The 115,343-nt window shown below is 57.6% G+C and carries 76 protein-coding genes, 4 tRNA genes and 1 CRISPR repeat array; of the genes, 45 read left to right on the top strand and 35 right to left on the bottom strand.

Features of this window, described 5'->3' with window-relative positions; all coding sequences use genetic code 11:
* Positions 1-133: 133 nt before the first annotated feature.
* The 21 genes from HMPREF1121_RS06165 to HMPREF1121_RS06065 all read right to left on the bottom strand — a co-directional run bounded on the left by HMPREF1121_RS06165 (position 134) and on the right by HMPREF1121_RS06065 (position 31,225).
* The gene (locus HMPREF1121_RS06165) at positions 134-586 is read right to left on the bottom strand and encodes a copper resistance protein NlpE (protein WP_052353626.1); all 453 of its coding nucleotides are present in this window, start codon (positions 584-586) and stop codon (positions 134-136) included.
* Between the two features lie 118 nt (positions 587-704).
* Positions 705-2,648: an NAD(+) synthase gene (locus HMPREF1121_RS06160; protein WP_044115361.1), complete on the bottom strand. Its 1,944-nt coding sequence runs from the start codon at positions 2,646-2,648 to the stop codon at positions 705-707.
* Between the two features lie 106 nt (positions 2,649-2,754).
* Positions 2,755-3,438: a MarC family protein gene (locus HMPREF1121_RS06155; protein WP_082713145.1), complete on the bottom strand. Its 684-nt coding sequence runs from the start codon at positions 3,436-3,438 to the stop codon at positions 2,755-2,757.
* Between the two features lie 88 nt (positions 3,439-3,526).
* Positions 3,527-3,599 (bottom strand) — tRNA-Gly (locus tag HMPREF1121_RS06150).
* A 306-nt stretch (positions 3,600-3,905) separates the two neighbouring features.
* Positions 3,906-4,763: a GLPGLI family protein gene (locus HMPREF1121_RS08670; RefSeq protein ID WP_198019167.1), complete on the bottom strand. Its 858-nt coding sequence runs from the start codon at positions 4,761-4,763 to the stop codon at positions 3,906-3,908.
* Between the two features lie 746 nt (positions 4,764-5,509).
* The gene (locus HMPREF1121_RS06140; protein WP_044115359.1) at positions 5,510-6,772 is read right to left on the bottom strand and encodes a DUF4929 family protein; all 1,263 of its coding nucleotides are present in this window, start codon (positions 6,770-6,772) and stop codon (positions 5,510-5,512) included.
* A gap of 29 nt (positions 6,773-6,801) precedes the next feature.
* The gene (locus tag HMPREF1121_RS06135; RefSeq protein WP_044115357.1) at positions 6,802-8,241 is read right to left on the bottom strand and encodes a RagB/SusD family nutrient uptake outer membrane protein; all 1,440 of its coding nucleotides are present in this window, start codon (positions 8,239-8,241) and stop codon (positions 6,802-6,804) included.
* Positions 8,241-11,369, bottom strand: coding sequence for a SusC/RagA family TonB-linked outer membrane protein (locus HMPREF1121_RS06130; RefSeq protein ID WP_052353624.1), 3,129 nt, complete (start codon positions 11,367-11,369; stop codon positions 8,241-8,243). The genes HMPREF1121_RS06135 and HMPREF1121_RS06130 overlap by 1 nt, the downstream gene beginning before the upstream one ends.
* Positions 11,370-11,387: 18 nt before the next feature.
* Positions 11,388-11,753 carry a DUF2149 domain-containing protein gene (locus tag HMPREF1121_RS06125; RefSeq protein WP_044115356.1) on the bottom strand — a complete coding sequence of 122 codons (366 nt, stop codon included), beginning with the start codon at positions 11,751-11,753 and terminating at the stop codon, positions 11,388-11,390.
* A gap of 2 nt (positions 11,754-11,755) precedes the next feature.
* Positions 11,756-12,355, bottom strand: coding sequence for a MotA/TolQ/ExbB proton channel family protein (locus tag HMPREF1121_RS06120; protein ID WP_044115355.1), 600 nt, complete (start codon positions 12,353-12,355; stop codon positions 11,756-11,758).
* 15 nt (positions 12,356-12,370) lie between these two features.
* On the bottom strand, positions 12,371-13,054 hold the full coding sequence (locus tag HMPREF1121_RS06115) for a hypothetical protein (protein WP_052353623.1): 684 nt from the start codon (positions 13,052-13,054) through the stop codon (positions 12,371-12,373).
* A 37-nt stretch (positions 13,055-13,091) separates the two neighbouring features.
* Positions 13,092-17,363 carry a cobaltochelatase subunit CobN gene (locus HMPREF1121_RS06110; protein WP_052353634.1) on the bottom strand — a complete coding sequence of 1,424 codons (4,272 nt, stop codon included), beginning with the start codon at positions 17,361-17,363 and terminating at the stop codon, positions 13,092-13,094.
* 746 nt (positions 17,364-18,109) lie between these two features.
* Positions 18,110-18,739: a fumarylacetoacetate hydrolase family protein gene (locus tag HMPREF1121_RS06105; protein WP_044115354.1), complete on the bottom strand. Its 630-nt coding sequence runs from the start codon at positions 18,737-18,739 to the stop codon at positions 18,110-18,112.
* Entirely contained in the window at positions 18,736-19,434 is a 699-nt protein-coding gene (locus HMPREF1121_RS06100; protein ID WP_044115353.1) for a redox-sensing transcriptional repressor Rex, read from the bottom strand. The genes HMPREF1121_RS06105 and HMPREF1121_RS06100 overlap by 4 nt, the downstream gene beginning before the upstream one ends.
* 174 nt (positions 19,435-19,608) lie before the next feature.
* On the bottom strand, positions 19,609-20,958 hold the full coding sequence (gene rmuC / locus HMPREF1121_RS06095) for a DNA recombination protein RmuC (RefSeq protein WP_044115352.1): 1,350 nt from the start codon (positions 20,956-20,958) through the stop codon (positions 19,609-19,611).
* A 93-nt stretch (positions 20,959-21,051) separates the two neighbouring features.
* Positions 21,052-21,561, bottom strand: coding sequence for an anaerobic ribonucleoside-triphosphate reductase activating protein (gene nrdG / locus HMPREF1121_RS06090; RefSeq protein ID WP_044115351.1), 510 nt, complete (start codon positions 21,559-21,561; stop codon positions 21,052-21,054).
* A 113-nt stretch (positions 21,562-21,674) separates the two neighbouring features.
* Positions 21,675-24,077, bottom strand: coding sequence for an anaerobic ribonucleoside triphosphate reductase (locus HMPREF1121_RS06085; protein ID WP_044115346.1), 2,403 nt, complete (start codon positions 24,075-24,077; stop codon positions 21,675-21,677).
* A 1,112-nt stretch (positions 24,078-25,189) separates the two neighbouring features.
* On the bottom strand, positions 25,190-25,519 hold the full coding sequence (locus HMPREF1121_RS06080; RefSeq protein WP_232223748.1) for a PG0541 family transporter-associated protein: 330 nt from the start codon (positions 25,517-25,519) through the stop codon (positions 25,190-25,192).
* A 15-nt stretch (positions 25,520-25,534) separates the two neighbouring features.
* The gene (locus HMPREF1121_RS06075; protein WP_044115345.1) at positions 25,535-28,684 is read right to left on the bottom strand and encodes an efflux RND transporter permease subunit; all 3,150 of its coding nucleotides are present in this window, start codon (positions 28,682-28,684) and stop codon (positions 25,535-25,537) included.
* 18 nt (positions 28,685-28,702) lie between these two features.
* Positions 28,703-29,737 carry an efflux RND transporter periplasmic adaptor subunit gene (locus HMPREF1121_RS06070; RefSeq protein WP_044115343.1) on the bottom strand — a complete coding sequence of 345 codons (1,035 nt, stop codon included), beginning with the start codon at positions 29,735-29,737 and terminating at the stop codon, positions 28,703-28,705.
* Between the two features lie 54 nt (positions 29,738-29,791).
* Positions 29,792-31,225, bottom strand: a complete 1,434-nt coding sequence (locus HMPREF1121_RS06065; protein ID WP_044115341.1) for a TolC family protein — start codon at positions 31,223-31,225, stop codon at positions 29,792-29,794.
* A gap of 962 nt (positions 31,226-32,187) precedes the next feature.
* Here HMPREF1121_RS06065 and HMPREF1121_RS06060 point away from each other — a divergent pair.
* From HMPREF1121_RS06060 to feoB, 3 genes are all read left to right on the top strand, one after another.
* Entirely contained in the window at positions 32,188-33,051 is an 864-nt protein-coding gene (locus tag HMPREF1121_RS06060) for a sigma-70 family RNA polymerase sigma factor (protein WP_009433515.1), read from the top strand.
* Between the two features lie 158 nt (positions 33,052-33,209).
* Entirely contained in the window at positions 33,210-34,205 is a 996-nt protein-coding gene (locus tag HMPREF1121_RS06055; protein ID WP_052353633.1) for a metal-dependent transcriptional regulator, read from the top strand.
* A complete protein-coding gene (gene feoB, locus HMPREF1121_RS06050; protein WP_044115339.1) occupies positions 34,186-36,333 on the top strand; it encodes a ferrous iron transport protein B in 2,148 nt (715 codons plus the stop codon). The genes HMPREF1121_RS06055 and feoB overlap by 20 nt, the downstream gene beginning before the upstream one ends.
* An 87-nt stretch (positions 36,334-36,420) precedes the next feature.
* On the opposite strand, the gene HMPREF1121_RS06045 is transcribed toward feoB, so the two are convergent.
* Genes HMPREF1121_RS06045 through HMPREF1121_RS06035 form a run of 3 tightly spaced genes read right to left on the bottom strand, consistent with a single transcriptional unit; the run spans position 36,421 to position 39,228 of the window.
* Complete coding sequence (locus HMPREF1121_RS06045) at positions 36,421-36,663, bottom strand: hypothetical protein (RefSeq protein WP_009433522.1); 243 nt, start codon at positions 36,661-36,663, stop codon at positions 36,421-36,423.
* A gap of 15 nt (positions 36,664-36,678) precedes the next feature.
* The gene (locus HMPREF1121_RS06040; RefSeq protein WP_044115337.1) at positions 36,679-38,226 is read right to left on the bottom strand and encodes a GH3 auxin-responsive promoter family protein; all 1,548 of its coding nucleotides are present in this window, start codon (positions 38,224-38,226) and stop codon (positions 36,679-36,681) included.
* A gap of 3 nt (positions 38,227-38,229) precedes the next feature.
* Positions 38,230-39,228, bottom strand: coding sequence for a lipopolysaccharide kinase InaA family protein (locus HMPREF1121_RS06035; protein ID WP_044115336.1), 999 nt, complete (start codon positions 39,226-39,228; stop codon positions 38,230-38,232).
* A gap of 719 nt (positions 39,229-39,947) precedes the next feature.
* On the opposite strand from HMPREF1121_RS06035, the gene HMPREF1121_RS06030 reads away from it, so the two are divergent.
* From HMPREF1121_RS06030 to rfbB, 19 genes are all read left to right on the top strand, one after another.
* On the top strand, positions 39,948-42,206 hold the full coding sequence (locus HMPREF1121_RS06030) for a glycoside hydrolase family 20 protein (RefSeq protein ID WP_044115335.1): 2,259 nt from the start codon (positions 39,948-39,950) through the stop codon (positions 42,204-42,206).
* 288 nt (positions 42,207-42,494) lie between these two features.
* Positions 42,495-44,843, top strand: coding sequence for a transglycosylase domain-containing protein (locus HMPREF1121_RS06025; RefSeq protein ID WP_044115333.1), 2,349 nt, complete (start codon positions 42,495-42,497; stop codon positions 44,841-44,843).
* Positions 44,844-44,899: 56 nt separating this feature from the next.
* Positions 44,900-45,967: a GDP-mannose 4,6-dehydratase gene (gene gmd / locus HMPREF1121_RS06020; protein WP_044115332.1), complete on the top strand. Its 1,068-nt coding sequence runs from the start codon at positions 44,900-44,902 to the stop codon at positions 45,965-45,967.
* Positions 45,967-47,055 carry a GDP-L-fucose synthase family protein gene (locus HMPREF1121_RS06015; protein ID WP_044115331.1) on the top strand — a complete coding sequence of 363 codons (1,089 nt, stop codon included), beginning with the start codon at positions 45,967-45,969 and terminating at the stop codon, positions 47,053-47,055. Before gmd ends, HMPREF1121_RS06015 begins: the two co-directional genes overlap by 1 nt.
* Positions 47,056-47,083: 28 nt before the next feature.
* Positions 47,084-51,877, top strand: a complete 4,794-nt coding sequence (locus tag HMPREF1121_RS06010; protein ID WP_044115329.1) for a translocation/assembly module TamB domain-containing protein — start codon at positions 47,084-47,086, stop codon at positions 51,875-51,877.
* Positions 51,878-51,913: 36 nt separating this feature from the next.
* Complete coding sequence (locus tag HMPREF1121_RS06005; protein WP_044115328.1) at positions 51,914-54,346, top strand: translocation and assembly module lipoprotein TamL; 2,433 nt, start codon at positions 51,914-51,916, stop codon at positions 54,344-54,346.
* A gap of 525 nt (positions 54,347-54,871) precedes the next feature.
* A complete protein-coding gene (locus HMPREF1121_RS06000) occupies positions 54,872-55,444 on the top strand; it encodes an FKBP-type peptidyl-prolyl cis-trans isomerase (protein ID WP_044115327.1) in 573 nt (190 codons plus the stop codon).
* A gap of 91 nt (positions 55,445-55,535) precedes the next feature.
* A complete protein-coding gene (gene aroC / locus HMPREF1121_RS05995) occupies positions 55,536-56,654 on the top strand; it encodes a chorismate synthase (RefSeq protein ID WP_044115325.1) in 1,119 nt (372 codons plus the stop codon).
* A 10-nt stretch (positions 56,655-56,664) separates the two neighbouring features.
* A complete protein-coding gene (locus tag HMPREF1121_RS05990; protein ID WP_044115324.1) occupies positions 56,665-58,185 on the top strand; it encodes a lipopolysaccharide biosynthesis protein in 1,521 nt (506 codons plus the stop codon).
* 57 nt (positions 58,186-58,242) lie between these two features.
* Complete coding sequence (locus HMPREF1121_RS05985) at positions 58,243-59,553, top strand: glycosyltransferase (RefSeq protein WP_232223747.1); 1,311 nt, start codon at positions 58,243-58,245, stop codon at positions 59,551-59,553.
* Between the two features lie 23 nt (positions 59,554-59,576).
* Positions 59,577-60,305, top strand: a complete 729-nt coding sequence (locus tag HMPREF1121_RS05980) for a glycosyltransferase family 2 protein (protein WP_044115322.1) — start codon at positions 59,577-59,579, stop codon at positions 60,303-60,305.
* Between the two features lie 656 nt (positions 60,306-60,961).
* Positions 60,962-61,486: a hypothetical protein gene (locus HMPREF1121_RS05975; RefSeq protein ID WP_009433564.1), complete on the top strand. Its 525-nt coding sequence runs from the start codon at positions 60,962-60,964 to the stop codon at positions 61,484-61,486.
* A gap of 274 nt (positions 61,487-61,760) precedes the next feature.
* A complete protein-coding gene (locus HMPREF1121_RS05970) occupies positions 61,761-62,876 on the top strand; it encodes an OmpH/Skp family outer membrane protein (RefSeq protein ID WP_044115321.1) in 1,116 nt (371 codons plus the stop codon).
* A 53-nt stretch (positions 62,877-62,929) separates the two neighbouring features.
* Positions 62,930-64,645, top strand: coding sequence for an OmpP1/FadL family transporter (locus HMPREF1121_RS05965; protein ID WP_044115320.1), 1,716 nt, complete (start codon positions 62,930-62,932; stop codon positions 64,643-64,645).
* Between the two features lie 73 nt (positions 64,646-64,718).
* A complete protein-coding gene (locus tag HMPREF1121_RS05960; protein ID WP_044115319.1) occupies positions 64,719-65,444 on the top strand; it encodes a Bax inhibitor-1/YccA family protein in 726 nt (241 codons plus the stop codon).
* A 122-nt stretch (positions 65,445-65,566) separates the two neighbouring features.
* Positions 65,567-66,445, top strand: coding sequence for a glucose-1-phosphate thymidylyltransferase RfbA (gene rfbA / locus HMPREF1121_RS05955; protein WP_044115318.1), 879 nt, complete (start codon positions 65,567-65,569; stop codon positions 66,443-66,445).
* Between the two features lie 22 nt (positions 66,446-66,467).
* Positions 66,468-67,040, top strand: a complete 573-nt coding sequence (gene rfbC, locus HMPREF1121_RS05950) for a dTDP-4-dehydrorhamnose 3,5-epimerase (protein WP_044115316.1) — start codon at positions 66,468-66,470, stop codon at positions 67,038-67,040.
* Entirely contained in the window at positions 67,037-67,900 is an 864-nt protein-coding gene (rfbD, locus tag HMPREF1121_RS05945) for a dTDP-4-dehydrorhamnose reductase (RefSeq protein WP_044115315.1), read from the top strand. The genes rfbC and rfbD overlap by 4 nt, the downstream gene beginning before the upstream one ends.
* Before the next feature lie 19 nt (positions 67,901-67,919).
* Positions 67,920-68,960 (top strand): dTDP-glucose 4,6-dehydratase, encoded by a 1,041-nt coding sequence (gene rfbB / locus HMPREF1121_RS05940; RefSeq protein ID WP_044115314.1) that lies wholly within the window; start codon positions 67,920-67,922, stop codon positions 68,958-68,960.
* 305 nt (positions 68,961-69,265) lie between these two features.
* On the opposite strand, the gene HMPREF1121_RS05935 is transcribed toward rfbB, so the two are convergent.
* A complete protein-coding gene (locus tag HMPREF1121_RS05935) occupies positions 69,266-71,653 on the bottom strand; it encodes an outer membrane beta-barrel protein (protein WP_044115312.1) in 2,388 nt (795 codons plus the stop codon).
* Between the two features lie 434 nt (positions 71,654-72,087).
* Here HMPREF1121_RS05935 and HMPREF1121_RS05930 point away from each other — a divergent pair, with 434 nt between their 5' ends.
* The 8 genes from HMPREF1121_RS05930 to trxB all read left to right on the top strand — a co-directional run bounded on the left by HMPREF1121_RS05930 (position 72,088) and on the right by trxB (position 78,617).
* Positions 72,088-72,684 (top strand): L-threonylcarbamoyladenylate synthase, encoded by a 597-nt coding sequence (locus tag HMPREF1121_RS05930; protein WP_009433540.1) that lies wholly within the window; start codon positions 72,088-72,090, stop codon positions 72,682-72,684.
* A gap of 15 nt (positions 72,685-72,699) precedes the next feature.
* Positions 72,700-74,496, top strand: a complete 1,797-nt coding sequence (locus tag HMPREF1121_RS05925) for a chloride channel protein (protein ID WP_044115311.1) — start codon at positions 72,700-72,702, stop codon at positions 74,494-74,496.
* Positions 74,497-74,519: 23 nt separating this feature from the next.
* On the top strand, positions 74,520-75,215 hold the full coding sequence (locus tag HMPREF1121_RS05920; RefSeq protein ID WP_044115310.1) for an RluA family pseudouridine synthase: 696 nt from the start codon (positions 74,520-74,522) through the stop codon (positions 75,213-75,215).
* A gap of 65 nt (positions 75,216-75,280) precedes the next feature.
* Positions 75,281-75,359, top strand: a tRNA-His gene (locus HMPREF1121_RS05915).
* A gap of 74 nt (positions 75,360-75,433) precedes the next feature.
* Positions 75,434-76,306: an HAD family hydrolase gene (locus HMPREF1121_RS05910; protein ID WP_044115309.1), complete on the top strand. Its 873-nt coding sequence runs from the start codon at positions 75,434-75,436 to the stop codon at positions 76,304-76,306.
* Positions 76,303-76,971, top strand: coding sequence for a uracil-DNA glycosylase (gene ung, locus HMPREF1121_RS05905; RefSeq protein ID WP_044115307.1), 669 nt, complete (start codon positions 76,303-76,305; stop codon positions 76,969-76,971). Before HMPREF1121_RS05910 ends, ung begins: the two co-directional genes overlap by 4 nt.
* Before the next feature lie 152 nt (positions 76,972-77,123).
* Positions 77,124-77,627, top strand: a complete 504-nt coding sequence (locus HMPREF1121_RS05900) for an RNA polymerase sigma factor (RefSeq protein WP_044115306.1) — start codon at positions 77,124-77,126, stop codon at positions 77,625-77,627.
* A 45-nt stretch (positions 77,628-77,672) separates the two neighbouring features.
* Entirely contained in the window at positions 77,673-78,617 is a 945-nt protein-coding gene (gene trxB / locus HMPREF1121_RS05895) for a thioredoxin-disulfide reductase (RefSeq protein WP_044115305.1), read from the top strand.
* A 166-nt stretch (positions 78,618-78,783) separates the two neighbouring features.
* Here trxB and HMPREF1121_RS05890 read toward each other — a convergent pair.
* The 6 genes from HMPREF1121_RS05890 to HMPREF1121_RS08870 all read right to left on the bottom strand — a co-directional run bounded on the left by HMPREF1121_RS05890 (position 78,784) and on the right by HMPREF1121_RS08870 (position 84,433).
* Positions 78,784-78,857: transfer RNA gene (locus HMPREF1121_RS05890), tRNA-Asn, on the bottom strand.
* Positions 78,858-78,912: 55 nt separating this feature from the next.
* Positions 78,913-78,986, bottom strand: a tRNA-Asn gene (locus HMPREF1121_RS05885).
* A 661-nt stretch (positions 78,987-79,647) separates the two neighbouring features.
* Positions 79,648-80,163: a CRISPR direct-repeat array (repeat unit 32 nt; unit sequence GTTGTGATTAGCTTTCAGATTTCGTACCTTCA).
* A 115-nt stretch (positions 80,164-80,278) separates the two neighbouring features.
* The gene (gene cas2 / locus HMPREF1121_RS05875; RefSeq protein WP_044115302.1) at positions 80,279-80,560 is read right to left on the bottom strand and encodes a CRISPR-associated endonuclease Cas2; all 282 of its coding nucleotides are present in this window, start codon (positions 80,558-80,560) and stop codon (positions 80,279-80,281) included.
* A 1-nt stretch (position 80,561) separates the two neighbouring features.
* Positions 80,562-80,834 carry a CRISPR-associated endonuclease Cas1 gene (locus HMPREF1121_RS05870; RefSeq protein ID WP_044115301.1) on the bottom strand — a complete coding sequence of 91 codons (273 nt, stop codon included), beginning with the start codon at positions 80,832-80,834 and terminating at the stop codon, positions 80,562-80,564.
* A gap of 15 nt (positions 80,835-80,849) precedes the next feature.
* Positions 80,850-83,768: a type II CRISPR RNA-guided endonuclease Cas9 gene (cas9, locus tag HMPREF1121_RS05865; RefSeq protein WP_232223746.1), complete on the bottom strand. Its 2,919-nt coding sequence runs from the start codon at positions 83,766-83,768 to the stop codon at positions 80,850-80,852.
* Positions 83,675-84,433, bottom strand: a complete 759-nt coding sequence (locus HMPREF1121_RS08870) for a hypothetical protein (protein ID WP_232223745.1) — start codon at positions 84,431-84,433, stop codon at positions 83,675-83,677. Before HMPREF1121_RS08870 ends, cas9 begins: the two co-directional genes overlap by 94 nt.
* 560 nt (positions 84,434-84,993) lie before the next feature.
* Between HMPREF1121_RS08870 and HMPREF1121_RS05855 the strand changes: the two genes are divergently transcribed.
* The 10 genes from HMPREF1121_RS05855 (at position 84,994) to HMPREF1121_RS05810 (ending at position 98,539) form a co-directional block, all read left to right on the top strand.
* On the top strand, positions 84,994-85,503 hold the full coding sequence (locus HMPREF1121_RS05855; protein ID WP_156946060.1) for a hypothetical protein: 510 nt from the start codon (positions 84,994-84,996) through the stop codon (positions 85,501-85,503).
* A 265-nt stretch (positions 85,504-85,768) separates the two neighbouring features.
* Positions 85,769-86,113, top strand: a complete 345-nt coding sequence (rbfA, locus tag HMPREF1121_RS05850; protein WP_044115296.1) for a 30S ribosome-binding factor RbfA — start codon at positions 85,769-85,771, stop codon at positions 86,111-86,113.
* 28 nt (positions 86,114-86,141) lie between these two features.
* Positions 86,142-87,374, top strand: coding sequence for an ABC transporter permease (locus HMPREF1121_RS05845; protein WP_044115294.1), 1,233 nt, complete (start codon positions 86,142-86,144; stop codon positions 87,372-87,374).
* 327 nt (positions 87,375-87,701) lie between these two features.
* Positions 87,702-89,039, top strand: coding sequence for an NADP-specific glutamate dehydrogenase (gene gdhA / locus HMPREF1121_RS05840; protein WP_044115292.1), 1,338 nt, complete (start codon positions 87,702-87,704; stop codon positions 89,037-89,039).
* Positions 89,040-89,243: 204 nt separating this feature from the next.
* The gene (locus tag HMPREF1121_RS05835) at positions 89,244-91,760 is read left to right on the top strand and encodes a glycosyl hydrolase family 95 catalytic domain-containing protein (protein ID WP_052353620.1); all 2,517 of its coding nucleotides are present in this window, start codon (positions 89,244-89,246) and stop codon (positions 91,758-91,760) included.
* 394 nt (positions 91,761-92,154) lie between these two features.
* The gene (gene yihA, locus HMPREF1121_RS05830; protein WP_044115291.1) at positions 92,155-92,751 is read left to right on the top strand and encodes a ribosome biogenesis GTP-binding protein YihA/YsxC; all 597 of its coding nucleotides are present in this window, start codon (positions 92,155-92,157) and stop codon (positions 92,749-92,751) included.
* Between the two features lie 21 nt (positions 92,752-92,772).
* The gene (gene galE / locus HMPREF1121_RS05825) at positions 92,773-93,807 is read left to right on the top strand and encodes a UDP-glucose 4-epimerase GalE (protein WP_044115290.1); all 1,035 of its coding nucleotides are present in this window, start codon (positions 92,773-92,775) and stop codon (positions 93,805-93,807) included.
* Between the two features lie 81 nt (positions 93,808-93,888).
* Positions 93,889-95,931, top strand: a complete 2,043-nt coding sequence (gene metG, locus HMPREF1121_RS05820) for a methionine--tRNA ligase (RefSeq protein ID WP_044115289.1) — start codon at positions 93,889-93,891, stop codon at positions 95,929-95,931.
* Positions 95,932-95,975: 44 nt separating this feature from the next.
* Positions 95,976-97,754 (top strand): bifunctional metallophosphatase/5'-nucleotidase, encoded by a 1,779-nt coding sequence (locus HMPREF1121_RS05815; protein WP_052353619.1) that lies wholly within the window; start codon positions 95,976-95,978, stop codon positions 97,752-97,754.
* Between the two features lie 5 nt (positions 97,755-97,759).
* Positions 97,760-98,539 carry a 3'-5' exonuclease gene (locus HMPREF1121_RS05810; protein WP_044115287.1) on the top strand — a complete coding sequence of 260 codons (780 nt, stop codon included), beginning with the start codon at positions 97,760-97,762 and terminating at the stop codon, positions 98,537-98,539.
* A gap of 83 nt (positions 98,540-98,622) precedes the next feature.
* On the opposite strand, the gene HMPREF1121_RS05805 is transcribed toward HMPREF1121_RS05810, so the two are convergent.
* Positions 98,623-99,981 (bottom strand): alanine/glycine:cation symporter family protein, encoded by a 1,359-nt coding sequence (locus HMPREF1121_RS05805; protein WP_044115286.1) that lies wholly within the window; start codon positions 99,979-99,981, stop codon positions 98,623-98,625.
* A 273-nt stretch (positions 99,982-100,254) separates the two neighbouring features.
* The gene (locus HMPREF1121_RS05800) at positions 100,255-100,884 is read right to left on the bottom strand and encodes a ribonuclease H1 domain-containing protein (protein ID WP_044115284.1); all 630 of its coding nucleotides are present in this window, start codon (positions 100,882-100,884) and stop codon (positions 100,255-100,257) included.
* Between the two features lie 279 nt (positions 100,885-101,163).
* On the opposite strand from HMPREF1121_RS05800, the gene HMPREF1121_RS05795 reads away from it, so the two are divergent.
* The gene (locus tag HMPREF1121_RS05795) at positions 101,164-101,817 is read left to right on the top strand and encodes a hypothetical protein (protein WP_044115283.1); all 654 of its coding nucleotides are present in this window, start codon (positions 101,164-101,166) and stop codon (positions 101,815-101,817) included.
* 79 nt (positions 101,818-101,896) lie between these two features.
* Entirely contained in the window at positions 101,897-102,784 is an 888-nt protein-coding gene (locus HMPREF1121_RS05790; protein ID WP_044115282.1) for a YicC/YloC family endoribonuclease, read from the top strand.
* Positions 102,785-102,924: 140 nt separating this feature from the next.
* Here the strand turns inward: HMPREF1121_RS05790 and HMPREF1121_RS05785 are convergent, their stop codons facing one another.
* A complete protein-coding gene (locus HMPREF1121_RS05785) occupies positions 102,925-103,479 on the bottom strand; it encodes a pyruvoyl-dependent arginine decarboxylase (protein WP_009432265.1) in 555 nt (184 codons plus the stop codon).
* 732 nt (positions 103,480-104,211) lie between these two features.
* Here HMPREF1121_RS05785 and HMPREF1121_RS05780 point away from each other — a divergent pair.
* From HMPREF1121_RS05780 to fabG, 3 genes are all read left to right on the top strand, one after another.
* The gene (locus HMPREF1121_RS05780) at positions 104,212-110,688 is read left to right on the top strand and encodes a DUF4465 domain-containing protein (protein ID WP_044115280.1); all 6,477 of its coding nucleotides are present in this window, start codon (positions 104,212-104,214) and stop codon (positions 110,686-110,688) included.
* 761 nt (positions 110,689-111,449) lie between these two features.
* Positions 111,450-112,064 (top strand): TetR/AcrR family transcriptional regulator, encoded by a 615-nt coding sequence (locus HMPREF1121_RS05775; RefSeq protein WP_044115279.1) that lies wholly within the window; start codon positions 111,450-111,452, stop codon positions 112,062-112,064.
* Between the two features lie 11 nt (positions 112,065-112,075).
* Complete coding sequence (gene fabG, locus HMPREF1121_RS05770; RefSeq protein ID WP_044115278.1) at positions 112,076-112,822, top strand: 3-oxoacyl-[acyl-carrier-protein] reductase; 747 nt, start codon at positions 112,076-112,078, stop codon at positions 112,820-112,822.
* Between the two features lie 121 nt (positions 112,823-112,943).
* Here the strand turns inward: fabG and rnr are convergent, their stop codons facing one another.
* Positions 112,944-115,211, bottom strand: a complete 2,268-nt coding sequence (rnr, locus tag HMPREF1121_RS05765; protein WP_044115277.1) for a ribonuclease R — start codon at positions 115,209-115,211, stop codon at positions 112,944-112,946.
* Between the last annotated feature and the right edge of the window lie 132 nt (positions 115,212-115,343).

The raw sequence follows: 115,343 nt of genomic DNA, 5'->3' as shown, positions 1-115,343 counted from the left end.
CCAAGCCGCTTCTCCAGCAAGATCACCGACCACGACAGGGCCAAAACAGCAGGGGCTACGCCTGCACAGCTTACGCTGTAGGGCATAGCCCCTGAGGGTTATTCCCGCCTGAGGGCGGGTATCGGTTGGTGACTTACTTCTTTGCGAGGTCGTACTGGGCAGCGAGCTCACCTTCGGGGAGCTGCTTGGTCGTCTGGTCGAGCAGCGTGATCTTGCCTTCACCTACCTTGTAGTAGGTCTCGAGGTTGGACGAAGGCGTGATGAGCGTCAGCAGACCATCAGCAGCGAGCTTGTAGGTCCCGTTCTCATCGATGGGCTCAGCGCCTGCCTTAGAGAACTCTTCGTGCTTGCTGTACGTACCGTCTGCGTTGAGGACGATGGTCGTCTTCACCGAGCCGTCAGCACCAGGGATCGTACCTTCGTAGGTACCCAGTGCAGCTTCGTTAGCTACGTTAGCGGTAGAGTCTACTACTGCAGCAGCTACAGAGTCCTGATTCAGGCTATCGCTCTGCGATGCCTCCGTGTTACCTTGGCAAGAGGCAAGAGCCAGTGCCAGTACTGCGAATGAAACAAATACTTTCTTCATAATCGTACTATGTGTGTTGGTTAGTCGAGCGCCCCGCCAGCACCATGCTGACATATCAGGAACTCGAACTGGCTACAAACGTACAAAAAAATACTATTCAATGTACAATGCCCTCTGACTACTCTTCGGACAAAGCATCGACCTCAGCAAGCCAAGCATTGGAAGACACGTCACTGGGCATACGCCAGTACCCACGTGGCGAGAGGCTCACAGCCGTCACCTTAGGTCCATCTGGCAGGCAGTTGCGCTTGTACTGCTGGGCGAAGAAGCGGCGATAGAACTCGCGTAGCCAGCGCTTGATGGACTTCGCATCGTACTTATCCTTGAAGGCCACCTTCGCCATATAGAAGATCTTCTGAGGTGGATAGCCGTAGCCGAGGAAGTTGTAGAGGAAGAAGTCATGCAGCTCGTAGGGGCCGACGACATCCTCGGTCTTCTGATCAATATCGCCCTTAGCATTCGTAGGCTTCAGCTCGGGAGAGATAGGCGTATCGACGACGGAGCGCAGGACCTTCGAGAGCTCAGCACCGAACTTCCCGATCTCAGCCATACGCGAGACGATGATCTGTATAGCCGTCTTAGGGATACCCGCATTCACCGAGTACATCGACATGTGGTCACCGTTGAAGGTACACCAGCCGAGAGCCAGCTCGGAGAGGTCACCCGTGCCGATGACGGGAGCGTTGTACTTATTCGCCAGGTCCATGAGGATCTGCGTGCGCTCACGAGCCTGCGTGTTCTCGAAGACGACGTCCTGCACCTCGGGATCGTGCCCGATAGCAGCGAAGTGCTGCATACAGGCCTCGGTGATATCGATGGTGCGTGACGTGACGCCGAGGCCCTGCATCAGCTCGATAGCATTGTTCTTCGTGTGGTCGCTCGTACCCAGCCCAGGCATCGTCACAGCGATGATACCCTCGCGGGGAAGGCCCAGCGCATCGAAGGCTGCCACGGTGACCAGAAGCGCCAGCGTCGAGTCAAGGCCACCCGAGATACCGAGGACGGCATGACGCGCCCCGATGAAGCGCAGGCGCTGTGAGAGGCCACAGACCTGAATGTCGAACATCTCTTCGGCGCGCTCATCACGCTTGCGGCTCTCGGGGAGGAAGGGATTCTGCTCGATCTGACGATCGACATCATGCGACTCCTCGTGGGTGCGTAGGCGGAAGGGGATCTCCGTCAGGAGGCCACGCTCCGTATGGTCGACGATCGAGTCATTGAAGCTATTGGTCGTCATGCGGTCGTTGTCGATACGCATCACATCGATATCGCTGATGATCAGGCGCTCTTCGTAGGTGAAGCGCGGAGTCTCGACGAGGAGCTTACCGACCTCGGCGATGAAGCCCTTACCCGTGAAGACGGTATCCGTAGAGCTCTCACCATAGCCAGCGGAGGCATAGACGTAGCCGCAGAGGTTCTGCGAGGAGAGCCCGCTGATGAGGCTACGCAGGTAGGTATTCTTCCCTGCCAGCTCGTTACTCGCCGAGAGGTTGAAGATGATCTGTGCCCCGTAGAGTGCCAGGCGCGTCCCTGGGGTGTAGGGCGTCCACATATCTTCGCAGATCTCGATACCGATGGCGAGCTTGCCTGAGCGGAAGAGGACGTTGTGCCCGATAGGCACCTGGAAGCGGCCGATCTGTACGTGAGCCAGCTTGAGGTCACGCGCAGCAGCGAACCAACGTGCTTCCTGGAACTCACGGTAGTTCGGCAGATAAGTCTTGGGGATAGCCCCGAGGATCTGCCCCGACTGAAGGGCGACAGCCGCATTGAAGAGCTGTGACTGGATGCGGATAGGCATACCGACGATGATGAGCACCGAGGTATGTGCCGTACGCTCTGCAAGGCGAAGCAGTGCAGCCTCAGCCTGATCGTTGAGGAAAGGGCGGAGGAAAAGGTCTCCACACGTATAGCCCGTGATGGAGAGCTCTGGGAAGGTGATGATCTCTACGCCCTTGGCGTCAGCCTCCAGTACCAGAGCCTCTATTCGCTCGACATTGTACTCGCAGTCAGCGACCCGCACGAAGGGGACAGCGGCTGCGACCTTGACAAATCCATGCTTCATATTACATTGCTTTTATAGAGACGATATGCGTGCAGCCCCTTATCGAGGATACACGCATGTCGCCTATGAGGCCTCCCCACTTGCGCGGGGAGGATGGTGATTACTATTATTGTCCGAGAGCGGCCACCCCATGCTGTACCATGGCGATGACTTCGATCAGATTCTTTGTGATGAACTTCACCGAGATCGCCAGGAGGACAACCCCGAAGAACTTACGTAGGATGTAGACCCCGTTCTTACCGAGGATACGGTCGAGGAGCGAGACATAGCGCAGGACGAGGTAGACGAGGACCATGTTCAGCACGATACTCAGTGCCAGATTGATCATCGCGATACCAGCCGAGCGCAGCGTCAGGAGCGTCGTGAACGAGGCTGCTCCCGCAAAGAGCGGGAAGACCAGCGGTACGAAGGTCGTATTGCCGCTTGAGTCGTCCTCGGACTTGAAGATCTCGATACCGAAGATCATCTCGACGGCCATCACAAAGAGTACGATCCCCCCAGCGACCCCGAAGGTCGAGATATCCGCACCGAAAGACCCTAAGAGTGGCTCCCCTACGAGCAGGAAGGCAATCAGGATAATCCCCGAATAGATCCCGACCTGTGCGGAGTGGTAGGTCTTCCCCTTGGACTTGAGTGAGAGGATAATGGGGATAGCCCCGATGATGTCGATGGTGACGAAGAGCGTGAAGAACGCTTTGTAGAGCTCGTCGAGGCTGAAGAGGGTAAACTCATGCCCTATCGCTGAGGCGATCTGACCGAGGTCTACCCCGAGAAGTGGAGTAGTCATCATTACGTGAATGAGCTTAGAGAGTAGTGTATGTAGCAAATAGAGAGGGGATATCCCTCCTCTGGAAAGAAGGATACCCCCTCACATGGTGAGCGGTAGGCGAGGCTCGAACTCGTGACCCTCAGCTTGGGAAGCTGATGCTCTACCAACTGAGCTACTACCGCAGGGTTAAGACCCCTCAAGGGGTTTTCTTGTCCGCAAAGATAGGAAGAACTTTTGATTCTGCAAGAGGATTTCACCTGTGCTCCCGCCTCCAAATCCGAGGCTCATACTAAGGTAACATCCACCCTCTTTCTGTAAGACTGCCCCGAGTCAAGAGCCCTTGTAGCCTTACCTCTGCCCCCCAACAGCTCGCGACTTCATAATTAGAGTGCGTCATGGGTGAAGCTCAGGGAGTCCGACTACTCGTTATTATCCTTGTCTTCTACCGCTTTGCTCCGCACCCTCGGAGAGAGGTAGAATAGAGATCGCTATTCGCGCTCCAGCGGATTGTACGAGCGAGGCTTCATCCGACGAAAGGTCTCCTTGGAGTAAATCACCCCAGGGATTTGTCGCATATAAGCAGCTGGATCACAGGCATAGGCCGCCTTGGCCTTGAGATAATCCTGTCGGCTCACCCGCTGCTCGCTGGAGCGAGGACTGAGGTAAATCAGTTCGCCCACCTTAGCATACTCCAGCCCCACGGCTTCGTACACATAGTGACGCTGCGTATCATAGACACAGAGGATCAGTCCCGGAAGGCCCGAGAACTTCCAAGGCCCGACACTAAAGGGTAACTCATCGCTATACCAAGCGATGAAGTCACGGCCTCGAAAGTGGGTCTTTGCTCGGCGACAAGGGTAGTCGAGTAGCGTGGTATCTCCAGGAAGCAACTCCCACCTTTGTGTAGGAATAGGCTCCTCGTAGAGGTACTCATCTACGACTATGTTGTTCTGCTCCGTAAGCACACCGCTCCTCATATCCGCAAGGATCATCTGATAGTCCCGCGCCTGCTGAGAGAGTGCGCCCATGTAGAGCGGTAAGATCTCCATCCAAGTCCGCCCTTGAGCAGCCGAGGTATCACGCAGTGAATCAATGCGCTCTGCCCCCATCGTCCACTCTTTCGTCGCATGCGACTCCACCTGCAGAAGGCGCCAGGCCTCACCCTCTCGCTTCAGGTTGGCCGTGTCGGGGCGGTAGGTACACTTATATAGTAGTCGAAGTTTTGCAGTATCGACGACTATCTTCTTCACGGAGTCGACTCGCTCCGTACCAAGCTTACCCAGCGAGGACACCTCCTGAGCAAAGGCCGTAGGGCAAGAGATAAGGACAAATAAAATGCCAGCCAATAGGATACTGGCTTCAACACATTTATGACGAAGGGAGGTACAGGTGCGTGGGGGCATTGCCAAGTCTCGTGGATGAGAGAGCAAAGAAAAGAGGAGTTTCTTCATACGATGATTTAGATTCTACGGCTACGTAGCATGCGTCTTAATGGAGATTGCGTACTCCACTACAAATATGAAAAAATAACACCCACACTCAAGACTGCTGCTTTAGATTCCTGTCCTCCATTTAGAGTGCTAAGGCATCGCACGCCCAGCTCCCCGATAGGCCTCTGCGAAGTGAAACACAAGCCCTTCGCCTTATCGCGAGTATTCCTCTTATTCAGCGGAAGGAAAAGCGTCATTCTCGTGAAGAAAAAAGCGCCTTCACGTAGTGATATTCTTCTATCTACGCACGTAGTCTTAAAGACCAGGCACGTAAACTCAAATATCTACGTACGTAGATTTTAGAGCCACGTACGTAGTCCAAACTTATCTGCCACTCGTCCACAACTTTTATCCCTACGTGGAGCAACAACCTATATATAGGTCACTCCACAAAACTATATAGCTTCGCACCGAAAGCTATATAGCTTTCTTCGCCATCCCTATATAGCTCTATCCACCCATATACCGATATGGGACTATTGTGCAAGGTCTCATAAGGAACAGTATCTCCCCTACCCTATAAAAGACCGCCCCCGAGGCCGCTGACTACGGCGTAGTCAGACAGCCTCGGGGGCGGGTATTCAGAGCGGTAATGCGGGAGCTTACTTGCGCTGCTGCGAAGTCACCTTCACCACCGAATAGTAATCCGAGTTGTGGCCGTGGAAGGGGAACGTGAAGGAGAGCGTACCCTTCTTCAGGTCGATCCTCCCTTCGGGCTTCACGTAGTGGCCTTCGGTAGCCTCGATTTCGGCCGTACGGTCTTCGTCAATACCCGTGTTGGAGAGGATGCTGTACAGCTCCATCTCTTCGGTCGTCTCGACCGTCTCCTTGAAGGTCGGCTCAGCGGCGATCTTCGCCATCACACGCGTCCATACCGAGGACTCGTAGGTGAAGGGTACGACGATGGGGCTGTCTGACTCCTCTTCGCGGAGCGGATAAGTCGCAGGCATACCCGAGAGGCGCTTACCCGTGAAGGTGAGCGTACCCGTGGAAGCATTCACACGGACGTTATCCAGCACGACATTGAAGGTCTCCGCAGAGGATCGCGTCCAGTTGATCGCCTTCATCACCTCCAGACTTGATCTCCCTTCGGCATAGAAGTAGAGGAGATTATCGACCGTGTAGCCGTCCCAGAGCTTCTTATAGATATCATTCAAACCAAGGGCATTGTATGAGAACTTCAGTACGGGCTGGTCGGCCGTAGCACGGTCACTCAGCTCGACAAGCATCGTGGCACCGCTGATGCGCCAGGTGGCCTTCGAACGGATATCCGTACCATAGTCGTAGTCGGTAAAGCCAGCCCAGTCGACACTACCCTCGACCGTATGATAGCCGAGGATCGTGGAGAGGTCGATCCCCTTGGCACGATAGCCGTCGATGAGCGCCTGCTGAGCAGCCGTAGGCGTCCACACGGGGAAGGGTGAGATCGTGATGGTCAGATCGCCCTCGACCATAAGCCCCGAGGCGGTGGACGTGACGGAGAGCTTGGCCTGCTGCTGGGTCGTCACTGCCTTAGCCGAAGGTGTGATGACGACCTCTCCCTCGAGCTGACCTGCGGGGATCGTAAGCGTCTTCGAGGAGAGGGTGAGGGATGAGGCAGCTTCACCCGTGAGACTGAGCTGTAGCGTGACCGCGTCCGTGCGACGAGAAGTCAGGCGGACGGTCACCTTAATAGGAGAGGTAGAGGTCGCAGCTATGAGGACTGAGCGAGAGCCGTCGGGCAGACGCAGCTGGATCTTATTCTCCCCACGATACTTATTGTCGGGGGTATCCTTCGCACACGAGGGAAGGAGTGCGAGGAGGAGCAGCGAGAAGAGCCCGATGGCCCCGATGCTCCGTAAGCGATGATAAAGGGAAGTCTTCATAATGGAGATACGATAGTAAAAGGATGAGATCAATGGGTGAGCTCAGGCCACCCTGGGTTCTGTGCCCCGAGGTTCTTATTTGAGCGCTCGGAGGCGGGCAGTGGCAGGGTGCGCTTATAGCTCCCTGCTGGTAGTGTGAGGGAGACACGCTCCTCATTGGGGGTATAGTGCTCTATAGGTAGTCCCAGACGCTTGAGGTCAAAGAAGCGTAGGCCTTCGCCGGCGAACTCTCTCGCCTTCTCGGCGATGATAGCATCGATAAGAGCACTGCCCGTCACGGTCAAAGCGACCTCATCTGCACCGACCAGACGGAGGTAGCTATTGAGGAGGTCGCGTGCAGCCGTCTGATCACCACTGCGAGCCAAGGCCTCAGCACGCAGGAAGATGGGCTCCGTCGTACGCACGACACAGTTGTAAGAAGGCAGTCCGCCAGCGAAGAGGAGGGCGGCATACTTCCCGACGATCTGCAGCGAGCGGGTCGTCGTAGCATCGACCTGCAGGGTGCTGTCAAGGGCATAGCTGCGATGACGGAGGTCCGTCGAGGCCAAGTAGCTTCGCTGGGGGAGCTGGTAGGTCGCATTAGTAGCCGACTTCGCCTGAGCGTAGATACTATTATAGTAGGTCACGGGCACCGAGCTGGCGAAGAGGGCTATAGTAGATGCGCCCTGCGACCAAGCAAGAGGTGTCGTGGGGATCATCGAAGCAGGGAGCGTCGTAGGGACGAGCGTGCGAGTCACCTCCTCGGCCTTAGCCCAGTCGCCAGCATAGAGATAGAGGCGAGCAAGGAGTGCACGAGCCGTAGCGGCATTGACGAAGCCTGGGGCAGAGCCGTAGGGCGGGCGCGTCGTCGTGTCGAAAGCCGTGAGGGCTTCCTTCAGCAGACGCTCGATAGCCTGCACCGTCTCGGCCTTTGTGCTACGTGGGAGTTCCTCACGCTCCACACGGTCCTTGAGGATGATCCCTGCCGTATGCTCGGCATCATCATAGGGCGTAGCGAAGAGCTGGAGGAGCTGGAGGTAAGAGAGCGCCTTGAGGGTCTTCGCCTCGCCTGCGAGGTAGTCGAGCTGGAGCTGCTCAGCAGAGGAGAGTCGTGAGCGGAGGTCGGGGAGGCGAACGAGCACAGCGTTCGCATCCTTAATGGTCTCGTAGTAGCCCGACCAGAGGTCAGAGGCCAGACTCTGCAGGGCATAGTCGGTATAGGCATAGAGCTGTGCCATCTGCGGGCTTTGGCTGGCACGATGCGTGGGCACCAGTTCGTCAGAGAGGAGACTAAGCTCGAGCTCCACCTTCGGATAGGAGCTATAGGCGGAGGCAAGCGCCTCATAAGCCGTCTGCACGGAGGAGATTGCCTTCGGGTCGGTCAACTCATTCTCCACGGGGATATCCAGTGAGCAGGCCGAGAGGAAGGGCACCACCGCGAGGACGGAGCAGAGCATCCGTAGCACAGAGCGTCGGAGAAGCAAGGACATCAGAAGTTGAGATTGAGGTGAAGGGTAAGGACGGGCTGCACACCGAGGTCATAGGTACCCGACTCAGGGCTACCGCCCTTGTATGGTGTGAGCGTGAAGAGATTCGAGCCCTGCAGGGCTATCGTAGCGTACTTCACGACGTCGCCCATATGGTGTAGCAGCGATGAGGAGAGGCGGTAGCGCAGGCTCAGCATCGAGAGACGCAGGTAGTCACTGCGCGAGATCATCCGCGTATTGGGATAGTGTGAGAGATTGTTGAAGGTCTGCGTCCCCGCTCGTGGGTTGGGATAGAGGCGATCTTCATCACCGAGGGCGAACCACGTACGAGAGACCTGCCCCGCGATGGCATTCTTATTCACATCGGAGACCCCACGCACATAGGTCATCGAGTAGGCCTTGAAGCCCCCGAAGACGTAGTAGAACTGAGCATCCAGCTCCAGCGCCTTGTACCCGAAGGTCAGGCCGAAGGTACCCGTATAGGGTGGTGTGCGGTAGCCGATACCCACGAGGTCATCGCGCACAATCGTCTTACCGAAGCTCTGCTCCGCCCCCTGTCGGTCACGGAACATCAGTTCGCCCGAGAGTGGATTGACCCCGAGGGCATCCAGCCCATAGACATAGTCATAAGAGCGACCCACCTCGTAGTCGGGATAGACATTGTCGCCCGAATAGATGGCGGTCTTCCCATAGAGGTCGAGTACCTTACTGCGGTTATAGGCCAAGGCTGCACGGAGCGAGAGGCGCCAGTCTTCACCGCTAAGAAGCCGAGAGGAAGCAGAGAGCTCCACACCTTCGTTACGCAGACTACCGACATTATCCAGCATCGAGAGGAAGCCATTGCTCGCTGGGATATCCGTCATGATCAGGGCGTCCTCAGTGTCTCGGCGATAGAGGTTCACGTCGAGCGTATGGGCATGAGCCAGCTGCACGGAGAGCCCGAGATCCACACTCTTGAGTTGCTCGGGCTTCAAGCGATCATTGTAGAGAGTGGAGAGGCGGACGAGGCGATACTGATCTGCGTAGAAAGAGCTCTGCTGGTAGGAGAAGATGGGCACAGCTGAGGCTGAGGTAATCCCCCCGAGGCTTGCTGTCAGCCCCCACGAAGCCTTTAGTCCAAGCCCCGTCAGTAGGCTTCCACCACGTAGGAAGGGGAGAAGTTCCTCAAGATGCAGGCCTCCACCGAGTGCCCACGCGGTATTCCAACGCTTGTCACGGGGCAGGAGGCTTGAGGCATCCGCCTTATAGGCAGCGAAGAGATCAAGCTTCTTATCGTAAGTATAGCCCGTAGCCAGGCCGAAGCCCAGCTGAGCGGATGTGGCGTTAGAGCCAGAGAAGTCGGGACGCAGGTCTGCTGACGTGAGGCCCTTATTCACCCCTGCCAGATACTCCTGCAGGCCGATACCATGCCCCGTCACCGAGAGCAGCCGGCCTTCGCTGTAGTAGTAGTCGGTATTGGCAGAGATACTGAAATCGTGCTTCTCGGCGAAGAGACGCTGGTAGGTCGCACGAAGATTGGCCGAGTAGTTGAAGTCGGTGTTCTTGCCCACGGAGATCATCCCTCGCTCGATGGGACGGCGACGCGTCACCTCACTATAAGCCGTGGCGGGAGTGATCTGCTCGCTCTCATTGAGCACGTAGTCAAGACCGAGGACAGCATCCAGCTGCAGCCCCTCGAAGGGACGGAGGTTAGCACTCAGGCTTGCACCGAAGCGAACCTCCTTCGTCCAGCGACGGAACTGCCCCGTGAGGTCGCTGTACTTGCGCCCAGGGTAGGAGAAGAGTTGCTGTGAGCTCTTCGTCTCATAGGGATTGAGCTCATAGACCAGCTGCTGGGGGCTGAAGTCACTGCTATTCGGGCTATTCGTCTTAGCATAGCCTCCCGTGAGGCCAAGCGACACGAAGCCGAGGCGACTCTGCCAGTCGAGGCTATTAGTAAGAGTGAAGCGCTTGGTATCGTTTCCCTCCAGCTGCCCACCTTGGCGGGAGAAGTTGCCCGAGACGTAGTAGGTCACATCTTGGCTCCCACCACGCAAGCTGAGGTTGTGGCTCTGATAGGAATTGGGGCGAATGAGGTCGTGCCACCAGTTTGTATGGATCTGACGCAGGGAATCAAGCTGTCTGCTCCCGTAAGCCAGATACTCCTCTCGCGTCCACGTCGGGGCAATACCGAGTGTCGACTGATAGCTCTGACGGAGGTCGCTGAGCGTCGCCGAGGAGATAAAGTCCGGAGAGAAGAGGTAGCCTGGCGCCGTAGTCACCTGCATACGGCGCTCCAGCTCGAGCTTCTCATCAGTATCCATCATCGTCGTAGTCTGACGACCGCGTAGCGTGACACCCGCCTGCGTACTGAGGCTAATCGACATAGGGCCCGAGACGCCACGACGTGAGGAGATCTCCAGCACGCCATTAGCAGCCTTCACCCCATAGAGCGCTGTCGCTACAGCATCCTTGAGCACCTTGATCTCACGTATGTCGAGCGGATTGAGCGTCATGAAGGCCTGCGGAGAGATGATCTTCCCATCGAGCACATAGAGGGGCTCATTGGCAGCATCGCCCTTGGTGAAGGAGTTATTGCCACGGATACGGATCTCTGGCTTCATACCGAGCTCACCACGATTGACGACAGTGAGACCAGGCACAGCACCCTGCAGCGCCAGCGAGAGGTCGATCATCGGCTTCTGCGCAAGGAGCTTCATATCGACCTGTGCCACGACACCCGAGCGGGCACGTAGGTCAAGGGCATTGATATTGGGGCGAGCACGGACGACGACCTCCTTGATCTCCCCGACGGCATCCTCGAGGACGACACGTAGCGGATGGCCTTCAACGAAGGTCACTTGCTGGGTCTTCTTCCCGACAGCGGAGAGGGTGAGAGCTTGGCGTCCGCCCTCGGGCCGTGTGGCAAGGGTGAGCGTGAAGTGACCGCCTGCATTGGTCATCGTCTTAGCATTCCCAGCTCGGACGATCACCCCGTAGAGGGGACTACCATCCCGCTCAACGACGGTGCCTGTGATGGTGAAGGCCGTCGTCTGCTGAGTGGTCTGTGCAGCAGCAAGAGGAGGTAGAGCGAGCTCAGCACTAAGCGTCAGGCTCGTCAAGAGGGTCAGCAGGAGCTTGGTCTGCGGCATATATGAGGATAAATGAAACTACTTTGATTCAGCAGGTAGGGCGTCCTCGGGGACGTAGTAGACTTGACCATCCTCCATCTCATAGGCAACGCCGACACGGCGACCGCGGGAGCTGGACTTATCGGTCTTCTCATCAGAGGGGGTATAGCGCTCGATCTTACCGCCCTTCTTCGTGATGATCTCCATATTCTCCTTCCCTGGATTCTTCACCACGGAGAAGTCCTCCTGCGTGAAGACCTCAGTCATATTCATGTTCATCACCATAGCGACCATGAGGGAGACGGCGAAGACCATGGATACGTCGAAGAGGTTGACGACGACGGTCAGAGGGTCGGTATCTTCGCCCTGCATGAGCTTGCTCGGGCGGCGTGGCTTGCGTCCCATAGTTACTTCGTACGGCTATCAAGGAGGAGCGAAGAGATGTAGTCGAGGAGAGCTACATCCTTGGTATACCAGCGCTGCTTGTACTGCAGGGTCACCAGACCAGCCAAGCTGATTACCAGACCGACGACGGTGGTAGCGAAGACGACCTGCATATTATAGGCCATCGCGCCGATATCCCCCGAGGAGAGACCGACAAGTGCAGGGCTCATAGCGATGAGCGTCCCGACCAGACCGAGCACTGGACCTACCTTCGTCAGGAGCTTAGAGAGGGAGAGGTCCTTCTCGCAGATATTCTCGTAGCTGCTGATGACGTAGTTCGCATAGTCCTCCGTGAGGCCTTCGCGTGTGAGCAAGTCATCAAGATGATCGATAAAGGGAGAGCGGTTGGACTTAGGCAGGCGGCCCGACAGCTCGGAGAGGTTCCCAGCATTGAGAGCACGCACATCGCCGAGGAGCGCATTCATGCGGCGGCGCTGCATGAAGCTATTATAGAAGCCCCCGACGAGGATGAGCGAACGGATAAAGAGGATGATGAGGAAGAGGATGTCGGGGATGAGGAGGCTATTCGAGATGACGAAGAGTACCTTGGATATCTGATCCATAAGTGCGGGTATGTATTATTTGTGTTTAAGTGATCGACGGATACGGGGAGCGAAGTAGCCCACGGCAAAGCACAGCAGTCCGATGCCAAGGGTCAGCACCAGCCCACCCCACTGGATGGGGCTCTCGGTGGGTGCCATACGGATGGTCTCATCGACCGAAGCGATGATCCCGAGGATGAAGACAAAGAGCTCTACTAAGAAGAGCACCTCCAGACGTTGCTCTTCCTCGGGCAGGAGGAAGCGCAAGAGGAAGGTAAGCCCCAGCAGGAGCACCACCGTCCCTGCGGCAAGGAGGAGGGAGACAACCCCGAAGTCCATCCCAGGCAGGGCGAAGATCAGCGTCGACTGCAGATAGAAGAGCACGGGGAAGATAAGCACCCCTGGATAGAGGCGCAGGAGGAAGGCTATCACCCTACCCCTTCGACCACGTGGGTGACTCAGACGGGAGAAGCTGTAGGCCACGATGAGTGCCACATCCAGCGAGATGAAGATGGCTGCATACTCACGTAGCGAGCGGTCGGCGATATAGGCTGCGAGGCCGGTCTTCGTCTGCTCGATCGCATAGGGATAGGTCAAGTAGACGAAGACAGCTGCCACGACAGCAAAGAGTGTGGGGATGATCCAGCCCCGCTCAAAGGAGAGGCGTAGCACGGAGGCTACGATGATGAAGAGCAGGAGGATCTGGACGACGAGTTCCATCAGCTACACCGAGAAGATAGAGGTTAGCATCAGGGGACTACTCAGCATCACGGCGACGCTTGATACGCAGGAGGACGAGGAGGCCAATGAAGAGGACAGCTACCCCAGCTACGATCCATAGACCATTGAAGCTACGCGTCAGGGCACCAGCCTGATCAGCGACCGTCTCCTTCTTCATCACCATACCATTCTGGCTGGGTGCATCGGCCGAAGAACCTTCGTCCATCTGCTTCATCTGAGCCTGGTACTGCTTGGCGGCCTCGGGAGAGAGCTGCTGGGAGATGAAGGCACGGAGCTTCTTATTGTCTGCCGACATACCACCACCCGAGGGGCCGTACTTAGCGACGAGCTCCGAATGACGCTGAGCGAGCGTAGAGAGTTGCTCGGGTGAAGCCTTCCACATCCCCTTACGAGCTGTCTCAAGCATCACAGCAGTGATCTCCTCGAGGGCTGCGGGGCTCTTCCCTTCGAATGCCGAAGCGACACCGAGATTATTGACGTCGCGGATATACATATCGTAGAGCTGATCCCAGAGCTCCTTGTCGATGACCTCGGGCTTCATCACATTCCACCCGTAAGTATTCGTGACGACCTCGGTGATGTTGGCGACGCTGTTAGCGCCACCAGCGAGGACCTCCTTCACGTACTCAGGGTTGAGGACGGTAGCACGGCTCTCGACACCGATAGCCTCCTTGAGGTCCTGCATACGCATGTTGCTGTGGTTGCGATAGTCGGCGAGATAGGTATCGGGATCCTTCCCCGTGACATTACGTACCGAGAGCGTGAGACCGCCCATGAACTCATAGACGTGGTCGAGGCTCAGTGCACCCCAAGTATTATTCTGACGGGGCTGCACGACGACGTCGGTATTCTTGAGTGCAGCACGGAAGAGAGGCTTGACGAAGCGACCCCAGTCCTCCTGCTTACCGGTGTAGGCAGCACCCATATTATTCAGATAGACATCTGCGATTTCCTTCTCTTGCTCCCACTTGTCTCCAGCGGTGACCATCTCCTGGATGCCGGTACCATACATACCATTGATACCACCGAAGATGCGGACGTTCGCCAGCTCGCGGGCTTCCTTAGGCGAAAGGCCCTGCTCGACGAGCTCCTTCTCTGTGGCGACGGAGCCTGCAGCGACGTAGTTCTCCTGATCTTCCTTGCCGAGAGAAGCGACCAGATCGACGGCCTTCGTGATCAGCGCCAGGCGCGATGCTGCGAGGTCACGGAACTGTCCCGAGGTCTGGATGACCACGTCGATACGTGGGCGACCCAGCTCGGAGGTGGGGATCAAGCGAACATCCTCGACCGAGCCAAACTGCGAGCGCACGGGCTCGACCCCGAGCATATACAGCACCTGGGCGATAGTCACCCCTTCGGTCTCGACAAACTCACTGCTCCAGAAGGTATAGCTGACCTTCGTGGGATACTTGCCGTGCTGCTCCTTGTAGGCCTTCAGCGTAGCCTGAGCGAGCTGTACACCCTGACTCCAAGCACGCTGCGAAGGTGTGCTCTCAGCACGGACCGAATAGAGGTTGCGACCCGTAGGCACAGCCTGTGGGTTGGCGACGGCATCACCACCCGACGAGGGTGCGGTGAAGCCCCCGTTGAGGGCATTGATCGTAGCATCGAGCTCGAGGCGAGGGCTATTCTGCAGGGCATCACGATAGGTGATGACGTTGAGGATAGCACGCTCCAGCTCGGTGACGGCCTCCATCTCATCCCGCTCTTTCTTCGATGGCTCGGGCGTGTCGGCAGCGTGTCCCTGAGGCTTACTCCCTGGGTGCCCACCAGGATGACCGCCAGGATGACCAGCGGGCTTATCCTTGAGGCTACCGCCACGGATCTGATCAAGGCGGGTAGGCTTACCTCCCGACTTACTGCTATCGCCCTTGGCAGCCGCCATAGCCGCCTTCATCCCCATGGGCTTCTTAGGAGCAGCGAGTGCATGGATACGCTCCAGCTGCTCCTTCGTGATACCACCATAGGAGAGGACAGTAGCTTCGCTCACCGAGCCCGAGGCGAGGATGCCACGGACGAGCTGCTGAGCGGGCTGGAGGTACTCCTTATAGAAGCGGTGCTTATTGCTTGTATTGTCGATGGGCTGAGCGGCACGCAGGCGATCCAGTCGAGCCTTGGCGTAAGCGATGGGGTCAGCCGTCATCGCCAGCACCGTGGAGGTCGTCTTCGCTGGGGTATAGCGCACGCCCGTGACATAGAGCTGACCATTGACCTTCTCTGAGGCGATCTCCTCAGCGAAGTTGTCGATACGCTCGACATCCTTAGCGGTATAGGGCTTCGTGAGGATCGAGTCTAAGCGGAGCTCACGATGGATACCGAGGCCGACAGCGAGCTTCTTCACCGCCAGGCTCTGCGTGTCCTTTGCCGCAGGCTCCTTCAGCTCGTAGTACTTCTCGATGGCCTGCTGCAGGTCTGTGAAGGTATGACGCGTCTTGCTCTCGTCGAAGGGAGGGGTGATATAGGAGATGAGGCTACCGTAAGAGCGACGCTTAGCCATCATGCTCTCCCCGATATTCCCGATCGTATAATAGTAGAAGTGTGGGTAAGGTGCGATAAGTGCTTCACCCCAGTCATTGGCGCTGAGTGCGACCTGCTTCTTCGGGGTGAACTCCAAGCTCCCGTGCGTACCGAAGTGCATCAAGGCATCTGCCCCGAAGACGTGGCGAGCCCAGAGGTAGGCATTGACATAGGGATAAGGGGGAGGCGAAGCGGCACCGTGCACGATAGCGAAGTTGTCACTACCGATACCCGCTACAGGCTGAGGGAGCAGGACGACATTGCCGTACTGGATGCGCGTAGCAGCAAGCTGTGGCGTACCAGCCGAAGAGGTACGGGTCATGTAGCTCCCTGGCGTGGGGCCGTAGGTCTCCTCCAGCTCCTTGATCTGAAGGGGCGTCAGGTCTTCGGCGATCCACTTATCGAAGTCTGCCTTATCGACCCAAGCCGGATTACCCGTCTTGAGGTATTCCTCCATCTGCCCGCCAGCAATGGACTGGATGACGGGACCTTCACGCATCAGCTGCGCCTCGAAGGCCTTCACATCCGTAGGGAGTCCCGTGAGGTTATAGCCCTCAGCCTTGAGGCGGAGCAGGAGGTTGTAGAGCGAGGGCACGACTTCAATACCCTGCGCTGCGAGCGTCTCCTGCCCTGGGCCCTTGAAGTAGTAGATAGCGAGCTTCTTCTCGCTATTGGGCTTAGTCTGCAGGGTGAGGAAGCGCTGCACCAGCTCGGTGAGCTTCTTGAGGCGCTCGGGTACAGCCTTGAGGACGTAGAGCCCGTCGTCATTCTTCTCCTGCGTAGTGAGTACGTAGGGATAAATAGCTCCATCAAGCTCGGGCATACCGAGGGTCTGTGAGAGGAAGCCCCCCATCATACCCTGCGGATCAGCCTCCCATTCCTCACGACTGGTCATGAGCGTCAGGGGAGCGATGACGGGGATATTGCGCTCACGCAGGTATTCGACGACGCGATCCCCCCCCATCATCGAGATACGCCCGTGAGGGAAGTGGATGATGAGGTCAGGTGAGACCTCCTGGATGAAGCGGAGGCGGTCAGAGAAGGAAGAGACGGGATAGACATTGAGCCCCGCACGGTCGAGGCTGGTGATGAGGCTATCGAGGTTCTGCTTATTGCCGCTGAAGGGATCGTTGAGCCCCCCGATGACGAGGACCTTCTTCGCCCCCTCATGATAGAAGCCCTGCTTCTTGATATAGGCTTCGTAGTCGGCGAGTTTATCGAAGGCGACGTTCTCATCAATATGGTAGTAGACGTCGGCCGAGCTGGGAGCTACCGAATCAGGCTCGGGAGCGAACCACTTCTTCCCATCGATGTAGCGACGGATATAGTGTGACAGAGAGCGGTAGTTCTTCTTATTCCCGTTGTCGAGATACTCGCTGATGCGCTGATCCTTAGCTGCATCGAGGCTGGAGATCTCATTCTCCTTCGTCGTGGCATAGACGACCTTGATAGGGAGGCCCTTATCACCCAGCTTCTTGATCTCGGCACGCTGCTCATCATTCCACTTGAGGCCCATACCGAAGGCCAGGACGCAGTCGTAGCTGTCGAACTTATCGATATCCCCCTGCTCCAGCTCGTCATAGCGGACGTGCTTAGTGTCATTGGAGAGGATGATCCCCGAAGACTGATAGCCGGGGAAGTTCACCAGGGCGATGCGCGTCGTCGACCCATAGCGTCCCCAAACAAAGTAGGCGACGAGGGCGACAAGGGCGAGGGCAATCCCGCCGAAGAGGAAGCGACGCAGGCGCTTACTACGGAATGCCGATTTCATGTCACTCATATAGCTTATACCTTATATATTATCTCTGCTTCATGTTCCCCACAGACCCGCATAGACGCAGGGGTGGAAATTAGCAAGCAAAGTTATAGGCTACAAGGAGGCGAGTAAATACCTATGAATAGTTATTTGCCCCCACATAGACAACCTATATGTAGGTATAGACACAACTTATCGGCGTTAACTCTCCCCACATCTAATGAGACTGCTGCGGCAGAGTCCTGCTCTCTATTTATTGTGCTAAGGTATCGCACGCCCAGCTCCCCGATATGCCCCTTCCGAAGAGATACATAAGCCCTTCGCCTTATCGCGAGTATTCTTCTTATCCAGTGGAGGGAAAAGCACCCTTCTCGTGAAGGAAAAAGCGCCTTCCCGTAGTGGTATTCTTCTATCTATGCACGTAGTCTTAAAGACCAGGCACGTAAATCTAAATATCCACACACGTAGATATTAGAGCCACGTGCGTAGCCCAAACTTATCTGCCACTCGTCCGCAACTTTTATCCCTACGCGGAGGAACAACCCAATATAGGTCACTTCACAAAGCTATATAGGAATCAAGAGAAAGCTATATAGGAATCAGGCCAAAGCTATATAGCTTTCTTCGCCATCCTATATAGCTCTACCGAAGCACCTATACACCTATTATATGGGACCATTGCGCAAGGCACAAAAAAGCCCCACCGATCACAAGCGGATCCGTGGGGCGATGGGGTGTGGTCTACACGAAAGGGTAGCCAGCTACTTGATGGGGACGTGGAGCACCTTGCGCTCGCCGATGAAGCCCTCGAGGGTCTGCCCGATAGCTATAGGTCCGACACCTGCAGGGGTTCCCGTAAAGATGAGGTCGCCCATACGTAGCGTCTGGAAGCGACTCACATAGGCAATCAGCGCATCAAAGCTATGGATCATCTCTGAGCTATCGGCCTCTTGCACCACCTCTCCGTCACGCCGTAGCGAGAAGGCGATGGGGCGCTCGGGATAGCCCAGCTCCGTCTTATCCAGCCACTCGCCTACGACAGCCGAGCCGTCGAAGACCTTAGCCTCCAGCCACGGACGGCCCTCAGCCATAGCGCGTCGCTGGATGTCGCGTGCCGTAAAGTCAATACCCACCGTCACACGATCATAGTAGCGATGGGCGAAGCGCTCAGCGATGCACTTCCCTACCCGACTGATCTGGATGACCAGCTCCGCCTCATATTCGATGGACGAACCCATATCGGGGAGGAAGAAGGGCGTACGGGGCTTGAGTAGCGCATCGCCCTTGTGGAAGAAGAGTGGAGGAGTATCTACCGCCTGCTTAGGAAGGCCGAGCTGAGGTGCTTCGGCTACGTGCGGGCGGTAATTGAAGCCTACGCCTAAGATCTTCATCGGCTGGAGCGAGGCTTACTACTGGGGGTAGTAGGTTGACTTTCCTGGAGTGCCTTCATGCGGGTGAACATCAGTGCCAGGTGCGCATACATCGAGGTATTCTGCACGACGACATGGTCGGGCGTCTGGATACGAACGGGCGTAAAGTTCCACAGCGCACGGATACCAGCACGCACCAAGCGGTCAGTCATCAGCTGCGCTTGTAGGATAGGTACGGTGAGGATGGCGATCTCTATGCCTTCGCTCTCGATACGTGTCGCCAGCTCATCAATATGATAGACGGGGATCCCCGAGACTTCCGTACCGATGATATCCTCTGCGACGTCAAAGCCTGCGGTCACCTCAAGGCCGAACTGCCGTAGCCCCTTGTCCGAAAGGAGCCCAGAGCCCAAGCTCCCGACACCGACGAGGAAGGCCTGATGACGCTTCGTGAAGCCGAGGAATTCCTCGAGGTAGTTGATGAGAGCCTCCGTCTCATAGCCGACGCGTGTACGCCCCTGGAGCTCTACATACGAGAGGTCCTTCGCCACGAGCGCAGCATCGACCCCGACACCCGAAGCGATGCGGGGTGAGGAGACGTACTTATGTCCTTCTGTTTGGAGAAGCTTTACAAAGGAGAGATACCAAGGGAGTCGGCGCAGCGTCGGCTCGGGGATAATCCCATTGCGCTTCTTCTCGTCCTTAGATTTAGCCATTTATAGTCGTTTAAGTAAGTGATCTTATTCCTGATGAGTACAAATTTACGAATTCAATACGAAGCCTCGTAGTATACCCCTCCCCGACAAGAGCGCGACAGCCAGCTATCCTCTTATTGGATAACTGGCTGTCGCACTTAGTTAGGTCTATCGATCTCCGCAGAGAAGCGGAGTCTATTCGTCTTCGGAGGCTGATGCTGGAGGCTGGATACCGCCTGGCAGTGCCTTCTTCGTCTTGGCTCCCAGTGCCTTCAGCTTATCAAAGCGGCCGAGGATATCGCCACGACCATCACGGAGCTGACCCTTAGCTTCGCCAAACGCCTTCTGCGCATCCTCGAGCTTGCTCTCGATCTTCAGGAAGGTCTCGGAGAAGGTGGCGAACTTATCATACAGCTTACCCGCCTCATCGACGATCTGCAAGACATTGCGCTGCTGGCTATCACGCTGCCACATATCCTGCGCCATACGCAGGGCAGCGATGAGGTTCGTACCGTTGATGAGGACGACATTCTTCCGATAGGCTTCCTCCCAGAGCGTGGGATCGTGGGCGAGCGCTATGGTGTAGGCCGGCTCGTTGGGGATGAAGAGCATGACGAAGTTCGGCGAGCCCTCTGTGTACTCTTCGTAGCGCTTGCCTGAGAGCTCATTGATATGCTTACGCAGGCTGAGGAGGTGCTCCTTGAGTGCTTGGTCACGCTCTGCGTCTGTCTCAGCGGCGACATAGCGCGCATAGGCGGTGAGGCTGACCTTGCTGTCGATAACGATGGCACCCCGATTGGGGTAGCGGACGATGACGTCAGGGCGAAGTCCACCACGGTTATCTCCCGTCGTGATGACCGCTCCCGACTCATCACGCAGCGTCTCCTGCACGAAGTAATGCTCGCCACGGATGAGCCCGCTCTGATCAAGGATGCGCTCGAGGACCAACTCACCCCAGTCACCCTGCACCTTGCTATCACCACGTAGGGCACGCGTGAGGCTGGTGGTCTCCTGACTGATCTCCTGACTACGGAGGATGAGCTTCTCGATGGAGTCCTTGAGGTTGAAGCGTTCGCGGGCTTCTTCTTGATAGGTCTTATCTACCTGCTCACCGAAGCGCTTGAGATCCTCACGCAGCGGAGATAGAGTCTCCTTCGTGCGCTTGTCGAGGTCTTCGGTACGCTCGCGCATGATGTCATTCGCGACAGCACGGAAGCTATCGCGCAGCTCTTCGGCGAGCTTGCCCTTCTCTGCCTGGAGTTTTTCCAGCTCGGAGGCGAGGCTGGCACGCTCGGTCTTGAGGGCAGCAAGGCTCACAGCGGCTTCATCAGCCTTCTGCTGGAGGGCGTCGTAGCGCTGGCGAAGCTCTTGATGCGCCTCGGTGGTCGTCTGGAGCTTCGTCTCCAGCGTCTTGAGCTCGAGCGCCTTCTCATGCTCGGCACGCTCAGCGGCTGCAGCTACATCAGTCAGTTCTTTGATGCGCTTCCCTGCGTAGAGGAAGAGCACGAGGAAGACGAGGCAGAGTGCCCCAAGGAAGTAGATCATCGTCTAATAGGAAGGTAAGTGGATGTGTCAGCAGGGGAAGCCCCCCGTGAGATATAAAGATAAGGAGAAGGCTCGAGACAGCAAGAGTGCGCCTTAGAAGGCATCGTCAAGGAACGAGAGTGCCGCCTCGGACAGGGGCACACTGTGATCAATATGCACCAGCCGCTGATTACGACTACCACGGAAGTAGAGGCGCGGGTCAAGAAGGCTCTGGACGAAGGGGCCATCGACGAGCACATCGATGAACTCGAGCGCAGGGCGATGCGCCTCTGACTGCAGGAGGTACTCCACCGTATAGCCCGTGTAACACCAGATCGAGAGCCCCGTCTCACGTCGTAGGCGTGCTAAGAGCTTAGCGAGTGCCGTGGGGTCATAGAAGGGATCTCCCCCCGAGACAGTGATACCGTCCAGGAGAGAATTGCCCCGTATCTCCTCGATCATATCGCTGAGCACCTCCTCGGTAAGGGGAATACCCGCCTCGGCCGACCAGCTCTCAGGATTGTGACATCCCGGGCAAGCGTGGCGGCAACCGGCCAGATAGATCGAGTAGCGAAGGCCGGGGCCATCGCTGATACTCTCACGATAGACGTTGAGGAGGCGCACGGAGACGGGGGTGAGGAGTGGGATGGATAAGACGAAGCCTGGAGTCCGTCGGCGGGGAGCCGCCTCGGGACCCAGGCTCTTCGTCAGCTGCTTAATAGTATGAGTTGGGAGGATCAGTGATGCTTCACGCGGTCGCGTTCCTCTGCCTGCTTAGCAGAGTTCCAGCTCTCGAGGCTACCGGTGAGATAGCCTGTGATACGACGCAGACGAGCGATGCGATCGCTGGTACAGACGGGGCACTTATCGTAGATGATCCCACGATAGCCACAGTCCTGACACGTATCTACGGGGTGGTTGATCGAGCCGTAGCCAATACCCGTATCCTTCATTGTCTTGACGAGCTTGAGGATGACGGAGACATTCTTCTTCGCCTCACCGTCGAGCTCGATATAACTGATATGCCCACCAAGCGTGATCGCATGGAAGGGGGCTTCACGACGGATCTTGTCGTGCATACCGATCTCTTCGCGCACGTCGACGTGGAAGGAGTTCACATAGTAGTCGAGGTCATTGACCCCAGGGATGATGCCGTAGCGCTTGCGATCCATACGGGTGAAGCGCCCCGAGAGGCCTTCGGCAGGAGTAGCAAGGACGGAGTAGTTGAGGTGGTACTTCTGCTTGTACTCGCGCACCACTTCGTTGATCACCTGCACGGCATCATAGAGCGTCTGCCAAGAGCGGTCGCTGCGTCCATGGCCATCACCGTAGAGTGCCATCATCGCATTATGCCCACCGATGAAGCCGATACCGAGCGTGCCGCTGTCGAAGACCGAGCCCACTTCGTCCTGTGGAGCGAGGGCTGCACCACCCTTCCACACGTCATTGCCCATCATGAAGGGGAACTGACGAGCTAAGGCCGAGCGCTGGTAGAGGTAGCGCTCATGCAGCTGGTCGCCGATGAAGGTAGCCATCTCACGCACCGACTCGAGGAAGAGTACCCTCGCACGCTCCTGCTGCTGCTCCACGGGAGCCGTAGGGAGCTCACGCTGGGCACGGCGAGAGGCTTCGATAGCCAGTCGGGGCAGATTCATCGTCGTGAACGAGAGATTCCCACGCCCGACAGAGGTCTTGGACCCACAGACATTCTCGAAGACGCGCGTACGGCAGCCCATCGTAGCGATCTCATGCAGGTAGCGCTTCGGGTCATCAGCGCGCCAGAGCTCGTGCTGGTTAAAGGGCGTATCGAGGAAGACAAAGTTCGGGAAGAGGGCGTGCGACGTCGTCTTACACGCCAAGAGCAGGAGGTCGAAGTTCGGCGTCTCGAAGGTGTACTTCCCAGCCAGCGCACCAGCGAAGTCTGCCTGTGCCTTCGCATAGTCTGCCTCGGAGTAGTTCACGCCCTCCTTGACCTTGAAGATCTGGATGGGGAAGATAGGCACCTCGCCTTGGCCTAAGCCCTCGACGGTAGCAGCGAGGAGCTCACGGATGACCATCCGGCCCTCTTCGGAGGTGTCGGTACCATAGTTGACCGAGCTGAAGACGACCTGATTACCGCCACGCGAATGCATGGTATTCAGGTTGTGTACGAAGCCCTCCATCGCCTGATGGGTATCGCGCTTGGTGCGCTGATAGGCTTCTTCGAGGGCAAGACGCACGGCCGTAGCGGGGAGCTGACAGCCGATACGCTCAAGGCCGGCAGCGAGAGCTTCGGCTGCAGCATCGGTATGAGCGAGAGGGGGCTCGAGGTCACGGAGTGCTTCGACGAAGCCCTTACGCTCTTCGTCAGAAAAGCTTCTCCCCGAGAGGAGACTATGCGCATAGAGGAGGCGGTCGGCGAGCTGACGGATAAAGGTCTTACGCACGCCAGGGGCCATGAAGAAGTCGAAGGCTGGGATAGCCTGCCCGCCATGCTCTTCGTTCTGATTCGTCTGGAAGACGATCGTCGCAAGTGTGGCGTAGCTCTGGATATTCTGTGGGGTACGGATACTCCCATTCTTCGTGTGGAAGCCTCGCTCGAAGAGATCCGCCAGGTCGTACTGCACGCACGTAGCGGTCTTCGTAGGATAGTAGTCTAAGTCGTGGATGTGAATATCTCCCGCAGCGTGGGCACGAGCGAAGGGTGCCGAGAGGAGGTACTTCATCGCATAGTCCTTAGTCACCTCAGAGGCGAAGGTCATCATCTGCCCCGAGGGCGTGTAGGCACTCATGTTCGCATTGCCCAGATTGATATCATTCTTCTCGATGGAGACGATACCATCCATAGTGCGCTTGAGGGTCGTGCGCTTCTCACGCTGGACGGTGCGCCACTCACGATAGATGATGTACTTCTTGGCGACCTGAGGCGCGAGGTTCATCAGCTCAGCCTCGACACGGTCTTGGATCTCCTCGACAGCGACCTGAGCATTGCGATGACAGAGCTCGCTCTGGATGAGTGACTCGATACGGAGAGCATAGCCTTCTTCATCGATGAGGCCTGCGGCACGGAAGGCCTTATCGACAGCACTGCGGATCTTCTCGCCGTCATAAGGTTGCTGACTTCCATCCCGCTTGAGGATGTAAATCGACTCTTGTCCCATAGGATCTTAAGTAGTTGTGTAGTTAGGTTGTGGTTGGCCGACCCTTTCTTCCTCCCTGATCAAGGTGATTGATCTCTTCGGGGGAGCAACGTCGGGTACTGGGACAAATGTATGCATTTATCCATAGGGTTACACACATCCAAAGGGAAAAGTTATCCACAACCTCTACAGCCCGCTAAGCATCGGGGTATTGCTCCCGATATCAATCAGCGGTTACGGACCGATATGCCAAATTATCTCTCGACATCGAGAGAGGGAGGAAGGTTTTTCGCCCCTTCGAAAGGGAAAATATCCACCTGCCGAAAGTGGAAAACATAGCCCTTTTTTATGAGCCCCTCAAGTCCCCTACAGACAGCTACTATCAGCAGAGAAATACCCACCATTTTCACACCAAATCAACAAGCTATCCCACAGCACCATAGACACTACCTCCACTGATCAAAAAAGCGACCACTACTGGTCAGCGAGCGAACCAGTACTACTCACCCTATCGTACCAGTACTGGTTCCGTATATAGGTATATGAGTACGTGGGCAGAGCTATATAGGATGGCGAAGAAAGCTATATAGCTTTGGCTCGATTCCTATATAGCTTTCGGTGCGAAGCTATATAGCTCGGTGAAGTGACCTCTATCAGGTTGTTGCTCCGCGTAGGGATAAAAGTTGCGGACGAGTGGCAGATAAGTTTGGACTACGTACGTGGATCTAATATCTACGTACGTGGATATTTGGATTGACGTACCTGGTCTTTAAGACTACGTGCATGGATATGGAAAAACTACTACGTGAAGGCGCTTTTTTCTTCACGAGAACGATGCTTTTCCCTCCGCTGGATAAGAGGAATATGCGCGATAAGGCGAAGGGCTTGTGTGTCACTTCGGAGAGGCATATCGGGGAGCTGGGCGCCGATGCCTTAGCAGAATAAATAGTGGACAGGACTCTCGGCAACAGTCTCTTCCCTCTCAATAGAAGCGAAGCTGCGAGCTCTAATAGCCGCCCCTTCCCTCCCGTATCTATACGACACGCCCCACGCTGGATCGGACGATCACAACGCGGGGCATATATCGTAAGAATGGGAAGGAAGCGAGGCCGTAACCAGCCGAAGAGGCGAACTTAGATCATCGCTTCGACGGCCCAGACGAAGGCACGAAGCCCTTGGTCAGGCGTCGCTTCGTCCAGCACACGCAGGCGCTCCAGTAGCTCGGGCACACGCGTCTCGGGAGCGATGACGTACATCGCCGAGTTCATCGTAGGCCAGGCGTGGTCACCGATATGCGGCTCCCCCGTCTTCGAGCCACGGCCCTGAGCCCGCTCGAAGGAGGTGTAACCACGGAGGCTCATCTTAGTGAGCAGGCGCACGATGATATCGTGATAGGCCTGATTGTAGGTGATGAAAACGGTCTTCATCGGCTGCTCGGGGACGAACATTTGATACTTATCCATAGCGTGGTGGAGGGATTAGTGTTGGGCGGCAAGCGCCTTCTCTGCGGCGCGCGTAGCGAGCTTCTTCTCGAGCTTCTTGCGCTCACGGACGATACGACGAGCTTCGAGAGCAGCGTAAAGCGTGGGGATGAGGACGAGGGTCACCAGCGTGGAGATCGAGAGCCCCCAAGCGACCGTGATACCCATGGACTGCCACATCTCAGAGCCTTCACCTATACCGAGGGCCATAGGCACCATACCGAGGACGGTCGTAGCCGTCGTCATGAGCACAGGGCGCAGACGGGACTTACCGGAGGTCGTCACGGCCTTAGCGACGCCCATACCACGCTCGCGGCACAGACGGATGTAGTCAATGAGCACGATACCATTCTTCACCACGATACCGATGAGCATGATCAGCCCGATGAACGACATCGTATCGAGGGGCACCTGTGTGATCAAGAGACCAAGGAAGACCCCCGAGAAGGCAAAGGGCACGGAGAACATGATGACGAAGGGATCAACAAGGCTCTCGAACTGTGCCGCCATCACGATGAAGACGAGCATGATGATCAGAAGCATCAGCGTCGTGAGGTCACCGAAGGTCTCCTGCTGACTCTCATAAGCCCCCGTGATCTTGTAGCTCACATTGCCTGAGGGTACGGGGTGAACGGCGAGGACTTCGTTGAGCTTCCCGACGAGCTCGCTCAGCTGGACACCTGGCGTAGGCGTGAGGGAGAGCGTGATGACACGGCTACGGTCCTTACGCTCGATGGTAGGAGGCGTGAAGGCTTCGTCGATATGCCCCAGATCAGAGAGGCGAAGAGTCTTACTCTGAGGCGTATAGACCTGCAGGCTGGAGAGGTCTTGCAGAGACTGACGCGCCCCAGGAGCGAGGCTGACACGGATATCATACTCATTCCCATCCTCACGGAAGTACGAAGCGATGGTCCCATTGACAGCAGAGCGCAGATAGGAGGATGCCGAGGCTAAGTTCAGCCCGTTCTCGGCGAGCTTCTGGCGGTCGAAGACGAAGCGAATCTCAGGGACGTAGTCCTTACGGCTGATGGTGACACCCGAGGTCGTGCTACTCTTCTCCATCTCCTCACGGAGCTGACGCGCATAGGTATCGGTCTCGGAGAAGTCCTGACCATAGATCTCGAGCGTGACGCCACTTGTATTATTACCGTTGGCACCTCCGCCCGTCGTCACACTATACGAAGATAGTTCGGGGTAGGAGGCGAGGAGCTTACGGAGCTTATCAGACACTTCGTCCTGTGAGAGCGTACGCTCAGAGCGGGGACGCAGACCGATGTAGCCCGAGATGATATTGGAGCCATTGTCCTGTATGAGCGACCAAGAGTCGCCGTCACCAGCCTGCCCTACCGTCATGGATGCGGTCTGGATGGCGGGGATCTCCTCACGCATACGCTTGTCGAGGTCGAGGCTCAGACGACGCGTCTCATCGACACGGGTACCGACGGGGAGCTCGGCCGTAACCTCGATGAAGCCCACATCCTGCTTCGGCATGTACGAGGTCTTGATGAAGGTGAGGCTCGCAAGACTGAGAGCGAAGATCCCGAAGGCGATAGCCACAGTCGCACGGCGGTGACGGACGGCCCAGCCCAAGAGGTGAGCATAGAGCGCATCCAGCTTACCGAGGAAGGCATTGATAGGAGCGAAGATCTTCTCGGACAGTCGGCTCTTCTTCTCATTGCGCTTCAGGAGCTGCGAGGTGAGCATCGGCGTCAGCGAGAGAGCAGCTGCCGTAGAGACGATCATCACGATACTGATACTCCACCCCAGCTGGCGGAACATCAGCCCTGCTTCGCCAGGCATCATCGTCAGCGGCAGGAAGACGGCGAGCATCGTCAGCGTAGAGGCGACGACCGAGATACCGACCTCATTGGTAGCATGTACAGCTGCTTGCTTGGGATAGCTCCCACGCTCGATGTGCGTCGTGACGTTCTCCAGTACCACGATAGCATCGTCGACGACCATACCGATGGCGATGGAGAGCGAGGAGAGCGATATGACGTTCAGTGAGTTACCCGAGATGAGGAGGTAGATGAACGAGGCGACGAGCGATATCGGGATCGTGAGGACGATGATGAAGGTCGCACGCCAGCGCCCGAGGAAGAAGAGGACGACGAGCACCACGATCACGAAGGTGATGATGATGGTCTCTTGGAGCGAGTCGATCGTATTGACGATGAAGCACGAGGTATCGATGAGGTAGCCGATCTTGACGTCCGAGGGGAGGTTCTGCTGGATCTCAGGGAGGGCAGCACGGATCTGGCGGGCGATCTCGACAGAGTTCGAGCCTTCCTGCTTTGTGATCATGACGATAGCACCGCTCTTCCCATTGACGAAGTTCTCCTGCCGGCGCTCCCCGACGGTATCCTTGATCTCTGCGACGTCGCGCAGATAGATGTCCTTCCCGCCGACACTCGTCACGATGATCGAGCCGAGCTGCATAGGATCGGTGAATTCCCCCTGCACACGGATGGAGTTGGTACGCGAGCCGAGGTCAATCTGCCCCGCAGGGATGTTCACATTCTCTGCACCGATAAGCTGGGAGATCTGCGCCAGAGTGAGGTGGTAAGCCTCGAGCTTCGTGGGGTCACAGTAGACCTGCACGACTCGCTTAGAGGCACCGGAGATATTCACCGTACCGACGCCATCGATGCGCTGCAGGCGGTTACTGACACGGTCTTCCAAGAGCTTCGACAGCCCCGAGGCACTCTCCTCGGACTCGACCGAGAGGATGGCCACGGGGATCGAGCTCGTACTGAACTTAAAGATCGTCGGCTTCTTAGCCCCCGCAGGCAGATAGTCCGAGATCGCATCGAGCTTGTCACGGATATCATTCGTAGCCTCAGCGATGGCGGTACCAGCGCGGAACTCCAGCGTGATGACCGAGGAATTATCCTGACTCTTCGAGGTAATATGCTTGAGACGGTCGATACCATTGAGCGAGTTCTCAAGGGGCTTGGAGATGTTCGTCTCGATATCCGCAGCGCTGGCACCGGGATAGGAGGTGACGACCATGACGTTGGTCGTCTCGGTCTTCGGCATCAGCTCGACGGAGAGTCGAGAGAGTGCGAAGAGCCCAAGTACCGCTATCGCCACATAGATCAGGGCGGTAGTGATGGGCTTCCGTACGGCGGTTTCGTAAATACTCATAGCAGACGCTTAGCTGAATTACTTACGGAGCTTGACAGAGAGCCCGTTCTTGAGATTAGAGGGCGCAGAGGTGATGACCTGATCTCCAGCATTGAGCCCGCTGACGACCTCATAGAGATCACCCTGCTGCTGACCAAGCTCTACCGCACGGTAGACGGCCTTGCCAGCAGAGAAGACATAGACATAGCGTGCACCGCTACCAGCCTGACGGACGATAGCCTTGTCGGGTACGGTGAGGGCTTCCTTCGTACCGAAGTCAAGGTGTACACGGGCATACATCCCTGGGCGGAGCTTGAGATCCTTGTTCGCTACCTCGATCTCGGTAGATACCGTATGCGTGACGGGGTCAAGCGTGGGGAAGATATTCGTGACGATACCGCTGAAGGTCTCTTTGCCGAGGGCATCGACGGAGAGGGTCGCTGCTGCCCCCTTCTTCAGGTAGGAGTAGTACTGCTCGGAGACACCGATGACAGCCTTGACCGGTGCTATCTGCTGGATGACGACGACAGGGAGCTGGGGAGAAGTCATATCCCCATTGTCGTAGTTCTTCGCCGTGACGAAGCCACTGATAGGGCTACGCAGTACGGTGTTCTCCGCAGCGTTGCCGTAGGCGAGCTTCGCCTGATCGACAGCACTCTTAGCCTGCTCCCACTGCGCCTTCGACACGCCACCGACCTTGTAGAGCTCGTCCATACGGGCGAAGTTCGTCTTAGCGTCAGCGAGCTGGATCTGTGCCTGTGATGCCTGCGTAGCCTCCATACGAGCCACGGCCTGACCAGCGCCTACACGGTCACCGACCTTGACGAGGAGCTGCTTGAGGCGACCGCCAGCCTGCGCGGTGATGTTATTGATCACCCTAGCTTCGAGCTGGGCGGTGAACTCCTCCGAGAGGCTCAGCGCACGCATCTCTGCGGGAGCTACCTCGACGAGGCGAATGGTGTCAGCACTCTGCTCTTCGGTAGCCTTACTCGAGGACGAGGAGGAGCAGCTGGCGAGGAGCCCAGCACTCAAGAGGGCAAGGCTCAGGGTCTTAATGGTCTTCTGCGAGATCATCTTCTTATCTTATTCTTATAGTTTGTACAATGGGAAAGAGGGAAGGCAGGGATGTTACTTCACTTCCACAGGAAGGCCCTCGCCCTTGAGAGCATCGAGGGAGTAGACAGCGACCATATAGTTATAGATGGCCTGACTGTAGTTGAGACGAGCTTGCAGGAGGGCGGTCTCGGCATCATTCAGTTCGAGAAGGGTACCCGCACCGCTCTTGTAGCGTACCTCAGCGATACTATGACCACGCTCTGCCGTAGCCACGGCGTCCTGCGCGGAGACGAACTGCTCGAGGGCCGTCTTCTGCTCACTCACGCTATTCATCAGCCCGAGACGAAGCTGGCTCTCTGCAGCTACACGCTGAGCTGTCAGCTGACGGATCTGAACCTCGGTGGAGCGGACATCATTGCCACGCGCACCACCATTATATATAGGCACGTCGAGCGAGAGGCCTATCGTAGAGAAGGGGCTCCAGCGCTTGCGGTCGTCAAGATGGAATTTATCCGAAGCAAAGCTATACTGATAGGTAAAGCTCAGCGAGAGCGTCGGCATATAGGCCATGCGCTTGACGTGGAGTGCAGCATCAAGCTGGCGACCCTGTCGGTCGAGCTGACGCAGCGTACTATTGTCTTGTAGCGAGATCGCAGCGCTCTCGGTAGGGAGGTGCTGATAGACACGATCCTTGTAGTCGGCCAGATGCTCGGTGACGGTGATGGGGGTCTCGAGAGGCACTCCCATGACGACCTTCAGCTTCGCCTCAGCAAGACGCACGGCGGTACGGGCTGCCACGACATTCGGTAGGACGTTCTTCATCTGCGTCTCCATACGGATCTTGTCGTACTCGGCGACGAGCCCGTGCTGGTACTTATTCGCGATATCCTTATAGTTGGCCTGCGCATTGGCATAGTTCGCCTCCAGCACGCGTAGGGATTCCTGTGCGAGGAGGACGGCCATATACGCCTTCTTCACCTCAGCCACCAGATCGATCTTCGAGCCGTGTGCCTTCTCTTCGGCCAGCGCCACGGCCTCCTTATCCAGCTTGAGTGAAGCCCAGAGCTGCGGAGCGATGAGCACCATACCCGCATTGACACCGCCCTGCAGAGAGTGCGTCTGCCCCATCTCGATCCCGTCATCGGGGAAGAAGCCCCCCATGGGAGAGCCCGAGCCGCCCATATCACCGAAGTAGACCTTCTGCTTCTTGAGCATATAGCTATAGGAGCCCGAGAGGCTGACCTTCGGCAGGAGTGAGCCACGATTCTTCTTCTGATCATACTTCGCCCCGTCGATACCGAGGAGGGTAGCTTGTAGCGTAGGGCTCTTCTCCAGAGCGATGCGTACAGCATCATTGAGCGTGAGGGAGAGCTGATCCTTGGTGATGATCATCTCCGTCTCAGCGGGCTTATCTTGCGCCTGTAGCGTCGCAGGCAGGGCAATGATCCCGAGTGCTAAGGCCCACATACTGGGCTGCCAAAGCTTCGGGGAATTTATCTTACTCATACATTATATAGTAATAGGTCCTCGCGCATACACGAGGTGCACTTCTCCTTCACAACACAGGGGAGATACGTTCGTTCACACAAAGATACAAATAGCGAAGAATGAACTATTCTTAGCGTAATATGGTACAACATCCGCCCATTTCCCCGCAGCAGCATCCAGCCCATCCAAGCGCGAGATCTCCCTACCCTCCCATAGTGTCATCCACCTTGGCTCCGGAAGGGTGGTAGCACCACTTCATCGAGGGGGTGATATGAACCTATATGGGTCAGTGGGTGGACCTATATTGGTCGCCCGACGAATCTATATAGGTCAGCCAGTGAACCTATATAGATCCACCCACTGACCAATATGAGACTATTGCTCCGCGTAGGGAGAAAAGTTGTGGACGAGTGGCAGATAAGCTTGGGCTACGTACGTGGATCTAATATCTACGTACGTGGATATTTGGACTGACGTGCCTGGTCTTTAAGACTACGTGCATAGATAGAAGAATACCACTACGGGAAGGCGCTTTTTTCTTCACGAGAAGGACACTTTTCCCTCCGCTGGATAAGAGGAATACGACCTGCAGATTAGGAGGGTACTTTGATGCGGAGCCCCTGGAAATCTCATCACAAAATAAAACAAATGTGGTATCTTTGTAGTTGATTAGGTGCACGATGCTCTCTCGGGTGTCGTGCGCGCATGCCTTGATGCGCTCCACCATCCATCCCTACGACACGGGACTCGTAAGGTCGGTGTGCCCCACTGAAGACAACACAGGGAGCACCATATATTATAGAGATAGGGATAGGATGCCATGAGTGCTTCACGGACTTCGCAAGCATAAGTAGGAATAGTAAACCGTCGCACGTGCTACACTCCCCGAGCGGGCCACGTGGGCTTCGTCGTCTTGTCCCCTACTCCACATGCAGGAGAGGCGATGAGCAGAATGAGCCGGACAATTAAGAAGTAGAAGAATGAGACAGCTAAAGATTTCGAAGTCGATTACTAATAGAGAGAGCCAGTCCCTGGACCGCTACCTCCAGGAGATCGGCCGAGAAGAACTGATCACTATCGAAGAAGAGGTAGAGCTTGCCCAGGCCATCAAGCGTGGCGACCGCAAGGCTCTTGACAAGATGACCCGTGCCAACCTCCGCTTCGTCGTATCAGTAGCTAAGCAGTACCAGAACCAAGGGCTCTCCCTGCCTGACTTGATCAACGAGGGCAACCTCGGGCTGATCAAGGCCGCTGAGAAGTTCGATGAGACCCGAGGCTTTAAGTTCATCTCCTACGCCGTATGGTGGATCCGTCAGTCCATCCTGCAGGCGCTCGCAGAGCAAGCCCGTATCGTCCGCCTGCCACTCAACCAGGTCGGTACGCTGAACAAGATCACCAAGGCCCTATCAAAGTTCGAGCAAGAGAACGAGCGTAAGCCCTCCAGCGAGGAGCTCGCTAAGGAGCTCGGCATCCCCGAAGACAAGATCACCGATACCCTCAAGGTATCTGGTCGCCATATCTCCGTAGACGCTCCCTTCGTCGATGGTGAGGACAATAGCCTCCTCGACGTGCTCGTCAACGAAGACGCCCCCAACGCAGACCGCACCCTGATGAACGAATCCCTCTCGAAGGAAATCGATCAGGTGCTGATGAACCTCTCCGAGCGCGAAGCTGAGATCGTCAAGCTCTTCTTCGGTATCGGTGGTGGTCAGGAGATGACCCTCGAGGAAATTGGTCTGAAGTTCGGCCTCACTCGCGAGCGTGTCCGCCAGATCAAGGAGAAGGCTATCCGCCGTCTACGTCAGGAGAGCTTCTGCGCCTCCCTCAAGCCCTACTTAGGCTAACGCCTCACATTCGCCTACGCCCATCTCCCCCTAAGGCAGGAGAAGCAAAGCGCCCATCTATATGGCTACGCACGGGCTCTCGTGCGTAGCCATTCTTCTTTTTAGCCCATTCGTTGCCCTACATCACAGGGCACACCTTCCTCCTCATACCAAGATCTATGAAGCGACGCCGTACATTCGATCTGGTCAGCTACCTCCAGCGCCTGCACCTCCTGCCCGAGCGCCTCACGCGCAAGACCGAGGCGGAGGACCTCCTCAAGCAGCTCTACGACCACGAGAAGAGCACAGGTAAGGCTCCCGACCGCCTCACCTCGCGCGACCTTCACCTCTCACCCGAGCAACTCGAAGCCCTACAGCGTGAGCTGGAGCGTGAGGGACTCACCGAGCCTGGAGCCCTGCGCCTCACCGAAGCAGGCCGACAGCGTGCCCTCGAGCTGACACGTGCCCACCGCCTCTATGAGCTCTATCTCGCCGAGCACTCGGGCTATACCCCCGAGGACTGGCACCGCATCGCCCACACCGAGGAGCACAAGCTCACCGAGCGTGAGCATGAGCGTATCGCCCGCCTGCTGGGCAACCCACTCTTCGACCCACACGGCGACCCCATCCCCACGAGCCAAGGAACCGAGCCTGCTATACCGCACAGCCTCTCTATCGAAGAGCTAACAGAAGGTCAGTGGTACTACGTCGAGCACATCGAGGACGACGAGCCCGAGAGCTTCCGCCTACTGATCGACGCAGGACTGACACGTGACTCTCTCTTCCGACTCAATCGCCTCGAGAGCGCCCGCTCACAGATCTACTACGAGGGAGAAGCCTTAGAGCTCCCGACCTTCGCCTTTGTGGCTCTTACCCTTCGCCCCGCCAAGGAGGAAGAGCTGAAGGAGAGCCACTCCGAAGACACGATACGCCTGACCCGACTGCCCGAGGGCACGGAGGCCACAATCCTCGGCCTCTCCCCCTCCTGCCGCGGAGCTATGCGCCGCCGTCTCATGGACCTCGGCTTCGTACGTGGCAGCTCGATCCGCATCGATATGCACAGTCCCTTAGGCAATCCCACGGCTTATATCGTGCGTGGAGCCGCTATCGCTCTACGCCATGATCAGGCCCGATACATCCTCATCCAACGTCCCCATGCATCAGCAACCGAATAACTCCGCCTGCGCCTCTTGCGCCGCCTGCCCCGCCTCTACCCTGCAGCGCCGTGGCGAGCACACCGAGGATGCGCGCTTCACCATCGCTCTAGCGGGGAACCCCAACACAGGGAAGAGCACCGTCTTCAACGCCCTCACCGGCCTCAAGCAGCACACGGGCAACTGGCCCGGCAAGACCGTAGGTAAGGCCGAGGGGTCGTTCGCCTACGCCGGCGACGTATATACCATCATCGACCTCCCTGGCACGTACTCCCTCTCCTCCACGTCGGAGGATGAGGAGATCGCACGTGACTTCATCCTCTTCTCACGCCCCGACGTGACGGTCGTCGTAGCGGATGCGACCCGCCTGGAGCGCAATATGAACCTCCTCCTGCAGGTGCTCCAGATCACCGACAAGGCTGTACTCTGCGTCAACCTCCTCGATGAGGCACGGCGCAACAAGATCGAGATCGACCTCAACGGCCTCTCCCGTCGCCTCGGCATCCCCGTCGTCGGGGCGAGTGCACGCTCAGGGAAGGGCATCGACACGCTTCTCGCGACGGTACGTGGAGTAGCCCTCGGCGAGATCCCCTGCACGCCCTACCGCAAGAGCCGCCTACCCGAGCGCACCGAGCAAGCCATCAGTGCGCTCGAGGCCGAGATACAGAAGCTCTATCCCACCGTGCCGAATAGTCGCTGGGTAGCCTACCGCCTCATCGAGGAAGATCCCTCGATCATCAGCCGCTTCGACAAGCCTGAGCTACTCGACTTAGCCCGTCGCGTGCATATCGAGATCGGGGAGAATTTCCACGACCAGCTCACTGAAGCGATCTATGCTGATGCCTATCGTATCTGCTCCGAGGTCGTCGTGCAAGCCTACGCCTCGGGCCGTCTACCACTCGACGTGCGGCTGGATAGGATCCTCACCAGCCGCCTGTGGGGCTTCCCCATCATGCTGCTCCTGCTGGGTGGTGTCTTCTGGCTCACGATCATCGGCTCGAACTATCCCTCCTCACTCCTCAGCGATATCCTCGTCGGGACGCTCCATCCCTTCCTCAAGACCACACTCGCTGGCTGGGGCAGTCCCTGGTGGCTGACGGGCTTCCTCATCGACGGCGTGTACCTCTCCACGGTATGGGTCGTCTCGGTGATGCTCCCGCCGATGGCGATATTCTTCCCGCTCTTCACCCTCCTCGAGGACTTCGGGTATCTCCCCCGTGTCGCCTTCAATCTCGACGAACTCTTCCGTCGCAGTGGCGCCCACGGCAAGCAGGCCCTCACGATGAGCATGGGCTTTGGCTGTAATGCTGCTGGCGTCGTCTCTACCCGCATCATCGACAGTGAGCGCGAGCGCCTCATCGCTATCATCACGAATAACTTCTCGCTGTGTAATGGTCGCTGGCCGACACAGATCCTCTTAGCCTCGCTCTTCATCGGGGCTGCCGTGCCGACAGCCTACGCTGGACTGGCGAGCATCGGTGCGGTACTCACCATCGTCTTGCTCGGCATCGGGGTCATGTTCGCCTCCTCATGGGTACTCTCTCACACGGTGCTGCGAGGCGAAGTATCGACCTTCCACCTCGAGCTACCGCCCTACCGTCCACCGCAGTTCTGGCGTACACTCTATACCTCGGTCATCGACCGCACACTCATCGTCCTCTGGCGTGCCCTCGTCTTTTCCGCTCCTGCTGGAGCCCTCATCTGGCTGACGTGCAATGTGCAGATCGGAGGCGAAAGCATAGCAGCGCACCTCATCCGCCTACTCGACACGCCGGGCTACTTCATGGGGCTCAATGGCGTGATCCTGCTGGCTTACCTGCTGGCTATCCCCGCGAATGAGGTCGTCATACCCACAGTGCTGATGCTGACGACGCTGATCATCGGCGGTGCTGGGGGCGATGCTGGCGTACTGATGGAGGGCGGCGATGCAGAGACCTTCGCTATCCTACAGAGTGGTGGCTGGACGCTCATGACGGGTGTCTGTATGATGCTCTTCTGCCTCCTGCACCACCCTTGTAGCACCACGATCTACACGATCTACAAGGAGACCCACAGCATTCGCTGGACGCTCCTCTCGGTGCTCCTTCCCCTCGGCCTCGGGATCATCACGACGGTCATCGTGGCTGGTCTCTGGCGCTTCCTCTCGTAGACGGGCATCACGACTCCATAAGATAAAGGCTGAGCCCTCCCGCTGTGGGAGGGCTCAGCCTTTATTTATTCGATGGATCCGAGGGCGTTAGCGCTCCGTCTTATCCTTTTCGTCCTTGGGGTAATAGCCGTACTCGGCATGATCACGGCGTCGCTCGCGGTAGCGCAGCACGAGGAAGAGCAGGACGATGACCAGTAGCGTACCGCCCATGACAGCGAGCCACTGCACGCCTGCAGGATCCGAGAGTGATGCACCCTTGGGATAGAGGTACACCCCGAGGACGACGAGATAGAGGAGGAGCAGGAGGACGCGGAGCTTGATCGACTTCATACTGCTGAGGGAAGATTAAAGTTCGGTGGAAGAAGGCGTGACGAGGGCAAGGAGTGCCTCGAGGTAGTGACGACTATTGGAGAGACGTGGCACCTTGTGCTGCCCACCGAGCTTGCCTTCGCTCTCGAGCCAGCGGTGGAAGAGTCCCTTCGGAGCAACGTCTACCGTGAGCGGAAGGAGCGTCATATCCTCATAGCGCTTAGCATCGTAGTCGGAGTTCAGTGCACGCAGAGCAGTATCGAGGTCGGAGGTAAATGCCGCGAGGTCACGGGGAGCCTCCTCGAACTCAATGAGCCACTCATGGCGGCCCTTCCCTTCGTCGAGGAAGAAGCGTGGCGCAGCCGTGTATTCGCTCACGCGTGCACGGCCATCACGACGGCAGGCTTCGCTCAGTGCCGCATCGGTATTGGCGACCATCACCTCCTCACCAAAGGCATTGATGAAGTGCTTCGTGCGCCCCGTGATGACGATGCGGTAGGGGTGGAGCGAGGTGAAGCGCACCGTATCGCCGATGATGTAGCGGTAGAGACCACCCAGAGTCGAGATGACCATGGCGTAGTCACGCCCGAGCTCGACCTCCTCCAGACGGAGAGCACGACAGCTCGAGTAGTCGCCCGAGGCGGGTAGCTCATCCAGCGGGATGAACTCGTAGAAGATCCCATAGTCCAGCATCAGGAGCATCCCCGCCTCAGCTGGGTCATCCTGGATAGCGAAGAAGCCCTCACTGGCATTGTACGTCTCCTCGTAGCGCATACGCTCAGACGGGATAAGTTCGGCGTAGGTACTGCGGTAGGGAGTGAAGCTAATCCCCCCGTGGAAGAAGACCTCCAGGTCGGGCCATACTTCGGTGATCGACTCGCGCCCCGTAGCTTGGAGCACCTCCTTCAGTAGGACGAGCATCCACGAAGGCACACCCGAGAGACTGCCCACACGTGCGGTGGCGACCTCCTGCACGATGGCCTGCATCTTCGCTGTCCACTCGCTCATCAGGAGCGTCTCGCGCGAAGGCACACGGAGCATATCTCCGAGAAGTGGCATGTGCTCGACGAGGATAGCACTCAGGTCACCCGAGAAAGCCTTGCCTCCGCTCAGGGGCATAGGGCTGTGACTCCCCCCGAGGACGAGCCCCTTCGTCGAGAAGAAGCGGGAGTCGGGGTAGTTCCTCAGATAGATCCACAGCGCATCGCTCCCACCACGATAGTGGCAGTCCTGCAGATGGAGATAGGGTACGGGGATGTACTTACTGCGGTCGCTTGTCGTACCGCTGGACTTGGCGAACCACTGGCAAGACCCAGGCACGAGGACATCACGCTCGCCATGGGTCATACGCTCGATATCGTCCTTCAGCCCCTCGTAGTCTACGATGGGCACATCGGTGCAGTAGGAGCTGTACGTAGTCTTGCGGGTAAGTCCATAGCGATGCCCAAAGTCAGTGCGGGCTGCACGGGCGAGGATATGGCGGAGCTGCTCAGCTTGAAGCTCTTCGGCACGTGTGGCATACTGCTCGATACGGCGTAGACGAAGCTTCGCCACCTGATAGACGAGACTGGTCTTGAGATCCATAGACTAAGAGAGGGGGGTATGGGGATAGTTCTCACGCTTGGCGAGTGCACGGCGCACGTCCTCTACCTCGAGATAGCGGGTATAGAAGGCGGACTCGCGGGCATGGAGTGCACGCTGCCAGCTCCCGACGGGGCAGAGATGGCGCAGGCGACGCCAGCGGAGATAAGCATTGTAGTGACGGAGAAAGGTGGGAGCACTCATCCCCTCAGTGCGCTGGGCATAGCGCAGTGCCAGCTTCGGTAGGCGGTGAAGCCAGAAGCTATCGCAGGCGGCCTCGAGGGCTGGCTGTACTACAGCAGGATCCCAGCCTCTCGCCTCAGCATAGGCACGTCCAAGAGCCTCAGTAGCACGCGGATGGGCGAAGAGGCGATCGAGATTGCGGATACTCGCACGCAGGCTCAGCGGAGTAGCGGTGAAGTGCATACGGTTCAGATCGACGAGCATGAAGGTGTACTCCTCCTTCGCGCGATCATATACATATACATAGGGGATATTCCCAGGCGAGAGATCTTCGTGCACGATGCCGCACTCGTGGAGCTCGGCGAGGAAGGTAGCCAGCGCACACGTCAGCGACGCATTGACTTCACCCGAGCGAGCCTCATGCTGAAGATCAGCCCCCGTGAAGGCGAGGTAGCGCATGACGTAATAGCTGTCCTCGAGACCGCCCAGCGCGCTCCGCTCTTCGGCATAGCCGATAGGCTCGGGCGTAGCAATACCATAGGCCGAGAGCTGTACGGCATTCAGCAGGGAGCGCCGTGCCTTGCTGGAGTTCGTCCAGCCGTAGTAGAGGCGACGCAGGAGCGACAAGCGCCCGAAGTGCTTGATCGTGAAGTCCCCCTCGGGGCACTCGACTCGATAGAGGACATTGCGCCCGCGGTAGATCTCGGTGATATGCACCGCAGGAGGGAGCTCGCTGCTCCCCCCTTCGTGGAGGTGAATATAGCCGAGGAGCTGGGTCAGAAGGGCCTCACCCTCGGGGACAACGCTGTGATATCGGAGCAAATCTTTCGTATCATTAGGGGCGAAGACCTTCGCCGTGGTTCAGTAGCAAAGATACAAACTATCCCCGCCCATTGCTTGGAGCGCGAGGCTCCTGCATCAAAATCGCCTCCTCATCGGCAAGCCGTATGGAGGCAAAGTTGATCTGCAAACCACTATTTGTTTGGTACACGAATGAATAGTGGAGCCTGCTACCGAGAGTCCTGCCCTCTATTTATTCTGCTAAGGTATCGCGCACCCAGCCCCCCGATATACCTCTCCGAAGTGACCGAGCAAGCCCTTCGACTTATCGCAAGTATTCCTCTTATCCAGCGGAGGGAAAAGCATCGTTCTCGTGAAGAAAAAACCGCCTTCACGTAGTGGTATTCTTCTATCTACACACGTAGTCTTAAAGACCAGGCACGTCAGTCCAAATATCCACGTACGTAGATATTAGGGCCACGTACGTAGTCCAAACTTATCTCCCACTCGTCCGCAACTTTTATCCCTACGCGGAGCAACAACCTAATAGAGGTCCCTTCACAAAGCTATATAGCTTCGCACCGAAAGCTATACGGAATCAATCCAAAGCTATATAGCTTTCCTCGCCATCCTATATAGGTCGGAGCGCAAAGCAATATAGGTTACCACCACTCCCTATTATTGCAGGGCACTATGGAAGAGCTATCTTTGCAGATACTCGGAATATCTTCACCCTCTAAATAGTTAGATACGAAAGCACTATGCGAATGACTAACCAGGGCTTACGCTCTACGGCACTCGCCTTGTCCCTCTCCCTGACGAGCCTCTTCGCGACTCAGACAGAGGCGGCTGTGGATAGCCTTCAGCTCATCCCACGCCCCGTAAGCGTCACCTATGGCACGGGCACGCTCCGTCTGCCCCGCACCTTCCGTCTCTCCGCTGGAGCACCTGCCTCCCTCAGCGACGGACTCAAGAAGCAGTCCTTCACCACGACCGCTGCCAAGGGCCGCATGAAGGGTCTTATCACGACCCGTCTCGATGCCTCCGTCCCAGGCCTCGAAGGCTACCGCCTCGAGATCGGCAAGCAGGGGATCACCCTCACTGCTCGTGATGAAGCGGGTCTCCGACAGGGTACGCAGTCCCTCCTGCAGATCACCCAGCAGTACGGAGGAGCCCTACCCTACCTCACCATCACTGACTCAGCACGCCTGGCCTACCGCGGGGTGATGCTCGACGTCTCGCGTCACTTCATGAACCGCGATATGATCATCCGTCTCTTGGATGAGATGGCTCGCTATAAGCTCAACCGCTTCCACTGGCACCTCGTCGACGGTGGGGGCTGGCGCTTCCCCTCGAAGAAGTACCCCCTCCTGACGAAGAAGGCTGCCTTCCGCACAGTAAGTGACTGGGACCAGTGGTGGCAGAAGGATCGCCGCTTTGTCGACGAAGGCACCCCTGGGAGCTACGGCGGCTACTACAGCCTGGAGGACATCCATGCCGTGCTCAACCACGCCACCCGCCTCGGCATCACGGTCATCCCCGAGATCGAGCTCCCTGGACATAGCAACGAGATCTTCGCTGCTTATCCCGAGCTGAGCTGTCTCAACGAATCGGCATTCGAGAACTCCGACGTATGTATCGGGAATGAGAAGACCTTCAAGTTCTTTGAAGATATCCTCGACGAAGTCATGGCGATCTTCCCCTCGAAGTATATCCACATCGGTGGTGACGAAGCTACGATGCAGCACTGGAGCAAGTGCGCCAAGTGTCAGGCACGCATGAAGAGCGAAGGTCTCAAGGACGACCACGCGCTCCAGAGCTATATGATCCGCCGTATCGAGAAGTACCTCAACAGCAAGGGGCGCAAGCTCATCGGCTGGGATGAGATCCTCATGGGTGGTCTCGCTCCCGATGCTACGGTCATGAGCTGGCGTGGCGAAGAGGGCGCTATCCAGGCTGCCAAGGAAGGCCACGATGTCATCCTCACCCCCAATAGCCACGTCTATCTGGACCTCTATCAGCGTGAGTCCGACCACGAGCCCCGCGCTAATGGCGGCTTCATCCCTCTGGAGAAGATCTATTCGTACAACCCCGTACCTAAGGAGCTGACGCCTGCCGAGACCAAGCACGTCCTCGGTGTGCAGGCCAACCTCTGGACGGAGTACGTCCTCGATGAGCCCCATGCCGAATACATGCTCTTCCCCCGTATCCTGGCACTCTCGGAAGTCGCATGGACGCCTCAGCAGGATCGTGACTATAAGAGCTTCCTAACGCGTGTGAACTACCACGTCCCTGCACTCAAGGAGCGTGGCATCAACGTCTATCCTCTGCGCCGTATCGCCGCCATCAATGAGGTCGACACCGTGAAGCACCTCGTCTCTGTAAGCCTCGACAGTGAGCGCCCCACAGCCGACATCCGCTACACGACGGACGGCACAGAGCCCACAGCTCGCTCACCTCGCTACACGGGTACGCCTCTTACCTCACGCGACTCCCTCATCGTCAAAGCCCGCCTCTTCGAGGGCGACAAGATGATCGAGGCCGCTCCTATGATCTCCTTCCGCACCGACTACCACAAGGCTATCGGCAAGAAGATCACCTACAATGACTGCACGTGGAATGAGCGCTACCCCGCAGGTGGCTCACGCGCCCTCATCGACGGTGTGCGTGGTACGCCCACCTACCTCGATGGTCGCTGGCAGGGCTTCACCTCACCTATGGACGTGACGATCGACCTCGGTGCCGTGACGGAGCTCAGCCATATCTTCGCCAAGTTCATGCAGGAGCGCGTCCAGTGGGTCTACATGCCCGGTGATGTAGAGATCCTCCTAAGCGACGACGGCGTGAACTTCCGTAGCGTAGCTCTCCAGAAGACGCTCACCTCTGAGGATATCTATAAGCCCGTCTTCGAGACCTTCTCCTTCCCGATGAAGGAGCGTGCGCGCTATGTCCGCGTGAAGGCAAGCAACAACCGCTCGGCTGGTCACTTCATCTTCTGCGACGAGATCATCGTGCACTAAGCCTCCCGATAGCCACAGCGGCTATACCATAATATATATATATGACACCGTCCCCAGACGAGCGAGATACCGCTCATCTGGGGACGGCTCGTATAGGACCTCTCCCCTCATCGACCTCCCTCCTACCGCTAAGCGATAAGCCTACTTCCGCGATAAGTAGGGAAAAGTTAATAACTTTGTGCCGAGTATGCGCCCGTGGATCCAGACGGAGAACGGGCATTCCACAGCACCTCTTCAGGGCGATTGCATAGCCCACCAATGAAGGGGTGACAGATGATAAATTATTAGATGAAACATAAGATCAAGTCCTTGCTTTGGCTGACCTTTGCACTGGTCTGGATAAGCATCTTAGGCGGTATCTTCGCTATTTCCATGGGGTGGATAGGCTACCTGCCCCCGATCGAGCAGCTTCAGAACCCGATCGACAAATACGCCTCACAGGTCCTCGCCGCTGATGGTGAGGTCATCGGTTCCTATGCCCACGGGGGCTCCAACCGCGTCCTCGTTGACTATAAGGACCTCTCCCCCAACCTCGTCAAGGCCCTCATCGCTACGGAAGACGTCCGCTTCGAGGGGCACTCGGGTATTGACTTCCGTTCGCTCGCCCGTGCCATCTTCAAGACGGGTCTCCTGCAGCAGAAGAGCGCAGGGGGGGGTAGCACCATCACCCAGCAGCTGGCTAAGATGCTCTACTCTCCTCCCAGCTCCAACTTCTTCACCCGTATGATGAAGAAGCCCGTGGAGTGGGTCATCGCAGCTAAGCTCGAGCGCTACTACACGAAGGAGGAGATCCTGGCGATGTATCTGAACCAGTTCGACTTCCTCTACAACGCCGTAGGGATCCGCTCGGCTGCCTTCACCTACTTCGGCAAGACGCCTGCTGAGCTTAACCTCCAGGAGTCAGCGATGCTGATCGGGATGTGTAAGAACCCCTCTATCTACAACCCCATCCTCCGAGCTAATAGCCCCCTCCCCATGGAGCGACGCAACACCGTCTTCCAGCAGATGGAGAAGGCTGGCTACCTCACAGAGCGCGAAGTCGACTCCCTCTCACGCCTCCCCATCAAGACGTCCTTCCACCGTATGGACCACAAGCAGGGTATAGCCCCCTACTTCCGTGAGCACCTGCGTAAGATCATGATGGCAGACAAGCCCGACCGCAGCGACTATGCTTCGTGGCAGTACGATAAGTTCCGCGACGACAGCATCCAGTGGGAGACCAACCCGCTCTACGGCTGGTGTAATAAGAACCGCAAGCCTGACGGCTCCCCATACAATATCTATACGGACGGGCTGAAGATCTATACGACGATCAACCCCGCCATGCAGCGCTACGCTGAGGAGGCCGTAGAGGAGCACCTCGCAGGGCACCTCCAGCCTGCCTTTGACCGCGAGCGAAGTGCTCGTGGTGGCGACCCCTTCAGCACCTCGATCTCTGCAGACCAGCGTAAGAAGATCCTTGAGCGTGCCATCCGCCAGTCTGAGCGCTGGCGTCTGGGCAAGGAAGACGGACTGTCGGATTCGGAGATCCGTGCACAGTTCGACCGCAAGACGAAGATGCAGGTCTGGTCTTGGCGTGGTCAGCGTGATACGGTGATGACGCCCCTCGACTCGATCCGCTACATGAAGGGGATCCTCCGCTCGGGCTTTGTAGCGATGAACCCTCACAACGGCCACGTCTTGGCCTATGTGGGTGACATTAACTTCTCCCAGTTCCAGTACGACATGGTGTCTGACGGGCGCCGTCAGACGGGGTCTATCATCAAGCCCTTCCTCTACTCACTGGCGATGATCGACGGGGCTTCTCCCTGCGATCAGGTACTCCACGTACAGCGTACCTACCGCCTTGACAATGGGCAGACCTGGACTCCACGTAATACCAACCACCGCCGCGTCGGTGAGATGGTCTCCATCCAGTGGGGGCTTCAGAACTCCGACAACTGGGTGACGGCTGAGCTGATGAGCCGTACCTCTCCGCTGACCTTCAAGCGTCTCTTGGAGAGCTATGGTCTGCGTGGCCCCATCGAGGCTACGATGGCTATGTCGCTCGGTACTCCCGAAGCGACCGTCGGCGAGATGGTCTCGGGCTACACCACCTTCGTCAATGACGGCGTACGTGTGGATCCCATCCTCGTCACTCAGATCGAGGATATGCACGGTAATATCGTCGCGACCTTCGCTCCGAAGATGACCGAGGTGCTGACCGCCGATGCCGCACACAAGATGCTCTACATGCTCCAGAACGTCGTCAACGGCGGTACGGGGGGACGCCTACGCTCCTCCTTCGGCCTGCAGATGCCTTTGGGCGGTAAGACAGGTACGACGCAGAATAATAGTGATGCATGGTTCATGGGCTTCACTCCCGACCTCGTAGCTGGCTGCTGGGTAGGTGGTGAAGAGCGTAGCGTGCGCTTCAACTCTATGGCCTTCGGTCAGGGGGCTGCTGCGGCACTACCTATCTTCGGGAAGTTCCTCAAGAAGGTCTACGGAGATAGCAAGCTCGGCTATCTCTCCAACATACCCTTCCAGCTCCCCGAGGGCTTCTCGCCCTGCTACGACGCAGGCAATAGCGACGAGGCCGTCGAGATCTACGAGGGTGTCAATCCCGACTCCACAAGCTCCTACTCTCCATTCTAAGGAGGGGTAGGAACCTCTACTGCATACCGAATAGATAAGACCAATAGATATAGCGCGTGAATAAGGTCGCACTCATCACTGGGGTAACGGGCCAGGACGGCTCCTTCCTCGCAGAGTTCCTCATCGAGAAGGGCTACGAAGTCCATGGTATCATCCGACGCTCCTCGTCCTTCAACACGGAGCGTATCGAGCACCTTTACTTCGAGGAGTGGGTGCGTGATATGAAGCGTGGTCGAGCACTCAACCTGCACTATGGCGATATGACCGACTCCAGTTCGCTCATCCGCATCATCCAGCAGACCCAGCCCGACGAGATCTATAACCTCGCTGCTCAGAGCCATGTGAAGGTCTCCTTCGATGTACCTGAGTACACCGCTGAGACCGATGCCACGGGTACGCTGCGCCTCCTCGAGGCTGTCCGCATCCTCGGGCTGGAGAAGAAGACGAAGATCTATCAGGCTTCGACCTCGGAGCTCTTCGGGCTGGTGCAGGAGGTGCCTCAGCGTGAGACGACCCCTTTCTATCCCCGTTCGCCCTATGGGGTGGCTAAGCTCTACGGCTTCTGGATCACCAAGAACTACCGCGAGAGCTACGGTATGTTCGCCGTCAACGGCATCCTCTTCAACCACGAGAGTGAGCGCCGTGGCGAGACCTTCGTCACCCGTAAGATCACACTGGCTGCCGCTCGCATCGCCGCTGGCGAGCAGGACAAGCTCTACCTCGGGAATCTCAGTGCCCTGCGCGACTGGGGCTATGCCCGTGACTATGTCGAGTGCATGTGGCTCATGCTGCAGCACGACACGCCCGAGGACTTCGTCATCGCTACTGGTGAGCAGCACTCCGTACGTGAGTTCACCGAGCGCGCCTTCCACGAGGTAGGTATCGACCTGCGCTGGGAGGGTGAAGGCGTCAAAGAGCGTGGTATCGATATCGCCACAGGTCGGGTCCTCGTCGAGGTTGACCCGAAGTACTTCCGCCCTGCCGAAGTAGAGACCCTCTTGGGCGACCCTACAAAGGCCAAGGAACTCCTCGGCTGGAATCCCAGCAAGACCTCCTTCGAAGAGCTGGTACGCATCATGGTACGCCATGATGTCGCCTACGTCCAATCCCACAAGCATGCCTAATGGACTCACCCAAACTCTCCCCTTCGACCAAGATCTATGTCGCAGGACATCGTGGGCTCGTAGGCTCCGCTATCTGGCACAACCTCGAGCAGCGTGGTTACACCAACCTTGTCGGCCGTACCCACGGTGAGCTGGATCTCACGGATCCCGTCGCTGTACGTGCATTCTTCGATGAGGAGCGCCCCGAGGCGGTGATCCTCGCGGCAGCGCACGTCGGGGGGATCATGGCGAACAACACCTACCGCGCTGACTTCATCTACGACAACCTCCAGATACAGCAGAACGTCATCGGAGAGAGCTTCCGCCACGGCGTAAAGCACCTCCTCTTCCTCGGCAGTACCTGCATCTATCCCAGAGAAGCCGAGCAGCCCCTCCGCGAAGAAGCCCTCCTCACGGCTCCTCTGGAGTACACCAACGAGCCCTACGCTATCGCCAAGATCGCAGGGCTCAAGATGTGTGAGAGCTTCAACCTCCAGTACGGCACGAACTACATCGCAGTCATGCCGACGAACCTCTACGGCCCCAACGATAACTTCCACCTCGAGAATAGCCATGTTCTACCCGCGATGATCCGCAAGATCTACCTTGCCGATCGTCTGCAGCAAGGGGACTGGCAGGCTGTACGCATAGACCTCAGCAAGCGCCCCGTCGCTGGCGAAGGTGGCACAGGAGATGAGGCGACGATCCTCACGCTCCTTGAGCGCTTCGGCATCCACCCTGGCCAAGTCAACCTCTGGGGCTCAGGCCACCCGCTGAGAGAATTCCTCTGGAGTGAAGATATGGCCGATGCCTCGGTACATATCCTTCTCAATACGGACTTCCGCTCACTCTGCCCCCAAGATGGTAGCCCTATCCGCAACTGCCACGTCAATATCGGCACTGGGAAGGAGATCTCGATCGGTGAGCTGGCACAGCTTATCGCCCGCACCATCGGCTTTGAGGGGCGCATCGAGTGGGATAGCAGCAAGCCCGACGGCACGATGCGCAAGCTCACCTCCGTAGAGAAGCTCCACAGCCTTGGCTGGCAACATCAGGTAGAGATCGAGGACGGCGTACAGCGCCTCTTCGACTGGTACCGCACCCACTAATAGCATCCCCGAAGCGACCTCGTCTGAGATGTCCCGACGCTCCAAGTATATCAAGCGTATCTTGTGGGGAATCCTCCTCACGCCCTTCGTCCTAATTCTTCTTGTAGCAGTACTACTATACGTACCACCCGTGCAGCGCTTTATCGTACAGCGCACCGCTGCCTACCTATCGGAGAAGACAGGGATGCAGGTATCTGTCGGGAACATTCATCTCGCCTTCCCCCTCGACCTCTCGCTTCAGAAGCTACAGGTCCTCCGCAGTCCTGGCGACACCCTCATCTCGGTAGGGGCACTCAGCCTCTCCCCTGCCCTACGTCCTCTCTTCGACAGTCAAGTCGAGGTCCCTCGTATTGCTCTCGACAGCCTGACCTACAATCAGCGCGACAGCCTCGGCTTGAGTCTCCTGCAAGTACACCTCCCAGCAGCCACTGCCGAGCAGCTCTTCGTCGATCTCAACAAGGAGCGCGTTGACCTCAACCGCCTCACGACCCAGGGGGGCTACATCCGCTACTACTCGACCGACACCACGAAGAAGCCTGAGGAAGAGAGTGAGCCGCTGAAGTGGCTCATCCATGCTGGCGAGATCGACCTGCAGAAGACTCGCATTGAGATCACTATGCCGCTGGACTCACTACTCATCGATGCGGATGTCGACCGCCTCAAGATCGACCGCGGAGAAGCTGACCTCAATAAGATGCGCTTCCAGGTCGCCCACACCAAGATCGACGCGAAGAGCCTACGCTACTCCGTCGACCAGAACTTCTCCAAGCTACCCTTCTTCGATCCCCAGCACATCCAGCTCCATGACCTCCACCTCGAGGGTGAGGACATTGACTCTGAGGGTATGCGACTTAGCCTCCTTCTACGGCACGCACAGCTCCGTGAGCAATCGGGGCTGAAGCTCCTCCATCTCAGCGGACGCTATCAGATGGACAGCCTTGCTATGCGCCTTGATGGGCTTGACCTCATCACTGATGCCTCCTCCATCAAGGGCTATCTCTCCATGCCCTGGAGCCTCCTGCAGTCCGACCGCAAGGCACAGCTGGAGCTATCTACCAACACCTCTCTCGGCATCAAGGACATCCTCCTCTTCGCAGGAAAGACGCTCCAAGAGACCCGTGATGGGCGCGAACTCTTCAACACCTTTGCCCGCCACCGCCTCCTCGCTCCACTCAAGATGCAGGCTGAGCTGACGGGGACACTCACCGCAATACAGATTCGTCAGGCCGAGCTCAAGTGGCCCGACATCCTCGACCTCAATCTCTCGGGTACGCTCAGCGAAGTCCTTGAGATGCACCGCTCGGGCCGTCTCAAGCTCCGTGGGCGTGTAGGCCCCAAGGCTAACACTCTCCTCGGACTCCTTGCTCCCGAGCAAGCCAAGACCTATCGCATCCCTAGCCCGCTCACGCTCTCTGGCGACATCGACATCCGTCGAGGTCGCTATGTGGGAGACCTCACAGCCGAGGAGAGCACAGGCAAGCTCCAGCTAAAGGGCCACTTCACCGAGGCCACCAAGACCTATGACCTCGTGCTGAAGGCACAGGATATTGATGGGCGTCACTTCATGCCTCAGGACTCGATCGGGCTGGTTAGCCTTGACGTAGCTCTTCAGGGGCGCGGCTTCGATCCACTCAGCCCGCATACACAGCTCTCTATCCGAGGCCGACTGCATGAGGCAAATCGGGGTAGCATGCATCTGCAAGACATCACCCTCGACGGCTCCCTCCAGTCGGGGAACCTCGGGCTCTCCCTCAACAGCATGAACCCCGGGGCAAACTTTACGCTCCAGCTTGACGGGATCTTCTCCCGCCAAGGCATCAATACAGGCATCGGGCTGGAGCTCGTTGACCTCGACCTCCAGCGCTTGGGCTTCTCCGAGACACCACTTGCTGGGAAGCTCCGTCTGGAGGGTGAGCTCCGCTCCGACCTCAAGGACACGCACACCATACAGGCCGTGCTTGATGGTATGAGCTTCACTATGGGCGATGAGAAGATCGCCCCACCACAGGCTGAGCTTCATGTATCCACGTCGCCACAAGACATCCACGCTGGCCTCACTTCGGGAGATATGAAGGCCTCCCTCTACGTCGGGAGCAGCCCTACTGTAGCACAGAAGGACGTCACTCACCTACTCGATGAGACCCTCCGTCAGATCGAGCTCATCACCTCAGGGAAGTCCGCGACGAAGTACCTCGAGGATCTAGCCGTCCACCTCCCTAAGGCGACCTTCAGCCTCTCCATGGGCAAGGACAATCCGCTCCGCTACTACCTAGCTGAGCTGCATATCGCCGTGGGCTCCTTGACAGCCAACCTCGCCACCTCTCCCCAAGATGGAGTCAGTGGCAACATAGCCCTCTCTGACCTCCGCATCGACACCCTCCGCATCAACGCCGCCCAGCTCAATATCTCTACCGAGCGCACGCCTATCTCACGTGGCGACAGCATGTCGCTCGTCCTCTTTGGCACGGTGATGAAGTCGCACTTCCGCGAGCAAGAGGGCTTCACCATCAGCACCGACCTGCGCACAAGCCTACAGGGCGGGCACCTCGACGTCTCCTACCAGGATGAGCGGGGACAAACGGTACATGCAGCCGAGGCCTCGGGCAGCTGGTCGGGCGAAGCCTACCAGCTGCACTTCCTCGGTGACCGCCTGCGTATCGCCTCCAATGACTACGCCATCAACCCCGACAACCAGCTTAGCCTGCGCAAGCGGGACAACTTCCTCCTCGGCTCACTCAAGCTCACTGGCGAGAAGCGAGGCGAATTCTCCCTGCAGGGCACCGAAGAGACACCTGGAGTACAGGACATCCTACTCAGCATAAGCAACCTCCATCTTGAGGACTACCGCAGTCTGGGGCTACCCGATGTCGGTGGTATCTTCTTCGGCGACGTCCACTATCAGCGTAAGGGCGACCTCAGCCAGCAGCCTACGATCTCAGGCGACCTCTCCATCAACGACCTACGCTACGAGGACAAGAAGCTCGGCCACTTCACCTCCTCCCTCTTCTACGAGCCACGTAGCGGCGACTCCCACTACATCACAGGGGAGATCGGCTACAACGGTCAGCCTGCGATGAGCATCGATGGGATCTACTACCCCCATGAGAAGGTCTCTCCGCTCAAGGGGACACTCACACTTACCTCCTTCCCGCTGGAGCTTGCGAACCCCTTCCTCGTGGAGAATAGCACCACGCTTGCGGGGACTGCCGACGGAAGTATCAGACTCTCAGGAAAGCTCACCGAGCCACTTCTCTCGGGGCAGATGCACCTGAACAAGGGTATGCTGAACCTCAACGCCTACGGGACACACCTTGCTCTCGACTCTATCCCCGTACGCATGGAGGGCTCAGATATCTTCTTCGACCACTATGCGCTACGTCCCTCAGGAGATCCGAAGAAGGCAATCTATATCGATGGCTCGATACGTAAGAGTACCACACCACAGGCTACGGCTTCGCTACGCATCACCTCTGATGAGCTGACCCTCCTCAACGAGCCTCGCCCCACCCGCGACGACCAGCTCCTCTATGGTAAGATCATCGCCTCGACACGTATGGTGGCTACGGGTCCCCTCACCTCATTGCGCATCCGCGGTAGCGTGAACGTACTCAGCGGTACGAACTGCACCTACGTCATGCGCGAAGACCCGCTGACAGCCAGCCAGCAGACCGATCAGCTCGTCCAATTCATCGACTTCTCCGATACCCTCTTCACCAAGAAGGTAGAGGTCGCCCCCACCTCCCTTGGTGGGCTTGATGTGAATCTGACGATCAACGTAGATCCCTCGGTACACATCGGCGCCGACCTCACGGCTGGCGGCACGGACTATGTCCATGCTCAGGGGGGCGGCACGCTCCACTTCATCTATCCGCCCTACGGCGAGATGAGTATGACGGGGCGCTACGAGATGAGTGGTGGTGGCGAGCTGAGCTACACCCTCCCCGTCGTAGGCAATAAGCGCTTCTCCATCGACCCCACCAGCACCCTCACGTGGACAGGACCGATATCCAACCCCTACCTCAACTTCTCCGCGGTCAATAAGGTCAAGGCCACCGTATCCAGCTCGTCGGAGAACTCCCAGCGTGTGAACTTCAACGTCAGCATCCTCATCAAGGACTACGTCAGCAAGATGGACCTCAGCTTCGGTATCTCCGCTCCGGAGAACCTCTCCGTGCAAAATAGCATCTCGACGATGACCAAGGAAGAGCAGAGCAAGCAAGCCATCGCCCTCATGGCGACAGGTATGTATCTGGCAGGTGGCTCGGGGGCAGGTAATCTGGACCTCAACTCCGCACTGACCTCACTCCTGCAGTCGCAGATCAACAAGACCGCAGGCAAGCTCCTCCAAGGTACCGACCTCAACCTCGGCGTCGACCACTACGATGGCTCTTCGGGTGAGGCCGCTCACACGGACTTCACCTATAGCTTCAGCCGCCGCTTCTACAATGACCGCATACGTATCATCGTCGGGGGTAAGGTGCAGAGTGGCGCAGGCGTGACGAACCAGGGGCAGACCTTCCTCGACAACGTATCGCTGCAGTACCAGCTCGATAAGAGCGGTGAGCAGTACCTCAGTCTCTACCACAAGCTCGTCACCGATAACGTCCTCGAAGGGGAGTTCTCTGAGACGGGTGTGGGGTACGTCATACGCCGCAAGATGTCCAGCCTACTCGACCTCTTCCGCCGCAAGCGCAAGAAGACGACGACCGACACCACGACGACGCTCTTCCGTCAAGTATGGAAGCCCCGTCTTGATACGCTCTCGACCCAGCCGAGCCTCACGGGCGACTCGATGCCCACCCTCCGCTACCAAGCGAAGTAAGGCCTCCAGCCCTCCCTACCTATACCTATCCCACTTATGCATATCCGTCTCACTACCCGCCTCCTTACCGCCCTCACACTCCTCACTCTCGGGGCGTGCTCCATAAGGAAATATCAGGGTCCAGATGACCAGATTTATATAGGTATCCGCAAGATCGAGGTCTCCGACCGTCCGCAGCACTCCTACGCTGAGCAGGCGATAGCTGCTGCCGAGGAGCGCCTCAACTATGCGCCCAACGGATCGGTCTTCGGTAGTAGCTCTATACGCTTCCCCTTTGCTCTCCTGAGCCCTGCTATCTACATGCACTTCTCTGCGGACTCTACGCTTGCGGGGCGCGTGATGCGTCGCCTCACGGCCAAGCCCGTCTGGATGCGAGACGTCAGCCCCAGCCTGCGTGCCAAGGTCGCCCAGCAGACACTCCGTGAGCACGGCTACCTCCGCGCTACGACCAGCTCCGAGATCATCCCCGCCACCGCAGACTCTATGCAGGCTCGTGTGGACTACAAGATGCAGCTGGGTCCGCTCTTCCTCTTAGACAGCGTGCAGTACTTTCCTCGTGTCTACATCCGCCCTGGGAGATACTTCTACCATCACCGCCTCAGTGCCCTGCAGAAGGGACGCCCCTTCTCCATCGCTGCACTCGAGGATGACCGCACCATCACCCGTGCCTTCCTCCGTGAGCACGGCTACTATTACCTCAAGTCTGAGCACATCGGCTACGAAGCTGATACCCTCATCACCCCACAGCGTGTGCACCTACGCACAGTACTTTCTACGAGCACGCCTCCCGAAGCACTGCGCCAGTGGCGTGTGGGGAAGATCATGCTCCGCCAGCTCCCCGAAGATCCTGAAGCCCCCACGAACCTCACCACGACGGATAGCGTAGCCCTCACCGACAGCATCGCTCTGTACTACTCGGGCCGCCCCATCGTCCACCCCGGCACGCTGAAGACCCGTGTCCGCATCCGCCCAGGCAAGCTCTACAGCAGTCTCGAGGAGGAGCGCACACTATCGGCACTCACGGGGCTCAATGCCTTCTCCTCCGTAGAATTCTACTTCACCCCTCGTAAGACCTTACCCAAGGACTCCACAGCGGTAGATAGCACAGCGATGCGTAGCACGAGCGACTCGACCGCCGTACAGCGCCCCACCTTCTCGAGCGTCGCAGACAGCATCGGCACGCTCGATCTGATGATCCTCCTCAAGAAGGACAAGCCCTGGAGCACCTACCTCGGGGCGGCCTTCATGCGTAAGTCGACGGGCTTCATCGGGCCAGGTATCTCGGCAGCTATCGAGCGAAGCAACGTCTTCGGCGGAGGAGAGAAGCTCTCCGCCAGCGTCTCTGGCTCCTATGAGTGGCAGACGGGGCGTAGCCCTGCAGACTCCTACTCGGTGTCTATCAATAGCTATCAGCTCGGTGCCGACCTCTCCCTCACCTTCCCCTCGATCCTCTTCCCTCGCCTCATCGATGCGTACTACAAGTACCCGACGTCGACGAGCTTCAAGGTCGCTCTGCAGAGTGTCAATCACGCGCGCTACTATACCCTACGCTCCCTCTCCTTCACGATGGACTACAACTTCCAGCCGTCGAGCCGATGGAGCCATCGTATCACGCCGCTCAGCCTGAACTTCACTCGGCTGACCCGCACGACGGAGCGCTTCGACCAGCTCATCCTCGCCAACCCCGCCCTTGGGCTTAGCTTGAGCAATCAGTTCATTCCCAAGATCGGCTACGGCTTCACCTATACCCACCGCGAGGACGACAGCCCACACTACATGCAGCTCTCGGGCGAAATCAGTGAGGCAGGGAATCTCGTCAATGCTACGATGAGGGCCTTCGGTCGTGAGTACAATGACACGAAGACGCTCTTCGGTGTGCCCTTCGCACAGTTCGTCAAGGCTGCCATTGACCTCCGCTACTCCTACCGCATCGACCGCAAGCAGACGCTGGCTACGCACTTCGCTACGGGAGCTATCTATCCCTATGGCAATGCCATTACGGCGCCTTATATCGAGCAGTTCTACGTCGGGGGCGCCAATAGTATCCGAGCCTTCACGGTACGAAGCCTTGGCCCAGGGAGCTACAATCCTACGACCGTCAATGCCTACTCCTTCATGGACCGCGTGGGCGAATTCAAGCTCGAGGCGAACGCAGAGTTCCGCCGTCACCTCTTCGGTAGCTGCTATGGCGCTGTCTTCCTCGATGCAGGGAATGTATGGCTCCTGCGCCCCGACTCCTCTCGTCCTGGAGCTGCACTCAGCGAAGCAGGGTCGTTGGGTAAGTTCCTCGACCAAGTCGCCGTAGGTACGGGAGCAGGTCTGCGCTATGACCTCTCGTTCCTCGTCGTGCGCTTCGATGTCGGTGTGGGTCTCCACTTCCCCTACAAGACGACACGAAGTGGCTGGTATAATATCCCCAGCTTCCGCGATGCCTTAGGCTTCCATCTGGCTATCGGCTACCCCTTCTAAGCTGCTACGGCAAAGGCACCTACCCCTCTTCCTTCCCTCATCTTCACGAAGGTGCTACCCCAGACCCATAGCGGCAAGGGGTACGAACCTATATTGGTCGCTGAGTCAACCTATATAGGTCCGCATCACGACCTATATAGCTTTGTGAAGTGACCTATATTGGGTTGTTGCTCCGCGTAGGCATAAAAGTTGTGGACGAGTGCCAGATAAGTTCGAACTACGTACGTGGCTCTAATATCTACGTACGTGGATATTTGGATTGACGTGCCTGGTCTTTAAGATTACGTACATAGATGCAGGAAAACCACTACAGGAAGGCGCTTTTTCCTTCACGAGAACGATGCTTTTTGCTCCGTTGACTAAGAGGAATACTCGCGGTAACGACGAAGCTCTATGCAGTGGCAGCGCACACCTCAAGCTATTCGGTGAGAATTAGCTAACTTTGCGCCAGTTCGGCGATGCCTCCCGCCTTGCATGAGGTAGGAACATCCCATTATTCACATCCTAAATATCATAGTGTAGATTATGACGATAGCACCTAATAAGTTCGTCGCACTCGACTACGAGCTGTACGTCGGTGATGAGAACGAGCGTATCCTGATGGAGCAGACCACCCCCGACCGTCCTCTGGAGTACATCCAGGGCATGGGCATGATGCTGCCCGCCTTCGAGAAGCAGCTCTTCGGCCTCAAGGCAGGGGACAAGTTCGACTTCGTCCTCAAGTGCGAAGATGCCTACGGTGAGCCTTCCGACGAAGCCGTCCAGGAGCTGCCCCGTGAGATCTTCGTCGACAGCGAAGGCAAGCTTGATGCTCTGGTCGTCGAAGGTGCTACGCTGCCCCTGCACACGCCCGACGGGCAGATCATCCGTGGTAGCGTCCTCGTGATCAAGGAAGAAGTCGTCGTATTCGACTTCAACCACCCCCTGGCAGGCGAAGACCTCCACTTCATCGGCGCTATCAAGGAAGTCCACGATGCTACGCCCGAGGAGATCGAGCAGTTCTTCGGCGGGCATGATGGTGGCTGCGGCTGTGGCTGCGACCACGATCACGAAGGCCACGAAGAAGGTGGTTGCGGCGGTGGCTGTGGCTGCCACTAAGCACGCGTAATCATAGAGCACGGATACCCTGAGCCTAAGGCTCGTGGGCATCCGTGCTTTGCTATATCACCCCCTTCATACGCCCATCACGATGAATACCTTCGGCAGACTCCTTCGCCTAACCTCCTTCGGTGAGTCCCACGGACCCGCCCTCGGTGGTGTGCTCGACGGCTTCCCTGCAAGCTTCACCATTGACGAAGCCGCTATCGAGGAAGCTCTACGTCGCAGACAAGGCGGACGAAGCGACCTCACTACCCCACGGCGCGAGAGCGACAAGGTACGCTTCCTCTCGGGTATCTATGAGGGGCGGACGCTGGGCACACCCATTGCCTTCGTCATCGACAACGCCGACACACGAAGCCAGGACTACTCACAGCTCAGCGACCTCTACCGCCCTGGGCATGCCGACTTCACCTATCAGGCGAAGTACGGACACCGCGACCCACGAGGTGGCGGGAGAGCCTCAGCGCGCGAGACCGTCGTGCGTGTCGTCGCAGGTGCTCTCTGTGAGCAGTGGCTACGAGCCGAAGGCGTACACATCTCCGCCTACCTCAGTCAAGTCGGTGCAGTCCGCTATGACGACAGCCACCTGTATGAGGCGATTCATCTCACCGAGGGCGATAAGGCGCTCCTGCTGAGTCGCTATGAGCAGGTCGTTCCCTGCCCCGACAAGGCGACAGCAGAGCGCATGGCAGCAGCCGTAGCCGAGGCACGCGACAAGCGCGACAGCATCGGCGGGGTCATCTCCTGCCGTGTCGATGGCCTGCCCACAGGCTTAGGCGAGCCGCTCTATGACAAGCTCTCCAGCCGCTTGGCCTCAGCGATGATGGGTATCAATGCAGCTCGAGGCTTCGAGATAGGCGATGGCTTTGCCCTCGCCTCGGAGTACGGATCAGCGGCCAACGACCCCTTTGTCCCCACCGAAGCAGGGGCTATCGGACAGCAGACCAACCACTGCGGTGGTCTCCTCGGTGGCATCAGCACAGGTGCACCACTCACCTTCCGCACGGCCTTCAAGCCCACCTCCTCCATCGGACGCGAGCAGACGACCTGTCGCACTGATGGCACCCCCACTACCCTCTCTATCACGGGGCGCCACGACCCATGCGTCGCCCTGCGTGCCGTACCCATCGTCGAGGCGATGACGGCCCTTACCCTTATGGACTTTTATCTCCTCCACCGCGCCTACTCTACTGCGGAGCGAGGATAGACAACTATACATGGCGAGCGTAGCAGCAAAGGAAAGTATCACTGGTACCATCGTGACCTACATAGGCGTTGGGATAGGCTTCCTGACGACCTTTTTCATCTTGGCCAAGTTCCTCACTCCCGAGGAGATTGGCTTGACGCGCCTTTTGCCCGAGCTGGCGACACAGCTCTCGGGGCTGGGCATGCTCGGGATGACCTATTCACTCAGTCGCTACTTCCCCTTCTTCCGCGACTCCGAGACCAACCCCTACCGCGCTGAGGACGGGCCGAACCACGGCTTCTTCTACTACGTGACGGTCGTCGGGGCGATCGGTGCCGTGCTGATGACACTCCTCTATATCCTTGCCAAGGGGCCTCTGATGTCCCTCTACAGCGACAGAAGCCCACTGCTCGCGGACTTCTACTATGCCGTGATACCGCTGACGCTCTTCACGATGGGCTGGACGATCTTCGAGCTCTACACCTATCAGCTGATGCGTGTAGCAGTACCGAAGGGCATCAAGGAGGTACTCCTGCGTGTACTACAGCTCGCTGCCTACCTGCTCTACGCCTTCGGGTACATCGACTTCACGACGATGGTCTGGGGCTTCATCGGGAGCTTCGGCGTGTGTATGCTCGCCAGCGGTGTCTACCTCGGGCAGATCACCTCGCTGAGCCTTCGCCACAACCCCAGCTACGTCTCACCCGAGATGCGCCGTGGCTTCTATCGCTATACGGCACTCTATACGCTGAGCTCGGTGGGCATCACGCTGGCGGGGCGTATGGACCTCTTCATGGTGGCCTTCATCGACCGCGGGGGGCTCTCCTCCGCTGGGGTCTATACGATGGCCTTCTATATGGTCTCGATCATCGAGATCCCGATGCGCGCCATCCTCAATGTGGCAGCTCCGAAGATCGCCGAGGCAGCGAAGCACGGCGACACGAAGCGCGTCGAGGAGGTCTACCGCCTCGTAGCCTTCTATCAGCTCCTCTCGGGGCTCTTGATCTTCGCGATGATCTGGGTGAATATCGACAACATCTTCGGTATCATGCCCAATGGCGAGCAGTTCACCGGCGGTAAGTGGATCTTCTTCTACCTCGGGCTGGCGAAGCTCGTCGAGCTGACCTTGACCTGTAGCCATACGGTCGTCAGCACCTCACGCTACTACAAGTGGAATATCTACTACACGATCAGCGTGCTCGTGATGTCATTCGTCTCCACCGTCTTCCTCATCCCAGCCTACGGCACACTCGGCGCAGCGCTGGCGATGCTCCTCACAAATATCGTGAGCTACGGCCTACAGCAGCTCCTGCTGAGTGTGAAGATGCACGTCAGCCCATTCACCAGTCGTATGCTCCTTCTGATACCGATCGCTGCCGTGGCATGGGGCATTGATGCCCTCCTCCCCACCTTCAGCTCGGTATGGATCGACCTCTTCGTTCGCTCGGCTCTCGTGGGGCTGGGTCTGCTCCTTGCGCTCCTGGCTCTGCGCATCACGCCTGAGCTGATGAGTATGCTCGAGGGCAAGCTCCCCAAGCGCCTACGCCGCTAATCCCACCGACACGTGACGAGCCTCCCGACAAGTCCCCAAGGCAAAGCGCCCCTTCGCGTGCTTCTGCTCTGCACCTCTGATGAGGGAGGCGGAGCGGCAGAGGCTTGTCGTCGCCTCCTCGATGCCCTTACGGCTGTCGGCATCGAGGTACGTATGCTCGTCGTGAATAAGGGTACGGAGGATGAGCGTATCGCCTCCGTCGCTGATACCACCTCACGACGCCTCTGGGCCAAGGCAGCCTTCCTCCTCGAGCGACTGGAGATTTACCTCCGCAACGGCCGCTCACGTCAGCACCTCTTCCGCGTCTCGACGGCACGCTGGGGCTGTGATATCGCTTCGCACCCATGGGTAAGAGAAGCTGATATCCTTCACCTGCATTGGATCAACCAAGGCTTCCTCTCCCTCACCACCCTCAAGAAGCTCGCTGCCCTCGGTAAGCCCCTCTTCTCTACCCTGCACGACCTGTGGGCTGCCACGGGCATCTGTCACCTCCCTCTGGAGCTGGGGCGCGAGGGCGCTAAGGAGTGTCCACGCTACCAAGCGGGCTGTGGCTGCTGCCCCCTGCTGGCGAGTAAGCGAGAGCACGACCTCTCACGGACAACTCTTCAGAAGAAGGCTTTCCTCGCAGAGAAGCCCTTCCGCTATATCGCCGTCAGCAGTGCCGAAGCCAAGCTCTTTGAGCGAAGCCCGCTGATGCAGCGCTACGGAGCGCCGGCTATCCTCGCCAATCCCATTGACCTCAGCCTCTTCTCTCCCGAGACAGCGGCTGCGACACCCCCACCCTTCACCCGCGAGGCTGGGCGCTACTACGTCACCATCGTCGCTGCCCGCCTCGATGATGAAGTCAAGGGGCCACACCTCCTGATGGAGATCGCTCAGCAGCTCCAGCTCCGCCATCCTGAGATCGCCGAGCGCACGACACTCCTACTCGTAGGGGGCATCCGCCGTGAAGGTTACTTCGACAGGCTCGCTCTTCCCCACATCGCCCTCGGGAGCATCCGTGACCGCGCACAGCTGGCGAGCCTCTATGCCGCCTCGGACGTACTCATCTCCACGAGCGTCTATGAGACCTTCGGGCAGACGCTCGTCGAAGCCCTATCCGTGGGCCTCCCCGCCTTGAGCTTCCGCTGCTCGGGACCCGAAGATATCATCCTCAACGGGGTCAATGGCTACCTCGTCCCCGCCTATGACACGGCAGTCTATGCCGATCGCCTCGCTGCCCTCCTTGGACGAGAGCGAGACGACGCAGGAGCTTTCTCCCCCCGCACCTGCCGCGAGAGTGCCCAGCGCTTCGGAGCACCTGCCGTAGCCTCCCGCCTTGTGGAGCTCTACCGCACGGCACTTGACCGAGGTAGCTCCGCTGAATAATCACCTATACCCTGCCTGCTACGATGCTACCACGTATATCCATCATCACGATTTGCTACAACGCTGCCAGCACGATCACCCGCACGCTCCGCAGCGTCTCGGCACAGACCTATCCAAACATCCAGTACCTCATCATCGACGGAGCTTCTAAGGACAACACGCTGGAGCTCGTCCGCGAGCTGGCTCCCGAGGCCGAGATCTATAGCGAACGTGATAAGGGGATCTATGATGCGATGAACAAGGGGCTCGACCGAGCCACGGGCGACTACGTGTGGTACGTCAATGCAGGCGATGCCCTGGCCAGCCCCACGACCGTCGAGGATCTCATCCAAGCTACCTGCACGGGCGACAGCCTCCCCGACGTACTCTACGGTGATACGCGCCTCATCGATGCCGAAGACCACGACCTCGGCCTAAGACGCCTGCGCCCCCCTCACCAGCTCGACTGGCGTAGCTTCCGCGCGGGGATGCTCGTCTGTCATCAGGCCTTCGTCGCTAAGCGAAGCATCTCACCCCACTACGATCTACACTACCGCTTCTCTGCCGACGTCGACTGGTGCATCCGTGTACTCAAAGAAGCCAAGACCACAGCCTTCTACCCCGAGCCCATAGCACTCTACCTCAACGAAGGGACGACGACAGCCAACCATCGCGCCTCGCTCATCGAGCGCTTCCACGTCATGCGCCACCACTACGGACTCGTGACGACCGTCCTGCAGCACCTGCGCTTCCTCATCGACCGCAAACGCTAAGCCTGCCTCTCCCTACTTTATCCCGCCCTCTTACCGAGGTCTGCCCCGAGGCTACACAGCCCAGCGGAGCAGACCTCTTCCTTATATAGAGAGTGTGCAGTACCGCTGATCTAAAAGGGTAAATATAGGTATAGGTTGTTGCTCCGCGTAGGGATAAAAGTTGTAGACGAGTGGCAGATAAGTTTAGGCTACATACGTGGCTCTAATATCTACGTACGTGGATATTGGGATTTACGTACCTGGTCTTTAAGACTACGTACATAGATAGAAGAATACCACTACGGGAAGGCACTTTTTCTTTCACGAGAATGACACTTTTCCCTCCGCAGGATAAGAGGAATACTCGCGATATGGCAAAGGGCTTGTGTATCACTTCGGAGAGGGATGTCGGGGAGCTGGGCGTGCAATACCTTAGCTGAATAAATAGAGGGCAAGAGACTGCGAAACAGCCTCAATACAGGGCAAGTTTGCTGAAGAATCCGCTTCACGCTGGTAGCTACTTCCTCGATAGAGCCCACCGATTTTGATGCGTAAGCCCTGCTTCCACACGGAGCCTAAAAGGCTATTAATCCCCAAAAGGTTATCTTTGTGTAGAAGCCCGTATAGCGCAAGCTGCATGGGCCCTTGTCAAATACAAACCAATTTTAGTTAGAGCAATGGCACTTTTTGATAAGTTTACTAAAAAGAATAGCGAGGCAGCGACTCTCGCACCCTCATCTGTCCTCCCTACGATCTTAGAAGCACTCTCCAAGGAAGGTTATCGCCCCGAGCGCGACAACGAGATCCGCATCGTCTATAAGAACGAAGGCATCTTCTGCTGCTTCTACTACCGTGAGGATGACCCTGAGTTCCTCCTCGTACGTGCCACGTTTGAGCGTGCAGCCTTCGATGACGTGCACGAAGCCTTCCTCTACAAGGCCTGCGCTAAGACGGACTTCGACCAGAAGGTCAGTAAGGCCTATGTCGATGAAGAGGGCGATATCGTCTTCTCGGTCGAAGCCTTCATCATGCCTGGTACGCCCATCGACCGCCTCGCGCTCCGCATGAGTGACGCTCTGGCCTCTACGGTCGCCTTCTACCATCGCGCCCTCAAGCAGCTCGTAGAAGAGTACAATAAGGAGAATGGTGACGATAGCGAGACCAACAACTCTATCGCTCCGACGACCACTCTCCCCAACTAATCACCTCCTCTCGTAGGGTCTCTCGGCAGACTACGAAGCATATCTAAGAGCAGTACTCCGACCGCATATCACGTCATCTTGACATAGGATAGCGGACATTTATGGACAAATAACCAGAAGTCGGGAGCACTGGCACGCGCTTTGCTATTCGTAAATAAATGCTAACTTTACCGCTGTAAACCCCTACAATGCGCCTCTCCACCCAGGAGAGTGAAAAGCCGCAGCGTGGGCCTAAGACAACGGATATATAGAATAATAAAGACGTACTGGACTTATGAAGACAATGAAGCTATTCCTCCTGATGGGAGTGGGGCTCCTGTCAGGTACGGCTGCCCTGGCGCAGACCGACAACAAGTACCTTGACGACGCCTACTATCGCCGCAGCGACCTCAAGAAGATCGATAAGGAAGAGCGCCGCAAGGCCGAGCTACGCCGCGCCGCCGAGAAGGCCGAGCGTGAAGCCTGGGAAAAGGAACAGGCTGCACTCATCGCCAACTACAAGAAGAAGCAGGCCGATCGTGAGATCGATGCATACAATGGGCACCTCTCCCTGCCCGAAGACACCATCACGCTGACCCGCAGCGAGCTGGGCCGTCTGCTCAAGGAGCAGCGCCAGAAGGATGGTGGTGCAGAGGTCTACGGCCCCTACTCCTCTCGTCTCAGCCGCTTCTACGGAGATGGCTCGATGACGATCCAGGGAGCCCGTCGCGTCTACATCGACGCAGACCCTTGGTATAGCGATATCGACTACCGCTATGCGGGACCCGATGTCTATGTACGTGTAGGCAGCAGCGACCCCTTCTGGGGAAGTCGCTTCGGCTGGGGTGCCAGCTGGGGCTGGGGCTCATGGTATGATCCCTTCTACAGCTCCTCTTACTACTACGGCTATCCCCGCTACTACGGTAGCTGGTATGGGGGCTACTACGATCCCTACTACTATGGCTACACCCGTGGCTACTATGGTGGGTATTACGGCTCTCGCTATGGAGGCTGGTATGACGGCTACTACGGTGGCTATTATCCTGGCTACTACTATGGCTATGCCGCAGGGGCTGCTACGCGTGCCTACAACGAGCACTACTACAACAATCCCTACTCGCACGGGGCTCGCTCGACGACTCGCCGCTCAAGTGGCTACTCAGCCTACTCCAGCGTACGCGATCAGGGCTACATCGGGCCACAGCGCTCCTACGATCAGGGTAGTATGTCACAGCAGAGTCGAACGATCTACAGCGACTATCCCCGCACGCAGCAGAGCCGCCCTGTACAGCAGCAGCGTAGCTACGACAGCTATCCTCAGCGCAGCTATGACCAGGGCTCTTCAAACTCGACGAACAACTCCAACTCTGGAGGTGGCGGTGGCTACACGGCTCCCCCACGCCGTCGCTAAGACTTGCCCTAAGGGTATATCGTTTACTCCACCTTTATTAGATTGGATAACTCATGAACATCAAGCATAAGATCTTAGGCGTAGTGGCACTGAGCCTCCTACCTCTATCACTGAGTGCACAGAGTGAGATGGAGGCCTTCCGCCTTGGCTCTCCTCATGAGCCTGTAGGATCAGCACGCTATGCTGCCCTCTCGGGCGCTATGGGTGCCGTGGGCTCTGACGTCTCCTCTCTCGCACGCAACCCTGCGGGGATCTCCCTCTTCCGTGGGAACAACCGTCTCTCGCTGACCCTCGGTGGTGGCTTCGGCGCCGACCGTGGTGTCTGGTACGGCACATCAACCTCTCAGGACATGAAGGGGAAGTTCCTCTTTGAGGAGTTCGCCTATCAGGCTGGGACGAATAGAGCCTCACGTGGCCCCGTGTCCTTCGCCTTCAGCATCCGCAATGCAGGACGCTTCGACCGCGAGCTCCACGCTTCGGCCACGCTGCCTCAGAGTGCGAACTTCTCCTCACTGGCAGACTTTTCTGCTGCGCGTACGAACAACGCTCGCTACGACAACCAGCGATCCCCTAACGTCGATAGATACTTCGAGAAGAGCTACATCACCACGACTGCAGCCTTTAAGAACGACTATATACCCTGGATGTCTATCCTCGGTGCTGGCGCAGGATGGATCGATATCGACAATGGCAGCAGAAGCTATCGCTCGGCTTATATGTATAGCACCGCTCCCGATGGGACGCCCTATCCACAGCCCAGCATCGGCCTACCCGACAACGCTAACCTCGTACTACGCGAGAAGGGGAATATCACCGACTACGATATCGCCCTCGGCTTCGAGGCTAACGATGCCCTGCACTTCGGGGCAGCCCTCACCCTCTCCTCGCTGGACTATGAGATGGCTTCGTACTACCACGAGGCGTTCCGTGGCAACAACTACCTGAAGCTGCAAAACACTAAGAGTGTATCAGGCTTCGGAGGTAGCGTCGGCTTCGGACTGCTCTACGAGCCTGTCGAAGGGCTGCGCCTCGGTGCTTCGCTCTATACGCCCACCTTCTACTCGATGAAGATGGACTTCCAGGCAGGTAGCCTCGGCAGGTATAACAACAAGGCCAACGAGGTCGTCACGCCTAAGAGTGCAGCTAACTCCTACGCCCTGCGTGGCAACTGGCGCTTCGGACTCAGTGGTGCTTACTTCATCGGTCGTCATGGCTTCATCAGTGCTGACTATGACTATACGAGTGGTTCTCTGCGCCTCAGCAACAGCACCTATGACGAATATGATGGCAGTGAGATTGGCTTCGAGGAAGACAACGCTCGCCTGAAGACGAACTTTGGTGGAGTCCACACCGTCCGACTCGGTGCCGAAGCTATGCTTAGCGACCGCATCGCCCTGCGTGCCGGTTATCGCTACTCCTCTTCGCCCGTCAAGAACGCTCGTCTCAAGGGTGACATGGCATCGACCGAAGTACTCGTATCGGGTTCTGCGGTACACTACACCCTCCCCGACAGCCAGAATAGCTACTCGCTCGGTGCAGGCTTCCGCATCACCCCCAGCCTCTCGCTGGATCTGGCGTACGTCTACTCCGACACCAAGGCTCGCACCTTCGCCTTCCCCTACGTCAACGACTACGGCCCCTACCTCAATGCTTCGGATGCTGACATCCGTGCAGGTAAGGTCAAGCCCGATGAACTCGTAGGTATGCAAGCTATCAAGGAGACGAACCAGCGTCATAAGGCAGTAGCTACCCTCTCTATCCGATTCTAAGGAACCAACCTGGGGCAGGTGTCTCGGCACCTGCCCCGCATATTGATATCAAAATCTCCATTACACACATCGCATGAACAACTCTCGATTCCCCTTCCAGGACGAACCACTCAGCTCATCACGCGTCGCTTATGACTTCCCTGCACTCGTGCGTCAGTCTGTCGTACGTGCCTTCGTATGGATGACCCTCGGTCTGGCTATCACGGGGCTTACTGCTCTCTTCGTCGCCGACTCCACCCTTCTGGATTTCCTATTTGAGCACCAAGGGCTCTTCTGGGGTCTCTGCATCGGTGAGCTTGCTCTGGTATGGTACCTCTCACGTAGCATCATGAAGCTCTCTATCCCAGTAGCGACGGGGGCCTTCGTATTCTACTCCGTACTCAGTGGCGTCACGCTAAGCCCTATCTTCATCGTCTACACGGGTGCTTCTATTGCCTCGACCTTCTTCATCACAGCGGCGACCTTCGGTGTGATGGCAGCCTTCGGTTACTTCACGAAGCGCGATCTCTCGAAGATGGGTAGCTACCTCTATATGGCGCTCATCGGGCTGATCATCGCTACCGTAGTAAACCTCTTCCTCCAGAGCGATACGCTGATGTGGATCATCAGCTACGTCGGTGTGCTCGTCTTCGTCGGCATCACGGCCTACGATACGCAGATGATCAAGTCACTGGTCGCGGAGTCTATCGGCGATGAAGAGCGTACGAAGAAGATTGCCCTTCTCGGTGCACTCCACCTGTACCTCGACTTCATCAACCTCTTCCTCTACCTGCTCCGCATCCTCGGCAGACGCAACTAAGATCTCGCCGAGATCACGATATAGAGGGTGGGCTCCCAGACGGGTAGCTCACCCTTTTTTTATACCTTTATCTAACGATAACAGTGCAGTAGCACTGATCCTCCTACATTGTCGATCCATCTATGAAGGGAATAGTCTTAGCCGGGGGTGCAGGCACGCGCCTCTATCCCATCACCAAGGGCGTGAGCAAGCAGCTCCTGCCTATCTATGATAAGCCCATGGTCTACTACCCTATCTCGGTGCTCATGCTCGCTGGGATACGGGATATCCTCATCATATCTACCCCCGAAGACCTACCCGCCTTCCGTCGCCTCCTCGGCGATGGTAGCGACTATGGCGTACACTTCTCCTATGCAGAGCAGCCTCGCCCCGAGGGACTGGCGCAGGCCTTCCTCATCGGCAAGGACTTCATCGGCGACGACTCCGTATGCCTCGTACTCGGCGACAATATCTTCTACGGCATGTCCTTCACGCAGACCCTGCGTCAGGCTGTCGAGGATGCCGAGGAGCGCAATGAGGCTACCGTCTTCGGCTACTGGGTCAGCGACCCTGAGCGCTACGGCGTGGCGGAGTTCGCTCCTGACGGCCGCTGTATCTCTATCGAGGAGAAGCCCAAGGAACCCAAGAGCAACTACGCTGTCGTGGGGCTGTACTTCTACCCGAACTCCGTCGTCGAGGTCGCCGAAGGTGTACGTCCCTCTGCACGTGGCGAGCTGGAGATCACGAGTGTGAACCAAGAGTTCCTCCACCGTGAGCAGCTCCTTATGCAGACCCTTGGCCGTGGCTTCGCATGGCTCGATACCGGTACACACGACTCACTCTCTGAGGCTTCGACCTTCGTCGAGGTCATCGAGAAGCGTCAGGGGCTGAAGATTGCTTGCCTCGAGGAGATCGCTTACCGTGCTGGTTGGCTCACTCGTGAGGCACTCATCGAGCTCGCTGCTCCTATGGCTAAGAACCAGTACGGGCAATACCTACTGCGTATAGCAGACATGAAGTAATCCCCATCCGCCTCACCTCTCCATGCAGATCATCCCTACCTCGATCCCCGAGGTCGTCATCATCGAGCCGCACATCTTCCGTGATGGGCGGGGCTACTTCTTCGAATCCTTCAGTGAGCAGCGCTTTGCCGAGCTCGTCACTCCTACGCACTTCGTCCAAGACAACGAGAGCCGCTCCAGCTATGGCGTGGTACGTGGCCTGCACTTCCAGCTCCCACATCACGCACAGGCTAAGCTCGTGCGTGTCGTCCGTGGACGGGTACTTGATGTAGCCGTCGACGTGCGCGCCGGCTCACCGACCTTCGGGAAGCACGTCGCTGTCGAGCTCTCGGAGGACAATCATCGGATGCTCTTCCTGCCTCGTGGTTTCGCACACGGCTTCAGCGTCCTCAGCGATGAGGCCGTCTTCCAGTACAAGTGCGACAACTACTACGCACCCGATGCTGAGGGAGCTATCGCATGGGATGACCCCGCACTCGGCATCGACTGGCAGCTGCCCGCCGAAGCCATCTGTCTATCCGAGAAGGATAGCAAGCACCCCCGCCTCGCCGAAGCGCCACAGCTCTTCGACTACAGCCCGACCAGCCGCCTATGAAGATCCTCGTCCTCGGAGCCTCTGGCCAGCTCGGGCGCTGCATTGAGCACGTCGCTCAGGGTGCTACCGACCACTATCACTTCGCTACGAGAGAGACGCTGGACCTCTCCGACACCTCGGCTATCGAGCAGTTCGCTACCCGTGAGGGCATCGAAGTCATCATCAACTGTGCGGCCTACACCGCCGTCGACCGTGCCGAAGACGAGCCCAAGCAGGCGGACGAAGTCAACCACCTTGCCGTAGCACGCCTCTCGGAGCTCACCGAGCGCCTCGGCATCTTCCTCATCCATATCTCCACCGACTACGTCTTCTCTGGGCGCAGCTCTATGCCCTACACGGAGGACATGCCCACGGAGCCTATCGGCGTCTACGGGCAGACGAAGCGCCGTGGCGAAGAGGCAATACAGCGTCTCACACCCCGCCACATCATCCTGCGCACCTCATGGCTCTACGCTCCCTATGGGGCAAACTTCATGAAGACCATGCTTCGCCTCGGCAAGGAGCGCCCCGAGATGCGCGTCGTCTTCGACCAAGTCGGCACCCCAACCTCGGCACTTGATCTGGCACGCTGCATCGTGGGGATCATTGAGCACAGACAGCTCGATAAGACTGGGCTCTACCACTTCTCCAATGAAGGCGTGTGCTCTTGGTACGACTTCGCCGAAGCCATCTTCCGCCTCTCGGGCTACGACACGCAGCTCCACCCCATACGCAGCAGCGAGTACCCGACACGTGCGGAGCGCCCCCATTACTCTGTCCTCGACAAGGCACGTGTGCGCGAAGCCTTCGGCATCACCATCCCCCACTGGCGCACCGCGCTGGAGGAATGCCTGCAGCTCACCGCCTCACTCCCCGAATAATCCTCTTCACCACCCACTCATGCACTATCACCGCTCCCTACTCATCACTGGCGGCGCTGGCTTCATCGGCTCGCATGTCGTCCGACTTCTGGCCAATAAGTATCCACAGTACCACATCGTCTGCCTGGATAAGCTCACCTATGCGGGCAACTTGAAGACCCTCGAGGATGTCGCAAGCCTCCCCAACTATACCTTCGTCGAAGCGGACATCTGTGACTACGAGCGCATGCGTGCTCTCATCACGGAGTATGCCATCGACGGCATCATCCATCTGGCAGCAGAGAGCCACGTAGACCGAAGCATCTCCGACCCGTTCACCTTCGCCCGCACCAACGTCATGGGTACGCTGAGCCTACTCGAAGCTGCCCGCGTGACGTGGGGTGCTACGCCCGAGCGCTTTGAGGGGAAGCGCTTCTACCACATCTCCACCGACGAAGTCTATGGCGCACTGGAGATCGGCGGGGGCTTCTTCACCGAGGAGACCAAGTACGCCCCGCACAGCCCCTACTCCGCCAGCAAGGCCTCCAGCGACCACTTCGTCCGTGCCTACCACGATACCTATGGCCTGCCAACGATCGTGACGAACTGCTCGAATAACTACGGCCCGTACCAGTTCCCCGAGAAGCTCATCCCCCTCTTCATCGACAATATCCGCAAGCGCAAGCCCCTGCCCGTCTATGGCAAGGGAGAGAACATCCGCGACTGGCTCTTCGTCGAAGACCACGCACGCGCCATTGACCTAATCTTCCACGAGGGGAAGACCGCCGACACCTACAATATCGGGGGCTTCAATGAGTGGCGCAACATCGACCTCATCCACCTGCTGGTGAAGGTCACCGACCGCCTCCTGGGCAACCCCGAAGGCCACTCCGAGGAGCTCATCACCTTCGTCACCGACCGCGCGGGGCACGACCTGCGCTATGCTATCGACTCATCGAAGCTGCACCGAGAGCTCGGCTGGGAGCCCAGCCTTCAGTTCGAGGAAGGTCTGGAGAAGACCGTGAAGTGGTACCTCGAGCACCAAGACTGGATTGACCACGTCAGCCAGCGCATGAGCTAAGGTCATCCGCTCCTCCTCACATCAAACACATCGTGGGCTACCCTCTCCTTCTGAGGGTAGCCCACAATGTATTTAGGGAAAAAGAAAAACACTACCATAGGATCACTCACAGTCCCCAGATGAAGACCTACCACAGCGACATCGCGCGGTAGGTGATATGAACCTATATTGGTCAGCGAGTCAAGCTATATTGGTTTGTTCACGGACCTATATAGGTCACGCGACAGACCTATATTGGTCACGCCACCGACCTATATAGGTTCATACCACCCTCCCCTATAGAAGTGCATAGCCCTTTGCCCAAGCTATAGTCGATCCAGCTCGCCGAGGTTGCTCTCCACCTTATTAAACTTCTGCTTACCGAGGCTATAGCTAAGGCGAAGGATCACCTTACGACTTTCGCTACCGAACCATGTAGTCAGGTCCAATGCCCCCTTGTGCCCATAGTTGTCCCAGCGATCGGTATGGAAGATATCCGTCATCAAGAGCGAGAGGCGCAGGCGATCATCAGCCCACATACGGCTAAGCCCGATATCCAGACTACCATTGGGCTTGATGACTTCGTAGCTCCCACCCTGGCGCTTGGAGTGATAGCGACCCGACAATTCAAGGTTAAGCCCAAGGGGAAGAAGGATACTATTGCTCACCGACATAAGGTATGAGGGGCGCTTGTATTCCTCCTTGTAGGTCTCGTAGTCCAGCTTATTCACGAAGTAGTACAGGCCGAGATTTGCACTGAAGTCCCACCACGGGGTAAGGCACTTGGAGAAGAGTCCCTCCAGTCCCACCTGCTGCTGTGCCCCGATATTCTTCGTGGTCATGACGGTCTTCGTCGTCCCGAGCGCATCTGTGATCGAGGTGAAGTAGTCGTCGAGCTTGGAGTAAGAGAGGTTAAGAGAGAGGCTCTTCCACACATAGCTCAGGATAAGTTTATTGCTAATCTGTGGCTTGAGGAAGGGGTTTCCCTTCCAATAGGACAACTCATCAAGCAGGTATTCAAAGGGGTTAAGATCTTCGTAGCGGGGCTTATCTTGGCGGCGACTATACAGCAGGGCTACCTTGCTCTGCTCATTGAGGGCATAGGAGATACTCAGGTTGGGGAAGAGTCGTAGGTGGCTATCGCTATGCTCCTCCCCGTCCTGACTGGAATAAGCATTGAGCTTGCTGGAGGTGTGCATATACTCCAGACGTAGCCCCGCACTAAGCTCCAGCTTCCCCAGAGTATGGGTGTACTGCGTATAGCCCTCGATATTCCCCTCGTCATAGTGGAAGGTATTTGAGCGCTGGTTATCGATAGCTCCATTCTTCTTAAAGAGGAAGGTATTGTGGCTTCTAATGAAGGAGGTCTTAGCACCAGCGAGCCATTCACCCTCATCATTGGGCTTGTACTTATAGTCCGTCAGGAGCGCATAGATATCGATATCCTTGTCGGGCTGTGAGTAGAAGAAGTCCGAGCGCACCAGCATGTTGGTCGCAGAGTAGTAGGTGTTGGGCTGCTCACAGCGCGCTGTGCCATCAAAGCGTGTCCAGTACGCAGTGATGGAGAGCTGGTGCTTGTCAGATGGGCGATAGAGATAGTTCAAGCTATTGCTGTAGCGGAGAGTCTTCTGCTCCACATAGTCATTACGCGCCCGAAGGATGCCATCCAGCGTAGTTGTCCCTTGATAGACTTGGGTCTCCGTCGCTGTGACCCCAGGACCAGCGAGTAGATTCACCGAGCTATTGACGAAGAGCTTACTCGTCGAAGTGGCCTGCCAAGAGAAATCAATCCCCGCCGAATAGGTATTACGCATATCGGTATCTACCGTCTCGGAGAGATACTTATTCCCATCCTGAAGCCTCTCATAGCCGTAGTCCATCGCATGATGCCCGATGGCGTGGTTGTAATTGAGCCCCAGTTGCCACTTATCTGTATTGTAGGATAGAGCGAGGTCCGAGCTCTGTCGAAGGTTCTCCCAATAGGCAAGGCTGTGTGAGGTGGTGAGGTAAAAGCCAGAGCGAACGGATGCCTTCGTGATGATATTGATGACGCCACCAGCTCCATCAGCCCCAAAGCTGGCATTCGGACTCGGGGAAGTCTCTATGCTGGAGATCTTTGAGGAGGGGAGCGAGCGTAGATAAGCCGATAGCTCTTCCCCCTTTAGCATCAGCTTCCGCCCATTGACATATATCGCTGTTCCCCCGATGGTCGCTAAGGAGATATCCCCCTTGTTGCTCACCAAGATGCCCGGAGAATGCTTCAGCACATCCAGCGCAGTCCCTATATCTGTGAGGTAAGACTGAGCGACGCGAATCCGAATCTTCCCATTGGATGCGCTGGTCAGCGAGCGGGACTTGCGAGCGGTGACGACAACATCCTTTAGGGAAACATCCTCTACCTCCAGCTGGATATCGGGAAGTGTATCGGCCGAGGCGATAGCCATCTTTCTCTTCACCTCCTTATAGCCCAGTGCCCTTATACAAAGGAGGAACTCCCCCTTGCGCTGGAGGATCGAATACTGCCCAGCAGCATCAGTGAGTACAGACTCTACGAGGACATCTCCTGGAGAAGCTACCAGCATGACGACGGCTGCATCCACTCCCTGGCGGTTCTCGTCGAGGACTCTCCCCGTGACCTTTGTCTGCGCACTTCCCGAGATAGCACAGCCTATCGCCATACAAAACAAGAAGAGCCTTAGCGTAAATCTATTCATTGCTTTAGTGGTGGTGGTTACAAGCTCGCTGGGACAGACCGCCCCACACTTGTGATGGATATTGAGGAGCTGCGGAAGCAACTTGATATTCCCTTATATGCAGGTATATAGCAAAGGTACGGTTAATTATATCGATTTTATTAAGCCACAAGCCCACACGGCGCCCACATCAAGGTGTAGGCTATTTGTGCTTGATACAGCACTTCAGCCGAGTGTCCGTGAGGAAGTGGAGTGAAGCCGTAGGAGAGCGAAGAGAAAAGCAATAGTCATTTGCACCCCGAAGCAATAGTCGTCCGTACATAGACCTGTAGTCGTTTACACATCGACTTCGCGAGCTTCCTCTACAAAGCGCTATAATTAATATTACCCTCTTCGGGCAGAGCGACTACGGGGAAAAGGTCGTACCTTTGTCCTTACCTATTATATATATGGAGATGGACACAAAGAAGATTACTCAAGAGCCTTACGACAAAGCCGACCTGGACGAAGCTGTAGAGACCCTGCGCCGCGGTGGGATCATCCTCTATCCCACAGATACTGTGTGGGGTATTGGTTGCGATGCCACCAACGAAGAAGCCGTGCGCCGTATCTACGAGCTCAAGCGTCGCGAAGACAGCAAGAGTATGCTCGTCCTCGTAGCAGAGACCTACGAAGTCGAGCGTCTGGTGAGCGAAGTCCCCGAGGTCGCCTATGACCTCATGGAGCTCGCCGTGCGCCCCATCACCATCATCTATCCCCATGCCACGGGCGTAGCGCCTAACCTCCTCGGCGAAGGGGGCTCCCTCGGTATCCGCCAGAGCCGTGAGCTCTTCTCCTCCGCCCTCTGCAAGCGCCTGCGCCGTCCCATTGTCTCCACCTCCGCCAACATCAGTGGGGAGCCTACCCCGCTCTTCTTCTCGGGCATCAGCCCCGAGATCGTCGCTGGCGTAGACTATGTCGTCAAGTACCGTCAGAGCGACGAGACGCCTCATGAACCCTCTCAGATCATCATGCTCGGTCCCACGGGCGAGGTCAAGGTCATACGCCCATAGCCGCTGCATACGCCGATGTCTGCCTTCAGTCAAGCCATCACACCTCTGCTCGACCGACTCATCAGCTGGCGAGAGCGCCACATCAGCGAGCGCTACTTCCTCCTCATCCTGAGCCTTCTCATCGGGGTGACGATGGCGCTTGTGGCTGCTCTCCTCAAGTTCATCATCCACGTCGTCGAGACCTTCATCCTCCAGAATATCGAGGATCATCACTACCTCTACCTGCTCTTCCCCGCGCTGGGGATTCTCCTCTCCCTGCTCTTCGTCCGCTACATCGTGCGGGACGACATCAGCCATGGGGTGACGAAGGTGCTCAGCTCCATCTCCCAGCGTAAGAGCCGTATCAAGCCGCACAACACCTGGAGCTCCATCATAGCCAGTGCCCTGACCATTAGCTTCGGGGGATCGGTAGGGGCTGAGAGCCCTATCGTAATGACGGGTGCAGCCGTGGGGTCGAACTTCGGACGTCTCTTCCGCCTCGAGCAGCGTAACCTTATGCTCCTCATCGGCTGTGGTGTCGCTGGTGCCCTCGGGGGCATCTTCAAGGCACCTATCACAGGGCTTGTCTTCGTCATCGAGGTCCTACTCCTTGACCTCACGATGGCCTCCGTCCTCCCTCTCCTGGTCAGCTCCGTCTCGGCTGCTGCCGTGGCCTACGTCCTCTCAGGGAAGGAGATCCTCTTCCAGTTCATCCAGACCGACCCCTATCATATCGAGCGCATCCCGCTGATGATCCTGCTGGGCGTGGTGTGCGGGCTGATGTCGCTGTACTTCTCGAAGACGATGTTCCGCTTCGAGAGCGAGCTGAAGCGCATCAAGGACATCCGCCTGCGCTACCTCATCTCGGCAGCTATCCTCTCCCTGCTCATCTTCGTCTTCCCTCCGCTCTATGGCGAAGGATATGACTCGGTGAATATCCTCTTGGATGGGCAGTACACGCAGCTCCTTGACGGGAGTATCTTCGAGGCGTTCTCGAACTCCTACTGGGTGGTCTTCGCCTTCTTCCTCCTCACCGTCCTCTTCAAGGTCTTCGCCTCCGTAGCGACGAACTCGGGCGGTGGCTGTGGCGGGCTCTTCGCTCCCACCCTCTTCATGGGCGGGCTCACGGGCTTCATCTTCTCCTATCTGGTGAACTACTTCAGTTCGCTCAACGTCTTCATCTCCCCGAAGAACTACATCTTGCTCGGTATGGCAGGGCTGATCGCTGGCGTGATGCACGCCCCACTGACGGGTGTTTTCCTCATCGCTGAGCTCTCGGGCGGGTACAACCTCTTCCTGCCACTGATGCTCGTGTCGCTGACCTCCTTCGCCACGATCCGCATCTTCATGCCCCACAGTATCTACTCGCTCCGCTTGGCAGAGCAGGGCAAGCTCCTCACACATCAGAAGGATACGGCCGTACTGACGCTGATGAATCTGGAGAGCGTGCTGGAGCGTGACTTCGAGGTCGTCTCCCCCAACATGACCCTCGGTGAGATGGTCAGCGTCATCTCGGTAAGCCACCGCAACTCCTTCCCCGTGGTCGATGAGCGCGGGGTACTCGTCGGCATCGTCGAGCTGGATAATGTGCGCAACATCATGTTCCGCCCCGAACTCTATGAGCGCTACAAGGTGCGTAAGATCATGGTCACTCCCGAGGTCAAGGTCTCCTCAGCCACCCCGATGACGGAGGTCATGCGCCTCTTCGACGAGACGAAGGCGTGGAAGATGCCCGTCGTCGATGAGGAAGGGCGCTACCTCGGCTTCATCAGCAAGAGCGCGATCTTCAATAGCTACCGCGAGGTACTCAACTGCACCTTCATCGGGGACTAAGTCTCCCCGCCCCATATCCCCGTATGTATAAGCCTACCGTCGTCTACGAAGACAACCACCTCCTCTGCGTCAGCAAGCGCCCCGGCGAAATCGTCCAGGGCGACAAGACGGGCGATGAGCCGATGAGCGAAGCCCTCAAGGCTTGGCTCAAGGAGAAGTACAACAAGCCTGGCAACGTGTACCTCGGCGTGATCCATCGCTTGGACCGCCCCGTGGGTGGCCTCGTCCTCTTCGCCAAGACGTCGAAGGCACTCAGCCGTATGAACGAGCTCTTCCGCACGGGAGACGTCTCGAAGCGCTACTGGGCCGTCGTCACTGCTCGCCCACCGAAGCACTCCGATACCCTCGAGCAGTACCTCGTGCGCAATGAGTCGCAGAACAAGAGCTACGTGGCTCGCCAAGGCGCTGCGACGCGTGGCGCCAAGCTCGCCCGCCTCTCCTACCGCCTACTGGCCTCGGGCGAACACTATCATCTCCTCGAGATCGAGCTCCACACGGGCCGTCATCATCAGATCCGTTGCCAGCTCGCTGCCCTCGGCTGTCCTATCAAGGGCGACCTGAAGTACGGCGCACCTCGTAGCAACCCCGGCGGGAGTATCAGCCTACTTTCCAGACAGATATCCTTCACGCACCCCGTGAGCAAGGAAGCCCTCACGCTCACGGCTCCCGTACCCGACGAACGACTGTGGCACGACCTCGAAGCCGCCATCGTGCGATAGGTTTGGTGAATTGAGAAAGTAGTATTACCTTTGCAGTGCTCAAGCGAAAAGCAGAGCATTTATATGGTGGTTGTAGCTCAGTTGGTTAGAGCACTGGATTGTGGTTCCAGGTGTCGTGGGTTCGAATCCCATCTTCCACCCCCAAAACTGAAGAGTGCTTGGCTTATCGAAGTCAAGCACTCTTGCTTTATATATACACATACCCTCACGCCGCCTCGATGCCCCACGTGCAGCACCTCTATCTCTTCTCTCGCCCTACGGACGGAGAGGATCAGCAGCTCAGAGCTCTCCTCTCTGAGACGATAGGCGCTACACCGAAGGCAAGTATCACGGACACTCCACAGGGCAGGCTCTACAGCTATCCTACGGAGCGAAGCGTGAGTGAGACGGAGCTACGCCGTGAGCTCCTCACCCGCCTCATCCCCTGGGGGCGCGCTACGCACGGCGCCTTCTACCTCCCCTCCACGAGTGCCACAGCCGAGGTCACGCACGTCGCCTTCGACCTCGACGGCACGCTCACGACGACGGAGCTGCTGCCCGAGCTGGCACGTCTCTCAGATCGCTCGGAGGAGATGACTGCCCTGACCGAAGCGGCTATGGCAGGCGCCACACCCTTCCGTGAGAGCTTCATGCACCGCACTGAGCTCCTTCGTGGGCTCTCGCGTAAGGCCCTTCACTCGGTCATCCGAAGCATCACCCTCCCCACTGACACCACGCTTCTCCTCCGCGAGCTCTCTCTCCCCACTGCTATCGTCACGGGGGCTTACCAGCCCTTCGTTGAAGATATCTGTGAGCGAGTGGGTCTCTCCACCTTTGTAGGGAGTGCCGTACGCTATACCGCTGACGGCGACTTCGACGGACTCGACCCCGCGGCTATCATTGATGCCGAGGGCAAGCGCGCCTTCCTCGAGGAGTGGACTGCAGGGGCGCTCGCCTCGACACTCTATACGGGAGATGGTGCCAATGACCTCGACGCCCTCGCCGCCGTAGGGCATGCCCTCTTCTACACCGCACAGCACGGAGGCCTGCGTGGCCTCGTCCATCAGATCCTCTCCGCAGACCTTCCACCCCTCTTCCCGACCACACGATGAACATCCGCCTCGACGAGAGCTGGCGTACCGCCCTTGCGCCTGAGTTCGACAAGCTCTACTTCAGCATCCTCACCGACCGCATCCGCCAGGCTTACCAGTACGAAGGCCCTATCTATCCCCCTGGAGGGCTCATCTTCCGCGCCCTCGACGCCTGCCCCCTCCCCACGGTACGCGTCGTCATCTTAGGTCAAGACCCCTACCACGGTGCAGGGCAAGCTGAGGGCTTAGCCTTCTCCGTACCGGCGGGCGTCCCCATACCTCCGAGCCTCATCAACATCAAGAAGGAGATCGCCTCCGACCTCGGTCAGCCCTCCATCATCCCCGATGGGCACCTCCTGCCATGGGCAGAGCAGGGCGTCCTTCTCCTCAACACCACCCTCACCGTCCGTGCCGGCATGGCAGCGAGCCATCAGGGCCTCGGCTGGGAGACCTTCACCGATGCGATCATCGAGACGATCAACCGCAGCTGCGACCACGTAGTCTTCCTCCTCTGGGGAAGCCCTGCCCGACGCAAGGGAAGTATGATCGATCGCACCCGCCATCTCGTGCTCGAAGCCCCCCATCCCTCCCCGCTCTCGGCCCATCGTGGCTTCTTCGGATGCCGTCACTTCAGCCAGACGAATGCCTACCTCACCCAGTGGGGCAAGGCACCCATCCGCTGGTGATACGCTCTATATTGAGTATATCAATATACCTATATCAAGTTCCGTGCTTTCTGTGGAAGAATTAATAGTATCTTTGTAAAAAAGATATTAAACGGCTCGCCACATTGCCCCTCGGCGCACCGCCTCACTATACAAAATAGAGCATTACAGACATGGACGTATTACAGATACAGAAGGACCTGATCGGCATGCAGGACTATATGAAGAACTTCGCGCGTACGCTGACGAAGGACGAAGCCGATGCAGAAGACCTGACGCAAGACACTACGCTGCGCGTCCTGAACAACTACGATAAGTTCGTCGACAACGTCAACTTCAAGGGGTGGGTGCTGAAGATCATGCGTAATATCTTCATCAACAACTACCACAAGCTCGTGCGCACGCAGAGCTTCATCGACCCCAACGTCGACGCTTACAACGTACCTCTGCTTAGCGAAGGCGGGCACAACACTCCCGAGGGCTCCATGGATATCAAGGAGATCACGGGTGCTATCGCCGAGCTGCAGCCTTCACTCAAGGAGCCTTTCTCCATGTTTGTCGCTGGGTATAAGTACAACGAGATCGCCGATACCCTCGGCATCCCCCTCGGTACGGTCAAGAGCCGCATCTTCTTCGCTCGCCAAGAGCTCCAGAAGAAGCTCCGCGACATGCGCTAAGACTCGCCCCTATTTCTATCACCATCACATATAGACTACGCAAGTATGAGTAGAGAACATCGCCGCTGCCTCATCATCGGCTCCGGTCCCGCTGGCTACACTGCAGCCATCTATGCCTCACGTGCCAACCTCTCGCCACTCCTCTACGAAGGCATCCAGCCTGGAGGACAGCTCACGCAGACCACGGATGTAGAGAACTTCCCTGGTTATCCCGAGGGGGTCACCGGCCCAGCGCTCACCCAGGACCTCCGCAATCAGGCTCTGCGCTTCGGTACGGAGATCCGCTCTGGTCTGGCGACGAAGGCTGACCTCTCTAAGGCTCCCTACGTCATCACCTTCGAGGAAGGTGTCGAGGTCGAAGCCGATACGGTCATCATCGCTACGGGTGCTTCCGCTAAGTACCTCGGCCTGCCCGACGAAGAGAAGTACGCTGGTATGGGCGTCTCGGCCTGTGCTACCTGTGACGGCTTCTTCTACCGCAATAAGAAGGTCGCTGTCGTCGGTGGCGGTGACACGGCCTGCGAAGAGGCACTCTACCTGGCGAGCCTCGCCTCGCACGTCTATATGATCGTGCGCAAGGACTACCTCCGCGCCTCTGACATTATGCGTCAGCGCGTCGCAGCCAACGAGAAGATCACCGTCCTCTACGAGCACAATACCGTGGGCCTCTACGGTGAAGATGGCGTTGAAGGCGCACATCTCGTCAAGCGCCTCGGCCAGCCCGATGAAGAGCGTGTAGACCTGCCCATCGATGGCTTCTTCCTCGCTATCGGTCACCACCCCAATTCCGAGCTCTTCGCTGACTACGTCGAGGTCGATGAGGTGGGCTACATCAAGACCGAAGGGCCTACGCCACGCACCTGCGTCCCTGGCGTCTTCGCTGCTGGCGACGTCGCAGACCCCCTCTATCGTCAGGCGGTCACCGCAGCGGCCTCAGGCTGTAAGGCAGCTATCGAAGCTGAGCGCTACCTCGGCGAACACGGGCTCTAAGTCCCACTCCCCTATACGCGCAGCGCCCCTGCCCACCATCGGTGAGCAGGGGCGCTGTCGCTATATAGCCTTCGTCCCACTCCATGGGGGGACATAAAAGGAAATACCCCCAAGTTCTCCTAATTGAACCTGAGGGTATCTCCCTGAATCTAATTCCTTCTCTAAGCTCTTCCTCTTGGACTTGAACCAAGGACCCTCTGATTAACAGTCAGATGCTCTAACCGACTGAGCTAAGGAAGAGTACTTAATGCAGCGTCAGAAGGGGCTTATTCACCACGCCCATACTCGGGAGAAGCTCTTCCTCTTGGACTTGAACCAAGGACCCTCTGATTAACAGTCAGATGCTCTAACCGACTGAGCTAAGGAAGAGTATTGCCACCTTCTTTGTTGCGGTTGCAAAGGTAATACAACTTCTTCATATACGCAAATGCCTTCCCACTTGCCCGCAACAATATCCATAGCCACCCGCACTCCCATCGCCGCCTCTACGCACGTCTACCAGCATTAGCCACCGCCACTTCTTGGCGAAGACCTTGCCCTCTCTCAGACAGCTACTGAAGGAGGTGCTACCAACCTATACTGGTCGGCGAGTCAACCTATATAGGTCGGCGGCGTGACCAATATAGGTCACGAAGCGAAGCTATATAGGTCAACCCAGCGACCTATATAGCTTCACATCTCCATCTGATTGGCAAGCAATACCCAGCCGGGAAGACAGAAGTGGTTTACACGATTATACCCCTCCGAAGTGATACGCAAGCCCTGCGCCTTATCGCAAGTATTCCGCTTATCCAGCGGAGGGAAAAGCATCGTTCTCGTGAAGAAAAAAGCGTCTTCCCGTAGTGGTATTCTTCTATCTATGTACATAGTCTTAAAGACCAGGCACGTAAATCCAAATATCCACGTACGTAGATATTAGAGCCACGTACGTAGCCCAAACTTATCGACCACTCGTCCGCAACTTTTATCCCTATGCGGAGCAACAACCTATCGCTATAACCACCAAATGTGCAGTAGTAAATAAGGCTCTGTTGTGATTAGCTTTCAGATTTCGTACCTTCATACTTGCTAATACAGCCCCATACCCCCAAAGAAACCGCTTCGTATCGTTGTGATTAGCTTTCAGATTTCGTACCTTCATACTTGCTAATACAGCCTACACCTCACGCAGCGTCGTTGCAGGGGAGTTGTGATTAGCTTTCAGATTCCATACCTTCACACTTGCTAATACAGCGTACTGCCGTAGGGCTTTGATGATGTCACCGTTGTGATTAGCTTTCAGATTTCGTACCTTCACACTTGCTAATACAGCGCGTCGCAGAGTCGAACACCGCAAAGAAGCGTTGTGATTAGCTTTCAGATTTCGTACCTTCATACTTGCTAATACAGCCCGCACCGAGTGGCACAACATCACTATCTTGTTGTGATTAGCTTTCAGATTTCGTACCTTCATACTTGCTAATACAGCGAGGGATATTACGCCTATAGCCACCGACAAGTTGTGATTAGCTTTCAGATTTCGTACCTTCATACTTGCTAATACAGCAGACCCCGCAAAGGAGTCTATGGGACAAGTACTTAGCAGGAGGATTTAGAAAGAGAAAAGCCCGTGGATATCCACGGGCTTTTCCTTTACTTAGCGACTTTTCCGATCCCAGATCTCACAGCATATCGAAGAGTCCTGGGAGCTGAATAGCATCGGTAGGCTTGCGCGAAGAGAAGTGCTCCATCATACCAAACTGCTTGTCGGTAAGCGTCATGATCACCACCTCGCCCTCATCGGGGAGCATCGCCTTGACCCGCCGCATATGCGTCTGTGCCTGCTCCATACTCGCACAATGGCGCATATAGATGGAGTACTGAAACATTGTGAAGCCATCCTTCAGGAGTTCTTGGCGGAAGCTGTTAGCCGTCTTGCGCTCCTTAGGCGTACCCGTAGGCAGATCAGAGCGTGTGCCCGTCCAGCGGGAGGAGTAGCCCCGAGGGCATGTGCGTCGCTGAGCAGGTCACGACAGCGCAATTATTCTCGAGCAAAGCCCCTAAGAGGGCATGAGTGATCGTGATCTGTGGGTGGTCGAGGAGGACGACCCCGATATCCTCTATCGGGATCGTCCGTACCATCGTCTCACGATCATCCGACGGCTGCCGCACCTCCAGCTGTTTGAGACGCAGGGAGAGGTAGGCAGGATTGCCGATATAGATCGTTTGCTTCATCATGGTAGTAGGGGAGCATCAGAGCAGAGAGATCCGTCCGAGGAGGTCGACACGCACCTTGCGGATATTCCTCTTTTCGTAGTCAGACAAACTCCGCACACGATGGAACTTCGGTATACGCCCCGAAGTATTCTTATCATCTGCCACACTCGTCTCCAAATGGTAGCGGAACCAGTAGTCCCTCGAAGACACCTTCTGCACACGGTAGAGATGCTCACTGAGCTTGCGATAACCCTGCACTTCGAGGGCTTGCTGAAGCTCCTCATCCGACAGACCAATGATGACCATCTCATCCGGCTGGAGGGAGTCAACAAATACCCAATCGGAGGGTGGGAGCAAGCGCAGTACCGACTCTGGGATATCCCCGCGCTGTAGGACTTGCTCCATGACCTCACGCGGATGCGTGATGACTAAAGGGATACCATAGCGTGCACGGTCTACAGCATCCCAGAAGGTCACAATAGACTCTTCAAGCTTGCCCTGAGGGGTCCGATAGAGAGCAAGGTGATGGTTATTCCCAGACTTTACGAATGTAATAGCTCTACCACGCTCATCGAAGCGAATAGGAATAGCCTTTGCAACGGAAGGCTGAGTAACATAGCACCGCACAGAGCGCACCTCCTGCTTCTCAGCTGCATCGAGATAGAGGGGAGCTCCCTTCGCCTTTACCTTGGATGTAATCTCTTGATTGTACTCTGCGATAAGCTCACGAAGGCGCGGATCTACGACCTCCCCCTTAAGGTCATGCAAAGGATAGCGCTTGACAATACGCTCCCTCCCTTGGGAGAGAATCTTCCCGTAGAGTGATGCCTCCATCAGCTCTCCTCGTGGTACCAGCACGCCCCGCTGTACGCAGGTGACTTCTCGACCATCAGCCGTCTTCTTACGATAGATATTGCGTCCTCGGGTGACGACACGCTTCCCAGGGCGGTAGGAGATGAGGATCTCGGCGACCTTATCGCTGACTGTCCGCACCGAGAAGTGAGGGCGCTGCGTCAGCCAGCGCTCCAGGTTAGAGAACCTACCGGTCTCCTTCGCCTGCTGCTCCTGGGCCTCCAGATCTTCCATCTTCTTATTCCCCCGCCCAAACTCAGAGCTTAAGCGGTTGAGTCGCTGGATGTAACTCTGACGAGTACATGCCACGACGAGAGCATCGATAGCGTGGTGCCGGTGGTCCATACGCTTCGACCAATTTGTAATATGAAGCTCCTCGGTCGCCTCACCTTCCCGAGATACGCGCTCGGTCTCGCCCATCGAGTCGTAGCGATCGAGGTTGAGCGTATGGAGGATCTTACCATACCCCCAGAGGCTACGAAGCCGAGCTGTCACACCACCCTCGCTCGCAGACACACGGCGGATCCCCTGCTGAAGGATGGCCATAGCTTGGCGCGAGATGTACTGCGTCAGACGCAGCTGACGCTCGAGGAAGTCGGAGGGGATATCCTCCTTCAGCCAGCGTAGGCGCTGGTGCTTGCTATAGGAAATCTTCTTCTCCTTTAGCAGGTCATTGATGCGCTTCATATACTCGGCTTCCCTACCCTCTGCTCGGATGTACTCGAGAGCGGTGCGATTGCCCTTCGTCTGATTACATTCGTGGCAGGCGCAGGTCTTATTACCATAGGAGTCATCATAGAGGACGGACTTCGGGATGATATGCTCGACCTCCATATCGTCCCCATTGAGACACTGCTCCTCTTCAATTGACCGACCACAATACAGACACTGGCGTCCAGCCTCCTCCCACAGCATGTACTTGCGGATGCGAGACTTCGTCGGATAAAGCCCACACTCACGGATCTTCGCAGCGACTTCTTTATTACGCTCCTCCCGATCCTTGTTATTTCGAGCCATACGCTCACGCTCCTCACGCGACATCTTCAGCTCGCGTGCCAGCTCGACACGGACTTCATCGACGCCGTACTCGGCCTTGAGCGCATTGACGAGGTTGATCATCTGGTTGAGGATCTTCTCAACGAGGGGCTGACGCAGCTCATTGCGCTGCAGCAGCGGTATCTTCTCCAGAAGTATGCGCTCGGTGATCTCTTCGCTGGTGGGGCTATTCGAGTGGCGGTAGCCGACGGCTGTGCACGCCTCGCTATAGCCCAGCCCCTGCTGTAGCTGGGGGAGGAGCTTGCAGATGAACTTCGCGGACTTATTCCCGTAGCCAGGCTTGACGAAGTCCAGACGATAGAGCTGATCCAAGAGCCCGCCGTCCAGGTCCTCCTCCTTCATGCCGAGCTGCGTGATGAGAGCACGGCGCATCGCATCACGCTCCTCGATGGAGTAGAGGATGTGCCACAGGCGATAGAGGGGCTGATGGACGTAGCTATCAGTGACGACAGCGACCTCTCGCACGGTGACCTCGCCCGTCTCTTCGTCGGTGAGCTGGACGGTCATCATACGCGTCTCCAGCTCCATATCGAGGAGGTGGTGATACTGCGAATAGGTCTGTAGAGCAGCAGCGAGAGCGACCCGCGTGCTATTCCCCTTCAGCCCACTCTTCGAGGTAAGCTGGTCTGCTATGAGTGCCTTCTCCTTGAGAAGCTTCTTCAGCGCAGCGAAGGATAGCGAAGCGCTTGACTGAAGATGTGCGACGATCTTAGCACGCTCCTCGAGTGTGATGTCACGTGGCGAGCCGTCGGGACGGGTCAGACGGATATTATTCACAGCCTCATAGATACGGCAGAGCTGGAAGAGGGGTGAGGACTTCGGGGCTACCTTCGGGCCGAACTTGACCTTACGCCCGACGAGCTGCCGACCGCCCTTGCCGTCGTCCTGCTGGACGCGCATCACCTTCTCTTGCTTCTCAAACTCGCACAGCGAGACCAGGTGCTTGCAGGACTTCAGCGGGCGCTGCATGAAGATGACTTCATCGCGTAGCATCCGGATGAATGCGTCTGTAAGGATATCGGGATAGTGCACGCGCTGAGCTGCCATGATCTGATCGTACTCATCGATGTAGCGCTGACGGGAGAAGATCTGATCCTTGATGCGGTAGCTGATACCGCCCGTGGGGCTCTCACTCTGATTCTGACGGAGCTGCTCGGCGAAGTACTGCCCACCGTCTTGTGCTCGTCCTGTAGCTTCTCGTCATTTGCACGGATGCCAGCGAGGTAGGCACTATTCGAGTCCTTCTTCTTCTCGCCCTCATCACCGACGATGGCAGCGGCATCGCTCTTGACGTGCCGGTAGCCACGCTTCTGATTGATGTGGCAGAGCACACGCCCCAGCTCGGGCAGCGTCAGGCGCCCACCAGCGGTAGACGCCCGCTCGCGGAGCTCCCACAGCTCCAGCAGAGGGAGCTGAATGAGTGCAGCATCGGGGAGCATCCCGACCTTCTCCAGCTCTCGACGAAGGCGGTAGCGACGCAGCTGATAGCGGGCAAAGCCTCGGCGCATCGTACGGCGCGCCGTCCGCTCTTGGCTCGCCGTGAAGGCTGCCCCTGCGTTAAAGGCTTCAATTGCTTTGGTAGCATTATTTAAGGGGACGACACGGCTCCCCATACCTAAGATTTCGGCAGGATCTCCCTGCGCATCGAGGGCGATAAGGCACCACCCTATTGATCCTACTCCGAGGTCAAGACCAAGTACATGTTTGCTCATAAGCATTGGTTGTGTTGATATTAAGAAAAATGGCTACATTTGCAGTAACGAAATCTGAAAGCTAATCACAATAAGGATTTATTCCGTTGTGAGAACATCCAGGGTGGGGCCTCTTAAGTGAGGTTCTCACCCTTCTTTTTTGTGATCAGACCGAGAGGTCAGGCCACTACGATCAGCCGTAGTACTGAAACAAATGTAGCAACTTCCCCGCTGTCGAGCAAGCAACACCGCATCCATGAGCGACTTACATCTCACAGGAGGGCTCACCATACACCCACTTTCCCTACACCAAAAGTGAGCTATCCTGAGGCTGCTTCTCCGCGAATTCGGGGTATATACGATGCGAAGACAGTTTACCTTTATTTACTACATACTATTATACACGAACATATTTCCGCGAGAAAACAACATATCCATACATTTTCTCGTTGTAGTTAAGGTAGGAGAAGAAGCCCGTCTTACACTCCTTCCCTAAGTACAATTCATTTAACGGAACCATTACTGCGGAGCTGGATAGCTCGGTCTACCCTCCCTCCGCCTCATCATCAACTACAAGTAAAATGGCTACAAAACAATCAATTCGCCGACTCGGCATCCTATCTCTTCTCCTCTTCTCCTTTGCCTTAGTGCTCAGCTCTTGCGGTGGCAAGAGTGACCTGCCAGGCGGAGAATTCGGCGGCTTCGGCAGCGCAGACCTCAAGCAAGAGGTATCGATCAGTGCATCCGCTCCGATCAGTGTCCACTTCACAGCCAACACCCAAGGGGGATCTGACATCTACCGTGACGGCAAGCTCGTTGCTCAGACGATCTACAACTCCGAGTGGAGGGACCCCATTGCAAAGTCCTATCGCACGACCTTCACCCACAAGGGTTCGGGGCTATATGTCGGCATTATCGTACACAGACCCGATAATAGTAATGGTCCTGCATCCATCAAGGTAAAGACGAGCGTGAAGCTGTATAGAGGGAATAAGTACCTCAAGACCTACGAGAAGGAAGTAACACTTACCTCGGATCCTTCACACTCATCATCAAATGAACTTTACAAAGTCGAGGCTAACGGTAACTAGCCAAACGATCCCAACTTAGGAGGGGCACGCTCTCTGGCACATAGTCCCTCAGGCAAGATCCCACTTGATACCGCTCCATCCGAGGGTGCATCAAGTGGGATCTTCTCTTTTCGAGGAAGTGGCTTTGCCGAGCACTCTTCTCACCGAATGAAGTACTATATAATAGGTAGTCAGCTATCGGACCTTCGCCGACCGCCCGCGTAGAGGCGGGAGATGAGGCGAGCTTTGACTAACTTTGTAAGCGTAATTCAAAAAGACAGAGACAATGGATAATACAAGAATGAGCCGAATCAATCGACTCATCCAAAAGGAGGTCAGCGACCTCTTCCGCATACAGACCCAGAGCATCCCCGGCACACTGATCACCGTGACATCGGTGACCGTGAGCCCCGACCTCAGCATCGCTCGTGTACGCCTGAGCATCTTCCCCTCGGAGAAGGCCGAAGAGCTGCTTGAGTCAATTCGCTCCAGCGCAAAGACCATCCGCTATGACCTCGGCCTGCGCGTAGGTAAGCAGCTGCGTAAGCTCCCCGAGCTGACCTTCTTCATCGATGACTCACTCGACTACCTCGAGCGCATCGATAGCCTCCTCGGGCTGAACGACAAGTAACGACCTCCACACTCCCCGCCCCTCGTCCGTGCTCAGCTTCCGCATAGCCCTCCGCTACCTCTTCAGCCGCACCCGCCTGCATGCAGTGAACTATGTGACGGCACTCTCTGCCGTCGCCATCGCTGTCGTCGCTATGGCGCTGGTGGCTGTCGTCGGCGTGTACAATGGCTATGTGGCGATGATCCTCGGAGCTACAAAGCAGGTCGATGCCGACATCGTCCTAAGAGACACCGAGGGCGGAGTCTTCGACCTGAAGAAGTTCCCCGACTACCGCACCAAGCTCACGAAGGCTGGTGCCGAAGCGATTGCCCTACGCCTGGAGAGCAAGGGACTCCTACGTGTAGGGGAGCAGCAGTGGGTCGTGGATGCCGTCGGGGTGGACTCGGCCTTTGCCTCCGTCTACCCGATGGGGCGTGCAGCTGATGTGCCTGAGCTCCACTCGGCGACGACCCTCGTAGACGCCGAAGGTGCACCCATCACCCCCATCCAGCTCGGCGCAGCGATTCAGCTCCCGCAGGATAGTAGCCGCACCGAGCACAATGGTCCCGCTGCCGAAGTCCTCTTCCCCAAGCGCCTCGGCTTCACCAATCCCTTAGCCCCTGCCTCGTCCTTCCAGAGCCTCGAGGCACGGGTCATCGGGCAGTATCAGCCCACGAGCCAAGAGACGGATGCTGCGATCTACCTCCCCTTAGCTGACCTGCAGGACGTACTCGACTATGAGGAGAGCGAAGTATCGGCTCTCGGCATCCACCTCCGCTCAGGCGTCAAGACCTCCGAATTCAAGCAGCAGGTGAAGGCACTCTACGGCGACCGCCTCACCGCCCTCGACCGCGAAGAGCAGCACCCAGACCTCTCCTACCTCATCCGTATGGAGAAGGTCATGACCTATCTCATCCTACTCTTCATCCTCCTCCTGGCGGCCTTCAACGTCGCCAGCTCGCTGGCTATGCTCCTCATCGAGAAGCAGGACGACAGCCGTATCTTCACCGCCCTCGGTGCACCACCCAGCTTCACGCAGCAGGTCTTCCGCCGTGTGGGCCTACTGATCGCCCTCACGGGGACCAGCGTCGGCATGCTCCTCGGCTGGATACTCTGCCTCCTGCAGGCACGCTTCGGCATCATCCGCTCTGGTAGCGGTATCGAAGCGATGGCGCTCCCCGTGGATGTACGCCCGCTGGATATGCTCCTCATCTTCGTCTCGGTGACGGCGCTCTCCTTCCTCATCTCCCTCTACCCCACCCGCTTCTTCCACCGCGGTTAGGCGCATTCCGCCCCATCGTCTTCACCTCTCCCCTATACATTATTATATATAGGGCGGTATACTGTGCTCATGAATGCGGGGAAGGAGGGTGAAGTGAAAAGCAAAAGATTTGCCACGATACCGAGGGATAACACACGATTTTCACCAGCTATTTTGCCTTTCACACCACTATTTACACATAGCAGAAAAGCCGTGTAGATGCGCTTCTTTCCTAAGAAATTAAAAGAAGCTACTACATTTGTCAAGGTAAAAATCATTGCATATATTTGCTGTGAAATCAAGGCTCCCACACGAGCCGTACACGCAAAACTATTAGATCGATCAGTTATGAAATCCGCTGAGATTTTGGCCTCGCTCGAGGCAAAGCACCCTGGGGAAAAGGAATTCCTCCAGGCTGTGAAGGAAGTTCTTCTCTCTGTAGAAGAAGTCTACAACCAGCACCCCGAGTTTGAAAAGGCAGCTATCATGGAACGCCTCGTAGAGCCCGACCGTATCATCACCTTCCGTGTACCTTGGATCGACGATGCAGGTAAAGTCCATGTAAACATTGGCTACCGCGTACAGTTCAACAACGCTATCGGCCCATACAAGGGTGGTATCCGCTTCCATCCCTCTGTCAACCTCTCTATCCTGAAGTTCCTCGGCTTCGAACAGACCTTCAAGAATGCACTCACCACGTTGCCTATGGGCGGTGGTAAGGGCGGTGCAGACTTCTCTCCTAAGGGTAAGAGCGACCGCGAAATCATGACTTTCTGCCAGAGCTTCATGCGCGAGCTGTGGCGCCACATCGGCCCTGACACCGACGTACCCGCAGGGGACATCGGCGTAGGTGGTCGCGAAGTCGCCTATATGTACGGTCAGTACAAGCGCCTTGCTAACGAGCACACGGGTACGATGACTGGTAAGGGCTTCACCTTCGGTGGCTCTCGCCTGCGTCCCGAATCTACGGGCTTCGGTGCTGTCTACTTCGTACAGCACATCTGCAAGCAGCACAACATCGACCTCAAGGGCAAGACGGTAGCTATCTCCGGCTTCGGTAACGTAGCTTGGGGTGTAGCTCAGAAGGCTACGGAGCTCGGTGCTAAGGTCGTCACCATCTCTGGTCCTGACGGCTACGTCTACGACCCAGACGGTATCAACACCCCCGAGAAGTTCCAGGCGCTGCTCGACCTCCGCTCCAGCGGTAACGACGTCGTCTCTGACTACGCTAAGAAGTTCCCCAACGCTCAGTTCTTCGCTGGCAAGAAGCCTTGGGAGCAGAAGGTAGACATCGCTATGCCTTGCGCTACGCAGAACGAAATGAACGAAGAGGATGCTAAGATGCTCCACGCTAACGGCGTAACCATCGTAGCTGAAACGTCGAACATGGGTTGTACGGCCGAAGCTGCTGAGTACTTCGTAGAAAAGAAGATGCTCTTCGCTCCTGGTAAGGCTGTCAACGCTGGTGGTGTAGCTACCTCTGGTCTCGAAATGACTCAGAACGCTATGCACCTCTATTGGACCAACGAAGAAGTCGATGCTAAGCTCCACCAGATCATGAGCGACATCCACGAGCAGTGCGTGGCTCATGGCCGTGAAGGAGACTACATCAACTACGTCAAGGGTGCTAACGTTGCTGGCTTCCTCAAGGTAGCTCAGGCAATGCTCGAGCAGGGCGTCATCTAAGAAGCGACCCTTCCCTCAAGTTTCATAAGGCTTACAGCCCGCATTCCCCACGCTCGGGGAATGCGGGCTGAGCCTTTTTTATAGCCCCAGCGAACGGCCGAGAGGAGGGAGCTGAGAGGCGAGACTGATGCTTGGGCGGAAGAATGGCTTATCTTTGCGAGCAAACGGGAGCGCCGATGCTTCCATATCGCTTGCACAAGTCCTATGGCATATACTACCCTACTTCGCTGCACCCTCGTCGCAGCAGCCCTCAGCGCAGGCAACGCCTTCGCCAGCCCCACGACGGTGGCACCGCGGGCTAAGACGACGACCTCCGTAGACCAGGCTTACCGCGAGAGCCTCACCTATTTCTTCGATCGCCCCGCCACGAGCATGATGGAGGCACTCCCCCTCGGCAATGGCCGTCTGGGGATGCTCTCCGATGGTGGCGTACAGCATCAGAGGATCACCCTCAACGAAAGCTCTATGTGGAGCGGCTCGGTCGACTCCACGGCTTGGAACGTCGAGGCCTACAAGCAACTCCCCGCTATCCGTAAGCTCCTCCTTGCTGGGCGTGCTAAGGAAGCCGAAGACCTCATCTATCGCACCTTCGTCTGCGGTGGCGTAGGGAGCGGACGCGGACAAGGAGCGAACACCCCCTACGGTAGCTACCAAGTCGGCGGCTTCCTTCACCTCAATTGGGACAAGGCTCCCGAGCTCAGCGGCTACTACCGAGGGCTGAGCCTCAGCGAAGGCGTCAGCAGAGAGAGCCTCGTCGTCGACGGGCAAGCCTATCGCACGAAGCGTCTATACAGCGTCCTCGGCCGTGAGATGCAGGTCGTACACCTGACGAACCACAGCGAAGAGGCACGTCGTGACACGCTGCGCCTCTCCCTCTCACGCCCCGAGAACGGGCACCCCGCAGCCGAAGCAGGCTTCCTGACGCTCTCGGGTCAGCTCCCCGACGGTAAGGGCGGTCGTGGCTTGAGCTACGCCATCGTCGTGCGCCCCGTCCTGCCTCAGGGCGGTACGCTCATCACCCGTGGCGATGAGCTACTCGTGGTCAATGCCCCCACGATCGAGCTCTATATCGCGCACAACACCAACTACTACGACAAGCGCCTGCCCGTCATGGCACGCAGCATCGAACAGACGCTCCAAGCGAAAGCCGTGGGCGAAGCCAACCTCTTCGCTGAGCACGTACAGCGCTTCACCGAACAGATGGACCGCGTACAGGCTCGCTTCCTCGGCTCCGACCCAGCATGCTCATCGCTGCCTATCCAGCGCCGTCTCATCGCTTACTACGAGCACCCTGAGCGTGACCCTGCACTGGCCGCCCTCTATATGCAGCTGGGCCGCTACCTCCTGATCTCCAGCACACGCCCTGGCGCTCTGCCCCCCAACCTGCAGGGGATATGGACCGAAACCATCCAAGCTCCTTGGAACGGGGACTACCACCTGAACATCAACCTACAGATGAACTACTGGCCTGCCGAGAAGGGCGCACTCCCCGAGACCGTCGGGGCGCTCACGGACTGGGTTGAGAGCATCGTACCCTCGGGTGAGCGTACAGCACGCACCTTCTACCGTGCTAAGGGCTGGGTCACGCACGTCCTCGGCAACATATGGCAGTTCACTGCCCCTGGCGAGCATCCCAGCTGGGGCGCTACGAATACCTCCGCCGCTTGGCTCTGTGAGCACCTCTACAATCACTATCGCTACAGCCAAGACCGTGCTTACCTGCAGCGCATCTACCCCGTGATGCAGGGAGCTGCACGCTTCTTCCTCACGACGCTGGTCAAGGACCCCAAGAGCGGCTACCTCGTCAACGTCCCCACGACCTCACCTGAGAACAGCTACTACACGCCCCAAGGCAAGGCTGTCGCCGTAGCAGCAGGCTCGACGATGGACAATCAGATCCTGCGCGAGCTCTTCTCCACGACGCGCGAGGCAGCGATGTCCCTCGGTCGTGATCGCACCTTCGTCGACAGTCTCTCCACGGCACTGCGCCAGCTCAAGCCCACTACCCTCGGCCCTGACGGGCGTATCATGGAGTGGATGGAGGACTACAAGGAGGTCGAGCCACACCACCGCCATGTATCGCATCTCTACGGGCTCTTCCCTGGGAGCGAGATCACGCCACACGGCACGCCCGAGCTGGCTGAAGGCGCGAAGAAGACGCTCATCGCACGTGGCTCAAGCAGCACCAGTTGGTCCATGGGCTGGAAGGTAAACTTCCACGCACGACTGGGCGATGCTGAGGGTGCTTATGAGGTGCTGAACATGCTCCTCCGCCCCGTAGATGCCATTGACCCCAAGACGAATAAACCCTACGGCAGTGGTACAGAGCCCAACCTCTTCAGCTCACATCCGCCTTTCCAGATCGACGGGAACTTCGGTGGCTCATCGGGCATCATGGAGATGCTCCTCAGCAGTGAGACGGGCTGCATCATCCCGCTGCCGGCACTGCCCAAGGCATGGAAGGCCGGTAGCATCCAAGGCCTGCGCGTCATCGGTAATGCCACCTGCTCACTCAGCTGGTCAGCTGGCGAGCTCGACCGCTTAGTCCTCGAAGCACACCACGCCTATCGCCACACGCTCCTTCTGCCTGGCGAAGGTCGTGGCTACACGCTCCGCCTCAACGGCCGTCTCTTAGACGCGAAGTCACTCCTCCACCAAGGTCGCCTGCGCCTGCCCCAGATGCAGGCTGGCGATCGTCTGGAGGTCGTGAAGAAGGCCTAAGGCATACACAAGCCTCCCTATCACAGGCTCTCCCAAAAAGAGTCACACAAGTAAGGGGCACGAACCGACTGCGGTTCGTGCCCCTTACTTATTGGTCTGCTCATCGCTCCTACCGAGGAGCCTTGACGAACCTATATTGGTTGGCGGGCTGACCTATATTGGTCCGAGAGTGAACCTATACTGGTCGATTCAGCGACCTATATAGGTCAGCCCGCCGACCAATATAGGTTCGCACCACCCTCTACGATGAAGATGGGAGTACGGGGTATGGAAAGCCTCACGTAGTGGCTACGGGAGCGACTTAGAGCCTACAGCACAAGGTAGCTGTCCGAGATGTAGCTATTTGCTTCTTTAGCCGTATCTTTGTAGCCACTAGATAAGCGTAATAAAGCCTATGATCATCAAGTCTGCAGAGTTTGTCATCAGCAATAGTCGTGTGGAGAAGTGCCCGACGACGGGACTCCCCGAATACGCCTTCATCGGGCGCTCCAATGTCGGGAAGTCTTCGCTCATCAATATGCTCACCGCACGCAAGGGGCTGGCTATGACCTCGCAGAAGCCTGGGAAGACGCAGCTCATCAACCACTTCATCATCAACGATGTATGGTACCTCGTCGACCTCCCCGGCTACGGCTATGCCCGCCTCGGCAAGGACAGCCGTGATAGCCTCAGACGCATGATCGAGGACTACGTACTGGAGCGCAAGGAGCTGGTACTGCTCTTCGTACTCCTTGACTGCCGACACGATCCTCAGAAGATCGACCTGGAGTTCATCCAATGGCTGGGCGAGGAAGGCGTCCCCTTCGCTCTGGTCTTCACAAAGGCCGACAAGCTCAGCAAGGGCCGTCTCGCAGCCAACGTCGAGGCCTACAAGGCCAAGCTTCACGAAGAGTGGGAGGAACTCCCCCCGATCTTCGTCACCTCCTCAGAGGAGCGTATGGGGCGTGACGAGCTCCTCGGCTACATCGAAGAGATCAACACTACATTATAATAGACTCCACAAAGTAAGACAATGAAAGGAACCATTCTCGTCACTGGCGGTACCGGCTATATCGGCTCTCACACCACCGTCGAACTGATCCAGGCTGGCTATCAGGTCGTCAGCATTGACAACCTGTCGAACTCCAATATCGAGGTCCTTGATGGCATCGAAGCGATCACCGGCATTCGCCCCATCTTCTACGAAGCTGACTGCAATGACGAAGCAGCTATCGAGCGCATCTTCACGGCTCACCCCTCGATCCAGGGCGTGATCCACTTCGCTGCGAGCAAGGCTGTCGGCGAATCCGTACAGAAGCCTCTGCTCTACTACAAGAATAACTTGCTCTCACTGATCGTCCTCCTCGAGGCTATGCAGCGCCACGGCACCAAGGGGATCGTCTTCTCCTCGTCATGCACCGTCTACGGCCAGCCCGAGATCCTGCCCGTCACCGAGGAAGCTCCTATCCAAGTAGCCCTCTCGCCCTACGGCAACACGAAGCAGATCAATGAAGAGATCCTCAACGATGTAGTCTATGCTGGTGTACCCTACAAGGTCATACGCCTGCGCTACTTCAACCCCATCGGTGCTCACCCCTCTGCACTCATCGGTGAGCTCCCCAATGGTGTGCCTCAGAACCTCATCCCCTACCTGACGCAGACCGCCGCTGGTATCCGTCAGCAGCTCAGCGTCTTCGGTGATGACTACAACACCCCCGACGGCTCTTGCATCCGCGACTACATCAATGTCGTCGACCTGGCTAAGGCCCACGTCATCGCTATCGAGCGTATGCTGGACGACTCCAAGGGCAGCGAGCCTCTGGAGAGCTTCAACATCGGTACCGGCCGTGGCGTCAGCGTGCTGGAGCTCATCCGCACCTTCGAGGCTGTCACGGGCGTGAAGGTCCCCCACAAGATCGTCGGCCGCCGCGAAGGCGACATCGAGAAGGTCTGGGCTGACCCGACGAAGGCCAACACCATCCTCGGCTGGGAAGCTAAGGAATCCCTCGCCGACACGCTCCGCTCTGCTTGGGCTTGGCAGGAGCGCCTCATTGAGAAGAATAAGTAATATACCGCATCATGCGCGCCGAGGGGTAGGACTTTTATCCGTCCTACCCCTTCGTATGGTGCTTAGATAGAAAGAATATAGATGGAGAAGAACTTCAAGCGTACCCTCATCACCGCCGCCCTGCCTTATGCGAACGGCCCCGTACACATCGGCCACCTGGCGGGTGTGTACATCCCCTCTGATATCTATGCCCGCTACCTGCGCCTCCGTGGAGAGGAGGTGCTCTTCGTCTGTGGTAGCGACGAGCATGGTGTACCCATCGCGATCAAGGCTAAGAAGGAAGGCGTGACCCCACAGGATATCGTCGACCGCTACGACGGGATCATCCGCAAGTCATTCGCTGACTTCGGTATCACCTTCGATACCTACGGCCGTACGACGAGCGCCACGCACCGTGAGCTTGCCTCTTCGATCTTCCGAACCATCTACGACAAGGGCGGCTTCATCGAAGAAGAGAGCGAGCAGTACTACGACCCCGAGGCCAAGCAGTTCCTCGCGGACCGCTACATCACGGGTACCTGCCCTCGCTGTCAGAATGAGCGCGCCTATGGTGACCAGTGTGAGTCCTGTGGCTCGACGCTGAACCCCACCGACCTCATCCACCCCAAGAGCGCTATCTCCGGCGCTACGCCTGAGCTCCGCAAGACAAAGCATTGGTATCTGCCCCTCGACAAGCACGAGCCCTTCCTCAAGCAGTGGATCCTCGAGGACCACAAGGAGTGGAAGAGTAATGTCTACGGGCAGTGTAAGAGCTGGCTCGACGGAGGTCTGCAGCCCCGTGCTGTGAGCCGTGACCTCGACTGGGGCATCCCCGTACCCGTAGAGGGTGCCGAGGGCAAGGTGCTCTACGTGTGGTTCGATGCGCCTATCGGCTATATCTCCAATACGAAGGAGCTCCTGCCCGACAGCTGGGAGAAGTGGTGGAAGAGCGAAGACACGCGCCTCCTACACTTCATCGGTAAGGACAACATCGTCTTCCACTGCATCGTCTTCCCTGCGATGCTCCGTGCCGAAGGCTCCTACATCCTCCCCGAGAACGTCCCCGCCAATGAGTTCCTCAACCTCGAGGGCGACAAGATCTCCACGAGCCGCAACTGGGCCGTCTGGCTCAACGAATACCTCGAGGATCTGCCCGGTAAGCAGGACGTCCTACGCTACGTCCTCACGGCCAATGCCCCCGAGACGAAGGACAACGACTTCACGTGGCGTGACTTCCAGGCACGCAACAACAATGAGCTGGTAGCTGTCTTCGGTAACTTCGTGAACCGTGCCCTCGTCCTCACCTCGAAGTACTTCGACGGGAAGGTTCCCGCTCTCGGTGCACTGACCGACTTCGACCGCGAGACCCTCGCAGAGCTCTCCACCGTGCGTGCCGCCATCGAGCGTGAGCTGGACAACTTCCACTTCCGCGAAGCCCTCAAGGAAGCGATGAATCTGGCACGCCTGGGCAACAAGTACCTCGCCGACACCGAGCCTTGGAAGCTGGCGAAGACCGATATGGAGCGTGTCGCCACGATCCTCAATATCTCCCTGCAGATCACGGCTAACCTCGCTATCGCCTTCGCGCCCTTCCTCCCGATGAGCAGCGAGAAGCTCTGCAAGATGCTCGCCATCGACCTCCCCGCTTGGACCGACCTCGGCCGTAGCGACCTCATCGAAGCTGGGCACACGCTCGGCGAGGCCAGCCTCCTCTTCGAGAAGATCGAGGATGACGTCATCGAGGCTCAGATCCAGAAGCTGCAGGCGACAAAGGAAGCCAACGAGGCTGCCGAAGATCACGCTGCCCCCATCGCTGAGAATATCGACTTCGAGGACTTCCTCAAGCTCGACATCCGCGTGGGTACCGTCACCGAGTGCACGAAGGTGCCTAAGGCCGACAAGCTCCTGCAGTTCCGCATCGACGATGGTCTGGGTGGCCGCACGATCGTCTCAGGTATCGCTGAGCACTACGCTCCCGAGGAGCTGGTAGGCAAGCAGGTCTGCTTCATCGCCAACCTCCCTCCACGTAAGCTCCGTGGCATCGAGTCGCAGGGGATGATCCTCTCTGCAGCCGATCGCACGACGGGGCAGCTCCGCGTGATCACGCCTCAGAGCCCAATCACCCCTGGTAGCGAAGTCAAGTAAGGCTTCGCCCCTCCCCTGTTTATTCAGACCAAGAAACCACTTACATGAATAGCTCTCTCAAGACGAGTATCCTTAGCCCAGTGCGCTGGGCAGGGGTACTCGTCCTCTTCTTCCTCTTAGGCTCCGTAGCATGGGCACAGAAGACACCCCGTGTCACGCAGCACAAGCTCCGTATCCTCCACACCACAGACGTCCACGGGAATATCTTCCCCTATGACTTCCTCAATGACCGCCCAGGCACGGGGAGCATGTCACGTCTCTCGACGGTACTGCGCGAGATCCGTCGTACCGATCCCGAGACCCTGCTGCTGGACGCTGGTGACCTCCTGCAGGGTGAGCCCCCGACGTACTACTACAACTACGTCGACACCCTCTCGACGCACATCGTCTCCTCGGCGATGAACTACCTCGGCTACGATGCGGTCGCCATGGGCAACCACGACATCGAGCCTGGGCATAGCGTCTTCGACAAGTGGGGGCGCGAGTGTAAGTTCCCCCTCATCGCAGCGAACATCATCTCCGACAAGACGGGCGAGCCTTATTTCAAGCCCTATCACGTCTTCACCCGTGCTGGGCTCCGTGTAGCCGTCTTAGGCTTCACGACGCCTGCTATCCCGCAGTGGGTACCAGCCCATCTCTGGGAAGGCCTGCACTTTGACGATATCCTGACCTCAGCTGCGCACTGGGTACCCCTCATCCAGCAGCGCGAGAAGCCCGACCTCCTTGTAGTGCTGATGCACTCCGGGCTGGAGAATGACAACCCCGATTACCTCGAGAATGCTGGCCGTGCGCTGGCGAACAAGGGTATGGGTATTGACCTCCTGCTCATTGGCCACGACCACCGTCAGGAGATGGAGTGGATCCGCCCTGAGGGAAGCACGACGGACTCTGTCCTCCTCATCAATCCCGCTAACCACCTCGATCGTGTCGCGGACATCCAGATCACTGTGCGTAAGGAAGGTGGCCGCATCATCTCCAAGCAGCTTGTCCCCTCCTTCATCTCACTCGAGGGTGTAGAGCCAGACTCGGTCTTCCTCCGCCACTTCGCCCAGGAGTACGCTGCAGTGAACGACTATCTGGCTACTGAAGTCGGTGAGCTGGCCTGCGAGGTGCGTGGCGAAGATGCGCTCTTCGGTACGACACCCTATATGGATGTCATCCACCGTATGCAGCTCGAGTCAGTGAATGCAGAGATCTCCTTTGCCGCACCGCTGAAGACCTCTGCCGTCCTCCCCGCTGGCAAGGTCTATGTACGCGACCTCTTTAAGTTCTGTCCCTTCTCCAACTTCCTCTACGCTATGCAGCTCACGGGTCGTGAGATCCGTGGCTACCTCGAGCACTCCTATGCAGGCTGGGCAGCGACCTCCATCACCGAAGATGGCGGGCTCATCCGCCTGCGCACTGGAGCACAGCCGACGGACAAGTATAAGACCTTCGTACCGCCCTACAACTACAGCGCGGCGCAAGGCATCGACTACACCGTCGATCTCTCCAAGCCTGAGGGCGAGCGTGTGACAATACTTCGCCTCACGGGGCATAGCGAGCCCTTCGACCTCGACCGCACCTATCGTGTAGCCGTCAACTCCTACCGTGCTGGTGGTGCTGGTGGGATGCTCACCACGGGCTCTGGCATCGCGAAGGAAGACCTGCCGAAGCGTATCGTCGGTGCTACCTCGCACGACCAGTCCTATTACTTAGCAGAATTCTTCCGCCGTCACAAGGTCGTCCGCCCCGTAGACCCGAAGAACTGGCGCTTCCTCCCCGAGGACTGGGCAAAGGCCGCCGCAGAGCGTAGCCGTGCCTTCCTCTTCCCTAAGAAGTAAGCCTTATGCGCCTTGCCCCACTCCTTCTGCTCTTGGTACCTCTTGCGCTGGTACTCCTGCAGCTTCTCTTGAGATGGGGCCTTCAGCGCCGCTCGGAGCTTCTCCGCTCGGCACATACACATCGACCTCTACAGCGACAGGACGCACCTATCGCTGTAGAGGTCGATGTCGATTCGTCCCCACTCTTTGACAGCCCTGCTCCAAGAGAAGCCCTCCCCCACTACCTCGTCCTCGATACCGAGACGCAGGACATCCTCCACGAAGAGGAGGTGGGGATAGAGTTCGCACCCTCACCAATTATCCTACTCTCGTGGCAGGTGCTGGACGCTACAGGTACCTGCCTCTCCGAAGAGACGCACCTCATCCGTCGTAGCGCCTCCATAACAGAGGAGGCTACCGCCCTACACGGCATCACGACGAAGCAGATGGAGTGTGAGGGCGAGGAGCTACGCCCCGTGCTGGAGCGCTTGCTCCAAGCCGTGAGCGAGGCGAAAGTACTCGTCGCACACAACGTCCGCTTCCATCGCACCCTTGTCCTCTCAGAGCTGGAAGCCGTAGGGCTACCGACAGCTTCGCTGGAGGCACTACCCACCCTCTGCACGATGGAGCGCGGGCGAGTCTTAGGCTTCAAGCGCCGCGCTTCGGGCGAGGCTGCTTACCCCAAGCTCAGCGAACTCTTCGGCTACCTCTACCTACACCAGCCAGCCGTCCACGTGCGCTTCCGCCACAAGGGCCTGCGTGACGTCCGCCTCTGCGCGGCTTGCCTTAGGCAGCTCATCGTATAGCGCACTCCACGCATAGCTATAAATAGCGAGCGGGCACCCCACCGATGGAGGGGTGCCCGCTCGCTGTTTATGTGAATTGCTTCTTAGTCGAGCTCGCCTGCAGAGCGCTTCTTGAGGAAGTTCTTGTAGGCTGCCTTCGTCTGTGGAGCGAGGAAGATGAGGGCAATGATATTCGGGATGACCATCAGCCCTGTGACTGTGTCGGTGATCTCCCACACAAAGGTCACAGCGAAGATCGCCCCGACGAAGACCGAGCCGATGACCACTGCACGGAAGATATAGACCCCGACCTTACCGAAGAGCGAGCGGACATTCATCTCACCGAAGATATAGTTCCCGATGATTGTCGTAAAGGCAAAGAAAAAGATACTCACCTGCAGGAAGATGATACCCGCCTTACCAAAGACCATATCGAAGGCCTCCTGCGTGATCGCTGTCGACTCGAGCCCAGCCTGCTTATGCGCACCCGTCAGGAGGATGACCAGTGCCGTAGAGGTGCAGATGAGGAGCGTGATGAAGACTCCCGACATGGCTACGAAGCCCTGCATCGCAGGATCCTTCACCTCGGCCATAGCGTGAGCGTGGGGCGAGGTACCCATACCGGCTTCGTTGGAGAAGAGGCCGCGAGCGACCCCGTAGCGGATAGCATACTTCATCGCGATACCAGCAGCACCGCCAGCAGCAGCCTTCGTAGAGAAGGCTTCTCTAAAGACCTCAGCAAAGGCCTGGGGGATCTGGTCGAAATAGATGCACATGATGACGAGCGAACCCAAGATATAGGCGATAGCCATGAAGGGCACGACGAGCTCAGCGACCGTGGTGATGCGCTTCTGCCCCCCGACGATCACGATACCGACGATGAGTGCGATACCCACACCGACGACCCAAGGCTTGATATCAAAGGCCGTCGTCAGCGCGACCGTGATGGAGTTCGCCTGCACCATACTTCCCGTGAAGCCCACATAGGTAATGAAGGCAATCGAGAAGAAGAGCGCCAGCCACTTGAGCCCGAGACCTTCACGGATATAGAAGGCAGGCCCCCCGATGGCACCACCAGGACGGACCTCACGATACTTCTGTGCTAAGACGGCTTCGGAGAAGATCGTCCCCATGCCGAGGATGGCGGAGATCCACATCCAGAAGATCGATCCGACGCCGCCCATAGAGATAGCGGTGGCGATACCTGCCACGTTCCCCGTACCGACCTGGGCAGCTACGGCGGTGGCGAGAGCTTGGAAGGAGTTGACCTTGGACTTACCCTCCTCGCCCTTCTTCCGCTGCATAGCAGGGCCGAAGGCATACTTCATCGCTAGATTGAAGTGGCGGATCTGAGGGAAGCCGAGGTAGATGGTGTAGAAGATGCCGACGCCGAGGAGGGCGTACATCAGGAAGCTGTTCCAAAGAATCCCGTTGAACTCTTTGACGAACCCTAATACATCCATGTGCTGTGAGTTTTGTGAGTTAGTGTTAGAGGTATTGTAAATTGTAGCTTAGACCTAAGGAGTAGATGCGTAGGGCTCAGGGCACCTACACGTAGAAGTGGATGCTCCTATCAGGGGTATCGATCGGGAAAAGAGCCGAATACTTGAGCTATTCATGCGCATCATAGGGGCGCTCCTCTTGGTATTATAGAGGGGCAAGCCATACGTCCACGGGCGAAGTGTCCATGGACTTCGCCTACAAAGGTATAAATAGTGCTGGAAGAAATAAGGGGCTTAGCCCTTGCGACCGTAGTCAGCGGGGATCTCGCCCCAGCGGACGGTATCCCACTTATATAAGGGTGTCGTGTAGGTATGTGTCTGGAGCCAGCGCTCAGCACGCTCGATGAGGTCGAAGAGCGGAGCCGTCTCAGCCGTGCGCTCCAGAAGGGTCTTGCAGCGCTTCTTGCGCACCCACCCGAGGGCCGTCTGGCTATCGGAGTAGATGACGAGCTGCGAGAGCCCCTGCTTCTCGATGAGTGCTAGCGCATGCACGATGGCGAGGAACTCCCCGATGTTATTCGTTCCCTTGGGGAAGGGCCCCATCTCGAAGATGACCCGACGCGAGGGCAGGTACACGCCGCGGTACTCCATCACACCTGGATTGCCCGAGCAGGCAGCATCGACAGCGAGCGCCTCCTCGATGGGAGCTTCTGTGCTACTCTCCATCCCCGAGGGGGCACGGTGGCGACGGGAGAAGCCCTGAAAGCCCTCTTCATAGGCTCGCAGAGCCTCACTACGGCTCTCGAAGGACTTGAAGAGGGCCTTGGGATAGCCCTGCGTCTGACGCTGACATTCCGCCCAGGTCTCATAGACCCCTGGCTCATGTCCCGCCCAGACGACGTACCACTTTTGTTGCTTTGCCATCGGCTTACTTACTCTTGGATGAAGTAGTTTACTGCCGTCTCCTGTCGTGGGAGCGGTGCCCAAAAGTACAACAATCCCCCGTGCTACCGCTCCAGCACCGTAAGAGCAGCATTAACCGAGGGCATTCAAGAGCCTCAAAGACAAGAGTAAGAGGGAGGCTCACATACCGAGCGAGGAAGTGCCCTCGTTTTAATGGTACACGTGTCTCCCGCTCCAGCCTTCGCTCTGCTCGGGCATTTAGGGAGCGTAAGACACTTCACTGCTAACAAGACACCACACATGAAGAAGATGATCTTCACCGCTGCCCTCCTCTTCAGCTCGATGAGCATCGGGGCACAGGCGCAGTCCGTCGAGAGCCAAGCACTCACGACCATCAGCACACAGCACGAGGAGCCTACTGTAGAGCTCACCGAAGCTCCCGTCGGCACGGAGAGCGACTACCTCATGAGCTTCGCCGAGGCCGCACCACGTCGCCGAGGCTATTATGGTGGCGGCTCAGCCCCCTACTACTCCGGGACGCTGGAGCTGGGCTTTACCTCCGCTGAGCGTCTCGGGCGTATGGAGCTACTCGGCTCCTTCGGTACGCTCGTCAGCGCCACGATCTTCCTCGGCGGGGGCTTGGGCTTCAACGGCTACTTCTCTCACAAGCACCGCGACGCCTTCTGGATGCTTCCCCTCTTTGTGAACTTCCGTGCGACGCTCCCCACGAACTCCGTCGTCAAGCCCTTCCTCGACATCAAGCCTGGGTACTCCATCGGCCTTACTCACTCGGGGCTGCACGGCTTCTACTTCGCACTCTCAGGGGGTATCGTCGTCAACCGCTTCATGATCAGCCTGGGCTACGCTTATCAGGAGTTCAACTCCAGCCGCTACTTCGACAAGTATTGGGGTAGCTCAGGCGGGGTATCTCTCAAGTTCGGTATTCTCTTCTAAGGCGCTCACAGCGTGAGTCTGGGCGGGCTAACTCACGAATATTTCGTATGTTTGCCCGCGAATAAAAGCAAAGACCCGTATGATACACTCCATGACTGGCTTCGGGAAGGCCTCGGCACGCTTCGGTAGCCGCACCATCACCGTCGCCATCAAGTCTCTCAATAGCAAGCAGGCCGACCTCTCGGCACGCATTGCCTCCATCTACCGCGAGGGCGAGCTGGAGCTCCGCTCGCTGATCACCGACCGCCTACAGCGTGGTAAGATTGATCTCACCATCACGATGGAGGATGACGCCCTCGAGGGCAACACCACCCCCATCAACAAGGGAGCCCTCCTCGGGTACGTCCATCAGCTCCAGACGCTCCGCACGGAGTCGGGGCTGGACTTCTCCATTGACCCCGTCGCCCTGCTGCGTCTGCCTGGCGTCATGGATAGCGAAAGTAGCCGCACGACCGAGGTCAGCAAGGAGGAGTGGGACGTCGTCCGTGCCACCACCCGTCAGGCCGTAGAGGAGCTACAAGCCTTCCGCCTGCAGGAAGGGAAGATGCTCCACGAGGTCTGTGCCTCACGTATCGCGAAGATCAGCTCGCTGCTGGAGGAGATCACTTTCCCCGAAGCTGAGCGTATCGCCGCTATCCGTCAGCGTCTCGAAGAGGGTCTCGCGAAGATCGCCCCTCAGGGTGGTTATGACAACTCCCGCCTCGAGCAGGAGATGATCTACTACATCGAGAAGCTCGACATCAACGAAGAGAAGTCACGTCTGGCACACCACCTCAGCTACTTCATCGAGGTACTCAATGCCGATCAGCCTGGTCAGGGTAAGACCCTCGGCTTCATCGCACAGGAGATCGGCCGTGAGATCAATACGATGGGCTCGAAGAGCAACCAAGCCGAGATGCAGCAGCTCGTCGTCAAGATGAAGGACGAGCTTGAGCAGATCAAGGAGCAGGTGCTCAACATCCTCTAAGCCATTCTGCGGTAGCCCTCGCTACCCGACTACATAGAAAAGCCACGAGCTTCAGCCCCACCAGTGTGGGATGCTGAAGCTCGTGGCTCTTATGTCCGTGCGACTCTATCGTGAAGTCGCAGGCGAGAGCGAGAGGACGCTTAGAAGTGACGCTCTACGGGCTCTACCTCGGGCTGCTGGAAGTCGATGAAGCACAGACCAGCCAGAGCCGTACCATAGCGCTTCTCGATCGTGATCCCTTCGGTGACGAAGTTCAGTTCGCCGAGGTAGTAGTGACCATAGGTCTTCTGGTGCAGGTCGTTGATCACACGGATCAGACGAGCTTCGAGCTCCTCGATGCGGTAGCGGCCGCTGACTTCACAGACCAGACCACCGACCTTCTTATCGAAGTTCTCATCAGCATACATCCAGGCGTAGACGACACCTGCAGAGACGAATTCGTCCTGCTGACCGTGCGATACAGCCAGGATGGTCTTCAGCTCAGAGCCGAAGGGAGGCAGGTCGATCTCATCCATCGAAGCGATGTGTGCCGTAGCGGGCAGCACGGACGAATAGACCATGATATTAAAGTCAGAGATCCCAGCATCATGCAGAGCCATGTGGTATGACCCAGCGTGAAGCTCCAGATCCGACTCACCGCTACCCTTCGTCACGAAGAAGGTGTGGGGGATAAGATTCCCTACGTACTTGCTCATTTAGTTCCTTATAAATCTATGATTGTTAATACTTATTGCGCACTCTTTCCGCCCATTCCGCTATGCATACGGCTGGATGAAGGCTTACAAAGGTACACTATTTTTAAGAACTTTAGCTCTCTTATTGACGCCTTTCATGCCACATTCCACTGCTTTGCAGTGATAAGAAGCGGGACTACAAGAGTCCTTCTCGTGAAGAAAAAAGCGCCTTCACGTAGTGGTTTTCTTCTATCTATGTACGTGGTCTTAAAGACCAGGTACGTAAATCCCAATATCCACGTACGTAGATATTAGAGCCACGTACGTAGTCCAAACTTTTCTGCCACGCGTCCACAATTTTATTCCTACGTGGAGCAACGGCCTACAATAGTCGTTCGACTCCAGACTAATAGTCGTCAGAGCACAGACCTGTAGTCATCTGCACAGCGACCTCCCGAGCCTTGCCTACACACCTCTACAATCATGAGGCCACATATCGCAAGGGCTGTATCGAGAGGATGGCACCTTGATATCCTCCTCGGGGCTGTTTGCAGAAGCCCGCCCCTTTGACTATCTCCACGATTCTCCGTAAGTTTGCTCCGTATAAAACCAAAGACCAAGACCAGGCTTACCCAAGTCTATGCCTTGATACTTGATTAACTCTCCTTACAACCAACGCCGATGAGACGTCTTTTACCGCTGTTCTTGTTGTGCGTCTTCTTCTCTCAGTTGGGACTTAGTGCCCAGGTGCACATGCCAGCTATCTACGGGCGGCACGAGACGAAGCAAGTCGTGACGACAGAGACCTTCTATGACTCAGGCGGGCCAACTAAGAATGCCCACCCTCTGGGCATCGCCGCCGTCACCTTCACCCCCAAGTATGGGCAAGCTATCGAGGTCGACTTCTCCGAGCTTGACCTCAAGCAAGCCACCCTCTATGTCTACGAGGGGAAGCAAGAGCTCGTCAAGAGCGAAGGGGGCGACGAAGATGATGATGAGATCACCTACACCAAGCCGAATGTCCACGAGCTCTATGTACTCCGAGGCAGTGATCTCTCCCGTCATGTCTTCCACTCCACGACAGCTGATGGGGTACTGACCTTCGTCTTCATCGGAGCCAACCCCGCAGGTAAGGGTTGGACTGCCGAAGTGAAGAGCGTAGCCAAGACCTCCGATGATACCCCCGTACCTGCCGAGCCCGAGGGCTCCGTCTATATGGTACCAGGGCCTCGTGAGGTCATAGTAGGCAGCACAGGACTTGACTTCTACGACGATGGTGGCCCCACGAAGAAGATCAGTCCCAACTTTGAGGGCTACGTGACCTTCGCCCCCAAGCAAGCGGGACAGCGCATACGGGTGACCTTCACCAGCCTTAAGCTCTTCCATACCTACAAGCCGAAGAACGACCTACTACGCGTCTACAACGGACGCAGCACCTCCTCAACCAAGCTTCTGCGCGAGCTCCTCAACGAGCAGACGCCCATCAGCCTCATCTCCAGCGAGGACGATGGTTCACTGACCGTCTCACTGAAGAGCGTCACGGGGACTCCGCAGGACGGCTTCGTCGCACGCGTCGAGGCCATCACCCCCAGCCCGATGACCTTCGCCTCAGCCTCGGCGACCTCTCCCACAGAGAAGGTAAAGAGCGCGGCAGGTGAGCACGACAAGCCCCTTCTACTTCTCACCCTCCGCACCGAAGGCGTGAGCCCTGCCCTCACACTCTCAGAGCTGGAGCTCTCCACCCAAGGCACGAGCACAGGCGCCCTGGAGCGTCTTATCCTCTATCGTGGCGAGCAAGCCCTCACCACCAACCGCATAGGCGAGGCGACCGTCACGGGCGATCAGGTACGCCTCCAGCTCTCCGCTCCCCTTGAGCTGAACTACGGAGACAACACCTTCCTCCTCACGGGCGACATCTCTACCAAGGCTCACACGGGCGATCAGCTCAGCCTCACCGCACGCACCGCAGTCCTCTCAGGCGAGACGAAGCAGCTCAACCTCCCCACTCCTACCCCATATATCCTCGACAACGTCTTCCGCAGCCGCGAGGGTCAACCCCAGGTCATCACCGTATATTCGGACTGGACCTTCGCTCCGACAATGAGCGCTGGGCGCTATGCCCCAGGCAATACCGACCAAGTCACGACCTTCCTCCCAGCCAAGACAGGCGAGGTAGTCGAGCTGGACTTCCAGTCCTTCGATGTCCTCTACGAGAAGAGTAAGTATGGGACGAAGGCGGTCTTCGAGATCTATGCTGGTCAGGGGCGTACGGGCAAGCTCCTATGGCGCCTTGACGAAGAGACGATGAATGGGGGCGGGCCTAAGCTCATCCATTCGACGAGCTCGGACGGTGCACTGACCGTCGTCTTCAATCCCAAGGAGAGCATCCCAGGTCGACAGAAGTCAGGCTGGCAGGCTACCGTACGCAGCCAGCAGCCCCAGCCTATGGTACTCGTCTCGGCTATGGTCGCGCAGGCCTCCACAGCCGAAGCACCCGTAGGCGCTACTGGTCTGGAGTTCCTTGATCTCACGCTTGAGACGAAGGGCAGCCTGCAGCCCAAGAAGCTGGAGGCCATCAAGCTCCAGCTCAAGGGCGCACCTCAAGCCTTCTCCAAGCTCTACCTCTACGCCCTCTCCAGCCCGAAGGCCTACAGCTCAGCCAAGCTCCTTGGCTCCGTCACGCCCACAGGTGAGACGACCGTCACCCTGCCTCTTACGGTAGCTCAGACACTCCCCGAGCGCAAGAGCTACTACTACATAGCTGCCGACATCGCCCAGGGCGTCGCAGCAGGTCTGACGCTTGACCTTGCTCTCCCCGAGATCACACTCTCAGGAGAGACCGTCCCGATTGAGAGCCCCGACCCCGAAGGAGGACGCATCACCCGCAATCTCCTCTCGATGGCAGCCGGTGAGACGACCATCGAGGTCACCAACCCACTCTCCTTCTATGATAATGGCGGACCCACGGGGAAGTACCCACGCTCCTTCAAGGGCACTGTGCACTTCGTCCCTCGTGCGGGTGAAGTCATCCACTGCCACATACGCCAGCTCCGCCTCGGCCGTGTAGACTACCTCAGCTTCTACCACGGGAAGGAGGCCAACGAAGACAAGCTCATCACCAAGCTCTCAGGCTACAAGCGCGACCTCCCCGAGCTCATCTCCACTGCACCCGACGGCTCGATGACGGTGACCTTCACCAGCAAGACCAGCGATGATGGCTGGGATATCGAGGTCAGCTCTGAGCGCCCCATCCCGCTGCACGTCACGGAGGTCAAGGCCGAGGCGATCCAAGATACCCGCCTGATGAGGGGTGCTAAGGACGTCCCTCTGATGAAGCTCGCCGTCACCGTCACGGGAGACCAAGGCGCGCTGAGCATAGAGCACATTGACTTTGCCCCCTTCTTTGCTCAGGGAAGCAGCGCTTGGGCAAAGCTCAACCTCTACGCCACTGAGACCTCCGAAGCCTTCTCTACAGCGAAGCTCTACGCCACGGGTGGGGAGCGCTTCTCGGGTACGACAGACTACCACAAGCCTGGTACGTACTACTTCTTCCTCGCAGCTGATGTAGACGCCACCGCTCCAGCAGGCGCCCGCATCACCATCACGCCCCGCAGCATCACCGCAGGCGGTGAGGAGCGTGCGATCACGACGCCCCCGACAGCTGCCATCGACCTCCACGAAGGCATGCACGGGGACTTCACCATCGGCGAGCGCAGAGGCATGCACTATACCACCCTCACCGCCGCCATCAAGGATCTTGTCAGCCGTGGTGTCGATGGTCCCGTACGCCTACTCCTCAGTGCTGGCACCTATGACGAGGCGCTCTCCCTGCCCGATATCGCAGGGCTGTCCGAGACGAACACCCTCACCATCGAGCCTATCTCGGGGCGTCGTGGCGAAGTGACGCTCACCAACACCCACTACCGCAAGGTGGACTACGGCGACAATAAGCCAGGTTACTTCAACGTCGAAGGGGCAGACTACGTCACACTCCGCGCACTTACCTTCACGTCAGAGAAGAGTGATGCGCCAGCACTCCTACTCGTCCGCAATGGTAGCCAGCATCTCACCATCGACGACTGTGAGTTCTCTGCTCCCCGCACCACACTGTACAACGAGGGCGACATGGCACTCATCCGTACGGCACGCGGCAACCAGCCTTCGCCCAACAACGACTTCCTAACTCTGCGCAATTCGCACCTCATCGGTGGGTACAGCGCGATCTATGCCGACGGACTGTCGAACGTCGCACTCCCCACACAGCGCGTCATCACCATCGAGGGCAACACGCTTGAGGGTCAGGGCTCGAAGAGTATCTACCTGCGCTGTATCCCCGACATGACCGTACGCGCCAACCGCATCCTCGCCTCGGGCAAGGCGGCACGCGACTATCAGGCGATGGACCTCACTCTCGGCGAAGGGGTGAGCGTCGTCGGGAACCGCATCCACCTCACGGACTTCTCCGAGACGACGACCGCTGTACAAGCCATCTACCTCAGACGCACTACGGAGCATGCGCAGATCGAGCACAAGTCCAGCCTCTTCGCCTCGAATGAGATCATCCTCGATGCACCGCAGAGCCTCCGTGAGGTCTACGCCTTCTACTTCACCGATGAGGACCTCACGGACATCAAGCTCCTGCACAACTCCGTCCTCATCTCAGGCACTCGCACCGATAAGTCCACGGCACCTGTCTACTTCCAGTCGCGCAAGCAGGGTACCATCTCAAAGCTCGAGGTGAAGAACAACCTCTGGCAGAACCTCACCCCTGGCTCTATCTACAAGACCACGGCGAAGATCACGCTCGTCGATCCTACCTTCACGGACAACGTAAGTTACACGGCAGGCAGCGAATTCGCACTACTCGGAGATAGCGCCCTTGACCTCGCCGAATGGACGAGCCGCATGAAGGACACCTCGAGCCGCATCGCACGAGTGGACTTCGCAGCTCCTCGTGAGAGCCTCCTCCCACAGGAGTTCAGTGCGCTGACCTTCGCGCGTGCTCTCCCCGAGGTACCTACCGATATCGTCGGCACGAAGCACCCCGCTACGGATGCCGCCGTCGGGGCTTACGAAGCGACGACGCACGGCTTCCCCGCACTGGCCACGGGCTATCCCAAGCCCCTCAACCTCACGGCGGATCATCCCGTGCTGGAGATCAAGGCGACCGACTTCGGGCAGTTCTTCTGCCTGGCGCTCAAGCAGTCGGATACGGCTCCTACGCTGGAGGCTCTCAAGGCCTCGACGCTACAGGTCAATCTCTACCCCAATCAGGTCAGCCGCCTCACCCTTCCCGCACTCGATGGGCACTCGGCCTATCGCCTCTACCTCCTCCCCCGCGATCTGTCGGGGCAGTTCGCCTCAGCAGCCCTCACCTACGACTTCTCTACCGATGCCCTCCCCTCGGAGGTGGCAGACTTTGAGAGCGTAGCCGTCGGGACGAGTGACTTCGTCAGCGGTACCTATCGCTTCGTAGGTGGGAAGGTCTACGAGCCTCAGAAGCCCTACACGATGGGTAGCCATCGCGCCCTCGAATGTAGTGGTACGGTGACCATCACCCCCACGCACACTACAGTACCCACCAAGCTCTCGGGCTTCTACCTACAGAGTGATACACCCGTACGCCTCACCGCTAAGGGTGGAGCCGATGGCGATCAGACGAAGACCCTTCCCTCGACGGGCGGTGTATGGCGCTACGTCAGTCTGCGTGACCTCGGCGAACTCACCGAGCTCACCATCCAGAGCGAAGGCAAGGCAGGTATCGATGACTTCACCGCCGAGCCACAGCCACTCCACCTCACCCCCAAGACCTTCACCTCTCGCGCTGGTGAGACCATCGCTCTCCAGCATGATGCCGAGGGCGGTGTATGGCCCTACTCCTATGTATGGCGTACCGCAGCAGGGGAGGTCGTAGGGAAGGAAGCGACCTACAGCATGAAGGCTGAGCGCACCCAGCACCTGACGCTCGAGGTGACCGATGCTTGGGAGCAGAAGGTGAAGATCCAGCTCCTCCTCAAGGTCTCGGGTGGGAAGCCTGCTATCGCTACCTTCGACGATCTCGGCCTCGAGCCTGAGACGGCGTGGTACGGCGAGCTGGAAGCTGGGGGCTCCGACTTCATCTCCTCGACCTTCTATAGCGGGAGCTACTCCTTCGCCTGTAGCAATGCACCCGCACTGCGCACGTGGATGGGCTTCGCCTACTCCGACCAGACAAAGACGACCTTCACCTCACTCTTCCCCGACCAGTTCAATAGTGCAGTCGGGCATGGCGTGAATGGCTCCAAGAACTATGCCGTAGCCTATGCCTATCGCCAGCCAGCCGAGCTCCGCACCACCCACACAGGGCCTGCGGTCATCCCTGGCACCTATGTCACGAATACCGCTTGGGTCAAGCAAGTCACCCAGACAGGTACGAAGATGGGCAGTGAGCCAGATGCGCCCTTCCATCAGGGGGACTACCTGCTCCTCATCGCCAGCAATAGCACGGGCACAAAGGGCCTTGAGATCCCCCTCATCGACTACCGTAGCACCGACCCGAAGGAGCACTACACGATAGACACCTGGCAATGGGTCGACCTCTCTGCTCTCGGAGAGACCGATGTCGTGCGCTTCACGATGAAGGGCTCACGTGTAGCCAATGGAGGCACGACCATCCCAGCTTACTTCTGTCTTGATGACTTCGGGAGTGAAGTACCTGCAAAGGACATCGCACCCCGCACCCTCGTCCCACAGAGCACGGAGACCCTTGACCTGACGAAGGTCTTCACCGACGCAGGTCTTGCGCCCAGCGCTTCCCCTCGCCCTGCCTATACCCTCATGGCGGCTGGGAGCGAAGAGACTGTGATGGCGACCCTCAGTGGGAGCAACCTCCGCCTCACAGCGAAGGCCACGGGCTCGACCTCGCTCATCATCAGCCAGCGTCAGGGAGGGAAGACCGTCTACCTCCGCCTACCTCTCACGGTAGCCGTGCCCCAACCCACGCCCCAGCCTATACCTCAGCCCACGCCTACCCCCGAGGCGGATGGCGAACTAAAGGCATATCCCAGCCCCACCACCACGGAGATCCATCTCACGGTGAGCGGACGCGTAGATATCTTCAGCCTCACAGGTCAGCTCATGCTCACCATCGAGCACTACACGGCAGGGCAGGCCATCCCCGTAGGCAACCTCCCCGCAGGTATGTACCTCGCACGCACGCCCCAGGGTGTCGTCCGCTTCAGCAAGCGCTGAGCCTAAGTCCGCCCGACGATACGATACAGTTAGCGCGTGGCTCTCCCCCTCGGGGGAGGGTCACGCGCTAACTATTTGAGCCTGTTTTCGCTAGTCCTTCCCGCTATTTATTCTGCTAAGGTATCACACGCCCAGCTCTCCGATATACCTCTCCGAAGTGACACACAAGCCCTTCGCCTTATCACGAGTATTCATCTTATCCAGAGGAGGAAAAAGAACTGTTTTCGTGAAGAAAAAAGCGCCTTCCCGTAGTGGGTTTCATTTATCTACGCACGTAGTCTTAAAGACCAGGCACATAAATCCAAATATCCACGTATGTAGATATTAGAGCCACGTACGTAGTCCAAACTTATCTGCCACGCGTCCACAACTTTTATCCCTACGCAGAGCAACAACCTAATAGAGGTCACTTCACAAAGCTATATAGGAATCGATCCAAAGCTATATAGCTTTCTTCGCCATCCTATATAGCTCTACCTACGTACTCATAGAGGTTGCTTCACCGACCCGTATAGGTTACGTTTTCACCCCTCGCAGAGTCGAGGAGCAAGCAATATAGAGACGTGGTAGCAAAGGGGTAGAATGCGGGGCGCACTCCCCTACCTCTCAGGGGGAAATGCCAAGTGAGGCACAGCCCCCTCATTGCACGCATCGGGCACTTTTGCGCAATTTTTCATAACTTTGTCCGTACTTTCAGAGGGGAATACCCTCACGAGGTACACCATAAATTAATATAGATAAGGATACAGAGACAGCTACGCATGGCTACTATTGTCAAGACAAAAGACCTCATGATCGAGGTGGCTCGGCAGCTCTTCGCTCGGGTTGGGTTCACCAACACGACGATGAACGATATTGCCGACGCTTCGAAGAAGGGCCGGCGTACGCTCTATACCTACTTCCGCAACAAGGATGAGATCTTCCACGCCGTCATCGAGCGCGAGCTCGAGCGCCTATGGCACGACCTGGAGCTGATCCGCCGCCTCCCCGCTTCACCCGAGGACAAGATCCTGACGATGCTCCTGACGCATCTGGACAAGATGAAGGACTTGGTCCTGCGCAATGGCTCGCTCCGTGCCGAGTTCTTCCGTGACATCTGGCTCGTAGAGAACTCCCGCGCAGCCTTCGACGAGAAGGAGATCCGCCAGCTTCGCGAGCTCCTCGAGGAGGGGAAGGAAAGTGGACTCTTCCACGTCCCCGACACGCGCCTCACGGCCTACCTCCTGCAGAACATCGTCAAGGGCATGGAAGTCCCGTTCATCAGCGGGGCTTACCGCTCCAAGGGCACGGTCGAGGAGATCCGCGCAGCAGTACGCCACCTCCTGCTCTTCGGCATCCGCCAGAGTGAAGAGGTACCCAACGAATCCAACTCTTAATACGATAAACAATGAATCTACTTGCTAACAAGGTAGCCATCATCACCGGCGCAGGCCGTGGTATCGGCCGCGCTATTGCACTCAAGTATGCACAGGAAGGTGCTTCCGTAGTGATCACTGACCTCAAGATCGACGAGACTGTAGAAGCCTTCGTCAAGGAGCTCGAAGGGCTCGGTGTCAAGGCTAAGGCTTATGCCTCTAACGCAGCTAACTTCGAAGATGCTCACAAGCTCGTCGAAGCAGTCGTCGCAGACTTCGGCCGTATCGACGTCCTCGTCAACAACGCTGGTATCACCCGTGACGGGCTGATGATGCGTATGACCGAAGAGCAGTGGGACCTCGTCATCAACGTCAACCTCAAGAGTGCCTTCAACCTCATCCACGCTGTCACCCCCGTCATGGTCAAGCAGCGTAGCGGTAGCATCATCAACATGGCCAGCGTCGTCGGTGTATCTGGCAACGCAGGTCAGGCGAACTACTCCGCTTCTAAGGCTGGTATGATCGGTCTGGCAAAGAGCATCGCAAAGGAGCTCGGCGCTCGCGGTGTCCGTGCTAACGCTATTGCCCCTGGCTTCATCATCACCGATATGACGGGTGCACTCTCTGAAGAAGTGCGCAAGCAGTGGGAAGTACAGATCCCCCTCCGCCGTGGCGGTACGCCTGAGGACGTAGCTAACGTAGCTACCTTCCTCGCGAGCGACCTCTCCAGCTATGTCTCCGGTCAGACGATCCACGTCTGCGGTGGGATGAACATGTAGTCCACGAGCGGACAGACTCCCATAGCCTTCACCTGGCGAAGGCATATACGCATAAGGCTTGGCTCCACATCAGTGGGGCCAAGCCTTAGCTTTTATAGTGGAGTCGGTGCGCCTTCTGAGACTAATAGCGGCGCAGCGCACGACGGGGCTCAGGGCGCTTCATCTCTGGCTCATCCAGAGCGAAGTCCAGCTGACGGCGTGCCAGATCGGCCTGCGCCACGACGACCTCGACACGCTGACCAAGGGTGAACGTGCGGCCCGTATGGCGCCCGACGAGACGGAAGTTCGCCTCATCATAGACGTAGTAGTCGTCGGAGAGGTCACGTGCAGGTACCAGCCCTTCGCACTTATTCTCCTCCAGCTCGACGTAGAAGCCCCAGTCAGCCAGCCCCGTGATGACACCCGTGAAGGCCTCACCCAGACGGGGGATCATGTACTCGACCTGCTTATACTTGATCGAGGAGCGCTCGGCATTGGCTGCCACACTCTCCATCTCAGAGGCATGGTCACACTGATCCTCCAGCGCAGCGGCATCCGCCGAAGGCTTACCCTCGATGAGGTAGCGTGTGAGGAGGCGGTGCACCATCAAGTCAGGGTAGCGGCGAATAGGCGAGGTGAAGTGCGTATAGCTATCGAAGCCAAGGCCGTAGTGACCGATATGCGTCGTGGTATAGCGTGCCTTAGCCATCGAGCGGATAGCGAGCATCGTCAGCATATCCTCCTCGGGCTTACCCTTGATATCAGCGAGCAGGGCATTGAGGCTCTTAGCGATGACGGAGCTTCCGCCCTCGACCTTGAGCTTGTAGCCGAAGCGACGCACGTAGTCGGAGAGACCTCGGAGCTTCTCCTCATCGGGGGCCTCGTGGATACGGTAGACGAAGGCAGGCTTACCGCCACGCCCCAAGCGAAGGGCGGGGCTGATATCCTTGCGAGCAGGCTCGGCTATACGCTCGGCGACCGTACGGTTTGCCAGCAGCATGAATTCCTCGATGAGCTGGTGAGCGGGCTTGCTCTCCTTGATATATACAGAGAGGGGCTTGCCGTCTTCGTCCAGCTCGAAGCGGACTTCGGGGCGGTCAAAGGCGATACTCCCCACCTCGAAGCGGCGAGCACGGAGCTTCTGCGCCAGGCGGTGAAGCGTCAGGATAGCCTCTGCATGGTCGCCCTTCCCCGTCTCGATGATCTCCTGTGCCTCCTCATAGGTGAAGCGACGCTGGCTACGGATGACGGTGCGAGCGATGCGTGCTGAGCGGAGCTGTGCCTCTTCGTCCAGTGAGAAGATACAGCTGTAGGCATACTTATCCTCGTCGGGGCGGAGCGAGCAGAGGAAGTTGCTCAGGCGCTCGGGGAGCATAGGTATCGTGCGGTCCACGAGGTAGACACTGGTGGCACGCTTGTAGGCCTCATCATCGATGATACTACCAGGCTGGACATAGTGGCTGACGTCGGCGATATGCACCCCGACTTCATAGCCCCCTTCAGGTAGCGTGCGGAAGGAGAGGGCGTCGTCGAAGTCCTTCGCATCACGCGGGTCGATGGTGCAGGTCAGCACCCCACGGAAGTCCTCACGCTGTGCGAGCTCCTCTTCGGTGATCTCGGTAGAGAGTGCTTCGGCAGCCTTCTCTACGGCCTCAGGATAGCTATAGGGGAGGCCGAACTCAGCGAGGATGGCGTGCATCTCCGTAGAGTTGTCACCGGCCTTACCGAGGATATCGACGACTTCCCCGCGAGGGTTCTTGCTCTTGCGATCCCAGTCAGTGATGCGCACGACGACCTTATCATGGCCCGTCGCACCCATGGTCTTATCCTCGGGGATGAAGACATCCTGGCGTAGCTCCTTATTGAGCGAGACGAAGAAGGCATAGCCACGAGAGATCTGCAGACGCCCGACATAGGTCGCCTCACGGCGCTCCAGGATCTCGACGACCTGCACACGCTTGTACTCCCCACGGCGGGTACGCACGAAGGATACGGCGACACGGTCGCCATGCAGGGCATTGGCGAGCGCACGATCAGAGAGGGGAAGGGTATCGATCTCGGGGTCATCGGGGATGAAGGAAGCACGGCCTGCACGGTAGTCGAAGCGCCCTTCGAGGCGCTCCTTCGAGAGGCCACCACGGACGAAGCGCCCAGGCTCCAGCTCCTGGATCTCGCCACCTTCAGCCATCGAGACGAGCGTCTGGTAGATGGCACGCTTCTGCCCCATATTCGTCTTACCGAAGGCATGGCAGACCTGCTTGTAGGTCAGTACACGCCCATCATTCTGCTCAAATACCAGGCGTGCGATGCGGAGGATATCCCGCTTACTTATGGATTGCCCTTTGTCTGTGCCTTGCTTGGAGGGTTTCCCCTTCTTGGCAGAGATGGGCTTATTCTTTTTACTCATCATTCAATTCTTTATGGATAATAGGCCACTCTCCTACGGCAGATATCGCGGAGGATACCCGCCGAAGGAAGGCGGCCAAGGGGGAGGTAAGTGATGTGTAGCTGTCTGATGAGTAGTGGGCGGAGCCCAAGAGGG

Origin of the sequence: Porphyromonas sp. KLE 1280, assembly GCF_000700805.1 — a bacterium.
Classification (GTDB): Bacteria; Bacteroidota; Bacteroidia; order Bacteroidales; family Porphyromonadaceae; genus Porphyromonas; species Porphyromonas pasteri.
Note: the sequence above shows the minus strand (reverse complement) of the source record. Positions and strands in the feature narration are given on the sequence as shown.

Coding starts and splice junctions, on each gene's coding strand:
- HMPREF1121_RS06165 (WP_052353626.1), bottom strand. CDS start 586: ATGAAGAAAGTATTTGTTTCATTCGCAGTACTGGCACTGGCTCTTGCC.
- HMPREF1121_RS06160 (WP_044115361.1), bottom strand. CDS start 2,648: ATGAAGCATGGATTTGTCAAGGTCGCAGCCGCTGTCCCCTTCGTGCGG.
- HMPREF1121_RS06155 (WP_082713145.1), bottom strand. CDS start 3,438: ATGATGACTACTCCACTTCTCGGGGTAGACCTCGGTCAGATCGCCTCA.
- HMPREF1121_RS06140 (WP_044115359.1), bottom strand. CDS start 6,772: ATGAAGACTTCCCTTTATCATCGCTTACGGAGCATCGGGGCCATCGGG.
- HMPREF1121_RS06135 (WP_044115357.1), bottom strand. CDS start 8,241: ATGTCCTTGCTTCTCCGACGCTCTGTGCTACGGATGCTCTGCTCCGTC.
- HMPREF1121_RS06130 (WP_052353624.1), bottom strand. CDS start 11,369: ATGCCGCAGACCAAGCTCCTGCTGACCCTCTTGACGAGCCTGACGCTT.
- HMPREF1121_RS06125 (WP_044115356.1), bottom strand. CDS start 11,753: ATGGGACGCAAGCCACGCCGCCCGAGCAAGCTCATGCAGGGCGAAGAT.
- HMPREF1121_RS06120 (WP_044115355.1), bottom strand. CDS start 12,355: ATGGATCAGATATCCAAGGTACTCTTCGTCATCTCGAATAGCCTCCTC.
- HMPREF1121_RS06115 (WP_052353623.1), bottom strand. CDS start 13,054: ATGGAACTCGTCGTCCAGATCCTCCTGCTCTTCATCATCGTAGCCTCC.
- HMPREF1121_RS06110 (WP_052353634.1), bottom strand. CDS start 17,363: ATGAAATCGGCATTCCGTAGTAAGCGCCTGCGTCGCTTCCTCTTCGGC.
- HMPREF1121_RS06105 (WP_044115354.1), bottom strand. CDS start 18,739: ATGAAGATCTTAGGCGTAGGCTTCAATTACCGCCCGCACGTAGCCGAA.
- HMPREF1121_RS06100 (WP_044115353.1), bottom strand. CDS start 19,434: ATGGCTAAATCTAAGGACGAGAAGAAGCGCAATGGGATTATCCCCGAG.
- rmuC (WP_044115352.1), bottom strand. CDS start 20,958: ATGATCTACTTCCTTGGGGCACTCTGCCTCGTCTTCCTCGTGCTCTTC.
- HMPREF1121_RS06085 (WP_044115346.1), bottom strand. CDS start 24,077: ATGGGACAAGAGTCGATTTACATCCTCAAGCGGGATGGAAGTCAGCAA.
- HMPREF1121_RS06080 (WP_232223748.1), bottom strand. CDS start 25,519: ATGGATAAGTATCAAATGTTCGTCCCCGAGCAGCCGATGAAGACCGTT.
- HMPREF1121_RS06075 (WP_044115345.1), bottom strand. CDS start 28,684: ATGAGTATTTACGAAACCGCCGTACGGAAGCCCATCACTACCGCCCTG.
- HMPREF1121_RS06070 (WP_044115343.1), bottom strand. CDS start 29,737: ATGATCTCGCAGAAGACCATTAAGACCCTGAGCCTTGCCCTCTTGAGT.
- HMPREF1121_RS06065 (WP_044115341.1), bottom strand. CDS start 31,225: ATGAGTAAGATAAATTCCCCGAAGCTTTGGCAGCCCAGTATGTGGGCC.
- HMPREF1121_RS06060 (WP_009433515.1), top strand. CDS start 32,188: ATGAGACAGCTAAAGATTTCGAAGTCGATTACTAATAGAGAGAGCCAG.
- HMPREF1121_RS06055 (WP_052353633.1), top strand. CDS start 33,210: ATGAAGCGACGCCGTACATTCGATCTGGTCAGCTACCTCCAGCGCCTG.
- feoB (WP_044115339.1), top strand. CDS start 34,186: ATGCATCAGCAACCGAATAACTCCGCCTGCGCCTCTTGCGCCGCCTGC.
- HMPREF1121_RS06045 (WP_009433522.1), bottom strand. CDS start 36,663: ATGAAGTCGATCAAGCTCCGCGTCCTCCTGCTCCTCCTCTATCTCGTC.
- HMPREF1121_RS06040 (WP_044115337.1), bottom strand. CDS start 38,226: ATGGATCTCAAGACCAGTCTCGTCTATCAGGTGGCGAAGCTTCGTCTA.
- HMPREF1121_RS06030 (WP_044115335.1), top strand. CDS start 39,948: ATGCGAATGACTAACCAGGGCTTACGCTCTACGGCACTCGCCTTGTCC.
- HMPREF1121_RS06025 (WP_044115333.1), top strand. CDS start 42,495: ATGAAACATAAGATCAAGTCCTTGCTTTGGCTGACCTTTGCACTGGTC.
- HMPREF1121_RS06015 (WP_044115331.1), top strand. CDS start 45,967: ATGGACTCACCCAAACTCTCCCCTTCGACCAAGATCTATGTCGCAGGA.
- HMPREF1121_RS06010 (WP_044115329.1), top strand. CDS start 47,084: ATGTCCCGACGCTCCAAGTATATCAAGCGTATCTTGTGGGGAATCCTC.
- HMPREF1121_RS06005 (WP_044115328.1), top strand. CDS start 51,914: ATGCATATCCGTCTCACTACCCGCCTCCTTACCGCCCTCACACTCCTC.
- HMPREF1121_RS06000 (WP_044115327.1), top strand. CDS start 54,872: ATGACGATAGCACCTAATAAGTTCGTCGCACTCGACTACGAGCTGTAC.
- aroC (WP_044115325.1), top strand. CDS start 55,536: ATGAATACCTTCGGCAGACTCCTTCGCCTAACCTCCTTCGGTGAGTCC.
- HMPREF1121_RS05990 (WP_044115324.1), top strand. CDS start 56,665: ATGGCGAGCGTAGCAGCAAAGGAAAGTATCACTGGTACCATCGTGACC.
- HMPREF1121_RS05980 (WP_044115322.1), top strand. CDS start 59,577: ATGCTACCACGTATATCCATCATCACGATTTGCTACAACGCTGCCAGC.
- HMPREF1121_RS05975 (WP_009433564.1), top strand. CDS start 60,962: ATGGCACTTTTTGATAAGTTTACTAAAAAGAATAGCGAGGCAGCGACT.
- HMPREF1121_RS05970 (WP_044115321.1), top strand. CDS start 61,761: ATGAAGACAATGAAGCTATTCCTCCTGATGGGAGTGGGGCTCCTGTCA.
- HMPREF1121_RS05965 (WP_044115320.1), top strand. CDS start 62,930: ATGAACATCAAGCATAAGATCTTAGGCGTAGTGGCACTGAGCCTCCTA.
- HMPREF1121_RS05960 (WP_044115319.1), top strand. CDS start 64,719: ATGAACAACTCTCGATTCCCCTTCCAGGACGAACCACTCAGCTCATCA.
- rfbA (WP_044115318.1), top strand. CDS start 65,567: ATGAAGGGAATAGTCTTAGCCGGGGGTGCAGGCACGCGCCTCTATCCC.
- rfbC (WP_044115316.1), top strand. CDS start 66,468: ATGCAGATCATCCCTACCTCGATCCCCGAGGTCGTCATCATCGAGCCG.
- rfbD (WP_044115315.1), top strand. CDS start 67,037: ATGAAGATCCTCGTCCTCGGAGCCTCTGGCCAGCTCGGGCGCTGCATT.
- rfbB (WP_044115314.1), top strand. CDS start 67,920: ATGCACTATCACCGCTCCCTACTCATCACTGGCGGCGCTGGCTTCATC.
- HMPREF1121_RS05935 (WP_044115312.1), bottom strand. CDS start 71,653: ATGAATAGATTTACGCTAAGGCTCTTCTTGTTTTGTATGGCGATAGGC.
- HMPREF1121_RS05930 (WP_009433540.1), top strand. CDS start 72,088: ATGGACACAAAGAAGATTACTCAAGAGCCTTACGACAAAGCCGACCTG.
- HMPREF1121_RS05925 (WP_044115311.1), top strand. CDS start 72,700: ATGTCTGCCTTCAGTCAAGCCATCACACCTCTGCTCGACCGACTCATC.
- HMPREF1121_RS05920 (WP_044115310.1), top strand. CDS start 74,520: ATGTATAAGCCTACCGTCGTCTACGAAGACAACCACCTCCTCTGCGTC.
- HMPREF1121_RS05910 (WP_044115309.1), top strand. CDS start 75,434: ATGCCCCACGTGCAGCACCTCTATCTCTTCTCTCGCCCTACGGACGGA.
- ung (WP_044115307.1), top strand. CDS start 76,303: ATGAACATCCGCCTCGACGAGAGCTGGCGTACCGCCCTTGCGCCTGAG.
- HMPREF1121_RS05900 (WP_044115306.1), top strand. CDS start 77,124: ATGGACGTATTACAGATACAGAAGGACCTGATCGGCATGCAGGACTAT.
- trxB (WP_044115305.1), top strand. CDS start 77,673: ATGAGTAGAGAACATCGCCGCTGCCTCATCATCGGCTCCGGTCCCGCT.
- HMPREF1121_RS05870 (WP_044115301.1), bottom strand. CDS start 80,834: ATGATGAAGCAAACGATCTATATCGGCAATCCTGCCTACCTCTCCCTG.
- cas9 (WP_232223746.1), bottom strand. CDS start 83,768: ATGGCAGCTCAGCGCGTGCACTATCCCGATATCCTTACAGACGCATTC.
- HMPREF1121_RS08870 (WP_232223745.1), bottom strand. CDS start 84,433: ATGAGCAAACATGTACTTGGTCTTGACCTCGGAGTAGGATCAATAGGG.
- HMPREF1121_RS05855 (WP_156946060.1), top strand. CDS start 84,994: ATGGCTACAAAACAATCAATTCGCCGACTCGGCATCCTATCTCTTCTC.
- rbfA (WP_044115296.1), top strand. CDS start 85,769: ATGGATAATACAAGAATGAGCCGAATCAATCGACTCATCCAAAAGGAG.
- gdhA (WP_044115292.1), top strand. CDS start 87,702: ATGAAATCCGCTGAGATTTTGGCCTCGCTCGAGGCAAAGCACCCTGGG.
- HMPREF1121_RS05835 (WP_052353620.1), top strand. CDS start 89,244: ATGGCATATACTACCCTACTTCGCTGCACCCTCGTCGCAGCAGCCCTC.
- yihA (WP_044115291.1), top strand. CDS start 92,155: ATGATCATCAAGTCTGCAGAGTTTGTCATCAGCAATAGTCGTGTGGAG.
- galE (WP_044115290.1), top strand. CDS start 92,773: ATGAAAGGAACCATTCTCGTCACTGGCGGTACCGGCTATATCGGCTCT.
- metG (WP_044115289.1), top strand. CDS start 93,889: ATGGAGAAGAACTTCAAGCGTACCCTCATCACCGCCGCCCTGCCTTAT.
- HMPREF1121_RS05815 (WP_052353619.1), top strand. CDS start 95,976: ATGAATAGCTCTCTCAAGACGAGTATCCTTAGCCCAGTGCGCTGGGCA.
- HMPREF1121_RS05810 (WP_044115287.1), top strand. CDS start 97,760: ATGCGCCTTGCCCCACTCCTTCTGCTCTTGGTACCTCTTGCGCTGGTA.
- HMPREF1121_RS05805 (WP_044115286.1), bottom strand. CDS start 99,981: ATGGATGTATTAGGGTTCGTCAAAGAGTTCAACGGGATTCTTTGGAAC.
- HMPREF1121_RS05800 (WP_044115284.1), bottom strand. CDS start 100,884: ATGGCAAAGCAACAAAAGTGGTACGTCGTCTGGGCGGGACATGAGCCA.
- HMPREF1121_RS05795 (WP_044115283.1), top strand. CDS start 101,164: ATGAAGAAGATGATCTTCACCGCTGCCCTCCTCTTCAGCTCGATGAGC.
- HMPREF1121_RS05790 (WP_044115282.1), top strand. CDS start 101,897: ATGATACACTCCATGACTGGCTTCGGGAAGGCCTCGGCACGCTTCGGT.
- HMPREF1121_RS05785 (WP_009432265.1), bottom strand. CDS start 103,479: ATGAGCAAGTACGTAGGGAATCTTATCCCCCACACCTTCTTCGTGACG.
- HMPREF1121_RS05780 (WP_044115280.1), top strand. CDS start 104,212: ATGCCAGCTATCTACGGGCGGCACGAGACGAAGCAAGTCGTGACGACA.
- HMPREF1121_RS05775 (WP_044115279.1), top strand. CDS start 111,450: ATGGCTACTATTGTCAAGACAAAAGACCTCATGATCGAGGTGGCTCGG.
- fabG (WP_044115278.1), top strand. CDS start 112,076: ATGAATCTACTTGCTAACAAGGTAGCCATCATCACCGGCGCAGGCCGT.
- rnr (WP_044115277.1), bottom strand. CDS start 115,211: ATGATGAGTAAAAAGAATAAGCCCATCTCTGCCAAGAAGGGGAAACCC.